Consider the following 93,902-nt stretch of genomic DNA (forward strand, 5'->3'; position numbering starts at 1 on the left):
AGCGAGTCGATGCGCTGACTGGCCGCGGTCACCGCGGCCGTCTTCGCCGCGTTCATCAGCTCGTGGCGGACCGTCTTGCCGAGCTTGGCGACCTCCGGTGAGTCCGCGAGCAGCTTGCGGCCCTCGTTGAGAAGACCCAACGATCCGCCGGAGGATAATTGTCTGGACGCCCCACCGGCGGCCAGCATCAACGCCAACTTCATCTTCTTCGTGCGGCCCAGCATGTATCCCGCACCGACGGCCAACGCCATCTGGCCCTTGCTTGTCATCGCCCAACCCCTTCGTCGAGTGAAAGTGGTGCACCTCGGCGCCGGCGGCGGTCTGTGATCGGATCGTGCTCGGTGGGGGCGCATTCCGCCGACTACCCCACGTCGGTGATGCTCAATCGTCCACCGAACACATTCCCCAGCCTCCAGTCACCGATGGACAATTCGGTGCGGGCACCCGCGGAGAAACGATCCAACCGGTCGGGCTGCTCCGGGTGCGGGGCACCAGCGCGGACCCGCGGTAGTCCTCGACATGACACGAACCACCCCTGGGCACGGTCGGGCACCGAGAGTCCCGGTGCGGAGGCGCCCTCGGCCACTGGCTGGACTCCGGGCCCGAGACGTCCCGCAGGGCGGGATAGCAAGGCCCCTAGCTGTACGCCTGCGACGACATTCCGCCGCCCCGCCCCGCACACTCCACCTGGTACGCGGGCCGGCGCCCGCAAGAGGGTCACGGGCTCGGCGGGAAGCCGGCGTAACCCGCCCAGATCCGGGTACCCGCCAACTACGCTGCCCCGCGGCGCAACACGGACCGCGGCAGCGAGTTCCGCTCCGGCGTTCGAACCCCTTCGCCGCGGCGGGGCGCCTCGCGGCGCACGGACCGAGGCCGAGTGCTCGCCCGCCCCTCCTCGGCCGCGCGCGGCCCACCTACATTCGGCGACCTGACGGCATGGGGGCGCGGCGACACCGCTCCGTTCTTCGTCACCGCCACTGACAATGGAGGTCACCCGAAGTAGGCGCAGCAACCCGTCAAGTGTGTCGTGGCCGTGAACTCGCGACGTCCCAATCCCGCAACGACAGGTGGCGGCGGATGGACTACGTGTTCAGTTCAGGGCGCTGCCGGCCTGCCACTGATCCCACGGCACGGACCAGTCGCCGTTCTGCCACAACTCGAGCGGAGCACCACCGGTGCCGCGGACCTCGACGACGTCGCCGGGGACGGAGAAATCGTAGAACCAGCGGGCGTTGTCGGGACTGAGATTCAGGCACCCGTGGGAAACGTTGGTATTACCCTGCGCCCAGATGGTGTCGGCAAGCTCATGCAGATAGATCCCGTCGGTACTGATCCTGGTGGCGTAGTTGATCTTCTCCTTGTACCCCAGGCGCGAGTTCACCGGCAGACCGTAGGTCGACGAATCCATGACCACCGGGTTGGCCTTGTCCAGGACGGTGTAGACGCCGGGCTGCGTCCAGAACGTGATCGTCTTCCCGTTGACGACCTCGCTGCCACCCTGCCCCATCGAGGTCGGCATGGTGCGCACCACCTGACCGTTGTCGCTGACGGTGACCTGTTTGGTGGCGTCGTCGGCGACGGAGATGTGCGCGTCGCCGATCGTGAACGAGGTGGTGGCGTCCTCCTGCCCGAACAGCCCACCGCCGAGATCGAGTCCGTAGATGTTGGCGCGCACGGTGACCCGAGTGCCCGGAGCCCAGTAGTTCTGCGGTCGCCAGTGCACGTTCTGATCGTCTACCCAATACCAGGAACCCCGGACAGGGGGTGAGGTGTCGACGACCAGCGCCTTCTCGGCGGCCGCCTGGTCGGGTATCGGCTCGTCGAAGTGGGTGACGATGACGATTCCGACGCCGAAGGTGCCGCCGTCGACGAGCAGATTGCCGCCGGTGGTCACGAATGCCGGTTTCGTCTGGTTGCCGGGGGCAACGGTGGAGAAGGTGCCGGTCCGTTCGCTTCGGGCACCCTGCTCACCCACCGCGACGGCGGCGAGGGTGTAGGTCTTGCCGTAACCCAGCGGTTGCCCGGGTTTCCAGGACACCCGGTCCGGGGTGAAGATCCCGTCGATCACCCGGCCCTCGTCGTTGGTCAAGGTGACCGATTCCAGGGTGCCGCCATCGGTGGTCACGGTGACCGGGTCGAGCGGGTTCACCGCGGTCGCACCATCTCCCGGGGTGAACAGGATCGGCGGGCCCACCGGCGGTGCCACCGACGTAGGGGTTGCCGGTTGTTCGGCGGCCTGCCCGCAGGCCACCACTGGTACGGCGAACAGCACGAGGGCGATGATCAGGGCGTGAAGGTGACGCGGTGGCACGGGCATATGTCTCTGGTACCCGCCTCCGGTGGTGCGAACACACGAGGTTGCCGCGCTGGTGCGGCGGTGGTCACTGAGACACCGCGCATGGCCGTGCGCACGCAGTCGGAGAACCGAGGTACGTTTTGGATCGATCCAGTCAATATCCGCAGATCAGGCGGTACCCCGCTTCGAAGTGCATCGAAAATGCCCTGAAATGTGCAAATAGAGGTTGGATCGATCCAGCAACATGCGGTATGGTCTGTATCGCAGCTCACATCAGCGACCAGAAAGGGACCGGGAACATGGGCCGAGTCACTCTGACCGACGTCAGCCGACACGCCGGCGTGTCCCGCTCGACCGCGTCCCTGGTTCTCAACGAGAGCCCGAGCGTCGCCCCCGACACCACCCGCCGCGTGCGTGAGGCGATGAAGGCCCTCGGGTACGTCTACAACCGGCACGCGGCGATGCTGCGCAACCAGCGGTCGATGACCCTAGGCCTGGTGGTCACCGAGGTGCAGAACCCGTATTTCGCCGAACTCGCGATGACCCTCGAGGACGTCGCCGACCGGAGCAACTACGCCGTGTTCATCGGCTACAGCCGCGACGACCCGGCACGTCAGCGGCGGTTGCTGGACCGGTTCGTCGAGCGCAGCATCGACGGCCTGATCCTGCTCCCCGCGGGGGACACGCAGGCCGCCGAGATCGACGACCTGCTCGCCTCGAGCGGCATCCCGCTCGTCCTGCTCGCTCGGCACTTCAACCTCAGCCACGACTACGTCGGCGCCGACAACATCGAGGCCGGACGCCTGCTCGGCAGGCACCTGCGAACAATGGGAGTGCGGACCGTCGCGATGGTCGGCGGACCCCAGCACACCTCGGCCCGGCGGGAACGCGAGGACGGCTTCCTCGAGGCGATGACCGGGTCCGAGATGAGCATGTTCCCCACCGACGGCCTCTACGGTGAGGCCACCCCGGACGGCGGCGCCGAGGCCACCCGTCGGCTCCTCGACCGCGGCGACATTCCCGACGCGATCGTCGCCTACAGCGACATCGTCGCCGTCGGGGTCTACGCCGAACTCACCCGCCGCGGGCTCGAACCCGGCCGCGACATCGCCGTCGGCGGTTTCGACGACATCGCCGGATCGGCTCACCGCACCCCGCCGCTCACCACCGTCGCCACCTTCCCCACCAAGATCGGGGAGAGCTGCGGCGAATTGATCCTCGATCGCATCAACCAGTCGCTGGCCGCGAGCGGCGAAGGTCAGGCCGCACCGCACAGCCACCAGCTCGTCGCACCCGCACTGCGGGTGCGCGCCTCCACCGCCGCCTGGCGACCCCGCCAGTAGCGGCCGCACGCCCCCGACACCGCAGTCTTGCACCCGTGCCGATTAAGTAAGCGCTTACAAGGAGTTGTTACCCGATGCACATCCCCCGCGTACTCACCGCCCGCCAGGCCGCTGACCTCGTCGCCGACGGCGACATCGTCACCGTCAGCTCGTCCTCGGGGCTGGGCTGTCCCGACGCGGTGCTCGCCGGCCTCGGACAGCGGTACGAGGAAACCCGGTCTCCGCAGAACCTGACGAGTGTGCACCCGATCGCCGCCGGCGACATGTGGGGCATCGCGGGCATCGATCACATCGCCCGGCCCGGGCTGCTGTCGCGGGTGGTGGCCGGGTCCTACCCGTCCGGCCCCTCGTCGGCGGAGCCGCCGCGGATCTGGCAGATGATCGAGAACAACGAGGTCGAGGCCTACAACTTCCCGTCCGGCGTGCTGTACCAGTTGCACCGTGCGGCCGCCGCCAAGCAGCCCGGGGTGCTCTCGAAGGTCGGCCTGGACACCTTCGTCGACCCGCGGATCGGCGCCGGCCGGATGAACACCATCACCCCGGACGCCTTCGTCCGCGTCCACGAACTCGACGGCCAGGAATGGTTGTTCTATGACGCCCTCGTCCCGAACGTGGCGATCATCCGCGCCACCACCGCCGACACCCACGGCAACCTGACGTTCGAGGAGGAGGCGTCGCCGCTCGGCGCCCTCGACCTCGCGTATGCCGCCCACAACAACGGCGGCGTCGTCATCGCCCAGGTCAAATACCTCGCCGAGGGCGGCAGCCTGAACCCGCAGGCGGTGCAGGTGCCGGGCATCCTCGTCGACGCCCTCGTACTGGCCCCGGACCAGCTGCAGACCACCCAGACCCAGTACGACCCGGCGATCTCCGGCGAATTGCGCCGCCCGCTGAGCACTCTCGAACCGGTGCCGTTCACGCTCGAGAAGATCATGGCCCGGCGCGCCGCGGCCGAGTTGCAATCCGGGGAGATCGCCAACCTCGGCTTCGGGGTGTCCGCGCTGGTGCCGCACGTCCTCGTCGAGGAGGGCCTGGCGAACGCGGTGTCCTGGGTGATCGAGCAGGGCCCGGTCGGTGGAGTCCCGTTGCTGGACTTCGTGTTCGGGGTCGCCCAGAACCCGGATGCGATCATGCAGAGCTCGGACCAGTTCACCCTGCTCCAGGGCGGCGGCTTCGAGCACGCACTGCTGTCGTTCCTCGAGATCGACCGGCACGGCAACGTCAACGTGCACAGTCTGCCCAAGCGCCGGCACGTCACCGCGGGGATCGGCGGCTTCGCCGACATCACGTCCTCGGCCCCGTCGATCGTGTTCGTCGGATCCTTCACCGCCGGACGCCGCGACATCGGCATCGAGGACGGCGCCCTGCAGATCCGCGCCGACGGCCCGCACACCAAATTCGTCGACGAGGTCGACTCCCCCACCTTCTCGGGAAGACGCGCCCTCGCCACCGGGCAGAAGGTCCTCTACGTCACCGAACGGGCCGTGCTCGAACTGCGTCCGGGAGGGTTGACCGTCATCGAGATCGCCCCGGGTGCCGATCTGCGACGCGACGTACTCGACAGGTCGGAGTTCGAACTGCTCGTCGACCCGAACCTGAAAACCATGGCGGCCGAACTGTTCTCCCCTCAGCTGCAGAACCTGACCCTGCCCACCCTGCCCGCACACCCGCGGATGCAGGCCGTGCAGCACTGACCACCCCTCTCCCGACCGAGGACCACCACATGAACTCCACCGAAGTGCGCACCGACACCGGCCGGATCGCCGTCAACTACTCCCACGAGGGCCGGGTGGCGACCGTGCTGATCGACCGCCCCCGCAAGCTCAACGCCCTCAGCCTCGAACTGCTCGACGACCTCTACACCGAACTCCGGGCGATCGAGCACTCCGACGCCCAGGTGGTGCTGCTGCGCACCGCCGGGGAGAAGGCGTTCTGCGTGGGCGCCGACATCACCCAGTTCGCACACTTCACCCCGGCACAGATGTGGAAACGGTGGATCGCCGAAGGACACCGCGTCTTCAATTTCCTCGCCGGACTGCGCCAACCCACCATCGCGGTCGTCGACGGCATCGCCGTCGGCGGCGGCCTCGAACTCGCGCTGGCATGCGACCTGCGGATCGGCGCCGACACGGCGCGGCTGGGACTGCCGGAGACGAGCCTGGGCACCATCCCCGGCTGGGGCGGCACCGAGCGACTGACCGACACGATCGGCACATCCCGCGCCAAGGAACTCATCTTCACCCGCCGTCAGCTCGACGCCGACACCGCCCTGAGCTGGGGCCTGTTGAACGCGGTGAGCGACCGCGACGGCCTCGACTCCGCGACCGACCAGTTCGTCGACCGCATCCTCGAAGGAGCCCCGGCCGCGGTGCAGGTGAGCAAGCAACTCGTCGACGCGGCCGCCGCCGGCGCCCCCTCCGCCGTCCTCGAAGCCCTGGGCAGCGGATTCACCGCCGCCACCCACGATTTCGCGGTCGGGGTCACCGCCTTCCAGAACAAGACCCCGGCAACGTTCACCGACTCCTGACCGCCACACCCCTTTTCGCACACCCCGGACCCCCTCGATCCCCGTTCCCCTCTACGGATTGGCAGATCCATGACCCTCGATCCCCACCCCGCGGTCGACAACGACACCGACATCCCGGTGGTCACCACGAAAGACCTCCGCAAAGCCGCGTGGGGCGCCTCCGCCGGCAGCGCCCTCGAGTACTACGACTTCGCGCTCTACAGCCTGGCGTCCGCGCTGGTGTTCGGACCGCTGTTCTTCCCCAGCAGCAACGCCGCGACCGGGCTGGTTCTGAGCTTCGCGACGTACTTCATCGGTTTCGCGGTTCGCCCCCTCGGCGGGGTGTTCTTCGGCCGACTCGGGGACCGGTTGGGCCGCAAGTTCGTGCTGATGGCCACCATCATCCTGATGGGCGCGGCCAGCACCTGCATCGGCCTGCTGCCGACCTACCACGGCAGCGACGGCGACTGGTACTCCTCCGGTGTCGGCATGCTCGCCCCGATCCTGCTGATCATCCTGCGTATCTGTCAGGGCCTGGGCGCGGGTGCGGAGATGGCCGGCGCCTCGATCCTGATGACCGAATACTCCCCGAAGAACAAACGCGGCTTCTACGCCTCGCTGCCGTTCCTCGGCGTGCAGGTCGGCACCGTCATCGCCGCGCTGGTGTACTTCCTGGTCTACCGCGGGCACAGCGAGATCACCGACACCTGGCTCTGGCGGGTGCCGTTCCTCGCCAGCGTGGTGATCCTCGCCGTCGCGATGTATCTGCGGGTCAACCTCAAGGAATCTCCGACGTTCGAGAAGCTCGAGGCCAAGGACCAGATCGACCAGCGGCCGCTGCACAACCTGCTGAAGAACTCGCGCCCCTCCCTGCTGCGCGGCATCGGACTTCGGTTGGCCGAGAACGGTTCCTCCTCGATGTACCAGGCCCTGGCCATCGCGTACGTCACCAGCGCCGCGGTCGGGATCAAGGGCCCCATCGGCGCCCTGTCACTGGTCTTCGCCGCTTCCCTCGGGTCGATCGTGATCCCGATCGCCGGCAAGCTCTCCGACCGGTTCGGCCGGGTCAAGACCTACCGCGCCTTCGCCTACTTCCAGCTGGTCTCCGCGTTCCCGATCTGGTGGGCACTGAGCCAGGGCAGCGTGGTGCTCACCATCGTCGTCATCTCCCTGGCGCTGGGCATCGGCACCTGGGGCATGTTCGGTTCGCAGAGCGCCTTCCTCAGCGAGTTGTTCGGGTCCCGGCAGCGCTACCTCGGAGTCTCCGTCGCCCGCGAGGTCTCCGCGGTGCTCTCCGGCGGCATCGCACCGCTGATCGGTGCCTGGATCATCGCGATGGTCGTCGCCGCCGACGGCGGCAAGGACGTCCCCGGCGCGGGCCTCGGCGCGTGGGTGTTCATCGCCGGATACCTGTGCATCCTGACGCTCATCACCGTCGGCACCACCTACATCACCCCCGATCCGATCAACCGGGACCTCGACGACCCCCGCGACGCCGTCACCGCGGCCCGCAGCTGACAGGACACTCGAAACACCGCAGTACCGAACACAATCGATGCCGGCCACGGACAGCACCGCTGCCCGTGGCCGGCCCACGAAGTTCCGGCCCCGATAGACTGTAAACGCTTCCATTTTGGTGGGGGCTCCCCCTGGGGCAGGGTTGCAACATGACGAGCGATGCCGAGGAACCCATGGCCCATCCCACTCCCGGACAGGGCCCCCGTCGGCCGACGATCACCACCGTTGCGAAGGCGGCGGGGGTGTCGATCGCCACGGTGTCCCGGGTGATGAGCGGAAGCTCCGCGGTGACACCGGATTTGGCTGCCCGGGTGCACAAGGTCGCCGAGGAGCTGTCGTATCGGCCCAGCAGCGCCGCCCGCGGTCTGGTGCTCGGGTCGTTGCGGAACGTCGGGGTGATCCTGCCCGATCTGGCCAACGCGTATTTCTTCGACGTGGTCAAGCAGATGCACCACGGTGCCCACGCCGACGGATACCGGATGCTGATCGCCGACTACTCCGGCGACGCCGGCGACGAGTACGCCACCGCTCTCGACCTGCTCGGCCAGGTCGACGGGCTGCTGCTGCTGTCCTCCCGCATTCCGGTGGCCGGGTTGAAGGAACTGGCACGACAATCGACTCCGGTGGTGCTGGTCAACCGGATCGAACTCGGCGTCGACCTCCCGATGGTCGCGATCGACAATTTCACCCCGATGATGGAGCTGTGCGGGCACCTGGCGAAGCTCGGCCACCGCCGCGTCGTCTACGTCGCCGGGTCGGAGCTGTCGTGGCAGAACCGGGAACGCTGGCGCGGCATCGAGATGGCCAAGGTGCTGGGGATCGAGGCGGTCAAGGTCGCCTCGGACGGCACCATCGAGGGCAGCTATGCCGCTGTCGAGGAGGCGCTCACCCACGAGCCGACCGCGTTGATCTGCTTCAACGACCTGGCCGCGCTGGGAGCGATCTCGAAGCTGCGCGAGCTGGGGGTGCGGGTGCCGGAGGACATCTCGGTCACCGGCTTCGACGACATCGCCATCGCCCGGCACATCGATCCGCGGCTGACGACGGTGGTGAGCCCGAAGACCCAGCTCGGCGAGCGGGGGTGGGCGTTGATGCACGCGGCATTGCAGCACGAATCCGGTGCGCCGCTGCCACTCCTTCCTGCCGACCTGGTCGTGCGCGGTTCGACGGGGCCGGTAACCACTTCGGCCTGACCCCGTCTCCCACGGGCATCTCAGATCCGGGTGAGCCCCGACGCGGCGGCGTGCAGGGCCGACGCCGGCCCCTCGGCCCACCAACGGTCGCTGAGGATTTCGACCTCCACGAGCCCGCGGTAGCCGGCGTCCGTGCAGTCGGCGACGAACCCGGTCATGTCGATGCAGCCTTCGCCGGGCATGCCGCGGCTGCTGAGTTCACCCTGAATCGGGGTGATCCAATCGGCGAGCTGCACGGAGAAGAGTGTGTCGCCCGCCCGGGCGATCTCCTCACGCATGCGGGCGTCCCACCACACGTGATACGAGTCGAGGGCGATCCCGACGAGATCGGAATCGATGGCCTCGACGAGATCGTTCGCCTCGCCGAGTGAGGTGATCACCGACCGGCTCGACGCCATCATCGGGTGGAACGGCTCGACCGCGAGCCGCACCCCCGCCGCCCGGGCGTAGGGCTCGAGTTCGGCGATGCCGTCGTGGACCTGCTGCCTCGCGCCGGCCAGATCGCCGTGGGCGGCGCCGCAGACCAGCACGAGGCACTCGGCGCCGAGGGCGTGGGCCTGATCGACCGCCACCCGGTTGTCGGCCAGGGCTTCTCGACGTAGCCGGGCAGTGGGCTGCGGAAACATCCCGCCCCGGCACACGCTGCTCACGCGCAGCCCCGACTGCCGCAGTCGGGTTGCTGCGGCCGTCAGGTCGAGATCCTCGAGGACGTCCCGCCACAGGCCGACGCCGCCGAAACCCCACCGCTCGGCGAGATCGGCCACCTCACCGAAACGAGAACCCTTGACGGTGACGGAGTTCAGACTGCACTGCGCGAGGTCCATGTCAGCGGATTCCGTGCACGGCGAAGTACGCCGAGGCGCGGGCGGCGGTGAACTCGGGATCGGCGAACAGGCCGATCCCATCGGCGGCGCGGACCAGCTCGGCCAAATGGGTGAGGCTGCGGCCGGTCTCGAATCCGCCGATCATCCGGAAATGCTCCTGCTTGCCGTTCAGGTACGCCAGCCACGCGACACCGACCTTGTAGAACTGCGTCGGGGCGGCGAACAGCAGCCGGCTCAGGGTTTCGGTGGGGCCCAGGATGTTCCGGAACCCCTGCTCGTCACCGTCGTCCAACCGCGCGAAGGCGGCGGAGGCGAACGGGCCGAGCGCGGCGAACGCACCGAGCAGGGCGTCGCTGGTGTGGGTGCCGTCGCCGGCGATCAGATCGACGTAGTTGTAGTCGTCGCCGGTGAACACCCGCACCCCGGCGGGCATCCGGTTGCGCAGGGCGATCTCGAGCGCCGGGTCGAGCAGGGACACCTTGATCCCGCGCACCCGTTCGCGATGGACGGTAATGATCTGCAGGACGGTGTCCATGGCCGCGGTCGGATCCGCGGACCCCCAATATCCCTCGAGCGTGGGATCGAACACCGAACCGAGCCAATGTAAGACCACCGGGCGGGTGGCCGCCGACAGCACCGCGTCGTAGACGGACACGTAGTCGTCCGGGCCGGTCGCGGCGCGGGCCAGGTGCCGGCTGGCCATGAGCACCACCTCACCGCCCGCGGATTCGATCGCCTCGACCTGTTCGAGGTAGGCGTCGCGGATCTCCTCCAGCGAGGGGGCGTCGGTCTTCAGCTGATCGGTGGCCACGCCCACGACCACCTTGCCGCCGACCGCCTTCGCGTCGGTGAGGGTGCGCACGGCGAGTTCCCGCGCACCGGCCCAGCCGAGCCCCATGCCGCGCTGGGCGGTGTCCATCGACTCGGCCACCCCGAGCCCGAGCGACCACAGGTCGTGGCGCAGTCGCAGGGTCGCGTCCCAGTCGATCTGGTCCGCGGCATTCTCCGCCGATGCCCGCAGCGGATCGGCGACCACGTGCGACGCCGCGTACACCGCCCGGCTGGTCGGCGGGGCGGACCGGGTGTCGAGCGCGGCGGGAGCGCCGAGCATGAGGGTGCCGGTGAATCCATCGGTGGTGGGAAGGACGATCGAGACCATGAAAACTCCTGAAATCGCTTTCTTGCTGAAGTGATGACAACCATATACTGTGATGAACAACAAGGTCCAGACCGAATCCGACCTTCGTTTCCACCCTGAAAACAATTTCTCGCGCGCACAGGACCCCGGTAGCGGACTCGGCGCGCACCATCGAAGGGAGCCACATCGTGGGCGCAACACCGCAGATCACCGGGTCGAGAACGCTGGAGGGGAAGGCGGCGATCGTCACCGGTGCGGCCGGCGGAATCGGTTCCGCCATCGCCCGGGTCCTGGCGTCGCAGGGCGCCGTGGTGGTCGGCGTCGACGCCGACCCGAAGATCACCGAGGTCATGAACCGGATCGGCGGGCACGGGTTGTGCGGGGACCTGACCGACGGCGAGTTCAGCGCCCGCGCCGTCGACCTCGCCCAGCAGGTGGCCGGGCGCCTCGACATTCTGATCAACGCCGCCGGAATCCAATTGCGGACCGCGGCGATCGATGTCGAGGAGGACGGCTGGCAGCGTCTGGTCGATGTGAACCTCTCGGCGGTGTACCGGTTGACGCGGCAGGCGATGAAGTCGCTGATCGCCGCCCGGGGCAGCGTGGTCAACATCGCCTCCCTGTCCGCCGACCGCGCCGTTCCGGGCATCGTCCCCTACGGTGCGACGAAGGCCGCGCTGACCCAGCTCGGTAAGGGCCTGGCCGTCGAACTCGGACCGCAGGGCGTGCGTGTGAACACCATCGCGCCGGGCTACATCGAAACCCCGATGACCGCGGAGGTCCTCGGCCAGGACGAGTTCCGGGCCCAGAAGCTGAGCCGGATCCCGTTGCAGCGGTTCGCCGACGGGGACGACGTCGCCGACGTGGTGCTCTTCCTGGTCTCCGACGCCGCCCGCTACGTCACCGGCGTCGTGCTCCCTGTCGACGGCGGGTACTCGATCACATGAGCGCGGTCGAGTCAGTCCCCGCGGTCACGCTGAACAACGCAGTCCGTATGCCCGCCATCGGGTTCGGGGTTTTCCGGATTCCCGACGACATCATGGACGCCACCGTGCAGGAGGCACTGGCGGCCGGGTACCGCGCGTTCGACACCGCACCGATGTACGGCAACGAAGAACCACTCGGCCGAGCACTGGCCGACTCCGGCATCGACCGCGCCGACCTCTTCGTGACCACCAAGGTGTCCAACGAGGACCAGGGATACCAGTCGACCCTCGGCGCCGTCGAAGCGAGCATCGGCCGCCTCGGCATGGACCACCTCGACTTGTGTCTCATCCACTGGCCCGCCCCCGGCCGCGGAACCTATCTGGAGACCTGGCGCGCACTCGAACAACTCCACTCCGCGGGCCGGATCCGGGCGATCGGGGTGTCGAATTTTCAGGCCGACCACCTGCACCGCCTGCTCGAGGTCGCCGATGTGGTACCAGCGGTCAACCAGATCGAACTGCACCCACTGCTCACCCAGCAGTCGATGCTGAACCTGCACCATGATCTGGGCATCCACACTCAGGCGTGGGCACCACTCGCACGCGGCCGCCTCCAGGACGAACCGGTCCTTGTCGCGCTCGCGCAACGGCACGGCGTGTCGATCGCCCAGATCGTGTTGCGGTGGCATCTGCAGCGCGGCACCACTCCCCTGCCGAAATCGTCTTCACCGGAACGGATCCACTCGAACATCGACGTGTTCGGCTTCGAGCTCGACACCGCCGAGATGGGCCAGATCACCGCTATGAACCGGGACGAGCGAACAGGGCCACACCCCGATGACGTCCACTAGATCCCGCCTCGCAGCTCGCCCGCCCCACCAGGAACGCTGCGGGTGACCCACACCGTCACCATGCCCCTTCGACCCAGGACTCATTGCATGAGCACTCGCAGCACGACCGTTCCCACCCCCGACCGCACCGGGGCCTTCGTCCGCCGTCGCGTCCCCTGCGGGCACCGCACCGGCCAGTGGGCCCAAATCCTCGCCACGACAGCGACCGGAGCACGCGCACACTTCCTGGTGATCTACCCCGACGGTGAAACCGACATGCTGCCAGTCGAAGCCACCGGCCAGCATTACCAATTCGGACCGGCCCCCACCTCCTGGAACCGGTGAGCCCGAGCCGTCACCGACGCGTGCACTGCGGGCCAGAGGCCCGGCGAAGGTTATGATTAGTCATGGCGATGGATCTCCGCCGAGACACCCACCAGGTGTCTGAACCGCCCCACCCCGGGGCTGATGGCTCCTTTCCGACACGGAAGGAGTCTGCCTAGTGCCCGGCCACCTCGATCCGAATCCGACCTTGCCGGTCGACCCGGACACCGCGCCCCCCATTCCCGACCCGTTACGCGTGCGCCCGGCTGCGATCGCTACGGTCGCCGTCGGCGGGATGCTCGGTGTGCTGGTTCCGCAGACGACCGGGCAGTGGCCGGTCACGACGTTCGTGATCAACGTGGTCGGGGCGCCGGCGCTCGGGTACGTCCACGAATCTCTGACCCGACTCGGCCCCGACACCGCCTGGCGGCAACACGTCCGCCTCGGGGTCGGGACCGGGTTCTTGGGGGCGTTCACCACCTACAGCACTCTTGCGGTCGATACCGTTGTGCTCGCACGAGATGGCCGCCCGTGGTTGGCGGCAACCTATGTGGGCGCCTCGGTGTTGGTCGGGTTGGTGGCCACCACCGTCGGGATCGCTGTCGGCGCCCGCGTTCCCGGTCGGCAGGAGGCGCGTCGATGACTGTGGTCTGGATCGCGTGCGCCGGCAGCGCCGGGGCCGTCGCTCGGTTCGTCGTGGACGGGGCCATTCGGCACAGGCGGGCCTCGGAGTTCCCCTGGGCGACTGGGATCATCAATGTCTCCGGGTCCTTGCTGCTGGGGTTTCTCGTCGGCATGGTGCTCTTCCATACGGCGCCGCACGAGTGGCAGGTCATTGCCGGTGTCGGCTTCTGCGGCGGATACACCACCTTCAGCACCGCCAGCTTCGAGACGGTGCGGCTGATTCAACGCCAACGATATTGGGCCGGTGTGGCCAATGCGGTCGGTACGGCGGCGTCGACCCTGGCTGCCGCCGCAGCCGGTCTCGGCCTCGCGAGTCTGTGAGGAGGACCGATGTCCAGACACGAACGGCCTAGCCGCGAGGCGCTGCGGGACTGGCGTACACCGCTGCGGGTGGACGGGCCCGCCGGGGCCGTGACACCGACCTGCCATCTGGTGGTCGGATTCGACCGATTCCGGTCCAGCCACGGGGCACTCGAGTTCGCGATCGGGCTCGCCGGGCCGCTCAACGCCCATCTACACGTCGCCCACATCGTCGACACCGACGATCTACCCATCGAACCCGATCGCGACGACTGGGAACAACGCATTGCCGACACCGTCGAGCGCGAACGCGCCGAAGCCTGCGCCATGCTCACCGAACTGCCCGGCAACTGGACGTATTACGCCCACGAAGGCGACCCAGCGCACCTACTCACCACGATCGCCGAGGTCAACGACGCACTGATGATCATCATCGGCGCCTCCCGCGGTGGATTCGTGTCCGCACTCGAACGCATGCTCGGCGAATCGGTGTCCTCCCACCTGCTCCACCACAGCCATCGCCCGGTCCTCCTGGTTCCGAAACGGTAACCGAGCCAGCGACTTCGACCGCACACCCACACCCGCACCCGCCGGGGCGGAGGAACGTGTTCGGCTGCCCCCGATATCGACCTACCGGATTTCGTGTCGCCAGATCAACGCTGTGTCGCTGCGTTCCTCCACCCACACGAGCAATGACACCGAATCGCATTGAGGTGAATTTGACGGGTTTTGCGCCTTGATTGAGGCACGAGTCACAGCAAGACTAGCTGCATGAGTACGAGCAGTCCCCCACCGAGGCGGCACGATCGATCCTGGACCCTCGCGCCTGCCGACTTGGGCCGCGAGTCCGCTCAGGTCGTCGGTCGCCACGACGATCGCTAGCCGCTACCACGCAAACCCCTTCACTCTGCTTTCTCATTCGGAACGGCTCGCCCGTTCCGAGTGCGAGCTTCTCAGTCCGATTCGGCACGGAACGTCGCTGGGAGCGACACGTGTATTCGATTCGGCACCAGGTCTTTTCCCACTGTTGTTCTGCCATGCCGTCTTGCCGCTTCCGCGGTGGGCGGCGAACGAGTCCCGATATGGAGTCTGACATGGATATGTTGCTTGCCGGTCAGTGGCGCGGCGCTGCTGACAGCGCCACAGAGATCGTCCGCTCGCCGTTCGACGGTCATGCGGTCGACTCGGTGCCGGTGGCCACCGCCGCCGATGCCGCGGCGGCCCTCGATCGGGCCGAGATCGGCGCCCAGGTCCAGCGCGCCCTCCCGGCGCACGAGCGCGTGGCGATCTTGATGCGCGCCGCCGACCTGGCCGATCAGCGTGCCGAGGACATCGCACAGACCATCAGCGCGGAAACCGGCAAGCCGATCAGCGAGGCGCGTGGTGAGGCAGGCCGGTCCGGCTCCATCATTCGGCTGGCGGCGTTCGAGGGCAGCCAACTCTACGGTTCGACGCTGCCGCTGGACGCGAACCCCGGAACCGGTCTCGAGAAGATCGGCTTCACCCTCCGCCAGCCCTGCGGCATAGTCGTGGCGATCACCCCGTTCAACTACCCGGCACTGCTGGTGCTGCACAAGATCGCTCCGGCGCTGGCCGCCGGTAATGCGGTGGTACTCAAGCCCGCTCGCACGACTCCGCTGACGGCGTTGAAGCTGGCCGAGTGCTTCGTCGACGCGGGCCTGGCCCCCGAGGCACTGTCGGTGCTGACCGGACCGGGCTCTGCACTCGGCGACATCCTGGTCACCGATCCCCGAGTGCGGAAGGTGTCCTTCACCGGCTCCACTGCGACCGGCACCCGGCTGGCGTCCATCGCCGGAATCAAGAAGCTGTCCCTCGAGTTGGGGGCGTCCTGCCCGGTGATCGTCCTCCCCGACGCCGACATCGAGCTCGCCGCCTCGGCCGTCGCGGCCGGCGGATACATCAACGCCGGACAGGTCTGCATCAGCGTGCAGCGGGTGATCGTCGATCAACGAGTGGAAGCGGACTTCCTCGACGCCCTGGTCCCGAAGGTCGAGGACATCCTCGTCGGCGACCCCGCCAAGGACGACACCAGGCTCGGCTCGCTCATCTCCGAAACCGAAGCCACCCGGGTGCATTCGGCGATCGCCGAGGCTGCGCTCGGTGGCGCGAAGGTCCTCACCGGCGGTGACCGGGACGGTGCCGTCGTGACTCCCACGGTCGTAGCCGGAGTGGACCCCGCCTCTCCGTTCAGCCGGGACGAACTGTTCGGCCCCGCCGTGGCCGTCTCCTCCGCACCGGACATCGAGTCCGCGATCGCTCTGGCCAACGACAACGACTACGGCCTCGGCGCCGGCATCTTCACCTCCGACATCTCGGCCACCACCCGGGCGATGCGGCAGATCGACGCCGGCAACATCCACATCAACTGGACTCCGCTCTGGCGCGCCGACCTGATGCCCTACGGCGGGCTCAAGGGCAGCGGCATCGGCAAGGAAGGCGTCCGCTCCGCTGTCGAGGAAATGACCGAGGAGAAGACCATCGTCCTCCACGGCCGGCCTTGGTAGCAGATCTGCTCACGCACACATACCGGCACTCACAGAAATCGACGCCATGACACCACTGAGTTCTCACAAGACGATTCGGCTGACCACCGCCCAGGCGGTCGTGAAGTACCTCGCCGCGCAGTACTCCGTCGCCGACGGTGAACGCCGTCGCCTCATCCCCGCCGCGCTCGGCATCTTCGGCCACGGCAACGTCGCCGGCCTCGGCCAGGCACTCGACGAGCTGTCCGACGACCTGCCGTTCATCCAGGGCCGGCACGAGCAGTACCTCGCCCACATCGCCACCGCCTACGCCAAGGCCAGCCGTCGCCGCGCCACCCTCGCGGTCACCGCGTCCATCGGCCCGGGCGCGCTGAACCTGGTCACCGCCGCCGGCCTCGCCACGATCAACCGGCTGCCGCTGCTGCTGCTGCCCGGCGACACCTACGCCACTCGCCACCAGGGGCCGGTGCTCCAGCAACTCGAGCACGCCAGCGAGGCCGACCTGAGGGTCAACGACACCTTCCGCCCGGTCGCGAAGTTCTTCGACCGCATCACCCGCCCCGAGCAGCTGCTCACCGCGCTGCCGCAGGCGATGCGGGTGCTGACCAGCCCCACCGACACCGGTGCCGTGGTGCTGTCGCTGCCGCAGGACGTCCAGTCCCACGCCTTCGACTTCCCGATCGAATTCTTCGAGCCCCGGGACTGGAAGATCCGGCGCCCGCTGCCCGACCCCGCCGAGGTCGACGCGGTCGCCACCCAGATCCGGGAAGCATCCCGGCCGGTGATCATCGCCGGCGGCGGGGTGCACTACTCGGAGGCCACCGCCGCGCTCGAGGCCCTCGCCGCGCAGGCCGGTATCCCGGTGGTCGAATCGTTCGGCGGCAAGGGCGCGGTCAGCCGCGACGAGTGGTGGCAGGTCGGGGGCATCGGCCTCGAGGGCAACTTCGCCTCCAACAAGCTGGTTAAGCAGGCCGACCTGGTGCTCAGCGTCGGCACCCGGCTCACCGACTTCGTCACCGGGTCGCAGTCGATCTTCGAAAACGAGAACGTGCGATTCGCCGCGCTCAACGTCGTCGACGCCGACACCCGCAAGCAGGGCGCCACCGGCATCCTCGCCGACGCCCGCCTCGGCCTCGAGGCGCTGACCTCCGCGCTCGCCGGGCACACCACCAGCGACACGTGGCAGGAGGCGGTGCGGTCGGCGAAGGCGGACTGGGCACCGATCCGGGCCGCCGCGCTCGACCCCGACACCGCGTTCGACCCCGCCGAGCACCCGCACGCCCCGGTCACCGGCGCCGTGCTGACCCAGCCACAGCTCATCGGCCTGATGCAGGAACACGCCCGCAGCGGCGACACGATCATCGCCGCAGCCGGGGGCCCACCCGGGGACCTGCAGAAGGTGTGGGACGCCACCGCGAACCGCAACGTCCACCTGGAATTCGGGTTCTCCTGCATGGGATACGAGATCCCGGCCGCGATGGGTGTGCGGCTGGCCGAGGGCAACCGCGGGCAGCGGATCGTCACCTTCATCGGCGACGGCACCTACCTGATGGCGCCGACCGAGTTGGTCACCGCCGCGCAGGAGGGCCTCGACGTCACCATCGTCGTCTCCGAGAACCATGGCTACCAGGTCATCCACCGTCTCCAGATGAACCGCAACGGACGCGAATTCGGCAACGAGTTCCGCTACCGCACCGACGGCGACATCATCGCCGACAGCGGGGACAAGGCCCGCCTCGAGGGCGAATACCTGAAGGTGGACCTGCGGCAGATCGCCGAAGGCCTCGGTGCCACCGCGATCCGCGCCACCACCGCCGCCGACGTCCGCGCCGCGCTGAACGAGACCCGGGAAGTGTCCGGGCCGGTGGTCATCGTGGTGCCGACGGTCCCGCACGTGGACCTGCCCGGTGGGGACGTGTGGTGGGACGTGGCCCCCGCCGAAGTCTCCAATCAGGAATGGGTGCAAACCCTGCGCGCCGACTACGACAAGGCCGTGGGACGTCAGCGGTGGTTCGGATGAGCGCCGGTCCCGTCAACTCAGGAAGTCGAATGGACAACACCAGTCCCCTCGACGGGGGAACGCTCCGCCAGCGGCTGGCGGACGGGGAGACCACCGTGGGCACCTTCGTCGGGATGGCGTCCTCCACGGCGGCCGAGGTCTGCGCCGCCGCCGGCGCCGACTGGATCCTGCTCGACCTCGAACACGGATCCGGGTCGGAAGACGCGCTGCGCGACGGCATTCTCGCCGCGGGTGCCTACGGCGTCCCCACCGTGGTTCGGGTCGAATCCGGTGAACGTATCCGGATCGGCCGGGTCCTCGACCAGGGCGCCGCCGGAGTCATGGTGCCGCGCCTGGACAAACCCGATCAGGTTGCCGACGCGATCACCCACCTCGCGTATCCGCCGCACGGGGACCGGGGCGTGGCGACCTACAACCGCTCCTGCCGGTGGGGCATGGACCGCTCCGTGCTCGTCGCCGCGGAGCAGGCCGCGCTCGGGGTGATCCAGATCGAAACCCTCGCCGCCCTCGACGCGGTCGACGAGATCGCCGCCCAGTCCGGTGTCGACGTGCTGTTCGTCGGACCGCTGGACCTGTCGTTCGCACTCGGGGTGCCGCTGCAGTTCGACAGTCCGGTGTTCACGTCGGCGCTCGGGCGGGTGCTCGAAGCGGCTCACCAGCACGGCAAGACCGCCGGCATCCTCGCCGCGAATGCCGCCCTGGCCGCCGGCTACGTCGAACTGGGTTTCCGGTTCGTGGCCATCGGCTCCGACTCGACCCTGCTCGCCGCGGCGTTGACCGACGCGTTCGCGACCGCCCGTCCCGAGCAGACCACCTAGCCCACCGGGCAAGAACACCCGCGCCCTACCGGGCCGGAACCACCGAGCCCAGTAGGGCAGCGACTGAAAGAGGTAACACCCGTGAGCACACCGCGCACCGTGGGAGTCGGTCTGATCAGCGTCGGCTGGATGGGGCAGCTCCATGCCCGCGCCTACCGCGACGTCCCGATCGTCTACCCCGAGCTCGGGGTCACCCCGAAACTGGTGATCGCTGCCGACACCGCCGACAGCCGGGTCGAATTCGCCGAGAACGTCCTCGGGTTCGCCGAGGGCACCACCGACTACCGGGATGTCCTGGCGCACCCGGACGTCGACGTCGTCTCCATCTGCGCACCCAACTTCCTGCACGCGGAGATCGGCATCGCCGCCGCGAAGGCGGGTAAGCACTTCTGGATCGAAAAGCCGGTGGGCCGCAGCTACGCCGAAACGTCGGCGATCGAGACCGCGGCCACCGACGCCGGCGTGATCACCTCGATCGGCTACAACTACCGGCACGCCCCCGCCGTCGAGCACGCCCGCACGCTCATCGCCGAGGGCAGCCTCGGCCGGATCACCAACGTGCGTGCCACGTTCTTCTCCGGGTACGCCAACGAACCCAACGGCGCCCTCTCGTGGCGGTTCGACCGTGAACTCGCCGGCTCCGGGGTGCTCGCGGACCTGTTCAGCCACGCGACGGATCTGTGCCAGTACGTGGTCGGGCCGATCGCCGAGATCAACGCGCTCACCAGCACCGTCTACACCGAACGCCCGAAGCTGGAAATGGGGTCGGGTACCCACTTCGCCGTCATCGAGAACGGTGAGATGGGCCCGGTGGAGAACGAGGATTACGCCGCAGCCCTGGTGCGGTTCGGCGCGCAGGGCCCGGGTTCCGGTGCGGTGGGCACCATCGAGGCCTCTCGCGTGATCGTCGGACCCGAGTGCGGCTACCAGATCGAGGTCTACGGCACCGAGGGCTCGGTGAAGTGGGATTTCGAGCGGATGAACGAGCTGAAGGTGTGCCTGGGCCGCACCAACGCCGAGCAGGGTTACCTCACCGTCAATGCCAGCCCGAAGCACGGCGACTACTCGCGCTTCCAGCCCGGACCGGGCAACGCCCTCGGTTTCGACGACCTCAAGACCATCGAGGCGAAGAAGTTCCTGCTCGCCGTCACCGGTGGGCCGCAGGAGAACTCGAATGTGCACGACGCCGCGTCGGCGGCCGCGATCGTCACCGCCGCGGAGACCTCCGCGGCCACCGGTCAGTGGCAGAAGCTCGACGACGTCGCCGGCACCACCGCCTCCCGCACCGTCTGATCCCTCCCCCACTTTCGCCCCGTACCCCTTCGACACCTGCAAGGACGCTGATGTCAACATCGATCTCGACTCAACTGTTCGTCGGCTTGGGCCCGCTGAATCGGGAGCTCGTCGACCCGTATCTGGCTGGGCACCAACAGCTTGCCCTCGATCCCACCGAGGAGCAGCTGGCGGTCGCCGAGGCCGCGATCGTGCGGGCGGCGTTCACCGTCGACGCCGCGATGCTCGACCGGATGCCTGCGTTGAAGGTTCTCGCCCGCACCGGTGTCGGCACCGATCTGGTCGACGTCGGCGAAGCACAGCGACGTGGGATTCCGGTGGTGATCACCCCGGGCAGTAACACGGTCTCGGTTGCCGAGGGCGTGTTCGCGCACCTGCTGTCGTTGGTGAAGCGGCTGCCGACACTGACCACGTTGGTGCGGAGTGGCCGCTGGGGTGAGCGTGGTGGGGTGACCGTCGGTGACCTCGAGGGTGCGACGTTGGGGATCGTGGGGTTCGGGCGGATCGGTTGCAAGGTCGCGCAGATCGCCGAAGCGTTCGACCTGAACGTCCGCGCCTACGACCCGTACGCCGAGATCCCGGACAGGTATCGGTGTGCGAGCGTGGACGAGGTGCTCACGTCCAGCGACCTCATCACCCTGCATGCACCGCTGACCGCCGAGAATCATCATCTGATCAACGAGGTGCGGCTGGCCGCGATGCGGCCCGGCGCGATCCTGGTGAACTGCAGTCGCGGCGCGCTGATCGACCTGGACGCCGCGCACGCGGCGCTGCAGGCCGGACAGTTGGCCGGTCTGGGCCTGGACGTCTTCGATCCTGAACCGCCACAGCATCATCCGGTGTTCGACCACGCGAACACGGTCCTCAGTCCGCACCTGATGGGTTTCACCGATCGGGCGATGGCGCTGACCATCCGCGCCGCGGTCGAGGGCGCGGTCGCGGTCCTCGACGGCCGCGCACCGGCCGCGGTGGCCGCCCCGTGACCGTGCAGGTGGGGGTGATCGGCGTCGGCGTGATGGGCGCCGATCACGCCCGCACCTTGCATCGGTCGGTCTCGGGTGCACAGGTGACGGTGGTGACCGACTTCGACGCCGCCCGCGCGGACACCCTCGCGCACGAGTTGTCGGCGCGCACCGTCGCCACCGCGACGGAACTGATCGCGGCCCCGGACGTCGACGCGGTGGTGATCGCCTCCCACGATTCCGCACACGCCGAGCAGGTGGCGGCCTGCCTGGACCAGCGTAAGCCGGTGCTGTGCGAGAAACCGCTGGCACCGAGCGTCGACGAGTGCCGCGATCTGGTCGCGCAGGAAGATGCGCTCGGTCTGGCCGATCCGCTGGTGTCCGTGGGATTCATGCGGCGATTCCACCACCCCTACGTGGCGTTGGCGGACGAGGTGCGGTCCGGGTCGATCGGTACCCCCTTGCTGGTGCGCAGCTCGCACCGCAATGTCTCCGCGTATCCCGGTGGAGATTCGGCCGGCACCATCACCAACTCCGCCATCCACGAAATCTACATCACCAGCTGGCTTCTCGGGTCACCGATCGCGGAGGTCAGCTGGCATGCACCACGATCGACGTCCTATGACACGTCACGGCAGGACCCGCAGGTGCTCCTCCTCAGGACCGCCGACGGCGCATTGACCATCGTCGACGTCTTCGTCAATGCCCGCTACGGGTACGACGTGCGCTGCGAGGTCGTCGGCGAAACCGGTGCGGTCAGCCTGGCGGCGCCCCACACCCTGTCGATCGACTCGTCGCTGCGCTCGGCATCGACGTACCCGAAGGACTGGCGGCCGTTGTTCGCCGATGCCTACCGGCGCCAGTTACAGGCCTGGATCGACGCCCTCACCGCCGAGGTGTCCTCACCGCTGGCGACGGCCCGCGACGGATTGCGGGCCACCCAGGTCGCCGTCGCCTTGATCGACTCGATGAACAACGACGGTGCCACCACCGAGGTCGCCTACCACTGAGCGCTGCTCCCCTACCCTCAGCGATGGACACGGCCGTCACCACATCGCGCTTCCCACGCGCACACTGACCACATACAGGTGAAGATGAAGTCGAGGCGATAGAGATGACAACCACCCCGCCACCGGCATTGCTGGCCGCCTGTTGGACCTCCGCCGGCGATGTGATGCCGGCGCGAGGCTCTGATCGGAGTCCGATCCCGATCCGGGAACGGATCGAGGCGGTCGCGCGGACCGGCTACACCGGATTCGGCTTGACCCGACCCGACCTGGTCGCGGCCCGGGAGACGGTCGGGCTCGGTGAGGTCGCGAAGATGCTGGCCGACAACGGCATTACCCAGGTGCAGCTGGAGTGGATCACCAACTGGTGGACCACCGGTGACGCTCGTGCCGCCTCCGATGAGGTTCGCCGGGACTTGTTCGAAGCCGCACCCGTCCTCGGCGTCGACAACATCAAGGTCGGCGCCGACGACGACGGTGTCCCCGTGTCCCGGGACCTGCTCGTCGAACAATTCGACGCCCTGGCCTCCGACGGCGCCGCGGTGGGCGTGAAGATCGCGTTCGAGAACACCCCGTTCTCGCACCACATCAAGACCACCGAGCAGGCCGCGCAGTTCGTCAAGGACGTCGACAACCCCAACGGTGGGCTGATTCTCGACATCTGGCACGCGTTCCGTGGCGGCACCGACTACGACACCCTGCCGCAGCTCGTTCCCGCCCAATTCGTGTTCGGTGTCGAACTCGACGACGGCTGGTCCACCGTGCGGGGAACCGACCTCGAGGACACCTTCGACAACCGAGTTCCCTGCGGAGAAGGCGAATTCGACGTTCCGAAGTTCATCAACGCGATCCGCCGGATCGGGTTCGACGGACCGTGGGGAATCGAGCACATGTCGGAAGAGTTCCGGCATCTGCCCGTCGCCGACGCCCTCGCCCGGGCACGGACCGGAGCGCTGCAGTGCTTCGCGCGTGCCGACGAACTGGCCGGCAACCGGTCCTGACAGCGATTGACGCACCGATACACACCAAATCTGAGGGGAAAATGATGGATAAACCACCTTGATTGAGGCCTGCGTCACAGCAACACTGAACAGGGCACACGGACAAACACTCCGGACGCGACCACTTCCCGTTCCAGCGGGTGTGCTCACCACTCTTCCGGTCCCGGTCCGTCTGCCGCACCGACCCCTCCGGCACCGATGCCGGAGGGGCGCAAGATCGAAAGGAATACAGTGGCCACCCTGTTGAACGAGAAAGTCGTTCTGGTCAGCGGAGGAACGCAAGGGGTCGGCGCCGGCGTCGTCCGCGCCGCGGCCCGCGAGGGCGCCCGGGTGGCTTTCACCGGTCGCCGCGCCGAGGCCGGCAAGGCCCTCGCCGCCGAGCTCGAGGCGACCGGCGCGCAGGTGCGGTTCTTTCAGGCCGACCTCACCGACCCCCGGGAGGCCCGCGATTCGGTGACCCGCACCATCGAGGAGTTCGGCCGCGTCGACGCATTGTGCAACGCGGCGGGCCTGACCACCCGCGGCACCCTGCTCGACACCACCCCCGAACTATTCGACCAGCACATGGCGGTGAACCTGCGGGCCCCGTTCTTCACCATGCAGGGCGCCGTCGCGGACATGGTCGAACGGAAGGCACCCGGGACGATCGTCAACATCATCTCCATCGCCCAGCACGGCGGGCAGTCGTATCTGGCGCCGTACGTGGCGGCGAAGGCAGGCCTGGCCGGGCTGACCCGCAACGCCGCCTACGCGCACCGCTTCGACCGGATCCGCATCAACGGCCTGAACATCGGGTGGACCGAAACCGAAGGCGAGGCGGTAATTCAGCAGCGTTTCCACGGCGCCGACGACAACTGGGCTGCCGAGGCCGCCGCCAAGGTGCCGATGGGCAAGCTCGGGCAGGTCGACGAGATCGCCGACTTCGTCGTGCTGCTGCTGTCGGATCGAAGCGGTGTCGTCACCGGCTCGGTGATCGATTGGGACCAAACCATTATCGGAGGGCAGGACTGATGGGATCGACAATCGGAGTGATCGGCCTCGGCCGAATCGGCGCATTTCACGCCGACACCCTCGCTCAGCTTCCGGGGGTCGACGGCCTGGTCGTCACCGATGAGCGGCCGGATGTCACCGCGTCCGTGGCCGCCAAGTTCGGCGCGCGGCCGGTCGAGGACGCCGCGGCGGTCTTCGCCGCCGGCGTTGACGGAGTAGTGATCGCCGCCGCCACCCCGGCGCACGCGCCGTTGATCCTGGCCGCCGTCGACGCCGGGATCCCGGTGTTCTGCGAGAAGCCGGTGGCGTTCACCGCCGACGAAAGCTACCAGGTCGTCGAGCGATTGAAGACCTCGACGGTGCCGGTACAGATCGGGTACAACCGCCGCTTCGACCCCGCCTTCGCCGCCGCCCGGTCCGCCGTCGCCAGTGGCGAACTCGGCTGGCTGCACACCGTCCGCTCGACCACCCTCGACCCCGCCCCTCCTCCGGCGGAGTACGTGGCCGCCTCCGGCGGGATCTTCCGTGACTGCAGCGTGCACGACTTCGACATCGTGCGCTGGGTCGTCGGGCACGAGGTGACCGAGGTCTACGCCACGGGAACCAACCAGGGCGATTCGATCTTCGCCGACTGCGGCGACGTCGACACCGCCACCACCACCCTGACGTTCGCGAACGGCACCCTCGGCGTCGTGTCCAACACCCGCTACAACGCCCGCGGCTACGACTGCCGCCTCGAGGTGCACGGCTCCGAGGACAGCGTCGTCGCGGGTTGGGACGCCGGCGCGCCCGTGCGCAACCTCGAACCCGGCGTCACCTTTCCCGACGGCCCGCCGCACCGGTTCTTCATGGACCGATTCACCGCCGCCTACCGCGCCGAACTCGACGCGTTCCTCGACGTGATCGCCGGCACCGCACCCTCACGGTGCACCGCCCAGGACGCCCTCGAGGTGGCCTGGATCGCCGAGGCGGCCGCACTGTCCCTTTCCCAGCACCGCCCCGTCCAGATGAGTGAGGTTCGACGATGATTCGTATTGCAGGAGCACCCATTTCGTGGGGTGTATGCGAGGTGCCCGGATGGGGTCACCAGCTCGGTTCCGAGCGCGTGCTCACCGAGATGCGTGACGCCGGCCTCGAGGCCGCCGAGATCGGTCCCGAGGGATTCCTGCCGTCGGACCCGCAGGAGCTGGCGGCCACCCTGGCCTCCTACGAGCTGAAGGCGGTCGGCGGCTTCACCCCGGTGCTGCTCCACGACCCCGACCACGACCCCGTCCCCGACATCACCGGCACCCTGGCCGCGTTCACCGCCGCCGGCGCCGAGGTGCTGGTGCTGGCCGCGATCACCGGCACCGACGGTTACGACAGCCGCCCCGACCTCGACGACGCCGGCTGGAAGACCCTGCTGTCGAACCTGGACCGATTGCACGACGTCGCCGCCGACCAGGGCATCCGCGCGGTCCTGCATCCGCATGTGGGCACCATGATCGAGAAGAACGTCGAGGTCGAGCGAGTCCTCGACGGATCCTCCATTCCGCTGTGCCTGGACACCGGGCACCTGCTCATCGGCGGCACCGACCCGCTCGAGTTGGCCCGCGCCGCCGCGGACCGGATCACCCACACGCACCTCAAGGACGTCGACGCCGAGTTCGCCGCGCGCGTGCAGGCCGGCGAACTGACCTACACCGACGCCGTCGCCCAGGGCATGTACACCCCGCTCGGCACCGGTGACGTCGACGTCGCCGGCGTGGTCCGGCACCTCGTCGCCTCCGGTTTCGACGGATGGTTCACCCTCGAGCAGGACACCATCCTCGCCGGCGAACCCGACGGCGAGGGCCCGGTCGCGGACGTCAAAACCAGCGCCGCGTTCCTGCGGAGCCTGCAGCTGTGACCACGCTGCGGATCGGCGTCCTCGGCGCCTCCCGGATCGCGGAGCCTGCGATCGTCAAACCGGCCCAGATTCTCGGGCACCGGTTGGTCGCGGTCGCCGCCCGCGACCGCGGCCGCGCCGAGAGGTTCGCGCAGACACACGGCGTCGAACGGGTGCTGGACTCCTACGAGGCGGTGATCGCCGACCCCGAGGTCGACGTCGTCTACAACCCGCTCGCCAACGCATTCCACGCCCCCTGGAATCTGAAGGCGGTCGAGGCCGGCAAGGCGGTCTTGACCGAAAAGCCATTCGCGCGCAACGCCACCGAGGCACAGCTCGTCCGGGCTGCCGCTCGCGAGCGGGGTGTCCCGATCATGGAGGGTTTCCACTACCTGTTCCACCCGATCATCCGGCGGATGTTCGATCTCCTCGAGGACGGCACCCTCGGCGCTCTGCAGCGGGTCGAGGTGGTCATGCGGATGCCCGAACCCAAACCTGACGACCCGCGGTGGCGTCTGGACCTCGCCGGTGGGGCTGTGATGGACCTCGGTTGCTACGGCCTGCACGTACACCGCCAGCTTGGCCGGTTCGCCGGCGGCGAGCCGACCGTAGTGACGGCCCGCGCCGTCGAGCGCTCCCCCGGAGTCGACGAGTCGTGCGACGTCGACCTCGTCTTCCCCAGTGGCGCAACCGGATCGAGCATCAATTCGATGAACTGGGAACAATTCGAGATGATCCTGCGCCTGGTCGGGGACCGCGGTGAAGCCTTCGCGCACGACTACGCGCTGCAGTACGGCGACGACCGCATCACCATCACCACCGACACGGGCACCGTCGTCGAACATCTCGGAACCCGCTCGACCTACACCTACCAGCTCGACGCCTTCGCTCAGCACCTCGCCGACGGGACCTCATTCCCGATCGACGTCGACGACGCGGTCTCCACGATGGAGCTCATCGACTCCACGTACCGCGCCGCCGGCCTGCCCCTGCGGTAGGTCACATTCTCCCCGCCGGGCCGTGAGGAACCCACTTCCAATGTCCGGCCCGGCGGGGCCTCCACCACACTCTGTGCGTTTCACCCCTCCCCGTTTCACCCCTCCCGAGCTTTCCCATGCCTGCATGCTTGCGGCTTCCTGAAAGGCCCACCACATGAACACACACAACGGCCCGAACGCCTCGGTCCCGCGGAAAACTCCCCGCCGGGTGACCGCTCTGGCACTGAGCGTCGGTGCGGCCGCACTGCTCGCAGGATGTTCGAGCACCGGCGGGAAACCGGAATCGACCGGTAGCGGCATGGCCTCGGGCACCGCGGACACCCCACGCGCCACCATCGCCATGATCACCCACGAAGTCCCGGGCGACACCTTCTGGGACCTGATCCGCAAGGGTGCCGAAACGGCGGCGGCGAAGGACAACATCGAACTGCGTTACTCCTCGGACCCGGAAGCACCGAACCAGGCGAACCTCGTCCAGAGCGCCATCGACAGCCAGGTCGATGGCATCGCCGTCACGCTCGCAAAGCCGGACGCGATGGCACCGGCCGTCCGAGCGGCCGTCGACGCGAAAACCCCGGTCGTCGCGTTCAACTCCGGTTTCGACCAGTACAAGGCGCAAGGGGTCGCCCAGTACTTCGGCCAGGACGAAAAGCTCGCCGGCATCTCGGCAGGGCAACGCCTGACCGCGGACGGCGCCAAGAAAGCGCTGTGCGTCATCCAGGAACAGGGTCAGGTTGCACTCGAAGCACGCTGCGCGGGCGTCATCGAGGGGTTCAAGGGGCAGACCGAAATCCTGAATGTCAACAGCAAGGATCTGCCGTCGGTCGATGCGACGATCACCGCCAAACTGCAACAAGATCCCTCGATCGATCATGTCGTCGCGCTCGGAGCGCCGATCGCGCTCACGGCTGTCCAGTCCGTCGCCAATGCCGCCAGCTCCGCGAAAATCGTCACCTTCGACACCAACGCCGCCCTCGTCGACGCCATCAAGGCCGGGGATGTGCAATGGGCCGTCGATCAGCAGCCGTTCCTGCAGGGCTACCTCGCGGTCGATTCTCTGTGGCTGTACCTGAACAACCGCAACACCATCGGCGGCGGTACGCCGACTCTGACCGGTCCCGCTTTCATCGACAAATCCAACATCGACTCGGTCGCCGAGTACGCCAAGGCCGGAACCCGCTGAGCACGGCACTGACGGCGTAACGGAAGGAAAGTCATGTCCACACAGCAAGATCTGGACCTTGCCAGTCACAAGGTCGTCACCGACGAACGGGTGAAGGAGCAAAAACGCCTGCAACGGCTGCTCGTCCGCCCGGAGGTCGGGTCCCTGTTCGGTGCGATCGCGATCTTCGTCTTCTTCATGATCGTCGCACCCCCGTTCCGCAGCCCCGAAGCCCTCGCCACCGTCCTCTACGCCAGCTCCACCATCGGAATCATGGCCTGCGCGGTCGCGCTGCTGATGATCGGCGGCGAATTCGACCTCTCCGCCGGCGTCGCCGTCACCACCAGCTCGCTGGCCGCGTCGATGATCGCCTACAACCTGCACCTGAACCTGTGGGCCGGCGCCGCCCTCGCCCTCCTCGTCTCGCTCGCGGTCGGGTTCTTCAACGGCTACCTGGTGATGAAGACGAAGATCCCCAGCTTCCTGATCACCCTGAGCTCGTTCCTGATGCTCACCGGCATCAACCTGGCCGTCACCAAACTGATCACCGGACAGGTCGCCACCCCCAGCGTCTCCGACATGCAGGGCTTCGACTCCGCCAAGAAGGTGTTCGCGTCCTCGTTCACCATCGCCGGGGTGTCCGTGCGGATCACCGTGCTGTGGTGGCTGCTGTTCACCGCCATCGCCACCTGGGTGCTGTTCAAGACCCGGATCGGGAACTGGATCTTCGCCGTCGGCGGCAACCAGGACTCCGCCCGCGCCATCGGCGTCCCGGTCACCAAGGTCAAGATCGGGTTGTTCATGACCGTCGGGTTCGCCGCCTGGTTCGTCGGCATGCACCTGCTGTTCTCGTTCAACACCGTCCAGTCCGGCCAAGGCATCGGCAACGAGTTCCTCTACATCATCGCCGCGGTCATCGGCGGCTGCCTGCTCACCGGCGGCTACGGCACCGCGATCGGCGCCGCGATCGGCGCGTTCATCTTCGGCATGACGAACCAGGGTATCGTCTACGCCGGCTGGAACCCGGACTGGTTCAAATTCTTCCTCGGCGCGATGCTGCTGTTCGCCGTCATCGCCAACAACGCCTTCCGCAACTACGCCGCCAAGAGGTGACCGCATGAGTACCATCGAACAGATGCCCGTCGATACCGAACCCGATGGGGGCGGCAAGATCCCGCTCATCGAACTCAAACACGTCGGCAAGCAGTACGGCAACATCATCGCCCTCGAAGACATCAACCTGCGGGTGCGGGCCGGTGAGGTCACCGGTGTGCTCGGCGACAACGGCGCCGGCAAATCCACCCTGATCAAGATCATCGCCGGCCTGCACCAGCAGAGCTCGGGTGAGCTGCTCGTCGACGGCGAACCCCTCACCTTCGACTCCCCGAAGGAGGCCCTGTCCAAGGGCATCGCCACCGTCTACCAGGACCTCGCCGTGGTGTCGCTGATGCCGGTGTGGCGGAACTTCTTCCTCGGCCAGGAACTGCGGAAGGGCCCGCTGAAGTCCCTCGACGCCAACGCGATGCGGGCCACCACCAAATCGGAACTGTCGAAGATGGGCATCGACCTGCCCGACGTCGACGCCCCCATCGGGTCCCTGTCCGGCGGCCAGCGCCAATGCGTGGCGATCGCCCGGGCCATCTTCTTCGGCGCCCGGGTCCTGATCCTCGACGAGCCCACCGCCGCCCTCGGCGTCAAACAGTCCGGGATGGTGCTGCGCTACATCTCCGCCGCCAAGGAACAAGGCTTCGGGGTGGTGTTCATCACCCACAACCCGCACCACGCCTACATGGTCGGCGACCACTTCGTCCTCCTGGGCCGCGGCCGCCAGAAACTCGACTGCACCTACGACGAGATCAGCCTCGAAGAACTCACCCAGCAAATGGCCGGCGGCGACGAACTCGAAGCACTCACCCACGAACTGCGGCGCTGAAAGCCGGTCGGCACTCACCTCACGACCGCACCGCCCCGGGGATCCCCGGGGCGGCGTTGTCGTGCGCCTGAACCTCGCCGCCGTCAAGGCATGTTGTAGGGGGTGATGATCCGGATCGGCGACATCGCCGTAGTCACACCCGACAACCCACCGCGGCCCTGAATCAGCATGCGACAGGCCAAGTTCGCATCGAATCGAAGGTCGTGTTCGAGGACGGCTGAGATCTTCTTGTCGCGCAGCAATTGCCGGTTGTCGCTGTCGAGGTCGTGAGCGATGAAGACGCGATAGCTTCGGCCGAGCTTCTCGAAGGCACGCACGGTCGCCAGGTTGCCGCCACCGATCGAATAGACAGCCTCGATGCCAGGGTTACGCTCGAGAGCCTCGAGAACGAGCTGCTCGACCGTCGAATCGAGGCCTTCGCTTTCAGAGATGTCGATCAGTGTGCGCTGAGAACCCATCCCCCCGACGCTGCCCGAGCGGCGGAGTGCACCGCGAAAGCCCATCTCGCGCTCTTCCTCGCCGCGAAACGCATTGCTACTCAGTGTGACCAGGACACTGGCCGGGGTGTCGCGCAACCACTGCTCGAGTAGATACGCGGCTGTCTCGCCGGCAGCCCGGTTCTCGATACCGACGTAGCCGATCCGATTGCTGCTCGGAACGTCGGTGGCGTAGGTGACGACCGGGATTCCGGCCTCGATGAGCCGATCGATGGCGTCGGCGACCTCGGTGGTGTCGGGAGCCTTGACGATGACGCCGTGCGAGGGACGTTTCGCGAGCTTGTCGAGCACCTCGACCATGGCCGAGACAGAACCGGTCTCCCGAAAGTGGAACCGCGTCCGCACTACCGCGGGAGCAAGCGACGGCAGTTCCGCCTCGACCGCCTCCTGGAACGCTCCGGAGAACCGCGACGGGGCCTGCATCACGACGTCGAAGAGGTACTTCCGCCCCGCCAATCGCAGCTGGGAGCGCTGTTTGTCCAGGTCGATGATCGCCTGCGCGACCTCGGCGCGGGTCCCCTCTCGTACCCCCGCGCGATTGTGGAGCACTCGGTCGACGGTCGCCTCACTGAGCCCGGCTTGTTGGGCGATCTCACGAACTTTGTAACGACTGTGCGCCACAACCTTCTCCCTCGAGGTGAAAATGATGGACAACGCCTAATTTCTGAGGCGTGTATCACAGCAAGACTAACAGGAGAACACGGAAAATGCTTCTCGCAATGCATCTTCGGAATCCGTTGCCCTGAACTCATTGCCATCGACTCCGCCACCAAGGCCAGGTCGGTCGACAGGCCGAAAGCGACCACCACGCGATCGGGATTACTCCACCGGTGAACAACCCGCTCCGCCAGCATTTCTCGAGTCCCTCGAGTTCCGGATGGTTACTTTCGAGATCGACACCGGCAGCCGCGACGACGACCACACCACTCGATGATCGACGGCGCGAAACGACATCATCCACGCTGCTTGCAGCTGACCTCGCCCTGAGAAACCGCATCCCTATTTCGGTACCTGATCTTGTTGCTATGGAACGGTTTTCACACAGACCCGCCGGCGCTAAAGATCCCAATGCAACAAGGGCATGGTGATCGACCCGGGAGTTACCAGGCTTTCGTCGGGCCGGCCCCGCTGTGGATCGGCACCGGTTTGATCACCCTCCGGGCAGTCGATTTCGATCTCAGAAGAGGCAGGCCTGCGATCCGCATCCTCGTGCACCCGGTAGCGGGCCCGATGTCGGACATCGTGTCGTCGAGCCGAGGTCGGTGCTCGGCTCACCAACGGTGCCGACGTCACGGTCACCGAGACCTCGGCCTCGACTGTCGGACCGGACTTCGCCGATCGTCTGCGTCAGATTCCCGGCGTACATGGGGTCGATCCCGAGACCATCGCCGGAGCGGCACTGCTGCAGGACACCTGCTTCGACGGCGGAACCGGTGGCGTCGACACAATCGGCATGCGGACGGCGATCTCCGATGTGACCGGAACCGGCGCGGTGGTCACCGATATCGCCACGGTTCGCGGCACGGTCGGTTCCACCCTCACCTCCGTCGATCTCAGCGGTCTGACCAGGCTCGAACTGGCCTACGCCGTGGTGCTCGCGGCCGCGAGCGCGAGCGCGAGCGTCGTCGGGACCGTCGGCGGTGCTGCGCTGTCCGGATTGCTGGTGGCGGTGCTGACCGGCGTATTCGACCCGCCGCCCGCCGGGCTCGTCGTGCCCTGGGCATATCTGGTGCTGGTCACGGTGGTGACCGTCGGAGCGATCGCGGTGGTCACGACGATGTCGGCGCAGGCTGCGGTCCGCCACCCGATAAGCGTGCTGCGCGAGTAGCCGGGCTGCACCGGTCGCCGGATTACCGGGCGCACGGACCAATTCGTCTGGTGCGAGTAGTTATCCGGTCAGTCCGAGCCGGTGCGACAGCCACGGCATTTCGGTGGCGAGCCCGCGGGACCAGACACCGAAATTGTGGGCGCCGGGAACCTCGACGTAGTGAACGTCCATGCCCGCCGCCGCGGCCGCCTCGCACGCGGTGTGCAGCCGCGGCTGCAGATCGTGGTCGTGGTCGCCTACCAGGAAGACACCGGCCGAGTTTGGGTAGCGGTGCTCGGCCAGCAGGGTCATCGGGTCGATCTCGTCGAACGCCTGCTGACTGCCGCCGAACGCGGCGACCAGGGTCTGCTGGTGGTCGCCGAGTGTCGGCTCGGGATCACCGGACAAGTCGAGGAAAGTGGGATAGATATCGGGGTAGTTGGTGGCCATCTGCAATGCGCAGGTTCCCCCGAGGGAGAGCCCACCGATCGCCCACGACCCTGGGTCGGGGTCGACCTGAAGATGAGCCGTGATCCAGGCCGGCAGGTCCCGGGCCAGGTAGGTGGCGGCGTTGCCGAGTGGTGAATCCACGCAGAGCGGGTTTCCCCAGGTCGATCCGGTTGCGTCCGCGACCACCACGACCGGCGCGAGACCGTCGTGGCCATGGGCGAAGGTGTTCATGGTGGTGGCGAGCCGGCCGCCGGTAAACCAATCTTTGGGCTGCCCGGGTTGTCCGGCGAGCAGAACCAGCACCGGAAGCTGCGGCCTGGGGTCGGTGAAATACGCGGGCGGAAGATAGACATCGGCGCGGCGCGCCCGAAACGACGATCGGGTTCCGGGGATGCCATCGGAGGTGACCGCTCCGTCGCGGGGCATCGACGGTGGCGACGTCCACACCGCGTCGAGGGGCCGCCCCGTCACCGGCGCCGCAATGAGGGGCGGCACTGCTGCGAAGTCGATGCGGTTCAGATGTTCCATTCCGAGAGCGGTTTCGACGGTCGGATAGGCAGCGAAGAACACATTGACCTGGACAGCGCAGGTCAACATCACGACGATCACCGCGAGCACCGACGCCGCCCTCGTCACCGGGCGCGTCGCAGCGACGATACGCGGAACAAGGATCAGCAGCGCGAACAGGGCTACACCAGCCCACGCGTACACGATCATGGGGATGGGATCGGGAAGCGGACGCCAGATCCGCTCGACGCAGAACCACAGTGCGCCCGTGCCAATGGCGGCTCCGAGTGCGGCCAGCGGTATCACCCGGTACCGGAACCAGTGCGGCCGCCCGGCCAGAAGCCAGAGTGCGCTCACGGCACCGGCGGCGCTGACGACGACCGGCACCGGCCCCGAGATCAGAGACAGATCAGTGAACCACCGCACGTGCACAACTTTCCCGCGTCATCTGATTCCATCGTCTCACCACGACGGCACCTCGCGAGTTCACGGGTGGCGGCTCCCCTGGGTCGACACCGGTCACCGCTGCGGCCCGCCGTCACAGCTCGTATGCCACACCCTCCCCGAGGACGCGGATGCCGACGCGATCGCCCGGGGTGAGGGCGGTGGCACCGAAGCGGCGCACGGTGACCCGGTCGGAGACGACTCCGTTCTCGGTGTCGAGGCGGATGCCGAGCATCATTTCCGATCCGAGGTATTCGACGTCGACGACCGTCCCGGATACGCCGGCACCATCGGGGGTCACTTCGATCTGTTCCGGCCGCAGCATGATTCGCGCGTTTCCCTGGACGCCGCTGAGACTCACGGGGACGTCTCCGAGCGCGCACCTGGCCCGCTGCCCGTCGACGTGCGCCGCCAAGACGACGGCGTCGCCGATGAACTGCGCGGTGGAAACGTCGACGGGTGTGGAATAGATTTCCCGGGGTGTGCCGATCTGGGCGAGCCGGCCCGCGCTCATCACCCCGACCCGGTCGGCGAACGAGAGCGCCTCGGGCTGATCATGCGTGACGAGGATGGTGGTGATGCCGGCTTTCGCGAGAATGTCTGCGACGATTCGTCGGGTGTCTGCCCGCAGGCCCGCGTCGAGGGCGGAAAACGGCTCGTCGAGCAGCATGAGTTCCGGTTCCCGCGCCAACGCCCGCGCGAGCGCCACGCGCTGCTGCTGCCCGCCCGACAACTGGTCGGGACGCCGTGACGCGTACGAGGGGTCCAGTGACACCATGTCGAGTAGTTCGGCGATCTTCGAACGGGTGCGCGCCCTCCGTGGGAGACCGAACCCGACGTTCGCGCCGACGGTGGCGTGCGGGAACAGTGCCCCGTCCTGCGCGACATAGCCCACGGACCGGCGGTGCGGCGGTGTCCACCCGCCACCGGCGACCATCCTCCCGGCCAGGGCGATGGTGCCGGAGTCCGGTCTCTCGAACCCGGCGATCAGGCGGAGCAGGGTGGTCTTGCCGCAGCCGGAGGGGCCCAGGATGGCGGTCGTGGATCCCGCTTCGGCGGCGAACCCTACGTGCCGCAGGATCGGCGCGGCACCGAACGACTTGTCGAGACCCTCCACTTCGAGAGCGTATGTCATAGTCCGGCAACCTTTTTCGACTGGGTAAAGAGTACATAGGTCATGGGCAGCGACAGCACGATCATGATCAACGCATACGGTGCGGCGCCGGCGTAGTCGATTTCACTGCTCAACGACCAGAACTGCATAGACAGGGTGCGGGTACCGGTGGGCGCCAGCAGCAGGGTGGCGGTCAACTCGTTGACGATGCCCAGGAACACCAGCGCCCCACCCGCCGCGGTCGCCGGCGCGGCCAGCCGCAGCGTCACCCGGACGAACGCCGCCCACGGCGAAACACCCAGCGACTGCGCCGCCTCCTCGAGCCCGACGGGGGCCTGCGCGAGTCCGGCTCGCAGGTTCACCAGCGCGCGCGGCAGGAACAGCAGCGCGTAGGCCGCGATCACGACGGCCACCGTCTGGTAGAGCGGATGCAGATACCGAATGGTGATCGTGACGAAGGCGAGGGCCACCACGATGCCCGGCAGCGAGCTGGAGATGTAGGTGCCGCCCTCGAGGACGCGGCTGAACCGGCCTGGGTGGCGAATCGAAATCCAGGCGATCGGGAACGCGAGCACACACGTCACCACGGCACCGGCAATGCCGAACCCGAGCGTCTGCCCCAGCGCGGCAGCCATGGCATCCAGCTTCCACACCGCGGAGCCGCCGATGACGAGCCACCGCGCAACACTGACCACCGGTACACCGACCGACGCCGCGACCAGCATGCCGAGGAACAACAAGGCGATCGGCGAATACCGCCAGCCGAGTTCGGCCGGCACCGCCCGGCGGGCGGCACCCGACCCGATCCGGGCGTACCGGGCGCTGCCGCGGACGACCGATTCGATCACCAGCAGGGTCAGGCACAACAGGACCAGGACACCGGCGAGCATGGTCGCGGCGGAGCCGTTGAACGTCGACTGGTACTGCTCGAAGATCGCCGTGGTGAACGTGTCGAACCGGATGAAGACGAACGCGCCGTACTCGGCGAGCAGGTGCAGCGACACCAGCAGACCGCCGCCGGAGATGGCCAGCCGCAGCTGCGGAACCACGACCCGCACGAATACCGCGACCGGGCCCGAGCCCAGGGCGCGTGCGGATTCTTCCACAGCCGGATCCAACCGGCGCAACGTCGCGGCCACCGGGATGTACACGAGCGGGAAGTAAGACAGGGTCGCGATGAGGACGCCGCCGAACAGCCCGCCGAGCGACGGTACCGCCGTCACCCACGAATAGCTGTTGACGAACGCTGGAACGGCCAGCGGCGCCGCGAGGAGGACGGCCCACACCTTCGCGCCGAACAGCCGGGTGCGCTCGACCAGCCAGGCGGCCGCGACACCCACGACGACGCAGATCGGCACGGTCACCACGACCAGCAGCACCGTGTTCTGAAGCAGTTCCCGGACCCGGGGCCGGAACAGCAACGCCGACGCAGTATCCCAGCCCGTGTCGATGCTCGCCGCGATCACATATCCGAGCGGGAGCAACGACGCGGCCACCACGATCACCGCCGCGGCGGCCAGAGGGAACGGCAGCCCCGGACGGGCGGTCGGGCGACGCGCCGTACCCGCGTCCCCCGGCCGCGCGCGGCCGATCAGTGCGAGATTCAGAGCAGACCGGCTTCCGTCATGAGGTCGGTGACCTGGGGGCTGTTGAGCTTCGCCGGGTCGACCGGCGGGGCCTGCAGGTCGGCGAGCGGCACCAACTTCGGGTTGGCGGGCACACCGCTGCCGACCGGGTACTCGAACGACGTCCCGGTCTGCAGGACTTCCTGGCCCTTCTGACCGGTGACGAACTTCAGGAACTGCTGCGCCGAATCCTGCTTGGTGCTCGACTTCAGGACACCGCCACCCGAGACGCTGACGAACGCGCCTGGGTCCTCGTTCTTGAAGTAGTGCAATGCCACGTTGTTGCTGTTCTCACCGGTCTTGGCCTGATCGCCGAACCAGTAGTAGTGGTAGATCACGCCACCCGGAATCTCCCCGGCGTTGACGGCCTTCATCACGGTTCCGTTGCCCTTGTAGGTGCGGACGTTGTCCTTCATCCCGGCCAGCCACTGCCGGGTGGCGTCCTCGCCCTTGAGCTCGAGCAGTGCACTGACGATGGCCTGGAAGTCGGCGCCCGACGGGGACGCGGCCCAGCGGTCCTTCCAGGCGGGATCCTGCAGGTCGAGCAGCGACTTCGGCAACTGATCCTCGGTCAGTTGGTCCTTGTTGTAGGCGAAGACGGTGGAGCGGGCCGCGATGCCGGTCCACTTGCCGCTCGACGGCCGGTACTGGGTCGGGACCTGGGCGAGGACGTCCTGGTTCACGTCGGCGAACAGTCCGGCGTTCTCCACCAGCGTCATCGCCGGGGAGTTCTCGGTGAGGAACACATCGGCCGGCGACTTGTCGCCCTCCGCGACCAATTGGTTGCCGAGTTCGGTGTCGCTGCCGTTGCGCAGTTCCACCTCGATGCCGGTCTCTGCGGTGAACGCGTCCGCCCATTCCTGGGTGAGCGACTCGTGCTGAGCGTTGTAGACGGTGATCGTGTTGGCGGCACCCGAATCGGCTCCGCTGCCGGAACCGGAATTCGAGCACCCCGATACCGTCAGCGCCGCGGCGGTAGCGAGCGCCACCCCCGACATCAGTCCGAACCGCATCCTCATCGTTCGACCGCCCGTCCTCGTTCGCAGCGGGACCGCTCCCGACTGTCTCCCGAAAATTCTGCCACCTGCAGGGTTGCCAACCCTAACCGGGTGGCGGGTGCGAATGAATCACCGAATCCGCCCACCGGCCCGATGGTGTCGAAGGCCCTGAAGGCGCAGACGATTCGACCCTTCCGCCCCGGGTGTGGTACGGCTGCGGACCTCGGTACGACACCCCAAGGGTTAGGTACGGCATGCCTTATATACTAGGCCGATGCCGAGCCCGTCCGACCGCGTCGAACGGACCGGCGTACCCCTCGCACGCCGGCTCGGCGGATACGGCGACGCCGTCGCGCTGATCACGGAGGACGGCACGGTCTCGTACCGTGACCTGGCCGGCAGGGTCGAGGGCGCGGCTCGGCGGTTGGGCGAGACCCGGCGTCTGATCCTGATCGCCGGCGCCCACAAGATCGATCTGCTCGTCACCTACCTCGCGGCCCTGTCGGCCGGACACCCGGTGCTGCTGGCACCGGGCGACAGACCCGACGGCCTCGACAGCCTGATCGCCGCGTACCGCCCGGACGTCGTGGTGCGCGGATGCGACAGTGCCGGACACGCGGTGCTCGAGGAGGTACGCGCGGGCTCGGCGCACCTGCTGCACCCCGACCTCGCACTGCTGCTGACCACCTCCGGGTCGACCGGATCCCCGAAACTGGTCCGCCTCTCGCACCGCAACGTCCAGGCCAACGCCGAGTCGATCGCGCGGTACCTCGACCTCGCGACAACCGATCGGGCCGCGACGACGCTGCCCATGCATTACTGCTACGGGCTGTCCGTCATCCACAGCCACCTGCTCCGCGGTGCGGGCGTCATCCTGACGCCGCGCCCGATCACCGACCCCCGGTTCTGGGAGCTGTTCCGGACCGCCCGCGGCACTTCCTTCGCGGGCGTGCCGTACACCTTCGATCTGCTCGACCGGACCGGATTCGATCGTGCCGAGCTGCCGGACCTGCGCTACATCACGCAAGCCGGAGGCCGGCTCGCTCCGGACCGGGTACGTGCCTACGCCGAGTTGGGCCGGCGGCGGGGCTGGAAGTTGTTCGTCATGTACGGGCAGACGGAGGCGACCGCCCGGATGGCGTACCTGCCACCGGAACTCGCCGCCCGCCACCCGGAGGCGATCGGCCGTCCGATTCCGGGTGGAACCTTCCGCCTCGATCCCGTCGCCGACGGCCCGGCCGGGACAGGCGAGCTGGTCTATGCGGGACCGAACGTGATGCTCGGCTACGCGCATTCCCCGGACGACCTCCAGCTCGGCGACACCCTCGGCGGCGAACTCCGCACCGGTGACCTCGCCCGGCAGCGCGACGACGGGCTGTACGAAGTGGTCGGCCGGCGCAGCCGCTTCGCCAAGATCTACGGCCTGCGGATCGATCTGCAGCAAGTCGAGTCGAGGCTCGCGGAGAAGGGGCTGCGGATCTGCTGTGTGCCCGGTGCGGACGAACTCGTCGTGGCCGTCGAGAACGGCGACGAGGCCGCCGCCCGCGAGGCCGCCGCGCGCGCCGCGGGTCTTCCGGTCGGTGCGGTCCGAGCGTGCGTCGTCGACGAACTGCCGCGCACGGCCACCGGCAAGCCCGACTTCCACGCCGTGCACGAACTCGCCCGCAGCCACGAGCCGGCGACGGTCATCCCGCCGAAGCCCGGTCCCGACACGGCCGCCCTGCGCGCGATGTATGCCGACATCCTGCACTGCCCGAACGTCACCGACGACAGCTCATTCGTCAGCTTGGGCGGCGACTCGCTCTCCTACGTGCGGATGTCCGTGCGGCTCGAGCAGATGATCGGCCACCTCCCCGAGGACTGGCACACCACACGTATCGGGGACTTCACGCCGCGCCGCCGACACCGGTGGCCGGCCGTGGAAACCAACGTTCTCCTCCGCGCGGTCGCGATAGTCCTGATCGTCGGGTCACACATCCACCTCTTCGCGGTCCTCGGCGGAGCGCACGTGCTCCTCGGCGTCGCGGGCTACAACTTCGCCCGGTTCCACCTCAGCGAGGCCGAACGAACCGAACGCATGCGCCGCACCCTGCGGAGTGTGGGCCGGATCGCCGTCCCGAGCATGGTGTTCATCGGGTGCGTCATCGCCGTGACCGGCGAATACCGTGTCACCAGCGCGTTCTTGCTCAACGGGATCCTCGGTCCGCCCGGATGGACCATCGAATGGCGGTACTGGTTCGTCGAGGCGATCGTGTACATCCTGCTCGCCGCCGGCGCCGTCCTCGCCATCCCGCTCGCCGACCGCGCCGAGAGGACGTACCCCTTCCCGTTCGCGATGGGACTCGTCACGCTCGGCCTCCTCACCCGCTACGCGGTGGTCCCCGTCGACGACGGCCTCAACCGCATCCTCACCGCATCGGTGGTCTTCTGGCTGTTCGCTCTCGGCTGGGCCGCCGCCAAGGCGACAACGGTACGCCGGCGCCTCTGCGTCACGGCGGCGATCGTGGCGACGGTCCCCGGCTTCTTCTTCGGCGACACGCAACGGGAACTCGTCGTCATCGGCGGACTGTGCCTGCTGGTGTGGGTGCGGTCCGTCCGCTGCCCGACGGCACTGATCCGGGTCGCCGGCGTCCTGGCGAGCGCGTCGCTCTACATCTACCTGACCCACTTCGAGGTGTACCTGCCGCTTCGCGAGAAGTACCCGTGGCCGGCGTTCGCCCTCTCACTCCTGGCCGGCGTCATCTACTGGCAGGCAGTGACGTTCACCGTCCGGTTGCTCGCGACTGTTTCGAGGACTCGAATGTCTCCGCGCCGAACGCCGAGAACGGCAGTCGCGCCAACTGCGTGTGGACCCGCACGATGCCGCCACAGCAGCGGTAATCAACTTGCTCGGCGGCGAGGAAGCCTGCCGCCGCGCGAAGCCCCGGAGATTGTTGCCGACGCCTCAATCGCCTGATTGATCTTCGCCAGGTAATCCTCGAGGACGAACGGGATGGTCAGGGGATTCGGCATCGAGACCGCATCGCTGACAATCGGATCCAAGCTGATCAACCCTCCCGATTCGACCACGTCGAGACCGGTGAACGTGGGCTGTGATTCCATCTCGCCGCGCGACTTCTCGTAATTGTCGAACAGCAGGTAGTCGCATTCGAGAAGGTCGTAGTTCTCGGCGGAGATCTCGAAGTTGAGTTTGCCGGCGAATCACTCCTTCAGTGCGGGCGGCGGGGTGAAGCACGGTCGGCGCGACAGCTCTGAGCTGTCGGTACAGCGGCTCGTCGATCGCGTTGTTGACTGCAATGATCAGATCGGGGCAGCGATCGTCTCGATGTCGAAGTCGGTGGTGGCGTTGGCCAGAGGCGTGGGTTCGGTTCCCTGGATGCTCGAGTCGGCCCACACACCGATGCCGGCGTCGGTCGATCCCTTCCAGACCGGGACCAGGACTGGGGTCAGTCCGAGTGATCGACACCAGAGATCGGCACCGTTCCAGATTCGCCGGAACTCTCCACACGCCAGTGATCTCACCGTGACGCTTCGGCCGCTGAGCATCATTTCTCGGGGTCAGGTGCGCCGAGGATGACAAGGAGGTCTTCGAGAAGCCGGTCGGCCTGGCCGTCACTCGTGTAGGTGATGCGGACCGCTTCCCACCCGTACGACGAGCGCTCGTCCGTGGCCGTGCCGGGGCGCCGGGGCAGCGAGCAAACGCGCTCAAGCCGGTCCGTCGGCTTTCCTGAGATCTGGATCGACCACCCGGTCTGCCCCCCGGCGAGTCGTATCCCGGAATGTCAAGTCTCGACCCGACGGGATACGGCCCGCACCCTCCACGTTAAACCACACCCGGGCCGACCTCAATGACCAGTTCGGGGGCGTTCAAGAGACTGCCCTTCACGGCACCATGGGCGTGGGCGTGTGGTTTGCTCGACCGTATGTCTCCGCAATCCCCGACCTCCGCCCGGGCAGCGCTGTTCGACGTCGACGGCACGCTGGTCGATACCAATTACCTGCATGTTCGGGCGTGGCAACGGGCGTTCCGGGAGATCGGTCACGACGTGGACGCGTGGCGGGTGCACCGCGCGATCGGCCTGGATTCGTCGCTTCTGCTGGAAGCGCTCCTCGGAGACGACGCGGACTCGCTCGGAGACCGCGCAAAGGATCTCCACAAGACGTATTACCTCGGCGCGCGGGACAGCATGCAACCGCTCGCCGGGGCCCGGGAGCTGATCCGAGAACTGCACGGCCGCGGTGTACAGGTCGTCCTCGCCACCTCGGCCCCCGAGGAGGAACTCGACGTATTGCGGGAGGTTCTGTCGGTCGACTCGTGCATCGCACACACAACCTCTGCCGCGGACGTCGATCACGCGAAACCGGATCCCGGAGTGATTCACGCAGCTATGGAGCGCTCGTCCACGTCCGGGGAGACTGCGGTGATGGTGGGCGACGCAGTGTGGGATGCCAAAGCGGCGTCCCGGGCCGGTGTCACGTTCATCGGCGTGCTCAGTGGCGGCATCTCCCGCGCCGAATTGGCGACAGCCGGCGCGGAAGCCGTGTTCGAGGACGCACAGGACCTACTGGACCACCTCGACTCCAGTCCCCTGGCGCGGTTGCTTGGCCTCTAACCTCGCGACGCCCACGCCTGCGCGATCTCGGGATATGCAGCGGCGATCTCGTCGACGCGGCCGTCGGTCGCGGTGTCGATTTCGGCTCGATAGCGCTGCGCTGTCACCAGCGGGCCCTCCGATCCCTCGGATCCGGGATCTCCGGCCGGCGCGTCCGCCTCCCACTCATGGATCACTTCGTCGAGGCGACGTGCGACGAATTCCTTCTTGCTCTCGGTCATCATCTATTCCTTTCCGTAACGCTCAACGGCCGACGATGTCGATGACTGTTTCCTCGTCCGAGCCCGGTCTCGAGTCGGTGTCGAGCAGCTGGAATCTGTGGCCGCTTCCTCGGCCGTCATCACATACAGGAGGCATTCCCCACCTCCGCCTCGAACGAAACAACTACGGCTCTACTCGTCGAGGTTGTACGACTCGCGTGCACGTGGCGACTCTGCCCGCTCGGTCTCTCGCACCCCTCACCAGCCCGAAGCTAAATCCGTTTCAGCCCTGCTTGATTCGAACCGCACTGGTGATCCGATCTGATCCCGGCATTGCCTCATCACCGAGTCCGCGCGAACAGTTCGCGTCGGCACCTCACAAATCGGCGATGGCCCGGGTTGTCACGACTGTGCGAGGGTTGGTGACACAGATGGCCGTCGAAATCAGAGACCGGAGGCATCGATGTTGCTCGATGGGATCAACCACGTTGCGTGGATCTCCAAGGACGCCGCCCGGTTGGGCCGGTTCTACGCCGAGGTATTCGATGCGGACGTCGGACCTACCCGTACCCACGGCGACGACGGCACGGAGACGATGACCAGCATCCGGATCGGCCCCCACACGGAGCTGAACATCTTCGTGATCGAAGGCAACACCGAAGCCGAGCGTCAGACCCCCATGTGGGGGCGGGGTCGCATCGACCACGTCGGCCTGCAGGCCGCCTCACAAGAAGCCTTCACTGCGATTCGGCAACGACTGATCGATACCGGGGCGAGCGATGGAACGATCAACGATTTCGGCGCGGTGCAGAGCATCTTCTTCCGAGATCCCGACGGTCTCGAAGGAGAAGTACTGGTCGCCAAATCGGTGACCTGAGTCCCTGAGCGGATGGGTACCGTCGGTGCGCTGGCGCGTCAGCTCGCGTGCGCGTGCGGATGCGGGGGAAGTTGGGCGAGGAGCTGCTCCCACTCCTCGAACCGGACGGCGTCGGGTGCGCGCCGCTGGGACGGCGATCCGGCAGCGAGGTCGACCAGCTTTCGGGCAGCACCGACCACGGTCAGGTGATGACGGCGGGATACGTCGAGAAGTTCGTCGAACGCCTGGGCGTCACTGCAGCGGCGGGCTGCGATCAGGATGCCCTTCGCGGTGGCGAGAAGTTCGCGACCATCAGGGCGTCGTCGGGGAATCAGGCGAGTCGGGGCGGGAACGGGGGTCAGCAGTGATTCGGCGGTGTCCTCGATCATGCGTTGTCCTTTGCTCTCGTGCATCGGCCGGGACTCGCCGGTGTGCCGGCAGACAATCCCGAGCCGACGTGAATGTGAGTCACGTCACTGTCGATGCCCGACCAGTTCTAGCACACCGGCACCGGCCCTGCCATCTACACAAACGTCCAGATACGGATTAACCGTTCGTCGCAACCTTGCCGCAGCGGTCTCAGTCGGTGGATCCACTGCTGGATCTCGCCGATCAGAAGTCCTCGTCGATGCACGCCAGACGGTCACCCGCCGTCCCGGCCTGGCCGGGTCCGGTCATCGTCCGTTGTGTGTGAAGCACCACGGATTTGGCCTCGTCGGCGCGGAACTCCCAGTCCACGGCCGTCGACGATTGAGCGTTGCCGCTCCGGTCGGTCGTGACGTCGAGCCAGATCTCGTTCCGAGGGTTCGCATAGGCAGGATCCGACGGCTGCGGTCCGCACCGCTGCTTGTGTACGTGCACACCGAAGTCGCGGTTGGGTGCCAAGCCGGTCGCGTGGAACGTGACCGTTGTGCGGCCGTCTCCCTTCTCGGATTCGACGTCCACCGACGAGCCCACCGGGACGGCCGCCTGATCGTAGGTGAACGCGTTGCCCTCGCCGACCTCGCCAGGAAGCTGAAACGCCCCTCCCTCCGTTCTGGGAAGCAACACACTGGTCGTTGCCTCGGTCGACGTCGGCGGGGTCTCGACGGTGGCCTGCTCGTCCGTCGAGGAATCGCCGCCGCATCCGGCGGCGACGAGAGCAATGACGGATATGCCTGACATCACGATCGCGCCTCGAGTGTTTATACCTTCGGCCATTATCCCGCCCCGGCGACGCCGAATCAGCGGCGAACCCACCGCGCCGGCGCCGCCGACCATGTGGGTGCTCCCACTCGTGTCCACGGTCATCGAACGCGCCTTCACCCTGGACGACGTCACCGGTGTGCTGTGGTCACCCGGAATCCGGTCCCCACGGTGCACCCCGGTATCGGCGTCCGGTCCCGTGCCGGACGCGGATACCACTCTCGCCGCATTCGCGAAGCGGACGATCGAGGGCGCAATGCGGCTATTCGTCGAGTGCTGCCATCTCTAGCGTGAGTCCCGTTCAACCAGTGAGTCAGGTAACAACGAGCCCATCGAGTGTCGCCCGACACACCGGCGAGGAGGGTGGTTGGGGACGGATTTCGCGGCGACAACCGTCGAGGCGAGCCGTCGAGCGATAGTCGAAACCACGGGCAACGTTGCAGTGCAATTCAATACAACTACATGTCGAATGCGAGATCGCCTCCACGTCGGCGACCTCTTCGAACCGAACGCTACGGAGTCCGGGCACCGAAACCGCAACATCTCACCCTGTGCCGACCTGCTCGCTGCCTTCCCTGAGTGAGTTCCCGAAACGCCACTACCACGAATGTGATTCGTCAAAACAGAAGGGCCGCACCCATGTCCATCCGAGAATCCATAGATCAAGCTCCCATGAGCAAATATCAGGTCATGGTCGTAGGGATCTGCCTCGTGATCGTCCTGTCGGAAGGCTATGACCTACTGTTGATGGCGTTCGCTGCCTCCGGTGTCGCACAGGAGTTCGCGCTCAACGGCTCCCAGACCGGATTGCTGCTCAGCAGTGCCCTGGTCGGTATGGCGTTGGGATCGGCGTTCATCGCCCCACTGGCCGACCGCACCGGGCGGCGACCGCTGACCCTTGCATGTCTGCTCCTGGTGACCGTAACGATGGCCTTGGCATCGCTCACCACGAGCTTCGCACAGCTCGGAGTGTGCCGGTTGCTGACCGGGCTCGGTATCGGCGGCCTGGTGGCGAGCCTGCCGGTCCTGACCGCCGAGTTCTCTCCCCGCCGCCGCCGGGGAACCATGATCGCCCTGTACACCACCGGGTTGCCGCTGGGCGGAGTGATCGGCGGTCTGGTCGCCGCGCTGCTCACCTCCACCTTCAGCTGGCGTGCCAGCTTCGTCGCAGGCGCCGTCCTGACGTTCCTGTTGCTCGTTCTCGTCTACGCACGAATGCCCGAATCGCTCGACTATCTGCTGGTGCGCCGTCCCGAGGGCGCACTCGAGGCGATCAACACCACCTTGCCGAAAATGGGACTGACCCCGATCGCCGAACTGCCGAAACCGGAACCGCAGGCCGAGCAGGGCATGAAGGCGGCGATCTTCAGTGGGCGCAACGGAATCCGCTCGCTGCTCCTCGGGTCCGCCTTCTTCATCATGATGGCGGCGTTCTATTTCGCGGCGAGCTGGACCCCCAAGCTCCTGCAGCAGAGCGGACTGTCCGCCCAGCAGGGCATCAGCGGTGGAATGCTGCTCAATTTCGGCGGGGCGGCGGCCACGGTGACCTTCAGCGTCCTTGCGATCGTGGTCACCAGCCGAACTCTGACCACCGCGGCGCTCGTCGGCGCGAGCGTGTCCTTCCTCGCGATGAGCACGGCGTTGGGGAGCCTCACCACCGCGCTCCTCGCGGCGGTCGCGGTCGGTGCGTTCGTCAACGCCAGCGCCACCGGCCTCTACGCACTCGCCCCGGACTGCTACCCAGCGTCCGTCCGCGCCACCGCCGTCGGCTGGGCGTCCGCGGTCGGCCGGCTCGGGGCCATCATCTCGCCCATTCTGGCCGGCGTCCTGATCGACCGATCCTGGACACCGTCGTCACTGTTCATCCTGTTCGCGATCCCGCTGCTGATCGGCGCCGTCCTCGTTGCAGCGATCAAAATGCCCGCACCGCAACAGGTATCCGTCATCAGCACGAGCCCTGAGGGAGTCCAGGCCTGAATTTCTGAGTAGCTGACAGTCGCTCGTCCGTCTCGGATCTACCGCGACGGACGAGCGAAACTCGGTCCTCACCCGAAGGTTTCAGGCAGGTTCGTGCTGGGTGAACCATGCCGAAGCGTTGGGAGGCGCGATGGATTCCATCAGTTTCAACGTGGTGGCGAGGTTCTTCTCCAGATGCTCGTGAAGCTGATCGCGGATCTGTTCGGGATCTCTGCTCTGGGCGGCGATCAACAGCGTGTTGTGGATGCGTTCTCGTTGCTCCACTGTCACGTGGGCGGCCTCGAACGGCTCGAATACGATCCGGATGTAGCGTTCGGCAGCGTCCCACAACGGCTCGAGTACTCGCAGGTCCCATTCGTTGGCCGCGGGACTGATCAACGCGGTGTGGAATCGTCGATGCAGCTCCCAGTGGGTGTCTTCCGACTTGGCGGAGAAGGTCTCCCGAACGAGCTCGCCGAGCTCATCGAGATCTTTGTCGGATCGCAGCGTCGCGGAGTGTGCAGCGAGTTCGGGTTCGAGTCGCAACCGGATACGGAAGATGTTTCGGAGATCGTCCGGATCGAGTGGAGCCACGACTGCACTGCGGGACGGGCTGAGGGTCACCAGACCTTGGGCTTCGAGTGTGCGCAGCGCCTCGCGTACAGGGACGTGGCTGACACCGAGTCGCTCGGTCAATGCCGGCACCGTAAATGGCTGCCCCGGCGAGAGTTCTCCGCTGAGAATGGCCCGCCGAATCTCGTGCAACACGAGATCGACAGCCGAGACCTTGCGGCTCACTACGGATCGCACGCTCGTCTTTGCGCTGGACACATGCCCTCCTTCCAGGAGGTTATATCTTAGCTCGAAGCCTTCCCCACGCCAGCCTGTTTAATATCTTGACAACTTATAAGTTAGATCATAGCGTGAGTGGGGTCACAAAAGATCGCCACGATGCGCTCGCGATCCGCTCTCCCGCAGACAGGTCGCCGCGCCGAGCACCGATCGGGCCGGTGCCAATTCCTTCGTCCGTCAGCCAAGCCGCTGACCACTACGAATCATCCTGAGAGGACTTTGCATGACTGAGTCAGCACCCGAGGACTGCCAGGGCACCGACATAGATCCGTTTTCGGACGAGTTCCTGACCGACCCGTTTCCATTTCTCGCGGAACTCCGCGAGCTCGGGGACGTCTTCTATCTGCGTAAATACCAGGCCTGGGGGGTCGCCCGGCACACCCAGGTCACAGCCGTGCTGCAGAACCCGGACGTCTTCTCGAATGCGGCGGGCGTCGGTTACTCGAACTTGAAGAAGGAAGAGCCGTGGCGGGCGCCGAGCATCATCCTCGAAGTCGATCCGCCGGTTCACACCACAACGCGCGGAATTCTGACACGCATCCTCTCGCCCCGCGCCCTCCGTGAACTTCGGGAACGGTTCGCCGCCGAGGCCTCAGTTCTCGCCGATCGGCTGGTCGAAGCCGAAACCTTCGACGCGGTCACCGATCTCGCCCAGGCGTACATTCTCAAGGTTTTCCCCGACTCCCTGGGATTACCACCGAACAATCGCGAAAATCTGCTCACGTACGGCGGGATCACGTTCGACTCGCTCGGTCCGCGTAACCCTCGTTTCGAGGCGGCTATGAACCGTGCCGAACAGATCCGTGAATGGGTGGGCGAGAACTGCGCACGACGAGCCCTGGCGCCCGGGGGCTTCGGCGCCAAGATCTTCAAGGCCGCGGACACAGGTGAGGTGACTGAGGACGAGGCCGCACTGTTGGTCCGCTCCTTTCTGACCGCCGGTGTCGACACCACGGTCAGCGCACTCGGGTTCGCGATCCGTAGATTCGCCGAGCACCCCGATCAGTGGGACATGTTGCGGCAGGACCCTTCGCTCGCTCGATCTGCCTTCGACGAGGTCGTCCGCATCGACTCACCGGTCACCGGCTTCTTCCGTACCACCACGAAGGAAACGGTGCTGGGCACCAGTACCATTCCAGCAGAGCAAAAGGTGATGGTGCTCTTCTCCGGCGCCAACCGCGACCCCGATCGGTGGGACGAGCCGGACCGGTTCGACATCACCCGTCGAACCGCGGGTCACACCGGATTCGGCGCCGGAATCCACGGCTGTGCGGGGCAGATGGTCGCCCGTTTGGAAACTGAGGCGCTGCTGACCGAGTTGGCGCAGCGGGTCTCGCACTGGGAACTGGCCGGACCGCCCGCCGTCGCCCTCAACAACACCCTGCGGGCGCTCGAGAGTTTGCCCGTCCGTGCGCATCAGGATGCAGCGCACCGAGCAGCCCCGGCTTCCGTCTGACATCTCGTTGCCATCGACTTCCAGAATCATCCATCCGAAGGTAGAACAGTCATGCCGAAAGTAACGTTCCTCCACAACGACGGCACCGACGATGTCGTCGACGCCTCCCCCGGGACCACCCTGATGCAGACCGCCATGTTAGGTGACGTGGCCGGCATCGTCGCCGAATGTGGTGGTTCGATGATGTGCGCCACCTGCCATGTCTACGTCCACGAAGACTGGATGCAGAGAGTCGGCGAGCGTGGCGAGATGGAGGAGGAAATGCTCGAATCCACCTCGGAGCCATCTCGGCCGACGAGTCGGCTGTCTTGCCAGATCACCGTGTCCGAAGACCTGGACGGCCTGATCGTCGAGACACCGCGAACCCAGCTGTGAACGCACCGCGCATCGTCATCGCGGGCGCCGGGACGGCAGGGCACCACCTCGCGGCCGCCCTACGGGAGTCCGGATTCGACGGGGCCGTGTCCCTGATCGGTGACGAACCCCATCTGCCGTATAACCGCCCACCACTGTCCAAGGACTATCTAGTGGGCACAGCGCATCCGGACAGTCTGAGCCTGCGCGCGCCTGCGTTTTACACCGAGCACAAGGTCGCCACCCACCTCGGTGTCCCGGTCAAGCAGATCGATCGGACCACCCACCGAGTCGTCCTCGCCGACGACCGGGCCCTCGACTACGACCATCTCGTCCTGGCGCTGGGTGCATCCCCCCGGCCCATCGACATACCAGGGCGGGACCTCGGAGGGGTGGTGGAGCTGCGCACCCGCGCCGACGCCGAAGCGCTCCGCAAATACCTACGCGAAGGCTGCCGGGTGGTAGTCGTCGGCGGTGGATTCATCGGACTCGAGGTCGCAGCCGCCGCCCGCAAACGCGGCGCCGACGTCACGGTGCTCGAGGCGATGCCCACTCTGATGAGCCGGGCCCTGTCCGCCACCGCCGCAGCGTATCTCGCCGAGTTGCATACCGCGCAGGGCGTTCGGGTGATCTGCTCCACTGCGGTGTCCGCACTGGAAGGCAGCGCAGGACGCGTTCACGCCGTCACCACCTCGGGTGGGCAGCGCCTCGCCGCCGATGTCGTCGTCCTCGGCATCGGCGTCGTGCCGAACGTCGCGCCTGCGGCGGCGGCCGGCCTCGACGTCGCCAACGGCATCGTCGTCGACGAATATCTGACCACCAGCGACCCGAGGATTTCCGCAGTCGGGGACTGCGCAAACTTCCCCGTGCCCTGCGGTGACCGAATCCGCCTCGAATCAATACAGAACGCGGTCGATCAGGCACGCTACGTGGCCCGACGGATCTACGGGCACACCGGGACATACAGTGCGGTGCCCTACTTCTGGAGCGATCAGTTCGGCATGAAACTGCAAATCGTGGGCCGTGCTGCACGCTCTGATCGCGCCGTCATCCGAGGCACCGCTACGAAGTTCTCCATCTTCCGCTTTCACGGCGACGAGCTTGCCGCAGTGGAATCGATCAATGACCCGATGACGCATCTGACCGTGCGCAAGATTCTCGGCGCGGGCGGCACCCTCACCCCCGACCAGGCAGACGACACTGTTGATCTGCGTGCACTGGCACGCAGCCTCGCGGGCTGACCGTCCCGCGCCACCCCAACCGGGGCGCATCCAAGTGCAACCACCTCACTTTGCCGAAGGAGTCCAGCCATGAACGACAACAGCGATGACGTCACACAGGTGACCCAGATCGTCCTCCGGGAACGGCAAGCGCGTGACCGCGGGTGGTGGGACCGAATGAGCGAGTGCATACACCCCGACGCGCACATCCGGCTCAGTTGGTTTCGGGGCACCGGCGCGCAATTCGTTGTCGAATCGCAGAAGATGAGCAGCCGAGGCCAGAAGGCCACGCACCGGCTGTCCCCGCCCGTCGTCGCCGTGCACGGGGAGCGGGCCGTTGTCGAGATCTCGGCCGCAATCGAATTCCGGGACGTCATCGGAGGAGTCGAGGCGGACCTCACCTCGTTCACCCGACTGATCTACCGACTCGAAAAGACGTCCGGAACCTGGCAGATCGTGTCCCTGGATCCGATCTACGAACGTGACAGCCTCGTTCCGACCGTGCCCGGGGAGATTCCACAGATCGACCGGGCCGCGCTCGCGGCGGTCCGCGCGCCGTATCGGTTCCTCGGCTACTACCTCGTCCAGAGTGGTTACGACATCACCGACGACCTGTACGGTGACGATCAGCCGGCCGAGGTCGAGGACCTCTACCGCTCCAGTTTCGCCTGGGCAGCAGAGAGCCCGGCCATCACAGGGTAGCCACCCGGTTGGCCTGCACCGCGTCCGGAGAGAAAATGGTTGCTGCCGAGCACGATCAGCGTGGCGCAAAGTCCCTTGCAACCCGGAGCAGGGCGTCGGTCCCGCCGGGCTCGCCGACACTGATCCGTACACCCTCACCGGCGAAGGGCCGCACCATCACTCCCGCCACCTCGCACGCGGCGGCGAACGTATCGCTGCGTTCACCGAGGCGAAGCCAGAGATAGTTCGCGTGACTGTCCGGCACGCTCCAGCCCTGAGCCAGCAACGCCTCACGCATCCGAGATCGCTCGGCGACAAGCCGCGCCACCCTTTCGACAAGTTCGTCCTCCCGCTGCAGTGAGGCGAGAGCGGCGCTTTGAGCGATGGTGGACACCCCGAATGAGACGGCGGTCTTGCGAAGTGCGGCGGCAACCGGCTCCTGCGCGACCGCGTAGCCGATGCGCAACCCGGCCAAACCGTATGCCTTGGAGAAGGTGCGGAGGGCAACCACGTTCGGCCGGGTTCGATACATGTCCAGTGCGTTGACAGCGTCGGGATCGCGGACGAACTCGACGTACGCCTCGTCGATCACCACCAGCACCCGCTCCGGTATCCGGTCCAGAAATCGCGCCACGTCCGTCCGGTGCAGCGCGCGACCGGTCGGGTTGTTCGGGGTACACAGAAAGATCAGCCGCGTGCGGTCGGTGACCGCGTCGGCCATTGCGTCGAGGTCGTGAGCCTCGTCCTCGGTGAGTGGCATCTGGATCGAGCGGGCGCCACTGATCCCGGCGACTATCGGGTACGACTCGAACGAACGCCAGGCGTAAATGATCTCGTCCCCCGGCTCGGCACTGATCTGCACCAGTTGCTGGATCAGGCCGATGGAACCAGTTCCGAAGGCGATGTGATCCGTCGGGACGTCCAAGTGCTCGGCGAGAGCACGGGTCAGAACGGCGCAGGTCAGATCCGGGTACCGGTTGAGCTGCCCGGCGGCGGCGACTGCCGCATCCAACACACCCGGTAGGGGCGGATAGGGGTTCTCATTCGAGGACAGCTTCCAGCTCGTCCGGTCGCCCGCCGGGGCGGCTCTGCCGGGTGTGTACTCGGGGATCCCCGCGAGCACGGAGCGCAGGCGCGGGCCGACCCGGCCGGCATCGCGCGCGGGGATCAGTCCAGCCCGGCGCCCAGAGCCCTGTGCCTCGGCTGATTCGTCAGCGCTCGACTGACCGTTCATCTCTCGTCTTTCGCAAAATGTCGCAAGCCCTGATGCCCGCGGTGGCCATCAGTGGCGGCGCTCATTGCAGCACTGCCGCATCGTATCCCGACTCCAATCGCTGCCGGACGGTGGTGAGATAGCGGGCGGCGTCGGCGCCGTCGACGATGCGGTGGTCGTAGGACAGCGACAGGTATGCCATCGACCGGACTTCGATCTGTAGTGCTCCGCCCTCGCCGCGGGTGGGGACGAGGCGTTCGACGACAGTCCCGATGCCGAGGATGGCGGATTGTGGTTGGTTGATGATAGGGGTGTCGAACAGTGCGCCGCGGCTGCCGGTGTTGGTGATGGTGAACGTGCCACCGGTGAGATCGTCCGGGCTGATCATTCCGGTTCGAACAGTGTCGGCGCTGGAGGCTATGGCTCGGGCGAGCGTGGCGATGTCGTGTGCGTGGGCGTCGCGGATCACCGGCACCATCAGTCCCTTGTCGCTGTCGACTGCCATTCCCAGATGCACAGCGGCGTGATAGGTCACCTCGGTGCAATCCGGGTTCACCGAGGCGTTGAGGATCGGATGCTCGTCGAGCGCCGCGACCGCCGCCGCGACGAAGAATGGCAGGAACGACAGCTTCACCCCGGTACGGCTGTGGAACTCGTCCTTGTGGGCGGTGCGCAGTCGGGCAATCTCGGTGACATCGACCTCGACCACGGTTGTGAGTTGCGCTGAGGTCTGCAGAGATTCGAGCATGCGACGTGCGATGGTCTGCCGGATCCGTGGCAACTTCTCGATGTGATCGGCAGGGGCAGGGCGCGACGCGGTCGCCGCCGATGGCACCACCGGCGGCGCGATCGCGGCGGGTGTCGAGACGTCCGGTGCGGACGCGGGTGTGGACGGGGTGGGTTGCGGGGGTGGCGGAGCGGTATCAGCGGCGCCGATCAGTGCGAGCGCGCCGCCGACGTCGACGACCTCGTCTTCGGCGGCGAGCAGTTCGACGACGATGCCGTCGGAGGGGGACGGTATTTCGGTGTCGACCTTGTCGGTGGCGACCTCGAGCAGCGGCTCGCCCGCCTCGACTCGGTCCCCTCGGGCTTTGAGCCAGCGGGTGATCGTGGCTTCGGTGACGTTCTCGCCGAGCGACGGCAACACGACGGTGGTCGCGGCGATCTGATTCGTGGTCATTCGTGTTATCTCTCTGGGTCAGTCGGCGAGGTCGAGTGCGGCGCGGACGATGCTGTCGGTGTCGATGCCGTGGTACCGGTACACGTCGTCGAGGGACCCGACCTGCCCGAACCTGCTGACCCCGAGCGCCGCACCGCGGACGTGGTTGATGCCGGTCAGGAACGCGAGGGTGTGCGGGTGCCCGTCCAGAACGGTCACCATCGGCGCCGCCCGCTCCGCCGGGAACACCTGATCGAGGATCCAGGACGGACCGTCCGCCAGGCCGCGGCGGGCCTGCACCGCCTCGAACAACAGTCCGGGGCTGGTGACGCACACGACGTCCGCGGCGATACCCTGCTCCGCCAACCGGTCCGCGGCCGCCAGGGTCTCGGGCATCATCGCCCCCATCCCCACCACCGTCACCGCCGGGCTGTCCGCGTGCCGCAACGTGTACGCCCCGGCGACCACCTGCCGGCGCCGACGCTCCCGCGCCGCCGGATCCGACGGCACATTCGCGAGGGTTTGATCGACCGGGCGGGTCGAGAGCCGCAGATACGACGACGACCCGTCCGGGCGACCCAACCGGGAAATGCTGTCCAGCAGGGCCCACTCGGTGTCGACCGCGAACGCGGGTTCGAAACTCACACACCCGGGCTGCTCCAGCCCGATCGACGGGGTCTTGATCGACTGATGCGCCCCACCCTCCGCGGCCAGCGTCACCCCGGACGGGGTGCCGACCAGAATGGACTGCCCGCCCGCATAGATCCCGTACGACCACGGTTCCAGCGCCCGCTCGACGAACGGGTCGTACATCACCCCGATCGGGAACAGCGGCTGACCCCACCGACTCCAGGTGGCCCCGAGTTCGCCCATCAACCCGACCAGGTTCGTCTCCGCGATCCCCAGTTCCATGTGCTGCCCGGTGGGCTTCTCCCGCCAGTGCATGATCGTCTCGGCGTCGTCGTCGAACCAGTTGCGGCGCTCGTGCGGTGACCACACCCCGACCTTGTTCAACCAGCCAGCCAGGTTGGTGGTCGAGCTGACATCGGGGGACACGGTGACGACGCGTTTGGCGGCGTCCGGGGCCTGCCGGGACAGGTCCAGCAGCGCCCGGCCCAACGCGGCCTGGGTGGTGGACGTCCCGGACGGGGTGCGCCCGATGTCGGCGGGCACGGCGGGTGGGGTGGCCGGTTCGACCGGGTCACGCCGCAGCCACTCGGCGGAGGCGGCACAGACACGACCGGCGGTGCTATCGGCATCGAACCGCGCCCACGGATGATTCGGGTCCATCCCCAACTCCGCCGCCAACTGCTGATACTGCTCCACCGTGAGCAGCGAGGAGTGGTTCTGCGGGTGCCCCTGCGTCGGCAGGCCGCGGCCCTTGATGGTGTAGGCGATGATCACCGTCGGGCGGGTGTCGTCGATCTGCGCATACGCCGCCCGCAGCGCGTCCAGGTCGTGACCGCCCAGGTTACGGATCGCCGCCAGCAACGTCTCGTCGTCCAACCCGGCGATCAGGGCCGCGATCGCCGCCGCATCGGGCCCGTCGCCGGGCAACCGGTCCCGGACCTGGGCGGCGGTACAGCGCAGCAGCCGCTGATACTCGGGGTTGGGCATGTCCAGGATCCGGGTGCGCAGCGCCGGTCCGCCCGCGCGGGTGAACAGCGACTCGAGCAGGGTCCCGAACTTCACCGTCAGCACCTGCCACCCGGCCGCGGAGAACATCGACTCGAGGCGGCCGGCGGCGATGTTCGGCACCACCCGGTCCAGGGACTGCCGGTTCAGGTCGACGATCCACACGATCTCCCCGAGTTCGGCGACCGAGTGATCGAGGATCGCCTCCCACACCGCGCCCTCGTCCAACTCCGCGTCCCCCACCAGGGAGTACTGCCGGCCCGTCCCCGCCGAACCGATCTGGGTGTTCACGTACCGGCGGGCGATCGCACCCCAGATCGGGGCCGTCGCCCCGATGCCGACCGACCCGGTCGAATAGTCCACCGGATCCGGGTCCTTGATCCGGGACGGGTACGACTGCAACCCACCGAATTCACGCAGCGTCGTCAGGTACTTCTCGTCCAGCTCACCGAGCAGGTAGTTGATGCCGTGCAGCACCGGGGACGCGTGCGGTTTCACCGACACCCGATCCCCCGGGCGCAGCTGCTCGAACCACAGCGACGTCATGATCGACACCATCGACGCACACGACGCCTGATGCCCACCCACCTTCAGGCCCGACGGGTTCGGGCGAACCCGGTTGGCGTGGTGGATCATCGCCGTCGAGAGCCAGAGCACGCGCTGCTCGATCTCACGGAGCGTTTCCGAGTTGTCACCGGCGGTCGGGGCGTGCGTATCGGCGGACGAAGTCGTCGCGGTCATGGGTCACTTCCTGGCTGAAGATCGGTGGGGCTGTGGGTGTGTATCGATATTCTTTGGGCGGTAGAAGGTTTCAGCGTGGTGCGGTCTACTCGACGCCTTGTTATCCAGATCACGCTAGAGGTTTACGGTAGGGGCGGCCCCCTGCCGCGACTAGCCGGTTTGCGTTACGAGCCGTCCACTAGACGAACTGTGTCCACCATTCGATCGTTGTCTGAGGGTTACGTCGAGAACCCACAAGCGGCCGGTGATTCCGCGGGTGCCCAGGTCGTGAGCGAGGCGGAGAGGTGGTCACCGTCGGCAGAACGAGATCCGTGTGCAGATCTCCGCAACAGTCGACCACCGGCAGACATTTCCCGCAATACCGACCGCAGAAGTTCAGCATTCTGCCCACGATCAAGCGCCTCGATGCCACGATCACGCGCAGATTGCTGAAACCGATTGGCGCCGATTGCCGTCAGGCGACGTTCGTGATTCACTCGACACCCGTGCTCACCCATCCGCGAGCACTTCACCTTCCTTGCGCACCATCCTCCGATCCCGAGGATGTCCGGCAGGCCGCGAAGCCAGAAATCTGCTCCTTCGCCAGGCTGTGCCGATTCGACAGCCGAACCAGATCCAGAGGACATTCCCGTGAGTGCACCCACCCGACTCCGTGAGGAACAGCAAACCCACGCCGAGATCCGACAACTGCCCGAACGCGTCACCGGAGCGCAGGCCGTCGTGCGGTCCCTCGAAGAACTCGACGTCGACTGCGTGTTCGGCATTCCCGGCGGCGCGATCCTGCCCGTCTACGACCCCCTGCTGGAATCGACCCGCGCGCGGCATGTGCTGGTCCGCCACGAGCAGGGCGCAGGGCACGCCGCCACCGGTTACGCCCAAGCCACCGGCAAGGTCGGCGTCTGCATGGCCACCTCCGGCCCCGGCGCCACCAACCTCGTGACCCCGCTCGCCGACGCGCAGATGGACTCCGTCCCTGTCGTCGCGATTACCGGGCAGGTCGGCCGCGGGCTCATCGGCACCGACGCCTTCCAGGAAGCCGACATCTGCGGCATCACCATGCCGATCACCAAACACAACTTCCTGGTCACCGACCCCGCGGACATTCCCCGAACCATCGCCGAGGCCTTCCACATCGCGTCGAGCGGTCGGCCCGGCGCGGTGCTCGTCGACATCCCCAAGGACGTTCTGCAAGCGCAGACCACATTCTCGTGGCCACCGGAGCAGCGTCTGCCCGGCTACCGCCCTACCACTACACCGCACAGCAAGCAGATCCGCGCCGCCGCCGCGCTGATCAACTCCGCGACCGCCCCGGTGCTCTACGTCGGCGGCGGCGTGATCAAGGCCGGTGCCGCAACCGAATTGCGTGAACTCGCCGAACTCACCGGCATTCCCGTCGTCACCACACTGATGGCGCTCGGTGCCTTCCCCGACAGCCATCGGTTGCACTACGGCATGCCGGGCATGCACGGCACCGTGGCCGCCGTCGCCGCGTTGCAGCGCAGCGACCTGCTGATCACCCTCGGCGCACGGTTCGACGACCGCGTCACCGGGCACGCCGCGTCCTTCGCCCCGAACGCGCGGGTCATTCACGCCGACATCGACCCCGCCGAGATCGGCAAGAACCGGGAGGTGGATATCCCCATCGTCGGTGACTGCAAGAAGATCGTCCGCGCACTCATCGACGCCCTCCGTCTCGAACCCGACGCCGCCCCGGATCTCGACGGGTGGCGGGCATCGCTGGACGAAGTGCGACGCACGTATCCGGTGAGCTACGACCGCCCGGCCGACGGGATGCTCTCACCGCAACTGGTCATCGAGGCTGTCGGGAAGGCGGCGGGCCCCGACGCTATCTACGTCTCGGGTGTCGGCCAGCACCAGATGTGGGCAGCGCATTTCATCGGCTTCGACAAGCCACGGACCTGGCTGAATTCCGGTGGCCTCGGCACGATGGGATATGCCGTCCCTGCCGCGCTCGGCGCGAAAATCGCTGCACCCGAACGCGAAGTGTGGGCGATCGACGGCGACGGCTGCTTCCAGATGACCAACCAGGAACTCGCCACCGCCGCGATCGAAGGCGTTCCGATCAAGGTGGCCGTCATCAACAACGGCAACCTCGGCATGGTCAAGCAACTCCAGGCCATCCACTACGACGGACGGTACTCCAGCATCGACCTCGCCACCCACTCACGTCGGATACCCGACTTCGTCAAACTCGCCGACGCCCTCGGCTGCGTCGCCCTGCGCTGCGAACGGGAGGACGACGTCGACACCGTCATCGCGCAGGCACGGGCGATCACCGACCGACCGGTGGTGATCGACTTCGTCGTCAGCGACGACGCCCTCGTCTGGCCGATGATCGCTGCCGGCGCGAGCAACGACGAGATCATGGCCGCCAAAGACATCCGCCCCCTCTTCGACGACGAAGATGCAGCGGAATACGTTCCGCTGCAGGCACCCGCCGCGACGGAGGAGTGAATTCCGCCCGACTGCAACGCAGTTTCGCCCTGGGCCTAGCGCCCAGGGCGAACCTGCGTGTGCGGGTGCCGGTTACCGGTGGTCGGCGACGAACCTCTGGTGCAGCTGGCCGATTCCGTCGATCCAACTGGTCAGCTGCTCACCCGGCTGCAGGAAGCGCGGCGGCTTCTGCCCGACACCCACCCCGGCGGGAGTGCCGGTGAAGATGACGTCTCCGGGGTAGAGGGTCACGGTTTCCGACAGGGCGGCGATCACCGACGGCACCGGGAAGATCAGATCGCTGGTGCGGCTCTTCTGGACCTCCTCGCCGTCGATGGCACAACCCAGTTCCAGGTCGTCGGGGTTGGCGAACTCGTCGGGGGTCACCAGCCACGGCCCCTGCGGGGAGAAACCGGCAAAGGACTTCCCCAGACCGAACTGGGCTGCCGGGCCACGCAGCTGCGAGATGCGTTCGGAGATGTCCTGTCCCACCGTCAGACCCGCCACGTGCGACCAGGCGTCGGCGACGGCGACGTGCCTCGTCTCGCGGCCGATGACGACGACCAACTCCACCTCCCAGTCGACATTGCCCCCGGCCGGGATGCTCACCTCACTGTCGGGCCCGGAGAAGCTGGAGACGTACTTCGTGAACACCGGTGGCAGCGCCGTGGGTGAGTCGAATCCGGACTCGGCCGCATGATCGTGGTAGTTCAGGCCGATGGCGAACACCTGCCGTGGAGCGGGGGACGGCGCCCCGAGCCTGCTCCGGTCGATCGCGACCCCATCCCGGGCGAGGGTGGACAGATCCTCGCCCGCCGCCCACGCGACGACCTCGTCCCACACCGGGTAGACGTCGGCGAGTGCGGGACCGAATCGGCCCCGTGACGCGTTGGCCAGGTCCACCGCCCGTTCGGCTCCGGCCTCGCCGGCCACCAGAGCGGCACGATCGTCGATATTGGCTAACCGCATGAAATCCTCAATTTCGTCGTGGTACTGCCCGAGGCGGATGACAATGCCTCGAACAGTGGGCTATAAAGTGTGACCCAGGTCATGGCCGTCTCGAACCTATGCGGAGACATATCCGTGGATCTATCCGATACGCGCACCGGAACGTCCGGCTCGCGAAGTATCCCCACTGCAACGGTGGTCCCCAGCACAACCGGCCTCGTATCATGGGCCGAGAACAGCAGAAAGCAAGGATCAACCATGGTCGATGTGCCGGCGTCAGCCTTCACCGACGAGACCGCCCGGTCTCGTAGTGGGATCTTCTGCGCCACCGATGATTTCGACGTGTACCGAGCCAGCATCAATGATGCCTATTATCCGGCCCGGCTCGAGATCCTCGGTGGGACTCAGCAGTTGTCGGATGCGCGGATGCTGGCGGTACGCCTGACCCACATGACCGTCGGCATCGTCCGCTTCGGCGCCGATGTCCTGATCGATCCGGGCGATGTCTGCGGCTATCACATCGACCTTCCGCTGTCGGGTTCCCTCGATACCAGCTGCGGTCCGCAGAAAGTGATCGCCACTCCGCAGCGGGCGGCGGTGTATACCCCCGGCGAGCACACCTTCCTGTCCCGCTGGGCTGCCGACAACACCCAGGTCAGCATCAAGATCGATCGGGCCGCGCTCGAACAGGAACTCGGGCGGATCCTCGGCCGACCGGTGAACGGGCGGGTGCGCTTCGACATCGGTTTCGACCTGACCACCCCCGCCGGCCGGCGGTGGGCGTCGACGCTGCAGATCCTGCTCGACACGATCGCCGACCCCGGTCCGGTGCCCGATCCCGCCCTGATCGCGCAGGTCGGCCACCTGGAACGTGCCCTGATCAGCGGGTTGCTGGCCAATCAGGGGCACTCGATGAGCGAAGCGATCCTCAGCAGCGGCGAGGAGTCCGACAATCCGGCAGCGGTGCGCAAGGTCCTCGACCTGCTTCAGGCGGCACCCGGGGCCCAGCACACTGTCCCCGATCTGGCCGAGGCCGCCGGGGTCGGCGTGCGGCAACTGCAAAAACTGTTCCTCGATCGGTTCGAGATGAGCCCGTCGGAGTATGTGCGCAATCTGCGGCTGGACGGGGTGCGGGCCGATCTACTCGAACGCGACCCCGACTGCACGGTGAGTGAGGTCGCTTTCCGGTGGGGGTTCAACCACCTCGGCCGGTTCGCGCAGTATTACGAGCAGAAATTCGGCGAAACTCCTTCGCGAACCCTCGGCACCCGCCAGAGCTGACGACGGCGTCGTTGCCCTGTCGGCGACGCTCTCTGCACCGGTTCGCCTACTGGACGAACGGTAGCGCAAACCGGATATTCAGGCCCCTGCGCCGGCTCTAACGTGAATCTCAACCGGAAGTGAGCCAGGTAACAGGAAACGAAGAGGCAGTCTCAGGTCACCGATCGCCCCCGAAGGGGTCTCGGCCCCGGGGATGCGCGTGAACTCGTTGCCGGACAAGCTCACCCGATTCACCCACGTAGTCAACGGTGCTTTGCGCACCCCTCCACAGGAGAGTGAACCGCCATGTCGGCAACCCCGAAATTCGCGCATGTCGTCTTCCAGACCGCCCAGCCCACCGAAATGCGGGACTTCTACTGCGCCGTCCTCGACGGCCACGTCGTCTATCAGGACAAGGCGTTGTGCTTCATCACCTTCGACGAGGAACATCACCGTGTCGCCCTCCTGACCCCGCCCATGCCGCTCGAACGCAAGAGCCCGATCACCGCGGCCGCGCATCACGTCGCCTACACCTTCGACCACCTCGACGACCTCCTCGACCGCTATGAGCTGCTCCGTGAGAAGGGCGTGTTGCCCGCCGTATCCATCGCACACGGGGTGACCACCTCGCTGTACTACCAGGACCCGGACGGCAACTTCGTCGAGATGCAGATCGACAACTTCGCCGAACCCGAGCAGGCCACCGAGTACATGCACGGTCCCGAATACGCCGGCGACTCCGTCGGGCCCGCGTTCGACCCCGACGCGATGCTGGTTGCCCGCCGCAGCGGTGCCTCCGTCGACGAGCTCACCAACCGTGCCTGGGCGCTGAAGGCCGATCTGCCCGACCCGATGACCGTCCTCGTCGGCGCCCACTGACCTGACCCACCCACGACCCGGGGAGGCCCATCATGACCACCACCTCCGATATCGCGCCCACCACCGAGTCCGGCATCGATCCGAAGCGTTTCCGGGATCTGATGGCCCGGGTCTGCGCGCCGGTGACGATCGTGACCACCACCGACGGCGATGGCCCGCACGGGGCGACGGCGAGTTCGTTCGCAGCCCTGTCCCAGGATCCGCCGCTGATCACCGTGGCCTTCGACCGCCGGTCGGCGCTGCTGGCCCGGATCGTGGCCGCGGGCCGGTTCGGGGTCAACCTGCTCCACCACGGGCAGGAGGACCTCGCGATGCGTTTCGCCAGCCGCGGAACGGGCGGCGAACGATTCACCGGAACGGCCTGGCGCACCGACACCGGACTTCCTCGCCTGGACGATGCCGCCGGCTGGGTGACCTGCGAGCTGTACGACACCGTCGAGGGCGGCGACCACCTACTCCTGATCGGGCTGGTCACCAAGGCCTGCAACGTCGAACGGCCGCCACTGGTCTACGCCAATCGCACCTTCGGCACCCACTCCCGGTTCACCGAACGCCCCCGCCGCCCGATCATCGACCACATCACCGCCTGCACCCCGGACTGACGCCTCGCTCGGTCCGGCAAGGCCGCCCTCCCCCGTCCCTGAACTTCGAAGGAATTTCCGATGACTACCGTTACCGACGCCCCGCACACCACCGTCCCCAGTGCCGACGAGATCGTCGGCCGCGTCCGCGATCTGCAGCCGATGCTGGCGAAGAACTCCGCGCAAGGAGAAGCGGACCGCCGCGTCGTCGAGGAGTCGATCACCGCCCTCACCGACGCCGGTGCCTTCAAGATCGCCCAGCCCCGCCGCTACGGCGGTTACGAAACCTCGATGCGCACCATGCTCGACGTGTCCGCCGCAGTCGGCGAGGCCGACGGCGGCACCGCGTGGGTGGTCACCCTCTGCAACGTCTGCGCCTGGCTGACCGGCCTGTTCCCCGAACAGGCACAGGACGACGTCTGGGCCGACACGCCTGATGCGAAGGTGTCCGGAGTGCTCTCCCCGACCTCGGAGGCAGTCAAGGTCGACGGCGGCTTCAAGGTGACCGGCCGCTGGTACTACAACTCCGGCTCCTGGCACGCGAGCTGGGCGGTCCTGGGCATCCCGATCACCAACGCGGACGGCGAGGTGATCGACCAGGGACTGGCCCTGATCCCCCGCACGGATCTCGGTTTCGAGGAAACCTGGTTCGTCGCCGGTATGAAATCCTCCGGGTCGAACTGCCTGATCGCCGACGACGTATTCGTCCCCGATCACCGCATCATTCCCGTCCCCGCCGCGATCGGCGGGAACTACGCCACCGAGCACACCGACGAGATCCTGTACCGGTCGGCGTTCGTTCCGCTGCTCTCGCTCGTGCTCGCCGGACCGCAGCTCGGCATGGGACGCAAGGCACTCGAACTGGTCACGGCCAAAGCCGACACGAAGGCCATTTCCTACACCTTCTACACCGCCCAGTCGGACTCGGTGGCCTTCCAGCTCCAGATCGCCGAGGCCGCGATGCTCGTCGATACGGCCCACCTGCACGCCTACCGGGCCGCCGACGACATCGACACCGCCGCCGCAAGCGGCGTCTACCCCGACGTGATCGCCCGCAGCCGTGTCCGCGCCGACACCGGCTGGGTCCTCGACCACATCACCAAGGCCATCAACATCCTCGTCTCCGCACACGGCGCCGGCAGCTTCGGCGAAACCAACCCCCTGCAACGCATCTGGCGTGACTCGAACGTCGCTGCACGCCATGCGGTCACCCTTCCCGCGGTCAACTACGAGGTCTACGGCAAGGCCCTCCTCGGCCGCGACGACCAGATCACCCCTCTCATCTGACCACCCGACCCAGGGCGAGGCGGCCGCCCACACACCGACCGCCTCGCCCGAACGGAGACGACCTCATGCGCACACTCAGCACCGTCGTGCAGGGCCGCCGCATCGCGGCACACCTGCACCCTGCGGAGCACCGGAACCCAGACGCCCCCTTGCTCGTTGCCCTGCACGGCGGTCTCTACACCGGGCGGTACTTCGACGTGCCGGGCTCTGCAGCCGGATCTTTCGCGGACATCGCCAACCGCAACGGATTCGACCTGATCACCATCGACCGCCCCGGCTACGGCGACAGCGACCTGCTCGACGAAGCAGAGAACACCTTCGCCCGGCAAGCCGAACTCCTCGACGGCGCCATCGGATATCTTCTCGCTTCGTACCCGGACGCTGCCGGTGTCATACTCGTGGGACACTCCATCGGCGGAATGGTCGGCCTCGAGATCGCCGCCCGCCATCCCGACTGGAACCTCCTCGGAATCTCCGCCACGGGGATGGGTGCCCGCATCCCCACACAGGGCGCCGCCGAAGAACTCGGCACCCTACCGCTGCAGGGGATCGTGGACGTCCCGATACCCGAGCGGGAAAAGCTGTGGTATGGACCGGAAGACAGCTACACCGCCTCGGCCGTCGAGGCAGCACGGCGATCCTACGCTCCGGCTCCCATGGTGGAATTGGCCGCCGCACCGATGTGGGCGGCCACCCGGCTCGACCCTGTCGCGGCCGCCGTCGAGGTCCCGGTTCACCATGCCCTCGCCGAATTCGACGCACTCTGGGACTCCTCCGCCGACGCCCGCGAACTCTTCCTGTCGAAGTTCTCCGACAATCCCCGGGTCGAGTCCGAAATCGTTCCAGGCGTGGGTCATTGCCTCGACCATCACCTCACCGGCGCTGCTCTGCATCTGCGGCAGCTTGCCTTCGCCCTCGACTGTGCGTTGACCTCCGACTCCACGCGCCTGCGCCGCAACGCCTCCGCTCCTGCACTCTGAATCACCGATTCGAAAGAAGAATCATGTCCGACAACACCACCCATCCCGACTGCCTGATGTGCGTCCAGGAGAAGTCCGGTCAGGACGCGGCCGTCTTCCGCGACAACCTGTGGGCCGGGGAAATCGTGACCGGCATGGAGGTGCCCGGCTGGTTCGTGCTGCGGGCCCGCCGGCACGCCGAACGCATCACCGGTCTCGACGACGCCGAACTGGACACCCTCGGCCGCCGGGCGCGCGATCTGACCGCAGCGGTCACCGAGGTCACCGGCGCCCCCGCAACCTATCTGATGGTCTTCGGGGAAAACCACAAGCACTTCCACGCCCTCATCGCCGCCCGCGGGGACGACGTTCCCGCCGACCGGCGCAGCGGCAACATACTCAGTCTCGTCACCGAACGGGCGGATCGGTCTGCCGCTGCCGAGATGCTTCCCGCCGTGCGGGAGGCGTATGCCCGCCATGCGTCGGCGACCCCTTCTGCCGACGGTTCCACACCGCCGAGACTCGCCGAAGCATAACGACCCCCTGAAAGCACGACCCTGACCCTCCAGAGGTGATCACCTTGACAACGATATTGCCCGAACAGCATCCATACCGGTCCAGCGGAGGGACACGCGAGATCATCGGATTCGCCCTGCGCTGGGCACCGTTCGACAGCGGTGACGAATACATCCTTCCCCAGTTCGGGATCACGCCTGCGACGTTCTACCGACGGCTGGCGGAGATCCTCCGCGACGGCCACACCCGTCTCGACCACGGAGTCCGCGAGACTCTCACCGGATTGTGCCGCAACCGACCGTCCGATGCCCCGTTCAGCGATCAGGTGTCGACCCGGTGACCGGACACGTGACCGAATTCGGCGACACCGGCTACCGGACAGGGTTTCTCGAAGCCGAACGCGCCCGGCTCGTGGCGATGACCGATGGCGACCTGGACACCCTGGATGCGCTGATCGCCGATGGCGCCCTCTACATTCACTCCTCGGGCGAGATCGACACCAAACGCGAGTACCTGATGAAGCTGGCCGCCGGCCAATTCCGGTATGCGTCGGTCACCACGGAAGATCCTCACGTGACCGCTCTGGAATCGGCGGTCGCGCTCACCTACCGCATGCACGCGCACCTGATCTTCCCCACCGGTCCGCGCCAGATCCATGCCCTCGCCACCGCGGTCTGGCGAAAATACGACGACAGCATCCGTCTCGAGCTGTTCCAGTCCACTCCGATGCCGGCCGAGCCCTGATCGACGTGCCGTGCACCCCACCCGACCTGCCCGGGACGTCGGCGGGCTGCGCCCGGTTACTCGATCACCGAGCGGGCGATTGCCAGCAACGCTCGCGCCGCCCCGCTGGTCTCCTCAGCCCGGCTCAGGACCAGCAACTCCGAGACGATGCCCGATTCTTCCAGGGGACGAAACGTCAGACCCGGGATCGCGATGTGCGCGGTCTGCGCCGGAACCAGCGCCACACCGAGGCCGGCGGAAGCCATGGCAAGCACGCTGAGCGTGCTCGGCAGGTACCGAACGTGGTCGGGGGTTGGCCCACCGAGTTGCGCCCGCAGGTCGTCGACCGTCGAATCATTCTCGCCGCCTTCCGAATACACCAGCAGCGGCTCCGCCGCCACGTCCCGGAGCGGCACGGTTTTCCGGTCGGCGAGCCGGTGCCGCTCCGACATCGCCACCACCAGGGGCGCGGTCCCGATGCGGTCGGCACGCAGGTCCGGATGCGCCACCGCCCCGAATCCCGGGCTGTACCCGACGTCCAGTTCACCGGCCAGGATTGCCTCCCCCTGCGCCCGCGGCACCATCTCCCGCACCTCGATCCGAGCCTGCGGATAGCGCTCGTGGAACACCTCCAGGTCCCGCCCGAGCTTCCCGATCAGAACCGCGACCCCCGCAAAACCGACACGCACGGAGCCGATCTCACCGCGCAGGGAGCGCTGGGCCGTCGTCTTCGCCCACTCGGCCTGGGCCAGCACCCGCCGGGCCTCGACCAGGAAGGCGGTGCCGGCCTCGGTCAACTCGACGCGGCGGCTCGTCCGCACGAACAACGGACCACCCAGTTCCTTCTCGAGCGCCCGAACCTGCATGCTCAGCGTCGGCTGCACCACATGCAGCCGCTCCGCGGCACGGCCGAAATGCCGCTCCTCGGCGACCGCCACGAAGTACCGCAGATGACGCAATTCCACCGCACACCACCACTCATCACTTCTGATGATCAATCAGTCAGATCTTTCTCATTGTAATGATGACAACTGGGGAGCACGCTGAAACAGGACCGCCGAAACCTCGGGTCCCCTACGGCACGAAAGCGAAGAGAATAATGGATTCCTACCTCGCCGACCGACGAGCGATCGACGACCTCATGACCGGCTGGATGCGCCGCGACCTCGCTCAGTGGGATTCGATGCGGGAACTCTTCCACCCGGACGGCGTCATCGAAATCACCTGGTTCCGAGGACTGTTCACCGACTTCGTCGACGCCTCCGCTCGCATGGGTGCCTCCGACCTGAGAACCAAGCACGTGATCACCGCGCCAACCGTGACATTCCACGGCGACCGAGCGGTCGCCGAGACCAACGCGATCGTGGTCGCCGAGAACGGGAAATTGGAACTGGGCTGCCAGAGCCACAACCGCTTCTACGACCGCCTCGAAAAACGCGGCGGCACCTGGAAGATCGTCGACCGGCGCAGCATCTACGACATGGGCTCGTTCACCTTCCCCTGCGGGATCGTCGATATCGACGCCGACACCGTCGCGAAGTAGCCGCGAGAGTATGCCGCCCTCGCCTATCTCCTCGACAAGAGCGGCTTCCCCGTCACCGGCATTTTCGCCACCAAGGGCAGCGATCTCGAAACGGACATCAAACAGTCAGCACAGCTGTGGTTGGAGGACAAGCAATGACCACCCGAATCACCGACGTCCGCGTGTTCGACGGGGAACAGCTGCTCCCCGATCGCAAGGACGTCACCTTCGACACCACCGGCATTCTCGCCATCGACCCCGCAGGCACCGACCGTGAACGCGACACCGTCACCGACATCGACGGTTCCGGCGCCACCCTGCTGCCCGGGCTGATCGACGCACACATCCACCTCCACGGCCGCGACACTCTGAAGCAACTCGCGAACTTCGGCGTGACCACCGGCCTCGACATGGCCACGTGGCCGGCCGAGAAACTCGCGTCACTCCGCGGCATCGCCGGCAGCGAGGGGCTCACCGACCTCCGCAGCCCCGGCCTGCCTGCGATCGGCCCTGCCGGTAACCATGCCCGATTCGTTCCCGAAGAGGGCGTGGTCACCAACCCCGACCAGGCAGCACGATTCGTCGACGCCCGCGTTGCCGAGGGCGCCGACTACATCAAGATCGTGGCCGAGGCACCCGGCGACGGCGGACCCGATCAGCCCACCCTCACCGCACTCGTGGACGCAGCGCACACACACACGAAGAAGGTCATTGCACATGCCGCCACGCCCGGTGCCTTCGCGATGGCACTCGCCGCCGGGGCCGACATTCTCACCCACATTCCGCTGGGTCCGCCCCTGGACGTGGACACCGTGCAACGCATGGTCGACAACAACGCGGTTGCCGTCCCCACCTTGACCTTGATGGAAGGGATCGCCTCCGCGCACGGCAACGCGCAGGCGTTCGCCGGATCGCTGCGCAGCGTGACCGCACTGCAGCAGGAAGGCGTCACCGTGCTGGCGGGCACGGACGCCAACACCGAACCCGGTGCCCCCACCCAGGTCGAACACGGGACAAGCTTGCACCACGAACTCGCACTGCTCGTCGACGCCGGACTGACCCCGACAGACGCGCTCCGCGCGGCGACCAGCCGGACCGCCGACGTGTTCGGCCTATCCGACCGCGGCCGCATCCGTCCCGGGCTGCGTTCGGACCTGCTGCTCGTCGACGGCGATCCCACCGTCTCGGTGACCGCCACCCGCAACATCCGCGCCGTCCATGTCGCCGGAGTATCCGTTCACAGATCCGCCACCGTCTAGGAGCACCCATGAGGATCATCACCCTCGAAGAGCACTACCTCGACCCTGCGATCGCCGCCGCCGGCGCCCCCCTCGCCCGGGAACTGAGCCCTGATTTCGCGGCCGCCTACGATCCTGCCAGCGGGCTCAGCTACACACCCTCCGCGCAGGTACTGCAGGATCTCGGCGAAGGCCGGATCGCCGACATGGACGCCCACGGCATCAGCATGCAGGTCCTGTCGTGCCTGACCACCCAGCAGGTCCCGGCAGATGTGGCACCGGATCTGGTCCGCGTCGCCAACGACACCGCCGCGGCTGCCGTCCGCGCTCACCCGGACCGCTTCGCTGCTTTCGCCGCCCTACCGACCACCGCCCCCGACGCGGCCGCCACCGAACTCGCCCGTTGCGTCGACGACCTCGGATTCGTCGGCACCATGATCAACGGCCGAACCGAAGGCGAATTCCTCGACGCACCCCGCTTCGACCCGATCCTGGCCACCGCCGCCGCCCGCGACGTGCCGATCTACCTACACCCGGCGGTGCCGCCCCGCGAAACCTCCGACTCCAACTACGCCGGCCTCGCGCCGCTGGTCACCGCGCGGCTGCAGACCAGCGCCTGGGGCTGGCACCAGGAAACCGCCGTCCACTTTCTGCACCTCGTGCTCTCCGGAGTCCTCGACCGATACCCGAACCTGCAATTCATCCTCGGGCATTGGGGCGAAATGATCCCGTTCTACCTCGACCGGCTCGACGAAGCCCTGCCTCAGGCCCTGACGAATCTCGACCGCACCATCTCCGACTACGTTCGCGAGAACGTCTACATCACCCCGTCCGGCATGTTCAACCAGGCGCAACTGCAGTACTGCGTCGAAACCCTCGGCGTCGACCGCATCCTCTACTCCGTCGACTACCCCTTCGTCGGCAACGACGGCGCCGTCGCCTTCCTCGACGAGGCGAACCTCCCCGACGAAGCGAAACATCAGATCGCCCACCAGAACACCGAGAAACTGCTCGGCCTCTGACCCGGCCACGTAAGAATGTTTCACGCCCGAATGAAGACCGCCACTCCGGCCCGGTGAAGCCGCCGTGGACTGGCCCGCTGAGCGATATCCTGGGACTACATCGCCGAGAGGGTTATGGTGCTGAATTCGTCGAACGTGTCGCGGACCTGAATCGAACAGCGATGGCCGATATCGATCCGTTCGAGACTCAGCGCGATGCGACCCCCTCGGTGGCCTCGGCGCTGCACACTGACGGTTTCGACGACGCCGAGGAGATCGGGCGCGGTGGTTTCGGTGTCGTGTACCGATGCACCGAGGTTTCGCTCGACCGGACGGTCGCCGTGAAGGTGCTCACCGACAGTCTGTCGGCCGAGAATCGCGAGCGTTTCCTTCGGGAGCAGCGCGCGATGGGTCGCCTCACCGGCCACCCGAACATTGTCAACGTCCTGCAGGTCGGTGTCACGAAGAGCGGCGAACCATTCATCGTCATGCCGTACCACCCCCAGGGCTCGCTGGATGCACGTATCCGGCAGCACGGACCGCTGCCGCTGGACGACGTGTTGCAGCTCGGGGTAAAGCTGGCCGGCGCGCTGGAGGCCGCCCACGATCGCGGAATCGTCCACCGTGACGTCAAACCCGCGAATGTCCTCCTCACCGACTACGGTGAACCCGCGCTGACGGATTTCGGTATTGCGCACATCACGGGCGGGTTCGAGACCGTGACGGGAATCGTGACCGGTTCCCCTGCGTTCACTGCACCCGAGGTCCTCGGCGGCGCCGCCCCGAGCCCGGCCTCCGATGTCTACGGACTCGGGGCCACCCTGTTCTGCGCGCTCACCGGGCACGCCGCGTTCGAACGGCGCAGCGGCGAGCAATTGGTGGCCCAGTTCGTCCGCATCACCACCGAATCCGCACCGGATCCCCGAGAGCACGGCATTCCCGACGACGTCGCTGCCGTCATCGAGCGGGCAATGTCCGCCCGCCCCGAGGACCGGCACCCGTCCGCCCAGGCCTTGTCTGACGACCTTCGTGAGATCCAACGTCGTCGCGGAGTGCCGGCGGGACAGGAACCGATGTTGCACAGGCAGATTCACCCGGACACTCAGGACGGCGCGAAGGGAAACCTCCCCCTGGATCTGTCCAGTTTCGTCGGACGCCGGCACGAAATCAACGAGGCGAAGAGCCTGCTGGCGTCGTCCCGACTGCTGACGCTGGTCGGCATCGGCGGGGTCGGGAAAACCCGGCTCGCACTGCGCGTTGCGTCGAACATCCAACGAGAATTCGCCGACGGCGCATGGCTCATCGAGCTCGACGAGGTCCACACCCCGTCCCGGCTCGTCGACGTGGTGGCCTCGACGCTCGGCTTGCGCGACCAACCCGACCGGTCGTTACGCGAGACGGTGCTGGACTTTCTGTCGTCGCGCGAAGTGCTACTGATCCTGGACAACTGCGAGCAGGTAGTGGACGCCGTGGCCGACCTCGCCACAATCCTGCTGCGGCAGAACCCGAACGTGCGCATCCTCGCGACGAGCCGCGAGCCGTTGGCGACCGCCGGGGAGGCAACTCTGCGCGTGCCCCCGCTCACCGTCCCCGACCCGGACCACGAGCCGGCACTGCAGGGCCTCCCCCGCTACGACGCCGTGTCGCTGTTCACCGAACGGGCGACCACGGCGGTCTCGACATTCGAGTTGACCGATGCCAACAAGACCGCGGTCGCTCGCATCTGTCACCGCTTGGACGGGTTGCCTCTGCCGATCGAACTCGCGGCCGCGCGGCTGCGCGCAATGTCGCCCGAGCAGATCCTGCAGAGGCTCTCCGACCGTTATGCACTGTTGACGCGCGGAAGCCGAGGCGCGCCGTCGCGTCAGCAGACCCTCCGATTGTGTGTCGACTGGAGCTACGACCTGTGCACCCCCGCCGAGCAACTGATGTGGGCACGATTGTCGGTGTTCACCGGCGGCTTCGAGCTGGATGCCGCGGAATTCGTGTGCGGGGAGAACGTGGAGCCGGCAGATGTGCTGGACTCGGTGGCCTCGCTGGTCGACAAGTCGATCCTGATCCGCGAAGAGCACAGCGGCATGGTCCGGTTCCGACTGCTCGAAACCCTGCGCGCCTACGGCCGGGAGAAGGCCCGCGAAGAGGGCGATTACCACGCATTGCGTCGTCGACACCGGGATTGGTTCCGCCGGCTGGCCCGCACCGCCGAGGGCGAGTTCATCGGCCCCCGGCAACTCGACTGGATCGCTCGACTCGGCTGGGAGCAGCCGAATCTCCGGGACGCCATGGACTTCAGCCTCACCGAGGACGATGCCGAAGCAGGTTTGCAGATCGCCACCCCCCTGATGCAATTCTGGGGTTCCCGCGGACTGCTCACGGAGGCCCGACGCTGGCTCGACGAGTTCCTCGCACGGCATCCGCAGCGTCCGACCATCGCGTATGTCCGAGCGCTGTACGCCGACTGCCTGATGGCCGAGCAGCAGGGAGACCATCACCGAGGTGCCGCGCTCGCCGAGCAGGCGCGCACCCTCGCCGACCAGTGCACCGACCCGACAGCGCGTGCGATCGCCGACCATGCCGACGGAATCTCCGGGTTGTTCGCCGGTGACCACGCGCGGGCGGCGTCGAGTCTGCAGCGGGCACTGACCGTATTCCGGCAACTAGAAGACGATCTCGCGCTCCGGATCGAGTGTCTCACGCTGCTGGGATTGGTGGACCAGCTCGGCAAGGAACCCGACCGCGCCATCCGCTGCTACGAGGAAGTTCTCGCGATCACGGAAGATCACGGTGAATCCGTCTATCGGTCCTACGCGTTGTGGGCGATGGCCGTTGCCCAATTCGGACTGGGCGCCCACAGCCGTGCCGTCGAACTGCTGGACGAGGGTCTGCGGCTTGCTCGGCTCGTCGACGACCCCGTCGCCTGTTCGAATTGCGTCGAAGTTTTCGCGTGGATCGCCGGAAGCGACGACCCGAAACGTGCCGTCACTCTGATGGGAGCAGCGGAGACGCTCGGTCGCACCGCCGGAAGTTCTGCCGTGTTCGTGCCCGACTTGCTTGCGTACCACGAAGAGTGCGAACGCACCGCCCACCGGATCCTCAAACCGCACGTGTTCGACACGGCCCGGCAGCACGGCAGCGCAATGGATCTCGCTGCCGCCGTCAGCTACGCACTCGGCGAGAGCCCCCCGTCACCGACAGGTTCAGCCCTGCTGACCAAACGCGAGCAGCAGGTCGCGGAACTGATCGCCGAAGGCCTGACCAACAAGGCCATTGCAGCCCGCCTCGTGATCTCACCTCGCACCGCACAAGGGCATGTCGAACACATACTCACCAAACTCGGATTCACCTCGCGGGCCCAGGTCGCGGCGTGGGTCGTCGAAGACCGGCAATCGTAGTGCCGGTGCCGAATCGGTGCGGATGCTCGACTACGGGCGGGTTTCATGTCTCGGGGCGCAGGACGAACCCGATCCTGCGCACGGTATGGATCACGCGCGGTTGTCCCTGGTCCTCGAGTTTGCGTCGGAGCGAGCTGACGCACATGTTGAGCACGTTGGTGCGCGCGTCGGCGGGATACCCCCAGACCGCGCGCAGTAATTGTTCGCGGCTGACGACGCGCCCAGCGTTGCGGACGAGCACACGCATCAGTTCGTACTCCGTGCGGGTGAGGGTGAGTCGACGTCCGCGATAATCGAGCGTCCGGACGCCGCGGGCGAAACCGGGATCGTGCGGGAGGAAGGTCAGGTCGGCGATGGTCGGGACGGCACGGGTCGGGCGGATCCGTCTGAGCAGAGCGCGTAATCGTGCTTTCAGTTCGTCGGGACACACCGTGGTGTCGAGACAGTCGTCGGCGCCGGCGTCGAAGAACCGGGCCGTGTTCTCGTCGTGGCGAGGTCCGAACTCGCCGAGCGCGACGATTCCGGTGGCGGGGTGGGCGGCGCGTATCTCTCGGATAATCGCAGGCCCGTCGCGTACCCGGGCGCGCACGTCGATGACGGCGATGTCCGGTGGGCTCAGGCTCGGCAGCGGTGGTGTTCTGTCTACAGCATTCATCAGGCTCCCGTCAGTGAGTCACACGACCCACCCTGGTGGCGCATCGGCTTCGAGTCGAACATTGACGCCTCCGATACGTCTTCCGCGAGTTTTTCCAGTTCAAGGGCCGATCGTTGGTCGATCGAGAGACGGCATCCATCGGCGTTGTGGACGAGAGCGGTGCCGATGTGTCACCCTTGGTGAGTCAGTTGTCCCTTTATGGTGGCGGGCCGCATCGCGGCCGGAACGGAGAACCCTATGCGTGTGCCCGCGGACGAACGCCGCAGGGCGCTCATCCAGGCGGCGATCGAAGTCGTCGCCGAACATGGGATCGAAGGAGCCACGACCCGCCGCATCGCCGAACGCGCCGGGTCGCCGCTCGCGCGCCTGCACTACTGTTTCAGTTCGAAGGAAGAGCTGATCGTGGCCATCTTCGAGAGCCTGGCGAATGACCAGTTCGAGGCTGCCGTGCACATCCGCCCAGGCGTCGGACTCGGCCGAGCAGCGGCCTCGATGTTGCGGCAACTCGCGGCGTGGATCGACCGGGAGCCGACCTTCGCGCGCGCCCAGGTCGAACTTGTCTTCTGGATTGCCCGCCAGAAGGATTCGATGGCATCGAAGGTGTACCAGATGGCCGTCGACGTATTCGCCGAACGGCTTCGCGAAGGAATGCGCGACGACGACGATCCGAACCTGGTGGAGCTTTTCGCCAAGATGATCGCCGCCTACGGCGACGGGATGGTCGTCCAGGGTGTTGCGTTCGGGCACAAAGGAATCAGAGAGGATCTGCTCGACACGACAGCCGAATCGTTCGAGCGCCTGGCCGAGGCCCATCGGCTGGTGCACTGACCTGCAGCCGCCGACGGACCACCGCGGCCGGTCAGATCGACGCAGCCGGCCGTGGCGTGCACACGCGTTGGAGCGCGGAGATTCCGGAGGAGCCTAAACCGGCACGTTCCCCCTCTTCGAGCATCGCCGACGCGGCGGTCACCATCCGGGCGCTGTGGCCGTCCGAGCTGACGGTGTCGACGAAGCTGCGGGTCGCGGCACTGTAGACCTCCAGGGTGGCCTGGTCGGTGTCGTGGGTATTCGTGGCTATGTTGTGCACGATTTCCGCGGCCACCGGGATGAACAGTGTGAGGACGTGCTCGGTGACGGCACGAAGTTCGGTCGCCGAGACGCCGCGGTCGATCGCGAAGGTCACCGACTCGATGAGCGCGGTCAGCGCGGAGATGTGGAAGGCGCCGACCATCGATGCGTCGAGGATGTTGGCGGCGTCGACGTGTTCGGAGATGTGCCGGACGTTGCCGAGCACACCGAGGATCTGGGAATGGGCCTTCCAGTCCCGGGAGGGTCCCGAGGCGAGGATCAGGCCGTCGGCGGTGCCGATGTGCTGGGGGTAGGCCAGGATCGCGGCGTCGAGGTAGGCGAGCCGACGCGAGACGGCCCACTCCAGCGTTCTGGTTGCCTGCGCCGGAGTGCCCGTCGTGAAGTTGACGAGTGTGTGCCCGCCGAGAGTGTCGATTCCGTCGAGCATGTCGTGGACGTCGTCGTACGTGCCCACACTCGCCAGGAGCAGCGGTGCCGCCGAGGCCGCCTCGGCGACGGTGCGGGCGACGTCGATTCGCTCGCCGCGGAGCGCGTCGGCCTTGGCCGCGGTGCGATTCCAGACGATCACTCGGTAACCCGCCTCGGCGAGGGCCGAGGCCAGGGCGGACCCCATAAGTCCACAGCCGAGAACTGCGACGTCCGCAGCGTGGTCGGTTTCGGTACTCATAATTGATTGTTCCCTCTCTAATTCAATGTTTGTCAACGAGATCGGCTTACGACCGCAGCCTCGTCGGAGGCGGCAGCGCCGGACCTCGTCCGGTTGCGCCGGCTGCTGGCCACGACGACGAGCAACGCCGCGGCGAGGGCGACCAACACGAACCACCGCATGGAGTCGGCGGGGGGTGCGGGTGGGGTGATCCAACCGGTGACATAGGTCCAGGCGATACCTGCCCCGCCGACCACCGAGGCGATCACCACGGACGGCTTCCGCTCCCCCAGCCGGACGGTGAGCACGACGGCACCGATCGAGATCAGGACGTACGGCGCGCACCAGGCGTAGGCGATCAGCGCCGCCACCATGGTGTACGCACTGGTGATGCTGCCGCTGAGGAAGATCAGAACGGTCATCACCGCGGCCCCGAGAACGCACATGAGCACCGTCGCCCGATGCGGGCTGTGGAAGCGCGGATGAACCGCCGCAGCCGCCGGAGGCAGAAGCCCGTCTTCGGCGACGGCCATGACGCATCGGGCACCGTAATTGACGAACCCGATCAGGGCCGCGAAGCATGCGACGGCGAGTACCAGGTCGGTTGCCTCTGCCACTCCGGTTCCCAGTCCGGCACCCAGCGCCAGGGCCGCCGGCGCGGAGACACCGTCGGCGATCTGGTCGGAGACGGCGAGCAGTCCGGGGACCTGCAAGATGGTGCACAGCACGTACAGCGCGCCGAGAACGACCGGAACCGACATCACGGCCCACGGCACGTTGCGGCGGGGGTCCTTGGTTTCGGCGGCCATGGACGTGCAGCTCTCGAAGCCGATCAGCCACGCGGCACCGGCAGCGACACCGAGCAGGACGCCGCTGGGGGTCGCGGCGTCGAAGTCGAACTGTGTGCCGAGGGCGAGGCCGGTGTGGGCGGCGCTGGCGACGGTGATCACGAGCATCAGTGGTATCGACAGAACGGCGAGGGTCACCGCCACGCGGACCGAGGTGTCGAGCCCGCGGTAGGCAACGGCGCCGGCCACGGTGACCGCGCCGATGATGATGACCGACTGCACGCCGACACCGAGAACGCCGGTCATTCCCCGCGAGGCGAGGAAGCTACCGCTGAAGATGCCGACCGTGCCGGCGATCGCCGCGACCTGGGTGATGTATCCGACCAGCAGCGCCGCCGCGGTGAGATACCGCGCCCACGAGCCGAACACTTCGCCGATGTACGAGTACAACGATCCGGACGTCACATAGCGACGGGCGAAGGTGATCACCGAGACGCCGACACAGCTGACCAGTACCGCGGTCAGCAGTGCCGACATGAAGGCGGTCGGGCCGGCCGCGCTGAGCATCAGGATCGGCAACAGTGCCATCCCCACTGCAGGAATGAACGAAGCCAGGGACAGCGACACCAGCGGGCCCCTGCCGAGGTGACCGCCCTCGAGGTGCGGCGAATCGGTCACCGCGCCCCGGCCGTCCGGGCCGGAGGAAGAAGTGTCGACCATGTCAGTTACTCCTAGAGATGAGGGCTGCCGCCGCATTCGCGCGCAGTGATCGGCTGCGGAGGCAGGCGAGCGGCTCTGGGCGGCGGCAGGGAGCGAAGGGCGTCGGAACCAGAGTCCACGGGTAGGTCATCGCTCCCGGTGACTTTCTGGTCAATCGACACACTAATCCTGACAGCAGGACGTCGAGTGGTCAATACCACGTTCGAAATTGTTGCCGGCTGCGTTCACTGCCTGTAGTACCCCGGTTCACCACGATGCAGGTCCGCAGATTCTCCTGCCCAAATACCGTCACTGACGTGGTGACATTCGACAGTTCGCACTCTCCGTAGCGGCACGCTTGCCGACGCTCCCTGCCGCACCGCCCTTGACAACAGGCCCTGCGAGTACCTTCACTAGAGATCCACAAACTGTGTCAGTTGACTCAGAACTGGCCTTCGAGACATCCCCCGCAATCCGTTAGGACATCCTCATGGAACTCACCACTGTCGAGCCCACTGCCACTGTCGACGAGGTGGTCGCCGTCATCGAACGTGACGGTGGCGTCATCATTCGCGACTTTCTCGATCCGGCGACGCTGGCCGGGTTGACGGCCGATCTGGGTCCGGTCGTCGATGCCCTGCCGTTCGGCGTAGACGAGGAGTTCTCCGGCATCCGGACTCGCCGCCTCGGCGGCATCTTCAAACACACCCGGTATGCCGATGCGGTGGTCCGCAATCCCCTCTACCGCGAGACGGCCGAGCGGTTCCTGTGCATTCCCGAGCACATCTGGCTGGGTGAGGACCGAATCGAGGTGACTCCCACGGTCCAGGTCGGTGTCACCCAGCTCATCGCCATCTATCCCGGTGAGGGTGCCCAGCCGCTGCACCGCGACGACTCGGTGTGGCAGTGGCGCCACCCGGAGGGCGGACGGCAGGCGCGGGCGCAGATCATGGTCGCCGTCAGTGATTTCACGGCCGAGAACGGCGGCACCCTGGTCATCCCCGGCAGCCACCGGTGGGACGACGAACGCGCCCCCCGGCGGTCCGAAGCCGTCTCGACGGTGATGAGCGCCGGCTCGGCGCTCATCTTCATCGGCGGCACGTACCACGGCGGCGGGACCAACAGCACCGATGATCCCCGGATCGGGTTGACCATGAGCCTGGACCTCGGATACCTGCGTCAGGAGGAGAACCAGTACCTGACCATTCCGGTCGAGGAGGCGCGCGTGCTGCCCGAAGACATCCAGAAGATCGTCGGGTACGAGGCCTGCCCTCCGACGATGGGATGGGTCGAAACCGACGGGGTGATGCGCGATCCGCACGTACTGCTCGAAGACGAATTCGACTCCGCGGCGCAGGTGAACATGGGCGCCAGAGCCGCCTCCTGAGCTCGCGTCGACCACCGAGTATCGGCACCGATGTGGCCGCTGCGATCAATCACTGCACGCCGGATGGGAATCATGAAAGTTACTGCATTTGACCAACGATCGTCGGCCACCCGCACGACCCCCTCGGTGCTCATCGTCGGCACCGGTCTCGGCGGACTGGCTGCGGCGATCGCCCTGAAGAAGATCGGGGTCACCGACCTCACCCTGCTCGAGCGCGCCACCGAGGTCGGCGGGACGTGGGAGGCGAACACGTATCCGGGGATCGCGGTGGACACCTCGATCCTGAACTACTCGCTCTCGTACGACCCGAATCCCGGGTGGACGCGCCTGTACGCCGGTGGCGCCGAGCTCCATTCCTACGTGATCGGTCTCAGCGAACGCCACGACGTGCGCCGGCACATCCGCTTCGACACCACGGTCACCGAGGCCCGGTTCGACGACACCTACCACCGATGGGAGGTCGCCACGTCCGGGGGAATCGTCTACACCGCCGATGTGCTGATCTCCGCGACCGGGGTACTGAGCACCCCGAAGATTCCGGACATCCCCGGCCTGGAGAATTTCGAAGGGACCGTGCTGCATTCGGCGCAGTGGGATTCGAGTTTCGACCCGTCGGGACGTTCGATCGCGCAGATCGGCAGCGGCGCCACCGCAGCCCAGCTGGTACCCGAGCTCGCCAAGACGGCCGAAAAGGTCTACGTCTACCAGCGATCGGCACCGTGGGTACTTCCCCGGAACGATCGCGAGATCGGCCGGCTGGAGGGCTGGCTCTACCGCAAGGTCCCCCTCAGCCTGAAGTTGAGGCGGTGGCGCCGGTTCTGGCAGAACGACGTGGTCGCCTACGGATTCGAGAAGCAGAACCGCACCACCCAGACCCAGACCCGATGGGCGACGGAGTTCATCGAGCGTTCGGTCCACGACCCGCAGCTGCGGCGTGCGGTGATTCCGGACTACGAGATCGGCTGTAAGCGGCGCGTGATGTCCGACGATTGGTATCCCGCCCTGCAACGAGACAACGTCGACCTGATCTCCGGCGCCCTCGACGACATCAGGGAACGGTCCGTCGTCGGCACCGACGGTGTGGAGCGAAACGTCGACACCCTCATCTTCAGTACCGGTTTCGCTGTCTCCGAAATGATCCCGATGAAGGTGTTCGGCCGCGGTGGACACGAATTGCACACCACCTGGAGCGCGGGCGCCAAGACGCACCTCGGGTTGACGGTCTCGGGATATCCGAACCTGTTCTTGATGGCCGGTCCCAACACCGGCATCGGCTCCGGCTCGATGACGTTCATGCTCGAATGCCAGGCCCGCTACATCGCCCAGGCCGTCGAGTACCTCGCTCGGACCGGCACCACCGCCCTCGACGTGCTCGACGTCGTCCAGGACCGCAGCTACCGGCGGGTGCAGCAGCGGCTGGCGAGCAGTGTCTACGGATCCGGATGCGCCGGGTGGTACCAGAACCCGGACGGCACCATCGACACTCTCTGGCCGGGAGCGAACTCCGAGTATTGGTTCCGGACACGACGTTTCAATCCCCATGACTACCTGACCCTGCGCAGCGCCGCGGACGACACCGAGTTGGAGGGGACACGATCCTCATGAACACGACCACCACCGACGTCATCGACGTCGCGCTCGAAGACGATCCCACCCCGTTCGTGCTGGCGCTGGGGCATGTACTCCGGCTGAGCCGGCGCCGACCCGAGCTGGCCGAGCACCTGCGTGAAATCGGCGAGAAGAACATCTGCGTCGCGGTCCGCGCGGGCACCACGCATCAGAGCGCGTCTCTGGAATTCGGAAGGACGTCGGTCACCGTCGCACACGGTGTGCGCGAGCACAGTCGGTGCACCCTGACCCTGGATCCGGACCGCCCCTACACCGTGTCCGGGTGTACACCCGCGGACGCCGAGGACGCCGTCGTCTATGCGGTCTCCGCAGTGCTCAACCCACCGATTCCCGCGTGGGAGGACGCGGCCCGAGAATTCTGGGAGCTCACTCGCAGTGATCGCGGCATGCCCGACCGGCTGATCGTCACCTGCTCCGACGGCCGGAAACTGGTGCTGGGCGAGGGCGCCGCCGAGTACGAACTCTATGGCGAGCACACCGTTTTGGCACGCGTGCTCTCCGGAATCGAATCATTCTTCACCGCCGTTGCCACCGGCGCGCTGCGTGTGCGGGGAACCACCGCACAGCTGTCGGTCATGGTCGGCGCCGCCTGGAAGGTCCAGTTTCATGGTTGACAGCATCACCGCGGAGCAACTGCGCGTCTGGCTCGCCGAGCACGAGATCGATATGGTGCGGGTCGAGGGAACCAATCTCGACAGCGCACTGATGGGCAAGGTGCTCTCGCCCGCCAAGGCGGTCGGCGCCGTCGAGTCCGGGATAGGAATGGTCGACCTCGTCTTCGGCGCCGATCTCGACAACACTCCGCAGCTCGGCTTCGCGTGGCCGCAGTGGCGCGGAGACATGGCCGACATCTTTCTGCGGCCGGACTTGTCCACGCTCACCCGGTGGGGTCCCGGCCAGGCGTCGGTGCTCGGGGACTTCGTCGATCGGTGGGGCAATCCGTTGGCGGTGTGTCCGCGCAACACGCTCGAGCGCATCTGCGGTCGGCTCGCCGCACACGGATACAGCGCCAGGGTCGCCATCGAGATCGAGGCCACCGTGTTCGAGGAGGACATCCACGAAGCCCGCCGCAAGGGTTTCCGGGATCTCACCCCGCTCGGCGGCAAGGCCGGCTTCTGCTACCACATGCCCAAGGACGCCCGCTGGCACGAATACATGACCGCTGTATCGCGCCGGTTCGACGAGGTCGGTATCCCGTGGGATGCATGGAACGACGAGGCCGCCTGGGGACAGATCGAGCTGAACATCTCGATCAGCGACCCGGTGGCGGCCTGCGACTACTGGACCCGAGCCCGGCAGGTCATGCGAGAGGTCGCCTTCGAGCTCGGTCGCACCGTCACCTTCATGGCCAAGTGGTGCGACGGATACGGTCAGGCCTCCCACATCAACCTGTCGCTGGCCGATGGTGAGGACAACGCCTTCTACGCCGAGCAGGGCCCGTCCGAGGTGATGCGGCACTTCATCGGTGGCGTCATGCAGACCGTGGCGCCGACGACCTCGCTGGCGTTGCCGTGGATTACGTCGTATCGGCGCATGCGAGATTTCGAGGGGCCCCCGACCACGGTCACCTGGGGCACGGGCAACAAGTCCACCGCGATCCGGGCGATCGTCGGGCATCGCGCGCAGTCCCGGATCGAATACCGGGTTCCCGGCGCCGACTCCAACGCGTACCTCACCGTCGCGGCGGTCCTCGCCTCCGGCCTGCACGGAATCAGCGAGCAGATCGAGCCGCCGCAACCGTTCGACGGCATGGCCTACCTCCTCCCTCCCGGGGTGGTGGACTACCTGCCCGACACCATCGGCAAAGCGTTGGCCGTGCTCGAGGACGACACCACCTTGCGCACCGTCCTCGGCGACGAGTTGATCGACTATTGGATCGGCCTGAAACGGTGGGAATGGATGCAGTACCACACCGACGGCGGCGGCCCGGACGACCCGCTCACCGAGTGGGAGTTCACCCGATATTTCGAGTTGGTGTGATGTCGGAGATCATTCGCGCCGCGGTTCTCAATGCGGCACCGGGCACCCTGGACATCGAAAAGCTGACCCTCGCCGATCCCGGTCCGGAGGAAGTGCTGATTCGGATCCGGTATGCGGGACTGTGCCATTCGGACCTGCACGAGATCGACGGCACCTTCCCGACCACGCTGCCGATCCTGCTCGGCCACGAAGCGTCCGGAGTCGTGGAAAAGGTCGGCACCCGGGTGTCCGGGATCGTCCCCGGTGACCACGTGGTGACCTGCCTGTCGGTGTTCTGCGGACACTGCCGGTACTGCACGGACGGGCGGTTGACCCTGTGCGTGCACCGTCAGGAACTGGCCACGGCGGGCGTCTCCGGCCGGCTGACGAACGCCGCGGGCGAGTCGGTGCGGCCAACCGCGGGGATCGGGGCGTTCGCGCAGAAGGCGGTCGTGCACCACAGCGCCCTGGCCGTCATCGCCGAGGACATGCCGCTGGCGCAGGCGAGCATCCTCGGCTGCGCGGTGACCACCGGCATCGGGGCTGTCACGCGCCGGGCCCGCGTGCGCCCCGGCTCGTCGGTGGTGGTCATCGGCACCGGCGGGATCGGCATGTCCGCGATCCAGGGTGCCCGCATCGCCGGGGCGGCAACCATCATCGCCGTCGACGTGGTCCCGGAAAAGCTTTCCGCCGCCGAAGAGTTCGGCGCGACCCACGTCGTGCACGCCGGACAAACGGATCCCGTCGAACAGGTGCTGAGCCTGACCGGCGGCGGTGCCGACTACGCCTTCGAGGCGGTCGGCAAGGCGCGCACCGTCGAGCAGTCGGTCGCGATGCTCGCTCCCGGCGGTGTCGCCACCGTGGTGGGAATGGTGCCGGCCGACCCACCGATCCGGATCGACGGAACCGACCTGTTCTACGCCGAGAAGACCCTCCAGGGCTCGTTCATGGGGTCGAACCAGTTCAAGACCGACATCGGCCGGTTCGTCGAGTTGTACCGCCGCGGTCGGCTGGAACTGGACCGAATGATCAGCCACACCGTCACCCTCGACGAGATCAACAGCGGTTTCGACGCGCTTGCCTCCGGCCGGAGCATGCGTGTGATCGTAGACATGGAGCACACATGAGCGCCCCCCTGATCGGCATCACCGGACGACGGTTGAGCGGTTCGGTCATCACCGGACAAGATGCCCGGTACACCGGTGTCCAGATCGACAACTTCTTCACGGACTATTCGGCCGCGGTCGCCAAGGCCGGCGGCGTGCCGGTGCTGCTGCCATACGAAGCGGTGGGCTCGGCCGTCGTCGATCACCTCGACGGGGTGATCATCACCGGTGGGCAGGACATCGATCCGCGGGTGTGGGGTGGGGTCGTCGATCCCACCCGCGGCCAGGACCGGACCAACCCGCACGCCTATGACACCGAACGGGACGTCCATGAGATCGGGGTGGTCCGCGCCGCACTCGAGCGCGGAATTCCGCTGCTCGGGGTGTGCCGCGGACACCAGGTGCTGAACGTGGCCTGCGGCGGCACCCTGATCTCCGACCTCGGCGCACCGGAGATCGAACACTATTCGCCGCACAGCGCTCCGCACACGGGCACCGACAACCACCTGATCAGCTTCGCGCCCGACTCTCTCGCCGCATCCGTCTACGGGCCGAGCCGAATCCGCAACTCCTATCACCATCAGGCGATCGACGACTGCGGCTCCCCACTCGTGGTGACCGGCCGGACCGACGACGGAATCGTCGAGGCGATCGAAATTCCCGGCGCAGCGGTTCTGGGGGTGCAGTGGCACCCCGAATGGCAACCGGGAGGCGACCCGGTGTTCTCCTGGCTGGTCGCGGCCGCCGCCCGCGCCGCCCGATCAGCCGACACCCCTCCTGCCGACGTCTTGGAATGGACCGCGCGATGAGCACTGCACAGATGAACACCTCCGCCGAGTACTGGACGGAGCTGACCGGATCACTGCGCCTGCCGCAACAGATGTGGATCGACGGGCAGTGGAGGGCCGCACGCAACGACGGCACCAGCCCCCTGATCACCCCTCGCGACGGGTCCGTACTCGTCGACGTCGCGGCCGCCCATGACGCTGACGTCGACGATGCCGTCGCCGGTGCCGCCCGCGCCTTCGAGACCGGGGTGTGGTCGAAGCTCTCACCCCGCGAGCGCGGTGATGTCCTGATTCGGTGGGCCGATCTGCTCGAAGCTCACCGCAGCGAGATCGCCGCCCTGATCAGTCTGGAAATGGGCAAACCCGTCACGCACGCCTGGCAGATCGAAACCCGGACCAGCATCGGGCTCATCCGGTGGTACGGCGAACTCGCCGACAAGCTGATGGATGAATCGCCGCGCAGCCGAACCGATTCCGTGGCCTTGGTCACCCGCGAGCCGCTCGGGGTGATTGCGGCAATCACCCCGTGGAACTTCCCGGTCAGCCTGGCGTGCTTCAAGATCCCCGCCGCCCTCGTCGCCGGAAACTCCGTCGTCCTCAAACCCGCCAGCCAATCACCGCTGTCGATGCTGCGGATCGCCGAACTGGGCTCCCGGGCAGGGCTGCCACCGGGCGTGTTCCAGGTCGTCACCGGCAGCGGACCGGTCACCGGCAAAGCCCTGGCCGCCCACCCGCAGGTCAGCACCTTGACCTTCACCGGATCGACCGCGGTGGGCCAGCAATTGCTCCACTACGCCGGCGATTCGAACGTCAAACCGGTATGGCTCGAACTCGGCGGCAAGTCACCGAACATCATCTTCCCCGACGCCCCCGACCTCGACGAGGCGATCGGCACCGCGGCGTGGGCGATCTCATTCAACTCCGGGCAGATGTGCACCGCCGGGTCCCGGCTACTGGTCCACCGGAGCATCCACGATCAGGTGCTCGACGGCATCGTCAAACACCTTGCTGCCCTGCGTATCGGCGACCCTCTCGATCCGGCCACCGAGTTCGGGCCGCTCGCGAGCGCCCGGCATCGCGACGACGTGCTCGCCGAGATCCGCCGCGGCATCGACTCCGGCACCACACTGGCACTCGGATCCGGTGAACCACTCGACCGGCCCGGGTGCTTCGTCGCCCCCGCCGTCTTCGACGACGTCGAGCCGGACAGCCGGTTGGCCCAGCACGAGATCTTCGGGCCGGTGCTGTCGGTGCTGACCTTCGACGACGAAACCGAGGCCGTCGCGATCGCCAACAACTCCGACTACGGGTTGGGCTCGGCGGTCTGGACCGCAGACATCAGTCGGGCACACCGAATCTCCCGCAGTCTCGACGCCGGCCTGGTGTGGGTGAACTGTTACGAGGAAGGCGATCCCTCCGTGCCGTTCGGCGGTCGCAAACTCTCCGGACACGGCGCCGACAAGAGCGCGCACGGACTCGACAAGTTCACCGCACTGAAGACCACCTGGATCAAGCTGACATGACCGGTCCAGACACAGCCGTCACCGCCGACCGATGGTCGCACCTGGCGTTGGCGCCCGACGCCCGCGCCGCGCTCGAGCAACTGGACGCCGTCTCGACCGCGCCGTTCCAAGTTCTGGGCGTCGACGAAGCCCGTCGCATCGTCGGCTCCCTGCGGCCGAGCGTGGGCGATGCGATACATGCCGTCGAGGACTTCGACATCGCCGGCACCCACGGTCCGATCCCGGTGCGGCTGTATCGCCCCACCGACCGTGCCGGACTGCCGGTGCTGATCTACTTCCACGGCGGCGGATGGACACTGGGATCGATCGATGGCGCCGACGCCTGTTGCCGGCGGCAACCTCGCCATCGCCGTCTGTCTGCGCGCCCGTGACCGGGGTGGCCCGGCCATCGCCCTTCAACTGCTCGCCTACCCCGCGTTCGCCCGCCCCGACCACTAGTCGTCGTTCACCGAGCACGCCGGCGGCCCGGTACTCACCGCCCGAAACTGCCAGTGGTTCCTGAGCAACTACCTACGCTGGGACGCCGACTACACCGACCCGTACGCGATCCCCGCCGCTGCGCACACGTTGGCCGGTCTGCCACCGGCCCTGGTCGTTACCGCCGAGGTCGATCCCCTCCACGATTGCGCCGAGGACTACGTACACCGAATGGTCGCCGACGGTGTCCCCGCCGAACTGCGCCGCTACGACGGAGTGTTCCACGGCTTCTTCACCGAGGTCGGCACCCTGGCAGCGGCCGACGCGGCCGTCTCCGAGGCCGCCACCCGGATCCGGCGTGCCCTCACCGCCTGCCGACAACGGACGAATGCCTACAGCACCACCCACGACACCATTCAGCCTCCGGCCATCCGCCGACACGCGGCCCAACCTTAGAACGAGGAAGCACTTGTTCACCAACGACTTCACCCAGGCCTTCGGGATCGAGCACCCCATCCTGTGCGGCGGCATGACCGCCGTCGGCACCGCCGACCTGATCAGCGCCGTCGCCAACGCCGGCGCACTCGGATTCCTCACCGCCCTCACCCAACCCACCCCCGAAGCCCTCGTCAAAGAAATCTCCCGCTGCCGCGACCTCACCGACAAACCGTTCGGCGTCAACCTCACCATCCTCCCGACCATCCGCCCGGTCCCCTACGACGAATACCGCGACGCCATCATCGACTCGGGCATCACCATCGTCGAAACCGCCGGCGGCAACCCGCAGCCGCACCTGCCCGCATTCCACGCGGCAGGGGTCAAATTGATCCACAAAGCGGTCTCGGTCCGGCACGCCGTCAAGGCCGAGCAACTCGGCGTCGACGCGATCAGCATCGACGGCTTCGAATGCGCCGGCCACCCCGGCGAAGACGACGTCCCCGGACTCGTCCTGATCCCCACCGCAGCGAGGGCCCTGACCATCCCGATCATCGCCAGCGGCGGCATCGCCACCGGTGCAGGCCTGGTCGCCGCCCTGGCACTCGGCGCCTCCGCGGTCAACATGGGCACCCGCTTCATGGCCACCACCGAGGCACCCATCCACGACAACGTCAAACAGCAGATCGTCGACAACACCGAACGCGACACCGTCATCGTCTTCCGCGAGTTCCACAACTCCGCCCGCGTCGCGCGGAACTCGGTGTCCGAAGAAATCGCGACCCTCTCCCGCCGACCCGGCGCCACCTTCGACGACATCGCTCACCTGGCCAGCGGCGTCCGCGGCCGCGAACAGGTGTACGGCAACGGCGACGTCGAGGGCGGAATGTGGTGGGCCGGCCAAGCCCAAGGCCTCATCCACGACATCGGCACCTGCGAGGACGTCGTCGGCGCGATACTCACCGAAGCACACCACGTCATCACCCGCAGACTGCCCGACCACATCTCCAGCTGAACAGGCCATCTGGAGTCACACCACCGGAAATCACGCCGGTCGTGTGGCTCGGGCACAACCACGGCGACGTGAACGATGGCGCCTTCATTCCGAAGGCGCCATCGCTCAACGGCATACGTGGCGGCGGTCTTCTGCACGCATCGATAACGGTACTCCCAGAGAGAAAGTCGATCCAGGCGAAGTTTCGATATGATGCCGGACTCGGTACGCGTGCCCTACTACGTAAGGCTTTGGCGCTATACGTCGCCTCGTTCTGGTGCTATCTCTCCACACCCCCGTGCCGGCCGCTCAGGCCGAGTGTATGAGATTGCCGTACTTCACATCGTCCGGATATATGCGAGTTTCGATTTTCCACCGCGAATCGTCGCACTGCTGAACGAAAACGAGGTCGCGGGCGAAGGAATCGCGCCGTTCGAGGCCAAAGCCGCGAAGACCGGTCTCTATCTGCCGATCGGATCCCGGACCAACCATATCGACGCATGCATGGGCGTGTTCTATCCCGGCGGGCCGAGGTTCGTGAGCAAGACCGGTAATTACATACTGATAGAGGATATTTGCTTCGAATGGACGGCGCCTACGGGACAGAGAAGATCAACGGCATCTCCCAGGGCGAGAGGATGGTCACCACATACGATCTGAACGAGATGATGCCGACGGTCATGACGCCGCACGGTGGCGGATCGGCCCCGCGTATTGGCCGTTCCGCTTCTCCCGGTATTTCGCGCAAAGCCTCAGCGAGGCCGCCGGCGCCAACCTCTTCATGACCGGTGAGGTGTTCGCCAACCTCGACGCCGTCGGGAAGTTCTAGCATCCACCCCGTCGAATTACCGCCGACGGGTCAGCTGTCGGCGGTAAGCAGGTCGGCGAGATTGTCCAGACTCGCCCTGACTGTGCGCGAGTACGCCTTCGTGACGATGGGGTCCGCCAGCCTGCCGAAGACCCCACCGAGGCCGCTTTCGGTATCGACTCGGTAGGTGAACAGGGTGCCGCCGTCGACCTCCTCGAGCTTGGTGGTCGCGGTGAAGCCGATCTTGCCCTCCACCGACTTGGACGTGGCCACCTTCTCCGGCTGGTACTCCACAAACTCCGTCACCCAATCGACTCGCTTACCCAGGATTCGGGTGACGCCGCGCCATCGGGTACCCACCCCGAGCTCCCCGTCGGTGATCTGCTCGCATTCGACATTCGATGCTTCCCACGACGGCCAGTTCTCCGCCGATACGAGAAAGTTCCACACATCGGGTGTGGGGCGGGCAATGACGACGGACTGCTCGACGACTGGCATAGCGATCATCCCCTTGTTGGTAACTGAATTGGTCGTGGCCCGCCTCGGCACGCCCGCGCGATCGAACCGAGGGCGGAAGGAATGGAGACCGGTCCGTTTCATTGTCCTCCTGTGCTGGGTGTGCTGTCACTGATCGTTAGCGCACCTTCCTACGACGGCTCCCATTGCAATTGGCTGCAACGTTTATCGCGGGCGTCATATCTCCCTACATTCATGACCCGGGTTACACCGGGCGGAACGTACCCGCCGTAGCCGGGGACAACGGAGAAACCAAGGAGTGCAATGGCGCTGAACAAGAACTCGTTATTGAGCGCGTATCGGAAGATGGCCGAGATCCGAGCGTTCGAAGACCGCCTCCACGAGGAGAACGCCACCGGCGACATTCCCGGCTTCATTCACCTGTATTCCGGTCAGGAGGCCATTGCCGTCGGCGTGTGCGAGAACCTGCAGGACACCGATTACATCGGGTCCACCCACCGCGGCCACGGGCACTGCATCGCCAAGGGTTGCGATCTTCACGGGATGATGGCGGAGATCTTCGGCAAGGACGACGGCCTCTGCCACGGCAAGGGCGGCTCCATGCACATCGCCGACCTGTCGGTGGGCATGCTGGGCGCGAACGCCATCGTGGGTGGGGCGCCGTCACTGGCCATCGGTGCGGCGCTCAGCGCAAAGACGCTGCGCAACGGCGGCGTCGCGGCCTCGTTCACCGGCGACGGTGGTTCCAATCAGGGAACCGTCTTCGAAGCCATGAACATGGCGGTCGTGCTCGACCTTCCCATCGTCTTCGTCACGGAGAACAACGGATTCGGCGAGGCCACCGGACGGGACTACGCCGTCGGCGCACCCAGCATCGCCTCCCGCGCAGCATCGTTCGGCATGCCTGCCGTCACCGTCGACGGTACCGATTTCTTCGCCGTGCACGAGGCCACCCGTGAGGCAGTGGAGCGGGCGCGGATGGGAGGCGGACCCACCTCGATCGAGGCGATCGCCTACCGCTGGCACGGGCATTTCGAAGGCGATGCACAGCTGTACCGCACCGCGGATCAGGTTGCGGAACTTCGCAAGACGAAAGACCCGTTGCTGAACTTCCGTAATCACCCGGACAGCAGGAAGGTGTCCGCGAAGGAACTCGACGCGATCGACACCGACGCGCGGGCCCGAGTGGACGACGCCGTGGCGAAGGCCAGGCAGGCCGAATATCCGCCGTTGGCAAACCTTCTGACCGACGTCTACGTGTCGTACTGAGAGTGAGAACAGAGATGACAACGTCGAAAACGACGTACCGCGAAGCAATCAAGGCCGCGCTCGCCCAGGAGATGCAACGCGACGCGACGGTAGTGCAGATCGGTGAAGATCTGCGCGGCGGGCAGGCGGGAACGAACCCAGAACTCGATTCCGGCAAGATCGAGGCGTTCGGTGGCGTGCTGGGCGTGACCAAGGGCCTGTGGACCGAATTCGGTTCCGATCGGGTCATCGACACCCCGATCACCGAGTCCGCGATCATCGGCATGGCTGCCGGCGCCGCATTGACCGGACTGCGTCCGGTCGCCGAACTGATGTTCATGGACTTCTTCGGGGTCTGCTACGACGCCCTGTACAACCAGGCCGCGAAATTCCGCTACATGTTCGGCGGCAAGGCCCGCACCCCACTCGTGGTGCGCGGCATGATCGGTGCCGGATTCTCGGCGGCGGCGCAGCATTCGCAGTCCCCGTACAACGTGTTCGCCGCGGTCCCCGGCCTCAAGGTGGTGGCCCCGTCCAACGCGTACGACGCCAAAGGGCTTCTCATCCAATCCATTCGCGATGACGACCCGGTGGTGTTCTGCGAGCACAAGACGCTGTACGACCTCAAGGGAGAGGTACCCGACGAGCCGTACACCATCCCGTTCGGTGTGGCCAACTACACGAGAGAGGGCACCGACGTCACGATCATCGCCCTCTCGGCCATGGTGAACGCCGCCAACGCGGCCGCCGACAAACTCGCGACGGAGGGCATCTCCGTCGAAGTGGTCGACCCGCGGACCGTCTCCCCCCTCGACGAGGAGGGAATCCTCGAATCCGTCGCGTCGACCGGTCGGGTGGTGATCGTCGACGAGTCCGCGGCACGATGCGGATTCGGGCACGATGTCGCCGCGCTGATCGCCACCAAGGCGTTCGGCTCGCTGAAGGCACCGATCGAACTGGTCACCCCACCGCACACCCCGGTGCCCTTCTCCCCTGTGCTCGAACAGGCATGGCTTCCGAACGCGGCACGCATCGAGGCCGCGGTACGCAAGGTGGTGACTGCCTGACCATGAGCGACATCAAGCTGATCGAAGTTCCCAAATGGGGCCTGTCCATGGACGAGGGCACCGTCACCGCGTGGTTGATCGACGAAGGAACGCCCTTCACAAAGGGCGATCTGATCTGCGAGATCGAGACCAGCAAGATCACCAACGAGTTGGAGGCACCGTTCGACGGCGCGCTGCGACGCATTCTCGCCCTACCGGGTGCCACGCTGCCGGTAGGTGCGGTCCTGGCCGTCTCGGCAGGCGCAGCGGTCTCCGACGCCGAGATCGAGGAATTCCTGGCCGGAATCGGATCGGATCTCGTCCCGGCATCCGAGCCCGCGCAGTCGCCGGGTGGGCGCCCCACCCCCGCGGAACCGCGCGTGGAGCCCACCCCGTCCGCTCCGGCGGCACAGCGGCCGGCCACGACTTCCGGCACCACCACCGTCCCGGATTCGCTACGGGGACAGACGAAGGATGACGTATTCGCGACGCCGCACTCCCACCGGCTGGCCGGCGAACTGTCGATCGACCTGGGTCGTGTGGCCGGGACCGGCCGGGACGGCCGAATCTCCGTCGCGGACGTCCACCACGCTATTCGCGCGGCAGGTGGAAGCGTCGCGCAAGCATCGTCGCCGACCCGATCCGGTGTGCCAGGACGCTCTTCGGCGGACGACAGCGTCGTCGACGCGACGCCGGTGGCACGTCGACTGGCCAAGTCCCTCGGAATCAATCTGCACGACTGTCGGGCCACCGGATCGCGGGGGCGCGTATGCGAAGCGGACATCCGGGAAGCCGAACGGACGTTCCGGCTGGTGCCCGATACGGCGGCTGCGTCGCCTGCGGGTGCGAACGTCCCGCACGCAGCACCCGAGTTCGAGACGATCCCGTTCAACTCGATGCGCAAGGCGATCGGTCAGCGCTTGCAACAGTCGAAGCGCGATGCCCCGCATTTCCGGCTCACGGCGGAACTCGAGATCGACGACCTCCTCGCACTCCGCGAGGAGATCAACGCGACCGTGCCCGCGGTCAAGTTGTCGGTCAACGACTTCATCGTCAAGGCCTGCGCTGCGGCTCTGCGCAGGGTCCCGGACGTCAACGTCCAGTTCGACGAGACGGCGCAGTCGGTGCTGAGATTCTCTGCCGCCGACATCTCGGTGGCCGTCGCCCTGCCGTCGGGTCTGATCACGCCCATCGTTCGAGGGGCGGAGAGCAAGAGCCTCGCCGAGATCTCCGGCGACGTTCACGCCTTGGTGACCAAGGCCAAGACCGGCAAGCTGACCCCCGAGGAGTTCCAGGGTGGCACGTTCACCATCTCGAACCTCGGCATGTTCGGCGTGCGCGAATTCGACGCGATCATCAACCCACCCCAGGGCGCAATCCTCGCGGTCGGTGCAGGGCAGCAACGACCGGTCGTCGTGGACGGCCGGGTGGAGGCCCGAACGATGCTGACCGTGACGCTCTCGTGCGACCACCGGGTGATCGACGGCGCTCTCGGCGCGACGTTCCTGCAGGAACTGCGTCGTTTCGTCGAGTCCCCCGCATTGATGCTGGTCTAGGGAGTGTTGATGACTGACAAATACGACGTGCTGGTGATCGGAAGTGGTCCCGGCGGCTACGTTGCCGCCATCCGCGCCGCGCAACACGGGCTCCGCACCGCGGTGATCGAACGGGACCGACTCGGCGGCATCTGCCTGAACTGGGGATGCATTCCCACCAAGGCTCTGCTGCACGGCGCCGATGTGGCGCACACGCTGGCAAATCTGCGTCCGCTCGGATTCTCCACCAGTGGTGTGCAATTCGACATGGCCCGACTGGTCGAGTTCAGCCGCGGGGTGTCGGGTCGGCTGTCCGACGGCATCGGATACCTGATCAAGAAGAACGGCATCGACGTGATCACCGGCACCGCACGATTGACCGGAAAGGGCATGGTCGGTGTTCGACAGGGCTCGGACACGGCGTCGCCGCTCACCGAGTACCGGGCCGATCACATCATTCTGGCCACAGGTGCACGCCCACGATCGGTACCCGGGGTGATACCCGATGGCGATCGAGTGTGGACGTACTTCGACGCCCTGGTTCCCCAGGAACTTCCGAAGTCGCTGCTGGTCATCGGCTCCGGCGCCATCGGCGTCGAGTTCGCCAGCCTCTACCACGATCTGGGCAGTGACGTCACGGTCGTCGAGTTGGCGCCGCAGATCATGCCCGTCGAGGATGCCGCGGTGGCCGGCCACGTGCGGCGGCAGTTCGAGAAGCGCGGCATCGAGATCCACACCGGCGCCTCGGTGTCCGCACTCACCGTCGGCGCGGACTCCGTATCCGTGACAGTGCAGACGGCGGACGGAACCCTCGAAGAGCGCGTCGTGGACCGGGTTCTCGTCGCCGCCGGCATCCAGGGCAACGTCGAAGATCTCGGACTCGAGGAGTTCGGTGTCGAAGTCGACCGCGGCTTCGTCACCACCGACGAATGGTGCCGCACCACCGCATTCGGGGTCTACGCCATCGGCGACGTCGCGGGTGCCCCGTGCCTCGCTCACAAGGCCAGTCATGAAGGCGTGCTGTGTGTCGACACGCTGGCGGGCGCACCGCACGTGACACCGCTGGACAAGGATTACGTCCCCGGATGCACGTACTCCAGGCCTCAGGTCGCCAGCCTCGGCCTCACCGAGCACCAGGCCCGGGCGACCGGTCGTTCTCTGCAGATCGGGCAGTTCGACCTGCAGGCGTCCGGAAAGGCGCTCGCAATCGGTGAGGCGGAGGGGTTCGTCAAGACCATCTTCGACGCCGACAGCGGTGAGCTGCTGGGCGCCCACATGGTCGGTCCCGATGTCACCGAGCAGATCCAGGGCTTCGGCATAGCGCGATCGCTGGAGGCCACCGGTGACGATCTCGCCGACGTGATCTTCGCGCACCCGACACTGTCCGAGGCCATGCACGAATCGGTGCTGTCGGCGCTGGGACGCCCGATCAACATGTAGCAATCCCCCGCCGGACCGCGGTTCCTCGCGGTTCGGCGGGAACCCACGACCAGGAATCGATACGTGACTGCCACACCAGGAACATCGCCCGGCGCCGCGCACGCCCAGCCCGGTCGCAAGCTGCTCCGCCTCGAGATCCGAAATGCGGAGACCCCGATCGAACGCAAACCGAACTGGATCAAGACGAGAGCGAAGATGGGCCCGGAATACTCCGAGCTCGAGGGCCTCGTCAGGCGCGAGGGTTTGCACACCGTCTGCGAAGAAGCCGGCTGCCCCAACATCTACGAATGCTGGGAAGACCGCGAGGCGACGTTCCTCATCGGCGGTGAACAATGCACCCGCCGCTGCGACTTCTGCCAGATCGACACCGGCAAGCCGGACGACCTCGACCGCGACGAACCCCGCCGCGTCGCCGAATCCGTCCAGGCGATGGGACTGCGGTACTCCACCATCACCGGCGTCGCCCGCGACGA

General features: G+C 66.8%; 84 protein-coding genes, 3 pseudogenes and 1 riboswitch. Of the genes and pseudogenes, 64 read left to right on the plus strand and 23 right to left on the minus strand.

The features are described 5' to 3' along the window. Together ACFTWF_RS38265 and ACFTWF_RS38270 are read right to left on the minus strand one after the other, a co-directional pair. Positions 1–269: pseudogene (locus ACFTWF_RS38265) on the minus strand (hypothetical protein); the annotation flags it as partial. A gap of 821 nt (positions 270–1,090) precedes the next feature. Beyond that, positions 1,091–2,317, minus strand: coding sequence for an Ig-like domain-containing protein (locus ACFTWF_RS38270; RefSeq protein ID WP_378466284.1), 1,227 nt, complete (start codon positions 2,315–2,317; stop codon positions 1,091–1,093). Between the two features lie 278 nt (positions 2,318–2,595). Here ACFTWF_RS38270 and ACFTWF_RS38275 point away from each other — a divergent pair, with 278 nt between their 5' ends. The 5 genes from ACFTWF_RS38275 to ACFTWF_RS38295 all read left to right on the plus strand — a co-directional run bounded on the left by ACFTWF_RS38275 (position 2,596) and on the right by ACFTWF_RS38295 (position 8,856). Further along, a complete protein-coding gene (locus tag ACFTWF_RS38275) occupies positions 2,596–3,639 on the plus strand; it encodes a LacI family DNA-binding transcriptional regulator (RefSeq protein WP_378466285.1) in 1,044 nt (347 codons plus the stop codon). A 74-nt stretch (positions 3,640–3,713) separates the two neighbouring features. Then, on the plus strand, positions 3,714–5,333 hold the full coding sequence (locus ACFTWF_RS38280; protein WP_378466286.1) for an acyl CoA:acetate/3-ketoacid CoA transferase: 1,620 nt from the start codon (positions 3,714–3,716) through the stop codon (positions 5,331–5,333). Between the two features lie 29 nt (positions 5,334–5,362). Then, positions 5,363–6,166, plus strand: a complete 804-nt coding sequence (locus ACFTWF_RS38285; RefSeq protein ID WP_378466287.1) for an enoyl-CoA hydratase/isomerase family protein — start codon at positions 5,363–5,365, stop codon at positions 6,164–6,166. Between the two features lie 69 nt (positions 6,167–6,235). Continuing rightward, complete coding sequence (locus ACFTWF_RS38290; RefSeq protein ID WP_378466288.1) at positions 6,236–7,663, plus strand: MFS transporter; 1,428 nt, start codon at positions 6,236–6,238, stop codon at positions 7,661–7,663. Positions 7,664–7,812: 149 nt separating this feature from the next. Beyond that, the gene (locus tag ACFTWF_RS38295; protein ID WP_378466289.1) at positions 7,813–8,856 is read left to right on the plus strand and encodes a LacI family DNA-binding transcriptional regulator; all 1,044 of its coding nucleotides are present in this window, start codon (positions 7,813–7,815) and stop codon (positions 8,854–8,856) included. 20 nt (positions 8,857–8,876) lie between these two features. On the opposite strand, the gene ACFTWF_RS38300 is transcribed toward ACFTWF_RS38295, so the two are convergent. Beyond that, on the minus strand, positions 8,877–9,680 hold the full coding sequence (locus tag ACFTWF_RS38300) for a sugar phosphate isomerase/epimerase family protein (protein ID WP_378466290.1): 804 nt from the start codon (positions 9,678–9,680) through the stop codon (positions 8,877–8,879). Position 9,681: 1 nt separating this feature from the next. Continuing rightward, positions 9,682–10,839, minus strand: coding sequence for a dihydrodipicolinate synthase family protein (locus ACFTWF_RS38305; protein ID WP_378466291.1), 1,158 nt, complete (start codon positions 10,837–10,839; stop codon positions 9,682–9,684). Between the two features lie 167 nt (positions 10,840–11,006). Here ACFTWF_RS38305 and ACFTWF_RS38310 point away from each other — a divergent pair, with 167 nt between their 5' ends. The 20 genes from ACFTWF_RS38310 (at position 11,007) to ACFTWF_RS38405 (ending at position 30,437) form a co-directional block, all read left to right on the plus strand. Continuing rightward, entirely contained in the window at positions 11,007–11,765 is a 759-nt protein-coding gene (locus ACFTWF_RS38310; protein WP_378466292.1) for an SDR family NAD(P)-dependent oxidoreductase, read from the plus strand. Continuing rightward, on the plus strand, positions 11,762–12,595 hold the full coding sequence (locus ACFTWF_RS38315) for an aldo/keto reductase (RefSeq protein WP_378466293.1): 834 nt from the start codon (positions 11,762–11,764) through the stop codon (positions 12,593–12,595). Before ACFTWF_RS38310 ends, ACFTWF_RS38315 begins: the two co-directional genes overlap by 4 nt. An 87-nt stretch (positions 12,596–12,682) precedes the next feature. Further along, positions 12,683–12,919 carry a hypothetical protein gene (locus ACFTWF_RS38320; RefSeq protein WP_378466294.1) on the plus strand — a complete coding sequence of 79 codons (237 nt, stop codon included), beginning with the start codon at positions 12,683–12,685 and terminating at the stop codon, positions 12,917–12,919. Positions 12,920–12,974: 55 nt separating this feature from the next. Beyond that, positions 12,975–13,059: riboswitch (Fluoride riboswitch) on the plus strand. 17 nt (positions 13,060–13,076) lie between these two features. Further along, complete coding sequence (locus ACFTWF_RS38325; RefSeq protein ID WP_378466295.1) at positions 13,077–13,541, plus strand: fluoride efflux transporter FluC; 465 nt, start codon at positions 13,077–13,079, stop codon at positions 13,539–13,541. Continuing rightward, on the plus strand, positions 13,538–13,903 hold the full coding sequence (gene crcB, locus ACFTWF_RS38330; protein ID WP_378466296.1) for a fluoride efflux transporter CrcB: 366 nt from the start codon (positions 13,538–13,540) through the stop codon (positions 13,901–13,903). The genes ACFTWF_RS38325 and crcB overlap by 4 nt, the downstream gene beginning before the upstream one ends. Before the next feature lie 9 nt (positions 13,904–13,912). Then, positions 13,913–14,431: a universal stress protein gene (locus tag ACFTWF_RS38335; protein ID WP_378466297.1), complete on the plus strand. Its 519-nt coding sequence runs from the start codon at positions 13,913–13,915 to the stop codon at positions 14,429–14,431. A gap of 545 nt (positions 14,432–14,976) precedes the next feature. Further along, the gene (locus ACFTWF_RS38340) at positions 14,977–16,407 is read left to right on the plus strand and encodes an aldehyde dehydrogenase family protein (protein ID WP_378466298.1); all 1,431 of its coding nucleotides are present in this window, start codon (positions 14,977–14,979) and stop codon (positions 16,405–16,407) included. Between the two features lie 46 nt (positions 16,408–16,453). After that, the gene (gene iolD / locus ACFTWF_RS38345) at positions 16,454–18,406 is read left to right on the plus strand and encodes a 3D-(3,5/4)-trihydroxycyclohexane-1,2-dione acylhydrolase (decyclizing) (RefSeq protein WP_378466299.1); all 1,953 of its coding nucleotides are present in this window, start codon (positions 16,454–16,456) and stop codon (positions 18,404–18,406) included. A 29-nt stretch (positions 18,407–18,435) separates the two neighbouring features. Beyond that, positions 18,436–19,224, plus strand: a complete 789-nt coding sequence (locus tag ACFTWF_RS38350; RefSeq protein WP_378466300.1) for an HpcH/HpaI aldolase/citrate lyase family protein — start codon at positions 18,436–18,438, stop codon at positions 19,222–19,224. A gap of 81 nt (positions 19,225–19,305) precedes the next feature. After that, entirely contained in the window at positions 19,306–20,517 is a 1,212-nt protein-coding gene (locus tag ACFTWF_RS38355; protein ID WP_378466301.1) for a Gfo/Idh/MocA family protein, read from the plus strand. Between the two features lie 50 nt (positions 20,518–20,567). Then, positions 20,568–21,500: an NAD(P)-dependent oxidoreductase gene (locus ACFTWF_RS38360; protein ID WP_378466302.1), complete on the plus strand. Its 933-nt coding sequence runs from the start codon at positions 20,568–20,570 to the stop codon at positions 21,498–21,500. After that, positions 21,497–22,489, plus strand: a complete 993-nt coding sequence (locus ACFTWF_RS38365; RefSeq protein WP_378466303.1) for a Gfo/Idh/MocA family protein — start codon at positions 21,497–21,499, stop codon at positions 22,487–22,489. Before ACFTWF_RS38360 ends, ACFTWF_RS38365 begins: the two co-directional genes overlap by 4 nt. Positions 22,490–22,593: 104 nt before the next feature. Beyond that, the gene (locus ACFTWF_RS38370) at positions 22,594–23,487 is read left to right on the plus strand and encodes a sugar phosphate isomerase/epimerase family protein (RefSeq protein WP_378466304.1); all 894 of its coding nucleotides are present in this window, start codon (positions 22,594–22,596) and stop codon (positions 23,485–23,487) included. Positions 23,488–23,718: 231 nt separating this feature from the next. Further along, positions 23,719–24,498 carry an SDR family oxidoreductase gene (locus ACFTWF_RS38375; protein ID WP_378466305.1) on the plus strand — a complete coding sequence of 260 codons (780 nt, stop codon included), beginning with the start codon at positions 23,719–23,721 and terminating at the stop codon, positions 24,496–24,498. Next, entirely contained in the window at positions 24,498–25,505 is a 1,008-nt protein-coding gene (locus ACFTWF_RS38380; protein WP_378466306.1) for a Gfo/Idh/MocA family oxidoreductase, read from the plus strand. Before ACFTWF_RS38375 ends, ACFTWF_RS38380 begins: the two co-directional genes overlap by 1 nt. Beyond that, the gene (locus ACFTWF_RS38385; RefSeq protein WP_378466307.1) at positions 25,502–26,365 is read left to right on the plus strand and encodes a sugar phosphate isomerase/epimerase family protein; all 864 of its coding nucleotides are present in this window, start codon (positions 25,502–25,504) and stop codon (positions 26,363–26,365) included. The genes ACFTWF_RS38380 and ACFTWF_RS38385 overlap by 4 nt, the downstream gene beginning before the upstream one ends. After that, positions 26,362–27,342, plus strand: coding sequence for a Gfo/Idh/MocA family protein (locus ACFTWF_RS38390; protein ID WP_378466308.1), 981 nt, complete (start codon positions 26,362–26,364; stop codon positions 27,340–27,342). The genes ACFTWF_RS38385 and ACFTWF_RS38390 overlap by 4 nt, the downstream gene beginning before the upstream one ends. A 154-nt stretch (positions 27,343–27,496) precedes the next feature. Continuing rightward, positions 27,497–28,525, plus strand: a complete 1,029-nt coding sequence (locus tag ACFTWF_RS38395; protein ID WP_378466309.1) for a substrate-binding domain-containing protein — start codon at positions 27,497–27,499, stop codon at positions 28,523–28,525. Positions 28,526–28,558: 33 nt separating this feature from the next. After that, positions 28,559–29,617 (plus strand): ABC transporter permease, encoded by a 1,059-nt coding sequence (locus ACFTWF_RS38400; RefSeq protein ID WP_378466310.1) that lies wholly within the window; start codon positions 28,559–28,561, stop codon positions 29,615–29,617. A 4-nt stretch (positions 29,618–29,621) separates the two neighbouring features. Further along, positions 29,622–30,437, plus strand: a complete 816-nt coding sequence (locus tag ACFTWF_RS38405) for an ATP-binding cassette domain-containing protein (RefSeq protein WP_378466311.1) — start codon at positions 29,622–29,624, stop codon at positions 30,435–30,437. Positions 30,438–30,520: 83 nt separating this feature from the next. Here ACFTWF_RS38405 and ACFTWF_RS38410 read toward each other — a convergent pair whose 3' ends face one another. Then, on the minus strand, positions 30,521–31,555 hold the full coding sequence (locus ACFTWF_RS38410) for a LacI family DNA-binding transcriptional regulator (protein WP_378466312.1): 1,035 nt from the start codon (positions 31,553–31,555) through the stop codon (positions 30,521–30,523). 853 nt (positions 31,556–32,408) lie between these two features. On the opposite strand from ACFTWF_RS38410, the gene ACFTWF_RS38415 reads away from it, so the two are divergent. Beyond that, positions 32,409–32,762, plus strand: coding sequence for a hypothetical protein (locus ACFTWF_RS38415; RefSeq protein WP_378466313.1), 354 nt, complete (start codon positions 32,409–32,411; stop codon positions 32,760–32,762). Between the two features lie 60 nt (positions 32,763–32,822). Here ACFTWF_RS38415 and ACFTWF_RS38420 read toward each other — a convergent pair whose 3' ends face one another. From ACFTWF_RS38420 to ACFTWF_RS38435, 4 genes are all read right to left on the minus strand, one after another. Further along, entirely contained in the window at positions 32,823–34,124 is a 1,302-nt protein-coding gene (locus ACFTWF_RS38420) for an alpha/beta hydrolase (RefSeq protein ID WP_378466314.1), read from the minus strand. Between the two features lie 112 nt (positions 34,125–34,236). After that, the gene (locus ACFTWF_RS38425) at positions 34,237–35,277 is read right to left on the minus strand and encodes an ABC transporter ATP-binding protein (protein WP_378466315.1); all 1,041 of its coding nucleotides are present in this window, start codon (positions 35,275–35,277) and stop codon (positions 34,237–34,239) included. Beyond that, a complete protein-coding gene (locus tag ACFTWF_RS38430; RefSeq protein ID WP_378466366.1) occupies positions 35,274–36,788 on the minus strand; it encodes an ABC transporter permease in 1,515 nt (504 codons plus the stop codon). Before ACFTWF_RS38430 ends, ACFTWF_RS38425 begins: the two co-directional genes overlap by 4 nt. Before the next feature lie 71 nt (positions 36,789–36,859). Continuing rightward, a complete protein-coding gene (locus ACFTWF_RS38435; RefSeq protein ID WP_378466316.1) occupies positions 36,860–37,900 on the minus strand; it encodes an iron ABC transporter substrate-binding protein in 1,041 nt (346 codons plus the stop codon). 253 nt (positions 37,901–38,153) lie between these two features. Here ACFTWF_RS38435 and ACFTWF_RS38440 point away from each other — a divergent pair, with 253 nt between their 5' ends. Continuing rightward, the gene (locus tag ACFTWF_RS38440) at positions 38,154–40,835 is read left to right on the plus strand and encodes an AMP-binding protein (protein ID WP_378466317.1); all 2,682 of its coding nucleotides are present in this window, start codon (positions 38,154–38,156) and stop codon (positions 40,833–40,835) included. Positions 40,836–41,179: 344 nt separating this feature from the next. Here ACFTWF_RS38440 and ACFTWF_RS38445 read toward each other — a convergent pair whose 3' ends face one another. Next, positions 41,180–41,401, minus strand: a complete 222-nt coding sequence (locus ACFTWF_RS38445; RefSeq protein WP_378466318.1) for a hypothetical protein — start codon at positions 41,399–41,401, stop codon at positions 41,180–41,182. Between the two features lie 401 nt (positions 41,402–41,802). Here ACFTWF_RS38445 and ACFTWF_RS38450 point away from each other — a divergent pair, with 401 nt between their 5' ends. Continuing rightward, positions 41,803–42,492 carry an HAD family hydrolase gene (locus ACFTWF_RS38450; RefSeq protein WP_378466319.1) on the plus strand — a complete coding sequence of 230 codons (690 nt, stop codon included), beginning with the start codon at positions 41,803–41,805 and terminating at the stop codon, positions 42,490–42,492. Here ACFTWF_RS38450 and ACFTWF_RS38455 read toward each other — a convergent pair. After that, a complete protein-coding gene (locus ACFTWF_RS38455) occupies positions 42,489–42,713 on the minus strand; it encodes a hypothetical protein (protein WP_378466367.1) in 225 nt (74 codons plus the stop codon). The genes ACFTWF_RS38450 and ACFTWF_RS38455 overlap by 4 nt on opposite strands. Before the next feature lie 442 nt (positions 42,714–43,155). Here ACFTWF_RS38455 and ACFTWF_RS38460 point away from each other — a divergent pair, with 442 nt between their 5' ends. Then, positions 43,156–43,569, plus strand: coding sequence for a VOC family protein (locus ACFTWF_RS38460; RefSeq protein WP_378466320.1), 414 nt, complete (start codon positions 43,156–43,158; stop codon positions 43,567–43,569). A 38-nt stretch (positions 43,570–43,607) separates the two neighbouring features. Here the strand turns inward: ACFTWF_RS38460 and ACFTWF_RS38465 are convergent, their stop codons facing one another. After that, positions 43,608–43,937 (minus strand): ANTAR domain-containing protein, encoded by a 330-nt coding sequence (locus ACFTWF_RS38465; RefSeq protein ID WP_378466321.1) that lies wholly within the window; start codon positions 43,935–43,937, stop codon positions 43,608–43,610. A 223-nt stretch (positions 43,938–44,160) separates the two neighbouring features. Further along, a complete protein-coding gene (locus ACFTWF_RS38470; RefSeq protein ID WP_378466322.1) occupies positions 44,161–44,712 on the minus strand; it encodes a superoxide dismutase family protein in 552 nt (183 codons plus the stop codon). A 112-nt stretch (positions 44,713–44,824) separates the two neighbouring features. Here ACFTWF_RS38470 and ACFTWF_RS38475 point away from each other — a divergent pair, with 112 nt between their 5' ends. Continuing rightward, the gene (locus ACFTWF_RS38475) at positions 44,825–45,022 is read left to right on the plus strand and encodes a hypothetical protein (protein WP_378466323.1); all 198 of its coding nucleotides are present in this window, start codon (positions 44,825–44,827) and stop codon (positions 45,020–45,022) included. A 383-nt stretch (positions 45,023–45,405) separates the two neighbouring features. Beyond that, complete coding sequence (locus ACFTWF_RS38480; RefSeq protein WP_378466324.1) at positions 45,406–46,710, plus strand: MFS transporter; 1,305 nt, start codon at positions 45,406–45,408, stop codon at positions 46,708–46,710. An 81-nt stretch (positions 46,711–46,791) separates the two neighbouring features. On the opposite strand, the gene ACFTWF_RS38485 is transcribed toward ACFTWF_RS38480, so the two are convergent. Beyond that, complete coding sequence (locus tag ACFTWF_RS38485; RefSeq protein WP_378466325.1) at positions 46,792–47,520, minus strand: GntR family transcriptional regulator; 729 nt, start codon at positions 47,518–47,520, stop codon at positions 46,792–46,794. A 244-nt stretch (positions 47,521–47,764) separates the two neighbouring features. On the opposite strand from ACFTWF_RS38485, the gene ACFTWF_RS38490 reads away from it, so the two are divergent. From ACFTWF_RS38490 to ACFTWF_RS38505, 4 genes are all read left to right on the plus strand, one after another. Beyond that, positions 47,765–48,997, plus strand: coding sequence for a cytochrome P450 (locus ACFTWF_RS38490; protein WP_378466326.1), 1,233 nt, complete (start codon positions 47,765–47,767; stop codon positions 48,995–48,997). A gap of 51 nt (positions 48,998–49,048) precedes the next feature. Then, positions 49,049–49,372, plus strand: coding sequence for a 2Fe-2S iron-sulfur cluster-binding protein (locus tag ACFTWF_RS38495; protein ID WP_378466327.1), 324 nt, complete (start codon positions 49,049–49,051; stop codon positions 49,370–49,372). Continuing rightward, the gene (locus tag ACFTWF_RS38500; protein WP_378466328.1) at positions 49,369–50,592 is read left to right on the plus strand and encodes an NAD(P)/FAD-dependent oxidoreductase; all 1,224 of its coding nucleotides are present in this window, start codon (positions 49,369–49,371) and stop codon (positions 50,590–50,592) included. Before ACFTWF_RS38495 ends, ACFTWF_RS38500 begins: the two co-directional genes overlap by 4 nt. 69 nt (positions 50,593–50,661) lie before the next feature. Further along, a complete protein-coding gene (locus tag ACFTWF_RS38505; RefSeq protein WP_378466329.1) occupies positions 50,662–51,273 on the plus strand; it encodes a nuclear transport factor 2 family protein in 612 nt (203 codons plus the stop codon). A 55-nt stretch (positions 51,274–51,328) separates the two neighbouring features. Here ACFTWF_RS38505 and hisC read toward each other — a convergent pair whose 3' ends face one another. The 3 genes from hisC to ACFTWF_RS38520 all read right to left on the minus strand — a co-directional run bounded on the left by hisC (position 51,329) and on the right by ACFTWF_RS38520 (position 56,000). Continuing rightward, positions 51,329–52,486 (minus strand): histidinol-phosphate transaminase, encoded by a 1,158-nt coding sequence (gene hisC, locus ACFTWF_RS38510; RefSeq protein ID WP_378466330.1) that lies wholly within the window; start codon positions 52,484–52,486, stop codon positions 51,329–51,331. Positions 52,487–52,547: 61 nt separating this feature from the next. After that, a complete protein-coding gene (locus ACFTWF_RS38515; protein ID WP_378466331.1) occupies positions 52,548–53,645 on the minus strand; it encodes a 2-oxo acid dehydrogenase subunit E2 in 1,098 nt (365 codons plus the stop codon). A gap of 18 nt (positions 53,646–53,663) precedes the next feature. Then, entirely contained in the window at positions 53,664–56,000 is a 2,337-nt protein-coding gene (locus tag ACFTWF_RS38520; protein ID WP_378466332.1) for a transketolase C-terminal domain-containing protein, read from the minus strand. Positions 56,001–56,630: 630 nt separating this feature from the next. Here ACFTWF_RS38520 and ACFTWF_RS38525 point away from each other — a divergent pair. Further along, positions 56,631–58,475, plus strand: coding sequence for an acetolactate synthase large subunit (locus ACFTWF_RS38525; protein ID WP_378466333.1), 1,845 nt, complete (start codon positions 56,631–56,633; stop codon positions 58,473–58,475). A gap of 72 nt (positions 58,476–58,547) precedes the next feature. Here the strand turns inward: ACFTWF_RS38525 and ACFTWF_RS38530 are convergent, their stop codons facing one another. After that, a complete protein-coding gene (locus tag ACFTWF_RS38530) occupies positions 58,548–59,423 on the minus strand; it encodes a fumarylacetoacetate hydrolase family protein (RefSeq protein WP_378466334.1) in 876 nt (291 codons plus the stop codon). A 237-nt stretch (positions 59,424–59,660) separates the two neighbouring features. On the opposite strand from ACFTWF_RS38530, the gene ACFTWF_RS38535 reads away from it, so the two are divergent. The 8 genes from ACFTWF_RS38535 (at position 59,661) to ACFTWF_RS38570 (ending at position 65,628) form a co-directional block, all read left to right on the plus strand. Next, on the plus strand, positions 59,661–60,683 hold the full coding sequence (locus ACFTWF_RS38535; protein ID WP_378466335.1) for an AraC family transcriptional regulator: 1,023 nt from the start codon (positions 59,661–59,663) through the stop codon (positions 60,681–60,683). A 285-nt stretch (positions 60,684–60,968) separates the two neighbouring features. Next, positions 60,969–61,541 carry a VOC family protein gene (locus ACFTWF_RS38540; RefSeq protein WP_378466336.1) on the plus strand — a complete coding sequence of 191 codons (573 nt, stop codon included), beginning with the start codon at positions 60,969–60,971 and terminating at the stop codon, positions 61,539–61,541. Positions 61,542–61,573: 32 nt separating this feature from the next. After that, positions 61,574–62,143, plus strand: a complete 570-nt coding sequence (locus ACFTWF_RS38545) for a flavin reductase family protein (protein WP_378466337.1) — start codon at positions 61,574–61,576, stop codon at positions 62,141–62,143. 60 nt (positions 62,144–62,203) lie between these two features. Next, the gene (locus ACFTWF_RS38550; protein WP_378466338.1) at positions 62,204–63,409 is read left to right on the plus strand and encodes an oxidoreductase; all 1,206 of its coding nucleotides are present in this window, start codon (positions 62,204–62,206) and stop codon (positions 63,407–63,409) included. Between the two features lie 65 nt (positions 63,410–63,474). Then, a complete protein-coding gene (locus tag ACFTWF_RS38555; protein WP_378466339.1) occupies positions 63,475–64,389 on the plus strand; it encodes an alpha/beta fold hydrolase in 915 nt (304 codons plus the stop codon). A gap of 23 nt (positions 64,390–64,412) precedes the next feature. Continuing rightward, the gene (locus ACFTWF_RS38560) at positions 64,413–64,904 is read left to right on the plus strand and encodes a hypothetical protein (protein ID WP_378466340.1); all 492 of its coding nucleotides are present in this window, start codon (positions 64,413–64,415) and stop codon (positions 64,902–64,904) included. Between the two features lie 44 nt (positions 64,905–64,948). Further along, complete coding sequence (locus tag ACFTWF_RS38565) at positions 64,949–65,224, plus strand: hypothetical protein (protein ID WP_378466341.1); 276 nt, start codon at positions 64,949–64,951, stop codon at positions 65,222–65,224. Next, complete coding sequence (locus ACFTWF_RS38570) at positions 65,221–65,628, plus strand: nuclear transport factor 2 family protein (RefSeq protein WP_378466342.1); 408 nt, start codon at positions 65,221–65,223, stop codon at positions 65,626–65,628. Before ACFTWF_RS38565 ends, ACFTWF_RS38570 begins: the two co-directional genes overlap by 4 nt. 56 nt (positions 65,629–65,684) lie before the next feature. Here ACFTWF_RS38570 and ACFTWF_RS38575 read toward each other — a convergent pair whose 3' ends face one another. After that, positions 65,685–66,572, minus strand: coding sequence for a LysR substrate-binding domain-containing protein (locus ACFTWF_RS38575; RefSeq protein ID WP_378466343.1), 888 nt, complete (start codon positions 66,570–66,572; stop codon positions 65,685–65,687). Between the two features lie 134 nt (positions 66,573–66,706). Between ACFTWF_RS38575 and ACFTWF_RS38580 the strand changes: the two genes are divergently transcribed. From ACFTWF_RS38580 to ACFTWF_RS38595, 4 genes are all read left to right on the plus strand, one after another. Beyond that, a complete protein-coding gene (locus ACFTWF_RS38580; RefSeq protein WP_378466344.1) occupies positions 66,707–67,150 on the plus strand; it encodes a nuclear transport factor 2 family protein in 444 nt (147 codons plus the stop codon). Between the two features lie 134 nt (positions 67,151–67,284). Further along, positions 67,285–68,388 carry an amidohydrolase family protein gene (locus ACFTWF_RS38585; RefSeq protein ID WP_378466345.1) on the plus strand — a complete coding sequence of 368 codons (1,104 nt, stop codon included), beginning with the start codon at positions 67,285–67,287 and terminating at the stop codon, positions 68,386–68,388. Positions 68,389–68,396: 8 nt separating this feature from the next. Then, positions 68,397–69,389: an amidohydrolase family protein gene (locus tag ACFTWF_RS38590; protein ID WP_378466346.1), complete on the plus strand. Its 993-nt coding sequence runs from the start codon at positions 68,397–68,399 to the stop codon at positions 69,387–69,389. A gap of 161 nt (positions 69,390–69,550) precedes the next feature. Next, a complete protein-coding gene (locus ACFTWF_RS38595; protein WP_378466347.1) occupies positions 69,551–72,760 on the plus strand; it encodes a protein kinase in 3,210 nt (1,069 codons plus the stop codon). Between the two features lie 43 nt (positions 72,761–72,803). Here ACFTWF_RS38595 and ACFTWF_RS38600 read toward each other — a convergent pair whose 3' ends face one another. Then, complete coding sequence (locus ACFTWF_RS38600) at positions 72,804–73,415, minus strand: winged-helix domain-containing protein (protein ID WP_378466348.1); 612 nt, start codon at positions 73,413–73,415, stop codon at positions 72,804–72,806. 237 nt (positions 73,416–73,652) lie between these two features. Between ACFTWF_RS38600 and ACFTWF_RS38605 the strand changes: the two genes are divergently transcribed. Further along, positions 73,653–74,243 carry a TetR/AcrR family transcriptional regulator gene (locus ACFTWF_RS38605; protein WP_378466349.1) on the plus strand — a complete coding sequence of 197 codons (591 nt, stop codon included), beginning with the start codon at positions 73,653–73,655 and terminating at the stop codon, positions 74,241–74,243. 31 nt (positions 74,244–74,274) lie between these two features. On the opposite strand, the gene ACFTWF_RS38610 is transcribed toward ACFTWF_RS38605, so the two are convergent. Continuing rightward, entirely contained in the window at positions 74,275–75,171 is an 897-nt protein-coding gene (locus ACFTWF_RS38610) for an NAD(P)-binding domain-containing protein (RefSeq protein ID WP_378466350.1), read from the minus strand. Positions 75,172–75,203: 32 nt separating this feature from the next. Further along, the gene (locus ACFTWF_RS38615) at positions 75,204–76,658 is read right to left on the minus strand and encodes an APC family permease (RefSeq protein ID WP_378466351.1); all 1,455 of its coding nucleotides are present in this window, start codon (positions 76,656–76,658) and stop codon (positions 75,204–75,206) included. A 469-nt stretch (positions 76,659–77,127) separates the two neighbouring features. Between ACFTWF_RS38615 and ACFTWF_RS38620 the strand changes: the two genes are divergently transcribed. From ACFTWF_RS38620 to ACFTWF_RS38665, 10 genes and pseudogenes are all read left to right on the plus strand, one after another. Then, entirely contained in the window at positions 77,128–78,024 is an 897-nt protein-coding gene (locus tag ACFTWF_RS38620) for a phytanoyl-CoA dioxygenase family protein (RefSeq protein ID WP_378466352.1), read from the plus strand. Between the two features lie 72 nt (positions 78,025–78,096). Next, on the plus strand, positions 78,097–79,629 hold the full coding sequence (locus ACFTWF_RS38625) for a flavin-containing monooxygenase (RefSeq protein ID WP_378466353.1): 1,533 nt from the start codon (positions 78,097–78,099) through the stop codon (positions 79,627–79,629). Beyond that, positions 79,626–80,267 (plus strand): hypothetical protein, encoded by a 642-nt coding sequence (locus tag ACFTWF_RS38630; RefSeq protein ID WP_378466354.1) that lies wholly within the window; start codon positions 79,626–79,628, stop codon positions 80,265–80,267. Before ACFTWF_RS38625 ends, ACFTWF_RS38630 begins: the two co-directional genes overlap by 4 nt. Continuing rightward, positions 80,260–81,633: a glutamine synthetase family protein gene (locus tag ACFTWF_RS38635; RefSeq protein WP_378466355.1), complete on the plus strand. Its 1,374-nt coding sequence runs from the start codon at positions 80,260–80,262 to the stop codon at positions 81,631–81,633. The genes ACFTWF_RS38630 and ACFTWF_RS38635 overlap by 8 nt, the downstream gene beginning before the upstream one ends. Beyond that, complete coding sequence (locus ACFTWF_RS38640) at positions 81,633–82,739, plus strand: Zn-dependent alcohol dehydrogenase (RefSeq protein ID WP_378466356.1); 1,107 nt, start codon at positions 81,633–81,635, stop codon at positions 82,737–82,739. The genes ACFTWF_RS38635 and ACFTWF_RS38640 overlap by 1 nt, the downstream gene beginning before the upstream one ends. Further along, entirely contained in the window at positions 82,736–83,527 is a 792-nt protein-coding gene (locus ACFTWF_RS38645) for a gamma-glutamyl-gamma-aminobutyrate hydrolase family protein (RefSeq protein ID WP_378466357.1), read from the plus strand. Before ACFTWF_RS38640 ends, ACFTWF_RS38645 begins: the two co-directional genes overlap by 4 nt. Further along, positions 83,524–85,029: an aldehyde dehydrogenase family protein gene (locus ACFTWF_RS38650; protein ID WP_378466358.1), complete on the plus strand. Its 1,506-nt coding sequence runs from the start codon at positions 83,524–83,526 to the stop codon at positions 85,027–85,029. Before ACFTWF_RS38645 ends, ACFTWF_RS38650 begins: the two co-directional genes overlap by 4 nt. Next, positions 85,026–85,400 (plus strand): hypothetical protein, encoded by a 375-nt coding sequence (locus ACFTWF_RS38655; protein ID WP_378466359.1) that lies wholly within the window; start codon positions 85,026–85,028, stop codon positions 85,398–85,400. Before ACFTWF_RS38650 ends, ACFTWF_RS38655 begins: the two co-directional genes overlap by 4 nt. Next, a pseudogene (locus ACFTWF_RS38660) lies at positions 85,339–85,902 on the plus strand (alpha/beta hydrolase fold domain-containing protein). Before ACFTWF_RS38655 ends, ACFTWF_RS38660 begins: the two are co-directional and overlap by 62 nt. A gap of 13 nt (positions 85,903–85,915) precedes the next feature. Next, a complete protein-coding gene (locus tag ACFTWF_RS38665; RefSeq protein WP_378466360.1) occupies positions 85,916–86,896 on the plus strand; it encodes an NAD(P)H-dependent flavin oxidoreductase in 981 nt (326 codons plus the stop codon). An 838-nt stretch (positions 86,897–87,734) separates the two neighbouring features. On the opposite strand, the gene ACFTWF_RS38670 is transcribed toward ACFTWF_RS38665, so the two are convergent. Beyond that, positions 87,735–88,181, minus strand: a complete 447-nt coding sequence (locus ACFTWF_RS38670; RefSeq protein WP_378466361.1) for an SRPBCC family protein — start codon at positions 88,179–88,181, stop codon at positions 87,735–87,737. A gap of 282 nt (positions 88,182–88,463) precedes the next feature. Here ACFTWF_RS38670 and ACFTWF_RS38675 point away from each other — a divergent pair, with 282 nt between their 5' ends. The 5 genes and pseudogenes from ACFTWF_RS38675 to ACFTWF_RS38695 all read left to right on the plus strand — a co-directional run. Beyond that, positions 88,464–89,429 (plus strand): thiamine pyrophosphate-dependent dehydrogenase E1 component subunit alpha, encoded by a 966-nt coding sequence (locus ACFTWF_RS38675; protein ID WP_378466362.1) that lies wholly within the window; start codon positions 88,464–88,466, stop codon positions 89,427–89,429. Between the two features lie 14 nt (positions 89,430–89,443). Next, complete coding sequence (locus tag ACFTWF_RS38680; protein WP_378466363.1) at positions 89,444–90,475, plus strand: alpha-ketoacid dehydrogenase subunit beta; 1,032 nt, start codon at positions 89,444–89,446, stop codon at positions 90,473–90,475. A 2-nt stretch (positions 90,476–90,477) separates the two neighbouring features. Further along, a complete protein-coding gene (locus ACFTWF_RS38685; RefSeq protein WP_378466364.1) occupies positions 90,478–92,010 on the plus strand; it encodes a 2-oxo acid dehydrogenase subunit E2 in 1,533 nt (510 codons plus the stop codon). A 9-nt stretch (positions 92,011–92,019) separates the two neighbouring features. Next, the gene (gene lpdA, locus ACFTWF_RS38690; protein WP_378466365.1) at positions 92,020–93,429 is read left to right on the plus strand and encodes a dihydrolipoyl dehydrogenase; all 1,410 of its coding nucleotides are present in this window, start codon (positions 92,020–92,022) and stop codon (positions 93,427–93,429) included. A gap of 63 nt (positions 93,430–93,492) precedes the next feature. Continuing rightward, positions 93,493–93,902, plus strand: a pseudogene (locus tag ACFTWF_RS38695) (lipoyl synthase); the annotation flags it as partial.

Source organism: Rhodococcus sp. NPDC056960 (assembly GCF_042674125.1).
In the GTDB taxonomy this organism is placed as follows: Bacteria; Actinomycetota; Actinomycetes; order Mycobacteriales; family Mycobacteriaceae; genus Rhodococcus_F.

What these genes read in the sequence shown, in the direction of transcription:
- ACFTWF_RS38270 (WP_378466284.1), bottom strand. Translation starts at nt 2,317, where the DNA reads ATGCCCGTGCCACCGCGTCACCTTCACGCCCTGATCATCGCCCTCGTG.
- ACFTWF_RS38275 (WP_378466285.1), top strand. Translation starts at nt 2,596, where the DNA reads ATGGGCCGAGTCACTCTGACCGACGTCAGCCGACACGCCGGCGTGTCC.
- ACFTWF_RS38280 (WP_378466286.1), top strand. Translation starts at nt 3,714, where the DNA reads ATGCACATCCCCCGCGTACTCACCGCCCGCCAGGCCGCTGACCTCGTC.
- ACFTWF_RS38285 (WP_378466287.1), top strand. Translation starts at nt 5,363, where the DNA reads ATGAACTCCACCGAAGTGCGCACCGACACCGGCCGGATCGCCGTCAAC.
- ACFTWF_RS38290 (WP_378466288.1), top strand. Translation starts at nt 6,236, where the DNA reads ATGACCCTCGATCCCCACCCCGCGGTCGACAACGACACCGACATCCCG.
- ACFTWF_RS38295 (WP_378466289.1), top strand. Translation starts at nt 7,813, where the DNA reads ATGACGAGCGATGCCGAGGAACCCATGGCCCATCCCACTCCCGGACAG.
- ACFTWF_RS38300 (WP_378466290.1), bottom strand. Translation starts at nt 9,680, where the DNA reads ATGGACCTCGCGCAGTGCAGTCTGAACTCCGTCACCGTCAAGGGTTCT.
- ACFTWF_RS38305 (WP_378466291.1), bottom strand. Translation starts at nt 10,839, where the DNA reads ATGGTCTCGATCGTCCTTCCCACCACCGATGGATTCACCGGCACCCTC.
- ACFTWF_RS38315 (WP_378466293.1), top strand. Translation starts at nt 11,762, where the DNA reads ATGAGCGCGGTCGAGTCAGTCCCCGCGGTCACGCTGAACAACGCAGTC.
- ACFTWF_RS38320 (WP_378466294.1), top strand. Translation starts at nt 12,683, where the DNA reads ATGAGCACTCGCAGCACGACCGTTCCCACCCCCGACCGCACCGGGGCC.
- crcB (WP_378466296.1), top strand. Translation starts at nt 13,538, where the DNA reads ATGACTGTGGTCTGGATCGCGTGCGCCGGCAGCGCCGGGGCCGTCGCT.
- ACFTWF_RS38335 (WP_378466297.1), top strand. Translation starts at nt 13,913, where the DNA reads ATGTCCAGACACGAACGGCCTAGCCGCGAGGCGCTGCGGGACTGGCGT.
- ACFTWF_RS38340 (WP_378466298.1), top strand. Translation starts at nt 14,977, where the DNA reads ATGGATATGTTGCTTGCCGGTCAGTGGCGCGGCGCTGCTGACAGCGCC.
- iolD (WP_378466299.1), top strand. Translation starts at nt 16,454, where the DNA reads ATGACACCACTGAGTTCTCACAAGACGATTCGGCTGACCACCGCCCAG.
- ACFTWF_RS38350 (WP_378466300.1), top strand. Translation starts at nt 18,436, where the DNA reads ATGGACAACACCAGTCCCCTCGACGGGGGAACGCTCCGCCAGCGGCTG.
- ACFTWF_RS38360 (WP_378466302.1), top strand. Translation starts at nt 20,568, where the DNA reads ATGTCAACATCGATCTCGACTCAACTGTTCGTCGGCTTGGGCCCGCTG.
- ACFTWF_RS38370 (WP_378466304.1), top strand. Translation starts at nt 22,594, where the DNA reads ATGACAACCACCCCGCCACCGGCATTGCTGGCCGCCTGTTGGACCTCC.
- ACFTWF_RS38380 (WP_378466306.1), top strand. Translation starts at nt 24,498, where the DNA reads ATGGGATCGACAATCGGAGTGATCGGCCTCGGCCGAATCGGCGCATTT.
- ACFTWF_RS38385 (WP_378466307.1), top strand. Translation starts at nt 25,502, where the DNA reads ATGATTCGTATTGCAGGAGCACCCATTTCGTGGGGTGTATGCGAGGTG.
- ACFTWF_RS38395 (WP_378466309.1), top strand. Translation starts at nt 27,497, where the DNA reads ATGAACACACACAACGGCCCGAACGCCTCGGTCCCGCGGAAAACTCCC.
- ACFTWF_RS38400 (WP_378466310.1), top strand. Translation starts at nt 28,559, where the DNA reads ATGTCCACACAGCAAGATCTGGACCTTGCCAGTCACAAGGTCGTCACC.
- ACFTWF_RS38405 (WP_378466311.1), top strand. Translation starts at nt 29,622, where the DNA reads ATGAGTACCATCGAACAGATGCCCGTCGATACCGAACCCGATGGGGGC.
- ACFTWF_RS38425 (WP_378466315.1), bottom strand. Translation starts at nt 35,277, where the DNA reads ATGACATACGCTCTCGAAGTGGAGGGTCTCGACAAGTCGTTCGGTGCC.
- ACFTWF_RS38435 (WP_378466316.1), bottom strand. Translation starts at nt 37,900, where the DNA reads ATGAGGATGCGGTTCGGACTGATGTCGGGGGTGGCGCTCGCTACCGCC.
- ACFTWF_RS38440 (WP_378466317.1), top strand. Translation starts at nt 38,154, where the DNA reads ATGCCGAGCCCGTCCGACCGCGTCGAACGGACCGGCGTACCCCTCGCA.
- ACFTWF_RS38450 (WP_378466319.1), top strand. Translation starts at nt 41,803, where the DNA reads ATGTCTCCGCAATCCCCGACCTCCGCCCGGGCAGCGCTGTTCGACGTC.
- ACFTWF_RS38455 (WP_378466367.1), bottom strand. Translation starts at nt 42,713, where the DNA reads ATGACCGAGAGCAAGAAGGAATTCGTCGCACGTCGCCTCGACGAAGTG.
- ACFTWF_RS38460 (WP_378466320.1), top strand. Translation starts at nt 43,156, where the DNA reads ATGTTGCTCGATGGGATCAACCACGTTGCGTGGATCTCCAAGGACGCC.
- ACFTWF_RS38465 (WP_378466321.1), bottom strand. Translation starts at nt 43,937, where the DNA reads ATGATCGAGGACACCGCCGAATCACTGCTGACCCCCGTTCCCGCCCCG.
- ACFTWF_RS38470 (WP_378466322.1), bottom strand. Translation starts at nt 44,712, where the DNA reads ATGTCAGGCATATCCGTCATTGCTCTCGTCGCCGCCGGATGCGGCGGC.
- ACFTWF_RS38480 (WP_378466324.1), top strand. Translation starts at nt 45,406, where the DNA reads ATGAGCAAATATCAGGTCATGGTCGTAGGGATCTGCCTCGTGATCGTC.
- ACFTWF_RS38490 (WP_378466326.1), top strand. Translation starts at nt 47,765, where the DNA reads ATGACTGAGTCAGCACCCGAGGACTGCCAGGGCACCGACATAGATCCG.
- ACFTWF_RS38495 (WP_378466327.1), top strand. Translation starts at nt 49,049, where the DNA reads ATGCCGAAAGTAACGTTCCTCCACAACGACGGCACCGACGATGTCGTC.
- ACFTWF_RS38505 (WP_378466329.1), top strand. Translation starts at nt 50,662, where the DNA reads ATGAACGACAACAGCGATGACGTCACACAGGTGACCCAGATCGTCCTC.
- hisC (WP_378466330.1), bottom strand. Translation starts at nt 52,486, where the DNA reads ATGAACGGTCAGTCGAGCGCTGACGAATCAGCCGAGGCACAGGGCTCT.
- ACFTWF_RS38515 (WP_378466331.1), bottom strand. Translation starts at nt 53,645, where the DNA reads ATGACCACGAATCAGATCGCCGCGACCACCGTCGTGTTGCCGTCGCTC.
- ACFTWF_RS38520 (WP_378466332.1), bottom strand. Translation starts at nt 56,000, where the DNA reads ATGACCGCGACGACTTCGTCCGCCGATACGCACGCCCCGACCGCCGGT.
- ACFTWF_RS38530 (WP_378466334.1), bottom strand. Translation starts at nt 59,423, where the DNA reads ATGCGGTTAGCCAATATCGACGATCGTGCCGCTCTGGTGGCCGGCGAG.
- ACFTWF_RS38535 (WP_378466335.1), top strand. Translation starts at nt 59,661, where the DNA reads ATGGTCGATGTGCCGGCGTCAGCCTTCACCGACGAGACCGCCCGGTCT.
- ACFTWF_RS38540 (WP_378466336.1), top strand. Translation starts at nt 60,969, where the DNA reads ATGTCGGCAACCCCGAAATTCGCGCATGTCGTCTTCCAGACCGCCCAG.
- ACFTWF_RS38545 (WP_378466337.1), top strand. Translation starts at nt 61,574, where the DNA reads ATGACCACCACCTCCGATATCGCGCCCACCACCGAGTCCGGCATCGAT.
- ACFTWF_RS38550 (WP_378466338.1), top strand. Translation starts at nt 62,204, where the DNA reads ATGACTACCGTTACCGACGCCCCGCACACCACCGTCCCCAGTGCCGAC.
- ACFTWF_RS38555 (WP_378466339.1), top strand. Translation starts at nt 63,475, where the DNA reads ATGCGCACACTCAGCACCGTCGTGCAGGGCCGCCGCATCGCGGCACAC.
- ACFTWF_RS38560 (WP_378466340.1), top strand. Translation starts at nt 64,413, where the DNA reads ATGTCCGACAACACCACCCATCCCGACTGCCTGATGTGCGTCCAGGAG.
- ACFTWF_RS38580 (WP_378466344.1), top strand. Translation starts at nt 66,707, where the DNA reads ATGGATTCCTACCTCGCCGACCGACGAGCGATCGACGACCTCATGACC.
- ACFTWF_RS38585 (WP_378466345.1), top strand. Translation starts at nt 67,285, where the DNA reads ATGACCACCCGAATCACCGACGTCCGCGTGTTCGACGGGGAACAGCTG.
- ACFTWF_RS38590 (WP_378466346.1), top strand. Translation starts at nt 68,397, where the DNA reads ATGAGGATCATCACCCTCGAAGAGCACTACCTCGACCCTGCGATCGCC.
- ACFTWF_RS38595 (WP_378466347.1), top strand. Translation starts at nt 69,551, where the DNA reads ATGGCCGATATCGATCCGTTCGAGACTCAGCGCGATGCGACCCCCTCG.
- ACFTWF_RS38600 (WP_378466348.1), bottom strand. Translation starts at nt 73,415, where the DNA reads ATGAATGCTGTAGACAGAACACCACCGCTGCCGAGCCTGAGCCCACCG.
- ACFTWF_RS38605 (WP_378466349.1), top strand. Translation starts at nt 73,653, where the DNA reads ATGCGTGTGCCCGCGGACGAACGCCGCAGGGCGCTCATCCAGGCGGCG.
- ACFTWF_RS38610 (WP_378466350.1), bottom strand. Translation starts at nt 75,171, where the DNA reads ATGAGTACCGAAACCGACCACGCTGCGGACGTCGCAGTTCTCGGCTGT.
- ACFTWF_RS38615 (WP_378466351.1), bottom strand. Translation starts at nt 76,658, where the DNA reads ATGGTCGACACTTCTTCCTCCGGCCCGGACGGCCGGGGCGCGGTGACC.
- ACFTWF_RS38620 (WP_378466352.1), top strand. Translation starts at nt 77,128, where the DNA reads ATGGAACTCACCACTGTCGAGCCCACTGCCACTGTCGACGAGGTGGTC.
- ACFTWF_RS38625 (WP_378466353.1), top strand. Translation starts at nt 78,097, where the DNA reads ATGAAAGTTACTGCATTTGACCAACGATCGTCGGCCACCCGCACGACC.
- ACFTWF_RS38630 (WP_378466354.1), top strand. Translation starts at nt 79,626, where the DNA reads ATGAACACGACCACCACCGACGTCATCGACGTCGCGCTCGAAGACGAT.
- ACFTWF_RS38635 (WP_378466355.1), top strand. Translation starts at nt 80,260, where the DNA reads ATGGTTGACAGCATCACCGCGGAGCAACTGCGCGTCTGGCTCGCCGAG.
- ACFTWF_RS38640 (WP_378466356.1), top strand. Translation starts at nt 81,633, where the DNA reads ATGTCGGAGATCATTCGCGCCGCGGTTCTCAATGCGGCACCGGGCACC.
- ACFTWF_RS38645 (WP_378466357.1), top strand. Translation starts at nt 82,736, where the DNA reads ATGAGCGCCCCCCTGATCGGCATCACCGGACGACGGTTGAGCGGTTCG.
- ACFTWF_RS38650 (WP_378466358.1), top strand. Translation starts at nt 83,524, where the DNA reads ATGAGCACTGCACAGATGAACACCTCCGCCGAGTACTGGACGGAGCTG.
- ACFTWF_RS38655 (WP_378466359.1), top strand. Translation starts at nt 85,026, where the DNA reads ATGACCGGTCCAGACACAGCCGTCACCGCCGACCGATGGTCGCACCTG.
- ACFTWF_RS38670 (WP_378466361.1), bottom strand. Translation starts at nt 88,181, where the DNA reads ATGCCAGTCGTCGAGCAGTCCGTCGTCATTGCCCGCCCCACACCCGAT.
- ACFTWF_RS38675 (WP_378466362.1), top strand. Translation starts at nt 88,464, where the DNA reads ATGGCGCTGAACAAGAACTCGTTATTGAGCGCGTATCGGAAGATGGCC.
- ACFTWF_RS38680 (WP_378466363.1), top strand. Translation starts at nt 89,444, where the DNA reads ATGACAACGTCGAAAACGACGTACCGCGAAGCAATCAAGGCCGCGCTC.
- ACFTWF_RS38685 (WP_378466364.1), top strand. Translation starts at nt 90,478, where the DNA reads ATGAGCGACATCAAGCTGATCGAAGTTCCCAAATGGGGCCTGTCCATG.
- lpdA (WP_378466365.1), top strand. Translation starts at nt 92,020, where the DNA reads ATGACTGACAAATACGACGTGCTGGTGATCGGAAGTGGTCCCGGCGGC.